Consider the following 114,238-nt stretch of genomic DNA (forward strand, 5'->3'; position numbering starts at 1 on the left):
TCTCGGCCGACGGCGCGCCCGTGCTCCGCCGGCAGAGCCTGGTGGCGAAGGAGGCCCCGCCCGGTCTCGGGAGCGAGGGACCCGGCGCGGCGGCGCAGATCCTCGCCCTCGACGCCCGCGCCCGGCAGCTGCTCGGCGCGGGATCGGGTCCGGTCCCCCACGCGGGCGGCGCCGACATCGCCGGGGAGCTGCGCGTCGAGGACCGCGTCGACACCGGCCCCGCCCTGCCCGCCGGGACCACCGGGCTCCAGCTGCTCGCCGCCCTCGACGCGCCGGAGGGGCTCGAGGTGCAGGTGTCGGCCGCCGTGGAGGACGAGCGCGGGCGGATCGACATCCTGCCGCTCGGCGCGCTGACCTCGCCGACCGAGCCGGTGCCGCTGGCCACCGCGGAGGGAGCGATCGACCCGGCCGCGTCGCTCCGCCTCGTCGCCCTCACCGCGACACTGCGCGACGTCGAGACGGACACCTTCGTCACCGTCGACGTCTGGCTCGAGTCGCTCGCCACGCTGTCCGCGGGCTCGGACACGCCTGTCCCGCTCGCGCTGACCGACGCCGCCGAGTGGGCCGGCTCGCGCCAGGACACCGGCCGCCGACCGCCCGAGGTCGCGGTCACCGCGACCGGGGTGCGCCTCTCGATCCTGACCCAGCTCTCCTCCGCGCCGACCACCTACGGCGCCGTCGGCTGGGACCCGGAGGAGCCGGTCGGCGCTGTCCTGCCCGAGGCGCTCGCCGACGACCTCGACGTCCTGGCGGGGGCCGCGGTCACCGCTTTCGTCGCGGGCACCCCGGTCTCGCTGCGCATGGTCGGCGACACTCCGGAGGTGCCGGGAGCCGCGACCTCCGACGACCTGGCGTCGCTCGCGGCCGGGCTGCCGTCCAGCCCGCGATCCGACTCGACGATCGTGGTCGACGGCCGCGCGCTCGCGCACCGACTGGTGCAGGCCGACGCCTTCGGCAGCCTGGTGGACGAGTACTGGTCGGCACAGGCGCCGGACGCGGCGGGCGCGACCACCGCGGACGAGCCCGAGACCGTCACCGCCGCCGACCTCGCCCGCCTGATGCAGGAGGCGCCGCTGCGCGCCGAGATCCCCGCCGCCTCCGCGGTCGTCGTCTGGGCGAGCCTGCTGCTCGCGCTCGCTGGCTTCTCGGCCCGGGCCGCCGCGGTCGCCCGCGCGCGACGCCTCGAGGCGGCGCAGCTGCGGGCGATCGGGCTCTCCCGGCGCGAGATGCTCGCCGTCCTCTCGGCCGACACCGCCGCGACCGCGCTGGCCGGCGTGCTCGTGGGCCTCGCGGGCGGCTGGGCCGTGCTGGCGCTCACCGGCAGCCGCCTCGCCGCGGGCGCGAGCGGCCGCCCGGTCGAGCTGGTGGTGCCGTGGCAGGCCGTCTCGCTCCTGCCGCTGGCCCTGCTGCTCGCCCTCGCCGCCGTCTCGGCGGCCCTCGCCCTCGCCCAGCGGCGCCTGCCGCTGTCCGAGCTGCTCCGGCAGGGGGCGGACGGATGACCGCGTCCGGGCGCCCGAGCGCCGCCGCCCGCCCGGCGCAGGCCACCGCCGCCCCCTCCCCAGCCCGCCGCACCGACGGCCTCCGCGCCGTCGGCGCCGCCGCCTTCCTGATCGTCCGCCGCGCCCGCCGCGACCTCGTCGCCCTGCTCGGAATCCTCGTGCTCACGGCCCTGACCGCAGCCCTCGCCGTCGCCGTGCCGCACCAGCTGCGCACCACCCTCGACGCCGCCGCGGTCGAGGCGGTCAGCGCAGCCGGGAGCGACGCCGACCTCCGCCTCCTGAGCACCGTCGCCGACGTCTCCGGCTACGACACCACCACCTCCGAGCGCCTGCTCGCCCTCGCCGACGAGCTCCCCGAGCGCCTGCCCGCGCCGCTCCTCGACGTCGTCCGGAGCATCGACACCGCGATCCTCGGTCCGGAGGAGCCCGCGCGGATCCCCGCGGGCGACGCCGTCGTCCGCGTCGGCGTCCTCGATCCGGCGGCCAGCGACGGCGTCCGGCTGGTCGCCGGCGAGCTGCCCGCTGCGGAGGACCCGGGCGACCCCGCCCTGGTCGTCGTCTCCTCGGCGAGCGCCGCCGCCGCCGGGCTCTCGGTGGGCGACGCGATCGAGGGCGCCTCCCGCGGCGGCGGCCCCTCGCTCCGCATCACCGGCGTCGTCGAGCCCGTCGACCCCTCCGCCGCTGCCTGGACCGACCTGCCCGGCCTCTGGCAGCCCGGCACCTCCGGCACGAGCGGGGGCGAGCCGCAGCCCGTCGTCGTCGCGCTCACGAGTCCCGTCGTCTTCGACCGGATCGGCCTGCGCCTGCAGGAGCCGGCCGTCGGCACGATCCGCGTGAGCGTCGATCCCGCGCGCTTCGACCTGGCGCGGACCGAGACCGTGCGCCGCGAGATCGACGCGCTCGAGACCTCGACCTCGACGCTCACCGAGGGCGCTCCGCTGAGCGTCGCCGCGGAATCCGGCTACGAGGAGGCCCTCGCCGCCCTCCCTCCCGCCGCCGCGGCCGCCACCGCGCAGCTGTCCACCCTCGCCGCCGGGCTGCTCGGCGTCGCGGTGCTGGTCACCGGTCTCGCCGGCACCGCGCTCGCCCGGCGGCGGCGGCCCGAGATCGCGCTGCTGCGCTCGCACGGCGCCTCCCTCGGCCTGCTCGGGAGCCACGCGGGCCTCGAGGCGCTGATCGTCACCACTCTCGGCACCGCGCTCGGGCTCGCGACCGCCGCCGCCCTCGGTGCCCCGCCGGAGTCGCCGGGCCTGCTGATCGCCGTCGCCGCCGTCCTCGTCGCCGCGCCCGTCGTCGCGGTGCTGCGTCCGCTGCTCCGCCCGCCGCGCCGGGCTCGCGTCCTGCGCCTCGCCGGGGCCGGCCTCCTCCTGGCACTGGCCGTCGCCGCGGTCGCTGCGCTGCGCGGCGGGGCGCGAGCGAGCGGCACCGGCCTCGACCCGCTCGCCCTCGTCGCCCCCGTGCTCTGCGCGGCGGTGATCGCGCTGGCGCTGGCGCCGCTGCCGACTGCCCTGCTCGCCCCGCTGCGCCGCGCGGCCGCGGGCACACGCGGACCCGGTCCGCTGCTCGCCGGTGCAGGCGCCCAGGAGGGCCGCTCGGTGCTCACCCTCGCGACCCTCGTGCTCGCCGCGAGCGCCGCCCTCACCTCCCTGGTGATGCTGCAGACGGTCGCGGCGGGTCAGGAGGCCCTGTCCTGGCGCACCGTCGGGGCGGACGTCCGGGTCGACGACGCCGCCGACGGCCCCGCGCTGGCCGCGACCCTCGCCGCCGGCGGAGCGGTCACCGCCGCGGTCGGTGTGCTCGACGCGGTCGAGGTCCGCAGCCCCACCGCCGCCCTCAGCGCGACCGTGCTCAGCGTCGACGACGACTACGCCGACCTGCTCGCCGCGCTGCCCGACGACCAGCCGCAGCACGCCTCCGCCGAGGCCGTCCGCGCCCTGGTCGCCACCGGCCCCGCCGAACCGGTGCCCGTCCTGGCCGACGCGCGGCTGACCGCCTCTCTCGGCACCGAGCCGTTCGGCCTGGTGGTGGACGACGTGCTGCTGCGCGCCGTGGTCACCGGCGAGCCGATGACACGCCCGGACTGGATCGACAGGTCCGTCCTCGTGGTCGATCGCGAGGCGCTGACCGCCGCCGTCACCGCCGCGGGCGGCGACTCCCCCGCACCGCCCGGCGCGGTCCTCGCCGTCGGCGACGTCGATCGCACGACCCTTCCGAATGGCACGATCGTCCGCCCCGAGGTGCTGGAACGGCAGCGTGATTCCGCCCTCGTCGCCGGCGTCGCGGACGCGACCGGGCTCTCTCTCCTGGCCACCGCCGCGCTCGCCGTCCTCGCCCTCCTGGTCACGACGGTCCTCGGCGCACGCCGGCGCGGCGGGACCCTCGCCCTGCTCAGCGCGCTCGGCGTCCCCGGTCGCGCGCGGCTCGTCCTGGCGGCCGGCGAGCTGGTCCCGGCGGTGCTGAGCGGAGTGGTCGGCGGAGCGATCGCCGCGGCCGTCGTCCTCGCCGCGGCCTGGCCGGCCTTCGGCGTGGAGACCCTCGTCGGCGGCGACGCGGCCCTCTCGATCCCCTGGCCGCTGCCCCTCGGCCTGCTCGGCGCGGCCGCCGCGGCCCTCGCGCTCGCCCTCGCGGTCGACGCCCCGCTCTCGCGCCGCGTGCGCACAGCCGACATCCTGAGATCCGGAGAGGAATCATGAGCACCAGCAGCGCAGGAAGGACGCCGAGAGCGGACCTCCCCGGTGGCGCACCCGGATCAGCAGCTGCCGGCGCGCCCGGCCCCACCAGCACTCTGCTCCAGACGCGCACCGGCGAGTTCGGCGGCGAGGCGCTGATCGTCTGCGACGCCCTCGTCCGCGTCTTCCGGGCCGGCGGCGTCGAGGTGCAGGCGCTGCAGGGCCTCGACCTCCTCGTCGGCGCGGGCGAGGTGCTGGCGATCGTCGGTGCGTCCGGCTCCGGCAAGTCGACCCTGCTCGGCATCCTCTCCGGACTCGACGCTCCCACCGCCGGCCGCGCCCGCCTCGACGGCCACGACCTCTCCGCCCTCCGCGGCGCCGAGCTGGTCCGCTACCGCCGCTCGAGCGTCGGCTTCGTCCGCCAGCAGTCCGCGAAGAACCTGCTGCCCGCGCTCACCGCCGCCGAGAACGTCGCCCTGCCGCTCGCCCTGGCGGGGCGCGGCCGGCGCGAGCGGGCGGCGAAGGCCCACGAGCTGCTCGGGATGCTCGGCCTGGCCGAAAAGGCCGACCGCCGGCCGGCCGCGCTCTCCGGCGGCGAGCAGCAGCGCGTCTCGATCGCCGTCGCCCTGGCAGGCTCGCCCCGCGTCCTGCTCGCGGACGAGCCGACCGGCCAGCTCGACGCCCGCACCGGCGACGAGGTCTTCGCCGCCCTCCGCGCGGTGAACGAGTCGCTCGGCTGCACGATCCTGATCGTCACCCACGACCCCACCGTCGCCGGCCAGGTGCAGCGCGCGGTCGCCATCCGCGACGGCCGGATCTCCTCCGAGACCCTCCGCCGCGACGAGCTCGACGCGAGCGGCGGCACCACGACCTCGGAGGAGGAGTTCGCCGTCCTCGACCGGGTCGGCCGGCTGCAGCTGCCCGCCGAGTACCGCGACGCGCTGAGGCTCGAGGACCGGGTGCGGCTGACGCTCGAGGGCGACCACGTGGGCGTCTGGCCCGAGCACCGCGGACCGGACGCGGACACCGAGGAGCCCCCGCGATGACCGACGTGCTCGTGGTCGAGTCCCTCACCCGCACCTTCCGCACCCCGGCCGGCGACGTGACGGCCCTCCGCGACGTCTCCTTCCGGATCCCGCGCGGCCAGATCGTCGCGCTCTCCGGCCGCTCCGGCTCCGGCAAGACGACGCTGCTCAACTGCATCAGCGGCCTCGACGTGCCCACCTCCGGCACCGTCCTGCTCGACGGCGAGCCGGTCACCGGCCTCGACGAGGCGGCCCGCACACGCCTGCGCCGCGACTCCCTGGCCTTCGTCTTCCAGACCTTCGGACTCCTGCCGCACCTGACGATCGCCGAGAACGTCGGCCTCCCGCTGCGCCTGCGCCGCGAGGAGCCGGCCCGCCGGGACGAGCGCGTCGCCCACCTCCTCGACCTGGTCGGGCTCGCCGGCCGCGGCCGCTCCCGGCCGGGCGAGCTCTCGGGAGGCCAGCAGCAGCGCGTCGCGATCGCCCGCGCCCTCGCCGCCTCGCCCCGGCTCCTGATCGCGGACGAGCCGACCGGCCAGCTCGACGCGGCGACCGGCGCAGCGATCATGGACCTCATCCGCGCGGTCGTGCACGCCGAGTCGGCGACCGCCCTGATCGCCACCCACGACGCCTCCGTCCAGGCCTCGGCCGACCGCGTCCTGCGCATCAGCGAGGGCGCGCTCGCCACCCGCGGCCGCCACGCCGCGCCCGGCACCAGCCCGGACGACGCGCCGACCCCGCCCGTCTGAGCCTCCGTCCGCCCCACCTCCGGCACGCGGAACCACCCCCGGCACGCCGGAACGCCGCGATCCGACGAGCCCGACTCCGTTCCGCGAGCCGAACCTCCGCCCGCCCCACCTCCGGCACGCGAAACCACCCCCGGCACGCCGGAACCCCGCGATCCCGCGAGCCCGACCCCATCCCACAAGCCGAACCTCCGCCCGCCCCACCTCCGGCACGCGGAACCACCCCCGGCGCGCGGATACTCCGCGATCCGACGAGCCCGACTCCGTTCGACGAGCCGAACCTCCGCCCGCCCCACCTCCGGCACGCGGAACCACCCCCGGCACGCCGGAACGCCGCGATCCCGCGAGCCCGACCCCATCCCGCGAGCCGAACCTCCGTCGCCCCGACCTCCGGCACGCGGAACCACCCCCGGCACGCCGGAACCCCGCGATCCGACGTGCCCGCCCCCGCTCCACGAGCCGGAGCCCCGAGCACCCCCGCGTCCCCCTGAGAGGGGTTCCGCCCCGCGGGAGACGTAAGGTGTGCTCACACGCGCCCGCGGACGGGCGGGCCCCGCATCGCAGCGGCACCCGCGTCCCTGCGACGAAGCGCCGCCCGATCACAGGAAGCCACGGTGCCCGATGCCGGAAGACAAGCCCGCGCCGCGGGCCCCGAGCATCTACGACGTCGCCCGCGCCGCCGGAGTGTCGCACCAGACCGTCTCACGCGTGCTCAACGACCACCCGAGCCTGCGCGCCGAGACCAAGAAGCGCGTGCTCGGCGTGATGGCCGAGCTCGACTACCGCCCCAACCTCGCCGCCCGCGCGCTGGTCACCAGCCGCACCCGCACCATCGGCGTGCTCTCCTCGCAGAGCCTCCAGTTCGGCCCCGCGTCGAGCATCCAGGCCATCGAGGTCGCCGCCCGCGACGCCGGCTACCTCGTCGTCACGGCCAACGTCGACGGCACCGACGGCGATTCCATCCAGGCCGGGATCCGGCACCTGCTCAACCAGGCGGTCGAGGGTCTCGTGGTCATCGCCCCGCAGATCCGCGTCTTCGACATCCTCTCCGGCGTCGCCCTGCGGATCCCGAACGTCACCCTGCAGACCACCGACGCCGAGCGCGGCGACGCGCTCTACGTCGACCAGATGGCCGGCGCGCGGATGGCGACCGCGCACCTGATCGAGCTCGGCCACACCGAGATCGTGCACCTGTCCGGTCCGCAGGACTGGATCGAGGCCGAGGCCAGGATGCGCGGGTACCTCGTCGAGCTCGGCGACCGGAACCTGCCGCTGCGCCCGCCGATCCTCGGCGACTGGAGCGCCGAGCGCGGCCACCACGTCGGGCTCGAGCTCAGCCGCCTCCTCGACGTCACCGCGGTCTTCGCCGCCAACGACCAGATGGCGCTGGGCGTGATGAGCGCGTTCCACGAGCGCGGGATCCGCGTCCCGGAGGACGTCAGCGTCATCGGCTTCGACGACATCCCCGAGGCCGCCTACTACTGGCCGCCGCTGACGAGCGTGCGGCAGGACTTCGCCGAGCTCGGCCGCCGCTGCGTGGCCACGCTGCTGAGCTTGATCGAGGGCGAGCGCCCCGAGGCGTCGCCGCCGATCGACCCGCAGCTGATGGTCCGCGGCTCGACCGCGGTTCCCCGGTCGCTCGCGACCGCCGCGCGCGCGGCGCACCGATGATTCGCGCCGTTATCGAGTCGAGACATCCGTGGTGGCACGATTGCCGCCAGCGGGTCTAGCATCACTCCATGTGATCGCTCACATGAGCGTCCCGCCGCCGCTGGCACCCCGCGGCAGCCCAGCACCCGCTGCATTCAATGACGAAGGAATCACAGTGACCACAATGAAGCGCGCACTCATCGCCGGCCTCGCCGGTGGCGCGATGATCCTCTCCCTCGCCGCCTGCTCGAGCGGCTCCGGCGACTCGGGCTCCGGCTCGGGCGACGGCGGCCTCGTCGGCGTCGCGATGCCGACCAAGTCCTCCGAGCGCTGGATCGCCGACGGCAACAACGTCAAGTCGCAGCTCGAGGAGGCCGGCTACCAGGTCGACCTGCAGTACGCCGAGGACGACATCCCCACCCAGGTCTCGCAGCTCGAGAACATGATCACCAAGGGCGCCAAGGCCCTGATCGTCGCCTCGATCGACGGCACCACCCTCACCAGCGTGCTGGAGGAGGCCAAGGCCAACGACATCCCCGTCATCGCCTACGACCGCCTCATCCGCGACTCGCCGAACGTCGACTACTACGCCACGTTCGACAACTACAAGGTCGGCGTCCAGCAGGCCACCTCGCTCCTCGCGGGCCTCGGCCTGACCGACCTCGAGGGCACCGCCGCGGCGAGCGCCCCGGCCGGCCCCTTCAACATCGAGCTCTTCGCCGGCAGCCCCGACGACAACAACGCCACGTTCTTCTTCAACGGCGCGATGGACACCCTCAAGCCGTTCATCGACGCGGGCACCCTCGTCGTGAAGTCGGGCGAGACCGAGTTCAACACCGTCGCCACGCTGCGCTGGGACCCCGAGGTCGCCCAGAGCCGCATGGAGGACATCATCACCAAGACGTACTCCGACGGCTCGAAGATCCAGGGCGTCCTCTCGCCCTACGACGGCCTCAGCCGCGGCATCATCTCCGCGCTGACGGACGCCGGCTACACCGTGGGCACCGACTTCCCGATCATCACCGGTCAGGACGCCGAGCTCGACTCCGTCAAGGCGATCATCTCGGGTGAGCAGTACGCGACCATCTACAAGGACACCCGCGAGCTCGCCAAGGAGGCCGTGCTGATGGCGCAGGCCGTCCTCGAGGGCACCGAGCCCGAGGTCAACGACACCGAGACCTACGACAACGGCGAGAAGGTCGTCCCGTCCTTCCTGCTCGAGCCGGTCATCGTCACCAAGGACCAGATCCAGTCGGTCCTCGTCGACGGCGGCTACTACACCGACGCCGAGGTCAACGGCTAAGCGCCACCTCCACTGAAGTCAGCACTACCCCGGGAGGGCGCCCATCGGGCGCCCTCCCCCACTACGAAGGAAGGGAGGCACGCGTGACCACGAACATCCTCGAGATGCGCGGCATCACCAAGACGTTCCCGGGCGTGAAGGCGCTCCAGGACGTCACGCTGAACGCCGAGCGCGGCGAAGTCCACGCGATCTGCGGAGAGAACGGCGCCGGCAAGTCGACGCTGATGAAGGTGCTGTCGGGCGTGTACCCGCACGGCACGTACGAGGGCGACATCGTCTTCGAGGACGAGGTGATGCAGTTCGCCAGCATCCGCGACTCGGAGGCGAAGGGCATCGTCATCATCCACCAGGAGCTGGCCCTGAGCCCCTACCTCTCCATCGCGGAGAACATCTTCCTCGGCAACGAGGTCCGCGGCTTCGCCGGTCTGATCGACTGGAACAAGACCAACCAGGAGGCGGCCTCGCTGCTCGCCCGGGTCGGCCTGAAGGAGAACCCCACCACCAAGATCCAGGACATCGGAGTCGGCAAGCAGCAGCTCGTCGAGATCGCCAAGGCGCTCTCCAAGCGGGTCAAGCTGCTCATCCTCGACGAGCCCACCGCGGCGCTCAACGACGAGGACTCCGATCACCTGCTCGACCTGATCCTGCACCTCAAGGAGCAGGGCATCACCTCGCTGATCATCAGCCACAAGCTCAACGAGATCAAGAAGATCGCCGACACCGTCACGGTCATCCGGGACGGCAAGACGATCGAGACGATCGCGCACGACGACGTGACGGAAGACCGGATCATCAAGGACATGGTCGGCCGCGACCTCGACCACCGCTACCCGGACCACACGCCGCACATCGGCGAGGAGATCCTCCGCGTCGTCGACTGGACCGCGCACCACCCGCAGGACCCGACCCGCGTCATGGTCGACAAGGTGAACCTCACCGTGCACCGCGGCGAGATCGTCGGCATCGCGGGCCTGATGGGCGCCGGCCGCACCGAGTTCGCGATGAGCCTCTTCGGCCGCTCCTACGGCAGCCGCATCTCCGGCCAGGTCTTCAAGGCCGGCAAGGAGATCAAGATGCGCAACGTGTCGGAGGCGATCGCCCACGGCCTCGCCTACGCCACCGAGGACCGCAAGCACTACGGCCTGAACCTGATCGACGACATCAAGCGGAACATCTCGCTCGCGTCGCTGCCCAAGGTGTCCAGCGCCGGACTCGTCGACGACAACCGCGAGTTCGAGGTCGCCAACGAGTACCGCGGCAGCATGAACATCAAGTCGCCGACCGTGCTCGCCAAGACCGGGAAGCTCTCCGGCGGCAACCAGCAGAAGGTCGTCCTGTCGAAGTGGATCTACTCCGACCCGGACGTCCTGATCCTCGACGAGCCCACCCGCGGCATCGACGTGGGTGCGAAGTACGAGATCTACACCATCATCAACAAGCTCGCGGCGGAGGGTAAGGGGATCATCGTCATCTCCTCCGAGCTGCCCGAGCTGCTCGGCATCTGCGACCGCGTCTACGCGCTGTCGGAGGGCCGCATCACGGGCGAGCTGCCCATCGCCGAGGCCACGCCCGAGGCCGTCCTCACCCTCATGACCCAGGAGAAGCAACGATGACCGATCTGCAGAACACCCCGCCGACGGCGGCGGGAGCGCAGGTGAACCCCACCGAGAACGCGTTCACCAAGCGCCTCAGCCACGTGCTGGGCGACCTGGGCAAGAACGGCATCTTCATCGCCCTGATCGTGGTGGTGCTGCTGTTCCAGATCATGACCAACGGGATCCTCCTGCGTCCGCAGAACATCTCGAACCTGATCGTCCAGAACGGCTACATCCTCATCCTCGCCATCGGCATGGTGATGGTCATCGTGGCCGGGCACATCGACCTCTCGGTCGGCTCGATCGCCGCGTTCGTCGGCGCCATGTCCGGTGTCTTCGCCGTCAACATGGGCCTGCCGTGGTTCGTCTCGATCGTGCTCTCGCTGCTCATCGGAGCTCTGGTGGGCGCCTGGCAGGGCTTCTGGATCGCGTTCGTGGGGATACCCGCGTTCATCGTGACCCTGGCGGGCATGCTGATCTTCCGCGGCCTGGCGCTCGTCGTCCTCGGCAACGCGAACATCGGCTCCTTCCCGATCGAGTACCGCGCCCTGGGCAACGGCTTCCTCACCGACCTGTTCGGCGAGACCACCGGTCTCGACCCGCTGTCGCTCGGCGTCGGCGCGCTCGCGATCGTCGCGTTCACCGTGCAGTCGGTGCGCACCCGCCGCGGCCGCCAGAAGTACAACCAGGGTGTCGAGCCCGGCGCCTGGTTCGTCACCAAGCTCGTCCTCATCGCTGTCGTCGTCGCCGCGTTCGCCTTCGCGCTCTCGTCGTTCAAGGGCATCCCGGTGACCCTGATCGTCCTGGCCGTCCTCGTCCTCGTCTACGGCGTCGTGATGAACCGCTCGGTCTTCGGCCGCCACGTCTACGCCATCGGCGGCAACCTGCACGCCGCGGAGCTCTCGGGCATCAAGACGCGCAACGTCACCTTCTGGCTGTTCGTCAACATGGGCGTCCTCGCGGCGCTGGCCGGCCTCGTCTTCACCGCCCGCCTCAACCTGGCGGGCCCGAAGGCCGGCGACGGCTTCGAGCTCGAGGCCATCTCGGCCGCGTTCATCGGTGGCGCGGCCGTCCAGGGCGGCGTCGGCACCATCGGCGGCGCGATCCTCGGTGGTCTGATCATCGGCGTCCTGAACAACGGCATGTCGATCATGGGCATCGGCATCGAGTGGCAGCAGGCGGTCAAGGGCCTCGTGCTCCTGCTCGCGGTCGCCTTCGACGTCTACAACAAGCGCCGCTCCGGCGGACGCTAGCCGCTCCGGTCGTGGCCGACTGGTCGCGGTTCCTGCCGCTCAGCTCCGGAGCCTCGGTCGACGAGTCGGGGGTCAGCAACGACTGGCGCCCGCTCGTCGCGGATCGGCTCGACCGGCTCGCCGTCCTGGCCGCCTCCCCCTCCTTCGCGGAGGGCGGGGCGGCCAGTGCCGTCTCCACCCCTCTTCTCGGCGCCCTCGTCGTGCGGCTCTCCAGCAGCACGACGCAGCGGCTCGCCTCCCGCCTCGGCGCTCGCGAGGCCGCCGATCCCCCCGCCCCGGCAGCGCTGCCGGCGGCGCTCACCGCCCTCGCCACCGCCCGCCGCGCCGGCCGCGGTCCCTCCGGCGTCGCCGAGCTGGTCGAGGCGGTCCGGGTCGAGCTCGCCCTCGCCCCCGAGACCGTGCTCCCCGAGCGCGTGTCCGGCGCCGTCGCGCTCGACCGCTCCCTCCGCGCACCGCTGGCCATCCGTGCCGCGGCCCGCGGCAGCTCCCTCGTGCCGACGGACGCCTCCTGGTCGCTCGGGTCCGGCCCCGCCGTCCGCGCCCCGGCCGGCGAGATCCTGCGCTTCCTGCTCGACCTCGGCCCGTTCCCCACCTCGGCCGACTGAGAGGCGCGTCTCGCGCCACAGGGAACGACGGACGCGATCCGGGTGAACAACGGATGTGACAATGTTTCACATCCTCTGTTCACCCTCACGTCAAGGAGCGCCATGACCCCGCGACACAGTTCCCCCAGATCCACCTCCGGCCGCCGTCACACCGCACGAGCCCTCGACATGACGGTCTCGGCAGCGCTGTCCCTCGTCCTCCTCGGCGGCGCCGCGACCGCCGCGCACGCCGACGAGGCGTCGCCCGGGACGGCGACCGTCACCGTGCACACTGCGACCCCGTCGCCCGCGCCCGTCCCGGTCCAGCACCCCGGCGTCAACGCACGCCTCGTCGGCACCCTCGACAAGAAGGACGGCGAACCCGCCAGCACCAGCACCACGATCACCTGGCACATCGAGGCCACCAACACCGGCGACGTCACCCTCAAGGACTTGAACGGCAGCCACACCGACCTCGCTCCCGGCGAGACCACCACCCACCTCTTCTGGCAGACCAAGCTCACCCAGGAAGAGATCAACGCCCACACCGCCACCTTCGCCGCCAACCTCTCCGCCACCACCCCCGACGGCACCCCCTACAACTCCCCCACCCTCCACGGCTCCCTCGCCCTCCCCGTCGAGCACCCCGGCGTCAGCGCACGCCTCGTCGGCACCCTCGACAAGAAGGACGGCGAACCCGCCACCACCAGCACCACGATCACCTGGCACATCGAGGCCACCAACACCGGCGACGTCACCCTCAACAACCTCAACGGCACCGACACCGACCTCGCCCCCGGCCAGACCGCCACCAACGGCTACTGGCAGACCAAGCTCACCCAGGAGGAGATCGACGCCGGCACCGCCACCTTCGCCGCTACCCTCTCCGCCACCACCCCCGACGGCACCCCCTACAACTCCCGAACCATCACTGGATCCCTCACCCTCCCGGTCCAGCACCCCGGCATCGACGGGCACTTCACCGGCGTCCTCGACACGAAGGACGGTGAACCCGTCACCGCCGGCACCTGGATCACCTGGACCGCCGAGCTCGCCAACACGGGCGACATCGAGCTGAGCACCATCGACGGCATCGACGTGGCTCTCGCCCCCGGCGAGACCACCGACCACTTCTCCTGGAGGAGCCAGGTCACCCAGGCCGACCTCGACGCCGGCACCGTCAGCGTCAGCAGGACCTACGACGCCACCACCGTCGCCGGCACCCGCTACACCTCCGGCGCCGTCACCGGCACTCTGACCCTGCCCGCTCCCGCCGAGCGCCCAGGCCTCTCCGGAGAGTTCGAGGGCCACCTCGAACTCAAGAACGGCGAAGCCGTCAAGGTCGGCACCCGGATCACCTGGATCGCCTACCCCGTGAACAGCGGCGACGTCGAACTCCGCAACGTCAACGACACGAGCATGGCCCTCGCCCCCGGCCAGCCCGCGCCCTACTACCAGGTCCGAGCCGAGGTCACCCAGGCCGACCTCGACGCCGGGAGCATCACCTTCAGCCGCACCTTCTCCGGCACCACCCCCCTCGGCACCCGCTACTCCACCCCCTTCACCGGCACCCTCACCCTGCCGACGGGACCGGCAGCGGGCTGACACGAGCCCTGGAGGCGAGGGCCGCTGACGACGAGACCGTTCGGCGGCAGCGGCCCCGCCTCGGCCGGGAGCATGCCTGCGTAGCATCGAGGCATGACGCGCTCACTGCCGAGAAGCACCCCCTCCGCCCACGCCCTCGACGCCGGTGGCGTCCTCGACCTGCTCGACGCGATCGAGGCCGCTCCCGGCGTCGAGCTGCACGGCCTGATGGTCGTGCACGCCGGGGCCGTGGTCGCCGAGGGGTGGTGGGCGCCGTACTCGGCCGAGCGGCTGCACCTGCTCTACTCGCTGAGCAAGAGCTTCACGGCCGCGGCGGTCGGCCTCGCGGTGGGCGAGGGCCTCGTCGACCTCGATGCGACCGTCCTCTCCTTCTTCCCGGAGCTGGACGCCGAGATCACGGATCCGCGGTCACGGGCGATCCGCGTCCGCGACGTCCTCGCGATGGCGAGCGGTCACTCCGCCGAGACCATCGATCGGGCGCGCGAGCTCGATCCCGTGGACATGGTCCGCGGCTTCCTGCTGCTGCCGCCGGAGCAGGAGCCGGGCAGCGTCTTCGCCTACAACCAGCCCTGCACCTTCGCCGCCGCCGCCATCGTGCAGCGCGTGAGCGGCCTGCCGCTGACCGAGTACCTCCGCCCGCGCCTGCTCGACCCCCTGGGGATCGGCGAGGTCGCCTGGATCCGCGACGCCTCGGATCGCGAGATCGGCTACAGCGGGATGCACACGACGACGGAGGCGGCCGCCGCCCTCGGGCAGCTCTACCTCCAGGACGGGCGCTGGGGTGACGCGACGATCCTCTCGCCGGAGTGGGTCGCCGAGGCGTCGACCGCCCACGTCGCCACTCCCCCGGCCGACTCCCCCGACTGGGAGCAGGGCTACGGCTTCCAGTTCTGGCGCTCGCTGCACGGCTACCGGGCCGACGGCGCCTACGGGCAGTTCAGCCTGATCCTGCCCGAGCACGACCTCGTCGTCGCGATCACCGGGCAGAGCACCGATACGGGCGCACTCCTCGCCGCGGTCTGGGAGCACCTGCTGCCGGCGGTCGGCCGCGGCTCGACCGTCGAGGCCGACGCGCGACTGCTCGAGCGCCTCGGCTCGCTCGGGCTCGCGCCGCTCCCCGCGCTGCCCACGGCTCCCGAGCCCGGGCGCTTCTCGCCCGCGGCCGGGTCGGCGATCCGCTCGCTGACCGCGCTGGATATCGCGGTCGACGGCGCCGGCTGGACCCTCGCGCTGATCGAGGGCGAGGAGCGGCTGCTGCTGGCCCCCGGCTCCGGCGAGTGGACCGTCACCGACGCGTTCGCGGCGAGCGCCGGCTCCGGCGAGGGCGGGGCCCTCCTGGTCGACGTGATCTTCCTCGAGACGCCGCACCGCCTGCACCTCGCGATCGACCCCACCGCCGGCACCTTCGCGGCGCACTGGGAGACGGAGCCCCTGCACGACGGCCCGCTCGCGCAGCTGCGCGCCCCGCGCTCCCTGCTGGTCGAGTAGCCCCGCAGGGGCGTATCGGGCGGCGAAGCCGCTTCGCGTCGCAGTGGTGAGGGAAAGGGACGCGGCTGCGCCGCGTCATGCTGGTCGAGTAGCGCCGCAGGGGCGTATCGAGACCCGCCGCGCTCAGCAGCCCCGGCCTGCAGACCCGACTCCTGACGGTGGTGGATCTACTTGGAAGAGACACCCGCAGACATGCTGGTCGAGTAGCCCCGCCAGGGGCGTATCGAGACCCACCACCGTATGCACGTCGGCCTCTTCCCCGCCCAGCGATGGCGCCGGAGGCGCCCCCTCCGCTCGATACGCCCGCTCCGCGGGCTACTCGATCAGCATGTACTTCCACCCTCCGGCGGAGTGACCCTCGGAACGCATCTCATGCTGGTCGAGTAGCCCCGCAGGGGCGTATCGAGACCCACGATCCTCAGCAGGCCGGGCCTGCAGACCCGACTCCGAACGGTGGTGGATCTCGATACGCCCGCTCCGCGGGCTACTCGATCAGCATGAAGTCCCCACCGCTTGGTCGGCGGACCTCGGGACGCACGCCGCATGCTGGCCGAGTAGCCCCGCAGGGGCGTCTCGAGACCCACGTCCACCAGCGGAGCAGCACGGACCCCTCGCCAAGTGTTGACGTCGCCATGTACGGTCGAGAAGCGGTGTTTGCGTGAACATCGGTCCGGCGTGCAAAGGAGCACAGCATGAGTCCTCGACAGCGATCCGTGGCGGCGGGAGTGGCGGCCCTCCTCGCGGCCGTCCTCCTCGGAGCGGGAGCGTCCCCCGCGGCGGCCGCCCCCTCCGGCGTGGTCACCGACCCGAACGACGGAGTCCCGCGGACGAGTCCGCCGCCCGTCTACACCGACTACCCCGCGATCCAGGACCCGGGCCGCGCCGCCGCCGACTACTTCCAGCCCTCCTGGTACGACACCGACGGGCGCCACATCCAGGCGCACGGCGGCCAGATCGTCACCACGCAGGAGAACGGCCAGGAGGTGCAGTACTGGTACGGCGAGGACCGCACCAAGGGCTACTGGAGCAGCCCCGGCGTCGCCGTCTACCGCTCGACCGACGGCCACAACTGGGAGAACAAGGGAGTCGCGCTGCGCAGCGTCGCCACTCCCGACGACCTGAAGTCCCCCTACTTCGACGCCCTCTACGACACCGTCGACGACGCCGGCCAGCCGCGTGCCGACCGCATCGCCGAGCTCGACTACCACCTCGACACCACGCAGGCCTCGCCGAACACCGCGATCTTCGAGCGGCCCAAGGTGCTCTTCAACGAGAAGACCGGCAAGTGGGTCATGTGGTGGCACTCCGACGGCCGGATCACCCCCGGCGGCAGCACCTACGCCCGGTCGATGGCGGGAGTCGCCACCTCCGACAGCCCGACCGGTCCCTTCACGATGCAGGGCGTCTACCGGCTCTACAACCGGTCGAACTATCAGGCCTGCACCACCTCCGCGGTCCCCGGCCAGGCGCGCGACATGACCGTCTTCCAGGACGAGGACGGCACCGCGTACATCTCCTACTCCTCCGAGGAGAACTACTCCCTCTACATCGCGAAGCTCGACGCCGACTACACCAACGTCGAGCGCACGACCACGACGGACACCCTCGACGCCGGCCAGTACTCGGCCGACGGCACCTACCCCTACGTCTTCGCCGACGGGAAGGCCGGAGCGCCGGTCCGCGGCACCGACTTCCAGATCGTGAAGGAGTGCGGCCACCTCGAGGCGCCCGCGATCTTCGCGAACGGCGGGAAGTACTACACGATCGCGTCCGGAGCGACCGGCTGGGCGCCCAACCCGCAGACCTACTACACGGCCGACTCGATCCTCGGCTCGTGGATCCGCGGAGTGGAGAAGGGCGACGTCAACGAGAACGTCGCCTACAACGCGATCCCCGAGGGCGGCGACGGACTCCTCTCCGTCGGCGACACCCGGAAGACCACCTTCGGCTCGCAATCGACCAACGTGCTGACGCTCGCGCCCGGGAAGTACGTCTACATGGGCGACCGCTGGGCCGACGGCGAGTCCAACTCGAACTACGTCTGGCTGCCGATGACCATCGGCGAGAACGGCCGCCTCGAGATGCGCAACCCCGCCGTCGAGGACCCGGCGCGCTGGGCCGCGGGCTGGAACGAGTCCTACTGGGACGACAAGGGCGTCGGAGCCGGCACCTGGTCGGTCGTCGACGACCGCCTCCCCGACGCGGTGCGCCGGAACGCCGACGTCGCCGCCGTCCTGCCCGCCACGGTCTCGGTGAAGACCGGCACCGCCACCCGCGACGTCGCGGTCACCTGGGCGCCCACCGGCCCCGCGCTCCTCGGCACGCTGACGGTGACGGGCACGCTCGCCGCCGACTCCGAGTTCGCGCGCGGCCGCACCTTCACCCGCACGATCGAGGTCGCGGAGCCCGGGATCGCGAATCTCGCGCCCGGCGCCTCGCTGACGGTCTCGAGCCGCGCCGACCTCGCGCCGACGCTGATCGACGGGAACGTGAAGGCGAAGGGCTGGGACGACTGGACCGGCACCGGCTATCCCCGCGACAGCCGGCTCGCCTTCTCCTGGAGCAGCCCGCAGAACCTCGACTCGGTGACCGTGCACGCCTTCAAGGACGGCGCGACGGCGACCTGGCCCTCGCGCATCGAGGTCGAGTACCAGGTGAACGGCGCCTGGACCATGAGCACCGTCGCCGCGACCCTCTCGCAGGCCGCGACCGACGCCGCGCCGACGGTCGCTCTCGACCTGTCCTCGCTGCCGGACACCACCGGCCTCCGCCTGCACCTGACGAGCGCCGCGAACACCTGGCAGTCGATCGCCGAGGTGCAGATCTGGGGCACTGCGCCGCCGGTGAACGTTTGCCGGGTGAAGGGCGCCGCCGTCTCGGCGTCGTTCAGCCAGACCAAGTGGGCGACCCTGCCCGCCGGCAACGCCTGCGACGGGAACGTCGCGACGGCGTGGTCGACCTGGACCGATCAGGCCTTCGCCGGCAGTGCGGACTTCACGCTGACGAACACGGTGGCGCACCGCGTCGCCGGGCTGTCGTTCACGAACACCGAGGGCACGCTGGCCTCGGTGAGCATCGCCTACCGCGGCACCGACGGCGTCTGGCGACCGACGTCCGCGCAGAACGTCGCTCCGGCAGCGAACGGCGCGCTGACGACGGTCCCCTTCGCCGCGGTCGACGCCACGGGGCTGAAGCTCAGCTTCTCGACGCCGAACTCGTACCTGAAGATCACCGAGATCGTCGTGCCCGAGGCGGCCGCTCCCGCTCTGAAGGTCCCGGCCGTCGTGTCCTCGCGCTGCATCGCCGGCAAGGCGGTGCTGTCGGTGACGGCGACCAACGGCGAGACCGCCCCGATCGGCGTCACCGTCTCGTCCGCGTACGGGCAGAAGGCCTTCGCGAGCGTCGCGGCCGGCGCGAACGCCAGCCACAGCTGGACCACCCGCCAGGCGTCGATGCCGTCCGGCGAGGTCACCGTGACCGCGACGTCCGGCCCGTCCACCCTCGAGCAGAAGGTGAGCTACCCGGCCCGCACCTGCTGACGGCCCGGATCTCGATACGCCCGCTCCGCGGGCTACTCGATCAGCATGAACTGCCGCCCTCGCTTGCTGAGCCGCAGCCCACGCGCATGCTGGTCGAGCAGCCGCGCAGCGGCGCCTGTCATGCTGGTCGAGTAGCCCCGCAGGGGCGTATCGAGACCCACCGCCCTCAACAGGGCGGGTCTGCAGACTCGCCTTCTGACGGTGGTGGATCTCGATACGCCCGCTCCGCGGGCTACTCGATCAGCATGGACCGCGCAGCCCTCGCCTGCCGAGCCGCAGCCCCTCCTCTGCATGCTGGTCGAGTAGCCGCGGCACGCGGCGCATCGAGACCCACCCACCGGCTGCACCCGGAAGCGGGGTCTCCCCCGCCGTCCCCGCACTGATAGGAATCTCGAGTCGGCGCACCGCCGCGTCCGGCAGAACGGGAACCTCAGTGATCCGCACCACCCGCGCCGTCTTCGCGACCGCGGTCCCCACCGCCGCCCTCGCGCTGACCGTCCTCCTCGCCTCGGCGGCTCTCGCTCCGGAGGCGGTCACCGCACCGGAGAGCACGTCGACCTCCGCGCCCGTCCCCGTCCCGGCGGCGACCGCCTTCCCGACGGCGCTGCCGTGGCCGTCGTCCGCCACGCGCAGCGGCCGCGACTCCGACACGGACGCGGCGACCGCCTGCTGCACCGTCCCGCCGGCCGAGAGCACCGCCGCCCCCGCCACCCCCGTGGAGGACGACGACCCGGAGGGCTCCTCCGACGGCGCCACCCCCACCGCGATTCCCGCGCCCCAGGACCCCGAGCGCCTCCCCGAGCGGCAGGACGCCGGCGGCGTCGACGTCGGCGTCAGCATCGACCCGCCGACCGCCCCCGGAGCCCTGTCGATGACCGTCGCCGACTCGGTCGCCACCCTCGTCGAGTCCGGCTCCACCCCCCTGCGCCGGCAGTTCCTCGGCGCCCTGCCCACCGTCACGGTCACCGACACCCGCGACCCCGCGCAGAGTCCGGCTGCCTCCGGCTGGTACGTCCTCGGCACCGCGAGCGACTTCACCGGAGCGAGCGGCGCCTCGATCGGCGCGGCGCACCTCGGCTGGACCCCGGAGCTCGCCGGCTCCGGCGGCGCGGTCTCCGCCGGCCCCCGCGTCTCCGGCGTCCTCGACGGCGGCTCGGGCGTGCGCGACGCGGTGCTCGTCGGCGCCGACGACGACTCCCCCGCGGAGGCGGGGTCCTGGTCCGCGACCGCGGACCTGATGCTCGCCACCGAGCCGACCGTCGCCGCGGGCGCCTACCGCTCGACGCTCACCCTCTCGCTCTTCGAGTGAGGCCCGCGCAAGTCCCGCAAGCCGCAGGACGACGCGCGCTCAGTCCTGCGCGACCGCGACCGTGACGACGAGCGCCGAGTGCACCACCGGCTCCGAGACCGCGAGGTAGCCCTCCGCGCCCTCGATCCACGCCTCCGTCGCGCCCTCGCGGGTGCGGAAGAGCACCGCGTCCCCGCTCGAGGATCCGCGGCCGTCGGCCTTGGTCACGGCCCGGGTCCGCAGCTCCTGCAGCACCTGGTCCGCGCTCGCGCTCCCCGACGCGATCCGCTCGCGCACCGCACGGGTCCGGGCGGCGGCGATGCCGATCCCGCGACCGGTGGCCAGCGCGGCGACGACGGCGCCGTCGCAGTGGGCGATGCTGATCCGCATCCGCTCGAGCGCCGGGTGGTCGCCGCCGAGCACCGGGCGCCCGTGCGGCCCGCCGCACTGCTCGCAGCGCGCGTCGACGCGGACGTCGAGCGGATCGATACCGAGCGTCTCGGCGGCGAGCTCGCGGACGAGCACCCGGCCGAGGAGGAAGCCGTCGCGCGCCTCACGGCGGCCGGTGGCCTCGTAGCGCAGGCGCTCGGCGAGGGTGAGCAGCCGGAGCATCCGGTGCCGGGCGGAGTCGAGCACCTCGGGGCGCGCCCAGCGCAGCTGGACGTCGTCGGTGGCGAGAAGAGGGAGACCGGTCATGCGCCGCACGGTACGCCGCGCAGGCGACATCGGCGTGACGGGCCGGTGGCCGGGCGGCGTCCGGGCGGACACAGCCGGGGAGCATCCGCGTCGTCTTGAATGGGGCGGGTGCAGACGTTCCTCCCCGTCCCCGATCTCCGCGCGACCGCCCGCGCCCTCGACAGCAAGCGGCTCGGGAAGCAGCGGATCGAGACGCTGCAGATCATGCGCGCGCTCACCGTGCCCGGCTACGGCTGGCAGCACCACCCCGCCGTGCGGATGTGGCGCGGCTACCGGCCGGCGGTGATGGCGTACAAGCGCGAGACCTGCGACGCCTGGACCGACCGCGGCTACGCCGACATCTGCCTCGAGAAGACCGAGGCGGCCCTGGCGCTCGACCCCGAGGACGCCGCGCGCTACCGGGCCGGCGAGATCGAGCTGCCGCCCTGGTTCGGCCGCGACGACGTGCACCTCTCGCACCGCTCGAAGCTGGTGGAGAAGGACCCGGAGCACTACGCGCCGCTCTTCCCGGACACCCTGCCCGGGCTCGACTACGTCTGGCCGGTCACCGGCTGACGACCCGACGCAGGGGCCCGATCCGGACGTCCGCCGACGCTCGAGCGGGGCACGGAGTGCGCTTCGCCCGCGCACAGGCCCTTTTCAGGCCCCGGACCGGCCCTTCGTCATTCCGGGGTCTCGGGTTAGTCTGTCGGGGTTGACCCGGCGCAGATGGGCGTCCGGGGCGTCGGCGGCGGCCGTCGCGATGATCGGGGGTGACCCGAAGGAGAAGGTTTGGCGTCCGACAGCAGGACAACCGGTGGCGTGATCAAGGCGGTCGTGGGCTTCCTCGGCATGAGTGTCGTGGCAGGAGTCCTCGTGACCGCCACCGTCACTCCTGCCGTGGCGATCGCCGGCGTCGCCGCGAACCAGTCCATCGGAGTGTTCGACGGTCTCCCCGAGTACCTCGAGGTCGACAAGCTCTCCGAGAAGAGCAACATCTACGCGACCCGCGCCGACGGCTCCCCGCAGCTGCTCGCCTCCTTCTACGTCGAGAACCGCATCGAGGTCCCGCTGGACCAGATCTCGCAGTTCGCCAAGGACGCCGCCGTCTCCGGCGAGGACCCCCGCTTCTACGAGCACGGCGGAGTCGACCTCCCCGGCACCCTGCGCGCCGTCGCGCAGACCTACGTCCTCGGCAACGACACTCAGGGCGGCTCCTCCATCACCCAGCAGTACGTGAAGAACGTGCTGGTCGAGAAGGCCGTCCGCAACATCACCGACGAGGCCGAGCGCGCCGCCGCCATCGACGCCGCGACGCGCACCTCCCCCGAGCGCAAGCTCCGCGAGATGAAGCTCGCGATCGGCCTCGAGAAGGAGTACTCGAAGGACCAGATCCTCCAGGGCTACCTGAACATCGCCTTCTTCGGCGGCACCACCTACGGCATCGAGACCGCCGCCAACTACTACTACAACACCACCGCCGCGAACCTCACCGTCGCCCAGGCCGCCAGCCTCATCGCGATCGTGAACAACCCGGCCGTGCTCCGCCTCGACCAGCCGGACAACCCCGACAACGGCGCCGCGAACGGCTACCTGCGCAACAAGGACCGCCGCGACTACATCATCGGCAAGATGCTGGAGGAGGGGAAGATCTCGCAGGAGGATCACGACGCCGCCATCGCGTCGCCGATCGAGCCGCAGATCACCGAGCCGAGCACCGGCTGCTCCACCGCCGGCGACGCGGGCTACTTCTGCGACTACGTCACGAACATCCTCAAGAACGACCCGGTGTTCGGCGACGACGAGGACACCCGCTGGACGAACTTCCGCCGCGGCGGCCTCGACGTCTACACGACGCTCGACGTCGACCTGCAGAACGCGGCCGTCGCCGCCGTCAACGCGCAGGTCCCGCAGACCTGGAACTTCGATGTCGGAGCGGTCTCCGTCAGCGTCGAGGTCGGCTCCGGCCGCGTCCTCGCGATGACGCAGAACAAGAAGTACTCGCAGGACCCGGACGTCCTCGCGGCCGACCCCTCCTACAGCGCCATCAACCTCAGCACCGACCGCGCCTACGGCGGCTCCTCGGGCATCCAGCCCGGCTCCACCTACAAGCTCTTCACCCTGGTGGAGTGGCTGAAGGAGGGGCACAGCATCAACGAGTCCGTGGACGGGACCCGGAAGCCCATCTGGGGGTCCTTCGAAGATTCTTGCGCGCCCGGGGGCACGAACTACGTCGCCTCGACCAGCGCCAAGAACGACGAGGGCGGGAACGGCCAGATCGGCACCGCCGTCGACTTCACCCGGACCTCCCTCAACACCGGCTTCGTCGGCATGGCCCGCGAACTCGACCTCTGTGCGATCCGCAACACGGCGGTCGACATGGGCGTCAAGCAGGGCAGCGGCGAGGAGCTCGAGCACAACCCCGGCTCCGTGCTAGGGACGAACGACGTCTCCCCGCTCTCGATGGCTGGCGCCTTCGCCACCATCGCCTCCGGCGGATCGACGTGCGACTCGATCGCGATCGACAAGATCGTCGATGCGACCGGCGCCGAGCAGCCTGTCCCTGCAGCGAACTGCCGCCAGTCGATCGACCGCAACGTCGCCGCGACGGCGGCGATCGCCCTGCAGTCGACGTTCTCCGGTAACGGCACCGCCTACCAGTCGCGAACCGGCGACGGCATCCCGCTGATCGGCAAGACCGGGACGACCGATGACGCGAAAGCGACCTGGATGACCGGCGCGAGCACCCGTGTTGCAACCGCGGTCGGCGTCTTCAACATCAAGGGCGACGCGAACCTCCGCCTCGGACGCTATTCGTTCGACACCGGCTCCGCCGCGACCGCCCGGCACCGGATCTGGCCCGTCGTGATGCGCGCAGCCGATGCCCGCTACGGCGGCACGGCGTTCCCCGAGGCCGACGGCTCGCTGCAGGTCGTGCCGCGAGTCAACGTCCCCGACGTGACCGGCCTGTCGGTCGGCGACGCCCGGGCGAAGCTCGAGTCGGCCGGCTTCAGCGTGAGCGAGGGGGCCGCCGAGGCGAACTCGGCCGCGTCCGGCACGGTCGTCCGCCAGAGCCCCTCCGGCACCGCGACCCGCGGCACCACGGTGACGATCATCCCGAGTTCGGGCCCGGCACCCGCTCCCGCTCCGACCGCGGAACCCGCCGCTCCGGCCGCCCCCGCGGCCGGTCAGCAGACGGTGCCGAACGTGGTGGGTCAGGACCTCGAGACCGCCAAGGCCGCGTTCGCCTCGGCCGGCTTCTCCAAGATCACCCTGTCCTGCACCGAGAACGGCAACGCCCCCGACGCCGGCCAGGTCACCGGCCAGGACCCCGCCGGCGGCACCGGCGTCTCCCCCGACGCCACCCTCCGCGTCGCCATCACCGCGAAGAAGTGCCCGTAGCCCTCAGCTCCGGCACGTGAATCCGCCTCCGGCTCGCAGGACCCCCCGGTTCCCGCGAGCCGGAGCCGTTTCCGCGTGCCCGAGGCCGAGCCCGAGGCCGAGCCGAACGATCGACCCGCCCCCGCCTGCATGCTGGTCGAGCAGCCCCGCAGGGGCGTATCGAGACCCACCGTCCCCAGCACGCCAGGTCTGCAGACTTCTGCAGCTAGCTCTCGTACCAGCGACGCGGTCCACGTGGGCCGTTCAACCGGTTGGGGTCCAAATGGCCTCGTTTGAAAGTCCTCGCTCGGTCGAGGTGAGCTTGCACGACACCCAAAAGGGGAGGTTTCCTCATACCTTCCTCGACGGTAGATTTTTTCTCACCTTTCGGCGACTAGAAGCAGGTCGAAGCTGAGACTTTGGGGGTCTGAACGATGCGAAACAAATTCCGAGCGAGCGCGAAAGCGACGAACCCAGCTCCGAGAACGTTTGTTACAGCTCGGCGCTCCGCCCTCTTGGCGTCATTGTCGCTCGTCATTTCGGCAATGTTTGCGCCGGGAGCGGCGGCGGACTACTCGAATCCGTCCGGTTGGGGCGGATATCCATATTGCGTCATCGGCACTGGTGACAGCACCTTCATGTGGAACATCTCGAACGGCTGCACGTATGCCAACGGCACGTTGAAGATGCGACTCACGTCGACGAGCGGAGAGTATCGACTTGTCTTCCAGAGCGATGGCAACCTGGTCGTGTACCGCAACGGCTCCAGCCCCGTGTGGCAGTCTGGAACCGCCGGCAAGGGGGCGACGAGAATAGTGTTCCAGAAAGATGGGAATGTCGTCATCTACCGCGGGAGTACCACACTCTGGTCTTCTCAGACCGACAACTGCAATGCCGGCCCGGGCTTATCTCTCGACATGCAGAACGACGGAAATCTGGTGGTGTACAACTACATCTGGTCGACCAGTCCATCCTCAGAAAGATATGCGAAATGGTCAAGCCAGTCAGGTCCTTCGTGCCACTGACCACTTATTCACTCTGATCCGTCACGGTCGACACCAGAGCGATACTCCGCTACAGGATGCAGACGAACTCTCTTCCCTTTTGGCCTATGGAACATCAGCGTTCATGCTCTTGGTGATTTCTCGAGACCGAGGATGGTCACGGGGAGCAAGAGTCCTGTTCCGGACAGACGACTCCCTGCTGCGGCCGACGGGGGGGGTCGTCAGCCGCGGCCGCGCAACGCGCCGACGATGGCGGCGGTCGCGTAGTGCACGATGAGCGCCGCGATCCCGAAGCAGGCCAGCCCGCCGCTCGCCTCCGACCACGGCCGGTGCGCGTCGGTCATGCTGCCGGGCATCACGATGTCGAGCGCGAAGAAGCCGGCGGCGAGACCGAAGCAGACGAAGCTGATGACCAGCAGCGCTCGGATCGCCCTGCCCACCGGGTCGTAATAGCGGGGGTTCGACATCGTGCCTCCGGTTCTCGTCCCTCGTGTCTACCCACCCGCGCGACCCCCCGCAACCACTCGACACCTGCCCCCGCAAAGCCCCCGGACGCACGAAACCCCCGGCCTCCCCCTCCGCGAGATGCCACTTGTGCACGCGACACGCCGTGAAAAGCGTGCACAAGTGGCATCTCGCAGGAGGGACGCCGGGGGCGTCCGCTCACTAGGCGGTCAGGCTGCCAGGGGGAGGGTCGCCTTCGAGGTGACGACCAGGTCGCCGGCGACGGCGTCGACGCGCACGGCGCCGCCGTCGGTCACGTCGCCGGAGACGAACAGATCGGCGATGCGGTCGTCGACCCAGCGCTGCACCAGGCGGCGGAGCGGCCGGGCGCCGTACTGCGGCTCGTAGCCGTGCTCGGCGAGCCAGTCGACCGCGGCCTCGGAGACCTCGAGCGAGACGTCGCGCGAGGCGAGCCGCTCACGGCTGGCCTCGAGCACCAGGCCGACGATCTCGCGCAGCTGCGCACGGCCGAGCCGGCGGAAGAGCACGATCTCGTCGATCCGGTTGAGGAACTCCGGTCGCATCGCCTCGCGGAGCCGGCCCATCACGCGATCGTGCAGGTCCTTCTCCGAGGCGAAGCCCTCGGCCGACTCGTCGCTCTGCGCGACGAAGCCGAGCGCACCGGAGCGCGAGGCGAGGAACTCCGACCCCAGGTTCGAGGTCATGATGATCACCGTGTTCCGGAAGTCCACCGTGCGGCCCTGACCGTCGGTCAGGCGTCCGTCGTCGAGCACCTGCAGGAGCAGGTTGAAGACGTCCGGGTGCGCCTTCTCGATCTCGTCGAAGAGCACGACCGAGTAGGGGTTCCGGCGCACGCGCTCGGTCAGCTGACCGGCCTCGTCGTAGCCGACGTACCCGGGAGGGGAGCCGACCAGTCGCGAGACGGTGTGCCGCTCGCCGAACTCGCTCATGTCGAAGCGGATCACCGACTGCTCGTCGGCGAACAGCGAGCCGGCCAGCGTGCGGGCGAGCTCCGTCTTGCCGACGCCGGTCGGGCCGAGGAAGAGGAACGAGCCGACGGGCCGCGACGAGTCGCCCATCCCGGTCCGGCTGCGGCGGACGGCGCGGGCGACCGCGGCGACCGCGGCGTCCTGGCCGATGACGCGCTGGTGCAGCTCCGTCTCGAGCTGCGCGAGCCGGTCGCGCTCCCCCTCGGTCAGCCGCGACACCGGGATGCCGGTGGCACGGGCGACGACCGCGGCGATCTCGGCCTCGCCGACGACCGCCTCCTGCGAGACGGCTCCGCCGGCGGTCGCCGCGTCGAGCGACGCCTGGACCGCGGTGATCTCGTCGCGCAGACGCGACGCCTCCTCGTAGTGCTCGGCCGAGACGGCCGCGTTCTTGTCGCCCTCGAGGGTGGCGAGCCGCGCGAGCAGGGCGTCGGTGTCGACACCCGCGCCGAGCTTCAGGCGCAGACGTGCGCCGGCCTGGTCGATCAGGTCGATCGCCTTGTCGGGCAGCACCCGGTCGGGCAGGTAGCGGGCGGAGAGCTCGACGGAGGCGCGCAGGGCGTCGTCGGTGAAGGCGACGCGGTGGTGCTCCTCGTAGGCGCCGCGCAGGCCGTGCAGGATCGCCACGGCGTCCTCGATGCTCGGCTCGCCGATGCGCACCGGCTGGAACCGGCGCTCGAGGGCCGGGTCCTTCTCGATGGTGCGGTACTCCTTGAGCGTGGTCGCGCCGATCAGGTGCAACTCGCCGCGGGCCAGCCGCGGCTTGAGGATGTTCCCCGCGTCCATCCCCCCCTCGCCCGCGCCACCGGCGCCGACGACGGTGTGCACCTCGTCGATGAAGACGATCAGCTCGCCCGAGTGGGCCGCGATCTCGTCCATCGTCGTGGTGAGGCGCTCCTCGAAGTCGCCGCGGTAGCGGGTGCCCGCGAGCATGGCGGGCAGGTCGAGCGAGACGACGCGCTTGTCGCGCAGCTGCTCGGGCACCTCGCCGGCCACGATCGCGCGGGCCAGGCCCTCGACGACCGCGGTCTTGCCGACGCCGGCCTCGCCGACGAGCACCGGGTTGTTCTTGGTGCGGCGGCTGAGGATCTCGACGGCCTGCTCGATCTCGTCGGAGCGGCCGATCACCGGGTCGAGCCGGCCCTCGCGGGCGAGCTCGGTGAGGTCGGTGCCGAACTTGTCGAGCATCGGGGTCTCGGACGCGGGCGCGCCCTGCTCCGGGACGGGCTGCTCGCCGGCGACCGTCTCGCGCAGGCCCTGGGTGAGCGCCTCCGCGGTCACGCCGGCGCGAGCGAGGACCTGCCCGGCGGGCGTGTCCTGGCCGAGCACGAGCGCGAAGAAGAGGTGCTCGGGGTCGATGTAGGTCGAGCCGCTGGAGCGGGCGACCTGGTAGGAGTGGAAGAGCGCGCGCTGGGCGCTCGGGGTGATGGTCGCCGCGTTCTGCGAGGCCGGGGCCTCGCTCGCCTGCGGCAGGCGCGCCTCCGTGGCGGTCGCGATGGCGCCGGGGTCGACGCCGATGCGGCGGACCGCCTGCGACACGGCCTCGTCGTCGACGAGGACCCGCAGCACGTGCAGGGCGTCGAGCTCGGTCTGGCCGCGCTCGAGAGCGAAGCGCCCTGCGGACTGCAGGATGCTCTGGGTGCGTGCGCTGAGGAAGCGGCTGAGGTCGATGGACCGCGCCGCGCGGGCGCGCTCACCGTCGAGGTAGCGGGCGAGGAAGTCGTCGAACGAGCTCGCTCCGGCCTCGTTGTAGTTGTCGGGCACCAGTCCTCCTGAAAGAGTTGAGTCACTTGCACTCAAGTTCAACGCAGGGGGCCCTCCCCTATTCCCGCCCGCGAGATGCCACTTGTGCACGCCTTCTGCGGCGTGTCGCGTACGCAAGTGGCATCTCGCGGAGGGGGGGGCAGACGGAGAGGAGGCACGGACCCTATCCGGTCCGTGCCTCCCTGTGCGCCGACGCGCGTTTCTCCGGGGTGGGAGCTCTAGGGGACGATGTGGCCCGCGGCGCGGAACAGCTCATACCACTCCGGCCGCGTGAGCGGCAGGTCGGAGCCGAGGGCTGCATCGCGCACGCGCTGCTCGTTCGTCGTGCCGAGGACGACCTGCATCTTCGCCGGGTGGCGGGTGATCCAGGCGGTCGCGACGGCGAGGGGCGGGACGTCGTACTGGGCGGCGAGGCGGTCGAGGACCGCGTTCAGCTCGCCGTACTCGGGGTTGTCGAGGAAGACGCCGGTGAAGAAGCCGCTCTGGAACGGCGACCAGGCCTGCACGGTGATGTCGTTGAGGCGGCAGTAGTCGAGGATGCCCGCGTCGCGCATCACCGACTGGTCCTCGGCGATCATGTTCGACGCCACGCCCTGCGCGATCATCGGCGAGTGCGTGATCGAGAGCTGCAGCTGGTTCGCGACGATCGGCTGGTTCAGCGACTTCTTCAGCAGCTCGATCTGGTACGGCGTCTGGTTGGAGACGCCGAAGTGCTTGACCTTGCCGGCGGCGTGCAGCTCGTCGAAGGCGCGGGCGACCTCGTCGGGCTCGACCAGCGCGTCGGGGCGGTGCAGCAGGAGCACGTCGATGTAGTCGGTGCGGAGCGCCTTCAGCGAGCCCTCGACCGACTGCATCAGGTGCTCGTACGAGAAGTCGAAGTACGGGCCGTCGCCGACGATGCCGGCCTTGGTCTGCAGGACGACCTGCTCGCGCTCGGACGGGGTGAGCGCCAACGCCTCGGCGAAGCGCTCCTCGCAGCGGTGCAGCTCGCCGCCGTAGACGTCGGCGTGATCGAAGAAGTCGATACCGGAGTCGCGGGCGGTGCGGACGAGGTCGCGGATGGCGTCGTCGGTCATGTCGGGGATGCGCATGAGGCCGAGGACGACGTTCGGGGAGTCGAGGCCGGAGGCGCCGAGGGGGACGTGCTTCAAGGGAGTGCTCCTTCGTTGGATACCTCGTCCACGGTACGGGCGCCGCCCGTGCGCCGTCCAACAGGGGGTGCTGGTGCGATTCATGCGCCGGAGTGGTGAATCGAGCGCCTTGCCGGGGAGAGGCCGCGGTGGGAGGCTGCCGCCATGACGATCGAGGTGCGCCCGGCCACCGTCTTCGACGACCTGGCCACGATGAACGGCCCGAAGCGGCCCGACGCGAGCGTGTGCTGGTGCCTGAGCTACCGGCTGCTCTCCTCCACCGAGAACAACGCCCTCCGCGGCCCGGCGCGCGGCGAGCGGATGCGCGAGCTCGTCGCGCAGGATCCGCCGCCCGGCGTCCTCGCCTACGACGGCGGCGAGGTGGCGGGCTGGGCCGCCGTGCATCGCCGCGCCGACACCAGCTACGCGAAGAACCGGAGGATCCCGCACGTCGACGACCTCGACGTCTGGAGCGTCTGGTGCATCCGCGTCCGCCCCGGCTTCCGCAGGCGCGGGATCTCGCACGCCCTGCTCGCCGGCGCCGTCGACTTCGCCCGCGCGCACGGCGCCCCGGCGATCGAGGGCTACCCCGTCGACAACGCCGGCGCGAAGGTCGAGCAGACGATGGCCTACGTCGGCACCCGCGCCCTCTTCGAGAAGGCCGGCTTCTCGCACGCGGCCGACACCACCTCGGTGCTCAACGGCTTTCCGCGGGTGCTGATGTGGCTGCCGCTGAAGTGATCACGCCGAGAAGCAGTGATGGCCGCGCTTCATGCTGATCGAGTAGCCCGCGGAGCGGGCGTATCGAGATCCACCAGCGTCGGACGACGGTGTGCAGACCCACCTTCTGAGGACGGCGGGTCTCGATACGCCCCTGCGGGGCTACTCGACCAACATGGAGCCGCTCGTCGTGCGGCGCGGAGCGAGTCCTCGATCGGCAGTGATCGGCCCGTCGACGAGAGGCCTCGCGCCACTTCGCCATGACGATGCTCCGTCCCTTACCGTGTCGGACGTGCAAACAGGCTCGCTCGACTCCTCCGAGGTGGTGCACCGCGCCCGCCAGGACATCGGCCTGTCGCAGAACGCACTCGCCCGCGCCGCCGGGCTCCGGCAGTCCGATCTCGCTGCGATCGAGTCGGGAGTTCGGCGAGTGGGCCCGGAGCAGCTCACTCGGATTCTCGATGCGGCGCGCCTTCGTCCCTCGCTGGCTCTCGAACTGCTCGCCGACCAGGTGCGAGCCCTCGCGGCCGAACACGGATTGCACGACGCCCGCGTCTTCGGCTCGACGGTCCGCGGCACCGATCACGAGCGCAGCGACATCGACCTGCTCGTCAGCGCCGATCCCACCGTCGACTTCCTCGGTCTCGCGGCTTTCCGCGGTCGGGCCGCGGAGCTGCTCGGCTTCCCGGTCGACGTCGTCGTCGACGATCGCGACAACGAGGTCGTCCGCGCGATACGCCAGGAGGCAGTACCGCTCTGAGCAGTTCCGCCTCGCTGCGTCGCGGCGGGACGGATGACGCGAAGAACCTCCGCGGGCCGACCCCGGAGTCGAGGAACGGCTCCTCGCCCGGGAGGGGAGGAGCCGTTCGCCGTGAAGGCCGGGACGTGGTGTCGACGCCTAGAAGTCCCAGTCCTCGTCCTCGGTGTTCACGGCCTTGCCGATCACGTAGGAGGAGCCGGAGCCCGAGAAGAAGTCGTGGTTCTCGTCCGCGTTGGGCGAGAGGGCCGACAGGATCGCGGGGTTCACATCGGTGACCTGCTTGGGGAACATCGGCTCGTAGCCGAGATTCATCAGGGCCTTGTTGGCGTTGTAGTGCAGGAACTTCTTGACGTCCTCGGTCAGGCCGAGCTGGTCGTAGAGGTCCTGGGTGTACTGCGCCTCGTTGTCGTAGAGCTCGTAGAGCAGCGAGAAGGTGTAGTCCTTGATCTCGTCGCGCTTGGCCTGGTCGACCAGCTCGAGTCCCTTCTGGAACTTGTAGCCGATGTAGTAGCCGTGCACGGCCTCGTCGCGGATGATCAGGCGCACCAAGTCCGCGGTGTTGGTGAGCTTGGCGCGCGAGGACCAGTACATCGGCAGGTAGAAGCCGGAGTAGAAGAGGAACGACTCCAGCAGCGTGGAGGCGACCTTCCGCTTCAGCGGGTCGTCGCCGCGGTAGTAATCCATGACGATGGACGCCTTCTTCTGCAGGTTCGGGTTCTCGACCGACCAGCGGAACGCCTCGTCGATGTCCTGGGTGTTCGACAGGGTCGAGAACACCGAGGAGTACGACTTCGCGTGCACCGACTCCATGAACGCGATGTTCGTGTAGACGGCCTCCTCGTGTGGGGTGAGCGCATCGGGGATCAGCGAGACGGCGCCGACCGTGCCCTGGATGGTGTCGAGCAGGGTCAGGCCCGTGAACACGCGCATCGTGAGCTGCTGCTCGTCGTGGGTCAGCGTGTTCCACGACTGGATGTCGTTGGACAGCGGGACCTTCTCGGGCAGCCAGAAGTTGCTCGTGAGGCGGTTCCAGACCTCCACGTCCTTGTCGTCCTGGATGCGGTTCCAGTTGATGGCGTCGACGTGGCTGACCAGCTTGAGCTTCTCAGGGGGAGTCATGATCTCTTCTTCGTGCGGGTAGGTCGTTCGAGACTGTCGGGGGATCGACGGGGGACGTTACAGCATGCAGCTGACGCAGCCGTCGACCTCCGTGCCCTCCAGCGCGAGCTGGCGGAGACGGATGTAGTAGATGGTCTTGATGCCCTTGCGCCAGGCGTAGATCTGCGCGCGGTTGATGTCGCGGGTGGTCGCGGTGTCCTTGAAGAACAGGGTGAGCGAGAGGCCCTGGTCGACGTGCTGCGTCGCCGCGGCGTAGGTGTCGATGATCTTCTCGTAGCCGATCTCGTACGCGTCCTGGTAGTACTCCAGGTTGTCGTTCGTCATGAACGGCGCCGGGTAGTAGACGCGGCCGAGCTTGCCCTCCTTGCGGATCTCGATCTTCGACGCGATCGGGTGGATCGAGGACGTCGAGTTGTTGATGTACGAGATCGAGCCGGTCGGCGGGACGGCCTGCAGGTTCTGGTTGTAGATGCCGTGCTCCATGACCGAGGCCTTGAGCGCGCGCCAGTCGTCCTGGGTGGGGACGGCGATGCCGGCCTCGGAGAAGAGGCGGGAGACGCGCTCGGTGGCGGGCGCCCACTCCTTCTCGGTGTAGGTGTCGAAGAACTCGCCCGAGGCGTACTTCGAATCGGCGAAGCCCTCGAAGGTCGTGCCGCGCTCGATCGAGATGCTGTTCGATGCGCGCAGGGCGTGGAAGAGCACCGAGTAGAAGTAGATGTTGGTGAAGTCGATGCCCTCCTCGGACCCGTAGTGGATCCGCTCGCGGGCGAGGTAGCCGTGCAGGTTCATCTGGCCGAGGCCGATGGCGTGCGACTTGTCGTTGCCGTCCTCGATCGAGCGCACCGAGGTGATGTGCGACTGGTCGGACACCGAGGTGAGGCCGCGGATCGCGGTCTCGATGGTGCGGCCGAAGTCGGGCGAGTCCATCGTCAGCGCGATGTTCAGCGAGCCGAGGTTGCAGGAGATGTCCTTGCCGATGCTGTTGTAGGAGAGGTCCTCGTTGTAGGTCGTGGGGGTGTTGACCTGGAGGATCTCGGAGCACAGGTTGGACATGTTGATGCGGCCCTTGATCGGGTTCGCCTTGTTCACCGTGTCCTCGAACACGATGTAGGGGTAGCCCGACTCGAACTGGATCTCCGCGATGGTCTGGAAGAACTCGCGCGCCGAGATCTTGGTCTTCTTGATGCGCGGGTCGTCGACCATCTCGCGGTACTTCTCGGAGATCGAGATGTCGCCGAAGGGCAGGCCGTAGACGCGCTCGACGTCGTACGGGGAGAAGAGGTACATGTCCTCGTTGTTCTTCGCGAGCTCGAACGTGATGTCGGGCACGACGACGCCGAGGGAGAGCGTCTTGATGCGGATCTTCTCGTCGGCGTTCTCGCGCTTGGTGTCGAGGAAGCGCAGGATGTCCGGGTGGTGCGCCGAGAGGTACACCGCTCCCGCACCCTGGCGGGCGCCGAGCTGGTTCGCGTAGCTGAAGCTGTCCTCGAGGAGCTTCATCACGGGGATGATGCCGGAGGACTGGTTCTCGATCTGCTTGATCGGGGCGCCGGCCTCGCGGATGTTGGAGAGCGAGAGGGCGACGCCGCCGCCGCGCTTGGAGAGCTGCAGCGCGGAGTTGATGCCGCGGGCGATCGACTCCATGTTGTCCTCGATGCGGAGGAGGAAGCAGGAGACGAGCTCGCCGCGCTGCGCCTTGCCCGTGTTGAGGAAGGTGGGGGTCGCGGGCTGGAAGCGGCCGGCGACGATCTCCTCGACGAGGGCGATCGCGAGCTTCTCGTCGCCCTGGGCGAGCCCGAGGGCCGACATGACGACGCGGTCCTCGAAGCGCTCGAGGTAGCGCTTCCCGTCGAAGGTCTTCAGCGTGTACGACGTGTAGTACTTGAAGGCGCCGAGGAAGGTCGCGAAGCGGAACTTCTTCGAGTAGGCGAGGTCGTTCAGCTCCTGGATGAAGTCGAACGAGTACTGGTCGAGGACGGCCTTCTCGTAATACTCCTTCTCGACCAGGTAGTCGAGGCGCTCCTTGAGGGAGTGGAAGAAGACGGTGTTCTGGTTGACGTGCTGCAGGAAGTACTCGCGCGCCGCCTCGCGGTCCTTGTCGAACTGGATCTCCCCGTTCGGGCCGTACAGGTTCAGCATCGCGTTGAGCGAGTGGTAGTCCATCTGCGCGGCGTCCCGGGGGGCGTCGATCACTGCTGCGTCCAAAACGAGTCCAATCCTTCGTCGACGGCGCGGACGTCGTCGGGTGTGCCGAATACTTCGAAACGGTAGAGATGCGGCACCTCGCACTTGCGGGCGATGATGTCGCCGGCGAGGCAGTAGGCCTCGCCGAAGTTGGTGTTGCCGGCGCCGATGACACCGCGGAGCAGGGCGCGGTTGCGCGGGACGTTCAGGAAGCGGATGACCTGCTTGGGGACCGCTCCCCCGCCGTTGCCCCCGCCGTAGGTGGGGAGCACGAGCACGTACGGCTCGTCGACGTGGAGCGTGTCGACCGCGGCGCCGTCCCGCCGGGAGTGCAGGGGGATCTGCTGCGCGGGCCGCCCGAGCTTCTGCATGAAGCGGTGGGTGTTGCCCGAGCTGCTCGAGAAGTACACGAGTCCGCTCATCGCGCGCCTCCCCCGTCCTTCCGTCGTCCGCCCTCGCGGGCGCTTGCGGACCCGCTCCCGCGGATCCTCCGCCGGCCCGGGGCAGAACCTGCGCACCCGGACCGGCGAAGCTGTGTGCTCTGCTCCTGCCGCCGCATCTCCGTCAGCACCTGCTCTGAGGCGGCTGGACGGTGAGCTGCAAGGCGGAGGAGGAAGCCGTAGCGGCGCTACGGCGCCCGACGACAACGCCGCAGATCGCCGTTCAGACGGCTCAGAGGGCGGAGATCTTGTCGGGGCGGAAGCCGGACCAGTGATCGTCGTCCGTGATGACGACCGGCGCCTGGAGGTAGCCGAGGGCCTTGACGGCGTCGAGGGCCTTCTCGTCGACGGAGAGGTCGAAGATCTCGTAGTCGATGCCCTTGCTGTCGAGGGCCCGGTAGGTCGCGGTGCACTGCACGCAGGAGGGCTTGGTGTAGACCGTCACAGCCATGGGTGTCGTCCTTTCGGAAGGAGGTGTCCCGAGGGCCGGATCCGGTGCCGCGCCGGGGGTCCGGGCGGGCGGGGAGGCGGTCGTGGGGAGTTCTGATGTGGAGTGGTGCGGGGCGCTCGGAGACCGAGCGGCGGTGCCGATGGGCCTCTCGGCCCGACCTGCTCAGCAATACTACATATAGTGGGCGGCCCGGCGGCAGCCCACTAGGAGTAGTAGTTACATCCGTGTAGTTATCCACCGGTCCTCCCCCGATCCATCCACAGGCCGGGGCCCGCGGACCCGCGGAAGGACGCGGATCTTCTGGAGTTATCCACCGCTGTGGACAGTCGCGATCCGTTCCCTGGGTACAACGCTCCCCGGCGTGTCGGCATGCCCGACATGCGGGTGCCGGGACGCACGCCGACCACTACATCTAGGGGTCGGGGTGCTGCGAGATCCATGGCTCGACGCTACGGCCGACCACCGACACCCGCGGGTGCGGACGGACGCCGTCGGAGTGGCCGCGGCGGGTCTCCACGCAGCCGTCACGCACCGCCCCGAGCACTCGGGCAGCCGCACCGGCAGGGCCGACATCGCCGCCACGCGCCGTCAGGACGCGCGGCGCGCCAGCTCCGCCGCGACGGCCCGCAGGTGCGGCAGCGGGTCGGCGATGGCCGCCGCCGCCGACCCCGCCGCCTCGGTGAGCGAGCCCGCCGCGGCGAACGCGGTGGTCGGCGCCTGGATCGCCCCGGCGACCAGCATCGTGCGGGCGCCCGCCGCCTCCGCCAGTCCGAGCAGGTAGGAGGGGACCTTGCCCGCCATCGACTGCGCGTCGAAGCGCCCTTCACCGGTGAGGACCACGTCCGCACCCGCGACAAGCGCCGGCAGCCCGAGCGCCTCGCCGACCGCAGCCGAGCCGGGAGCCAGCCGCGCGCCCCACGCGAGCAGGCCGAAGCCGGTGCCGCCCGCCGCACCCGTGCCGGCCTCCTCCGGGTCGGCGTCCAGGTGCGCGGCGAGGTGGCGCAGGCCGTCGTCGAGGCGCAGCACGTCGTCGAGGCTCGCGCCCTTCTGCGGTCCGAAGACGTGCGCGGCCCCGGAGTCGCCGAGCAGCGGGTTCGTGACGTCGCTGAGGATCCGTGCGCCGCCGGCGGGGACGGGGCGCAGCGCGCGCCGGTCGACGACCGCGAGCTCGTGCAGCGCGCCGCCGCCGTCGCCGAGGTCGTGCCCGGACACGGTGAGGAAGCGCGCGCCGAGCTCGCGCAGCGCCCCGACGCCGCCGTCGGTGGACGAGCTGCCGCCGATCGCGAGCAGCAGCGCCTGCGCGCCGGCGTCGAGCGCGGCGGCGATCGCCCGGCCGAAGCCGCGGGTGTGCGCGGTGAGCGGGCGCAGCGGGTCGAGCAGCGTGATGCCGCTCGCAGAGGCGAGCTCGACCACCGCGGTGCCGTCCGGCAGCAGCAGCCAGGCCGTCTCGACCGGGCGGTCGTCCGGGCCGACCACGGTGAGCGCGTGGCGCTGCGCCTCCGGCACCGCGACCGCGAACGCGTCGACCGTGCCCTCGCCGCCGTCGGCCATCGGCGCGAGCACCAGCTCGTCGTCCGGCCGCTCGCCGCGCCAGCCCTCGGCGAGCGCCTCCGCCACCTCGACGGCGGTCGCCGACCCCTTGAAGGAGTCGGGCGCGATGATCACTCTCTGGGCTCCGCTGCTCATGCGCTCCAGTCTGGCAGCGGTGCGCTCGCCGGGTCGGCCTGTGGAGAACTCGAGCGGGGAGGGCTCGAGACCGGGCACTCTGCTGCGATGCGTCGACCTGCACCTCTCCCCCGCGAGCTCGAAGGACGGCCGTTCTCGGCCGCTCGCGCCGGCACGGAAGGGGTATCGGGCGCCCGGCTGAGAGCAGCGGACCTCGAGGCTCCCTTCTCGGGGGTCCGCGTGCCGCGAGGATCGGCGACGACCGTCGCGGCGCGCGCGTGGGCGCTCTCGACCGTGCTCGGAGACGGCGTCGTCTTCAGTCACCTCACCGCCGCCAGGCTCTGGCCGCTCGAGCTCCCGCGCGAACAGGACGACGAGCCGCTCCACGTGGCCGTCCGCCACCCAGGGCGAGCGCCGAGGCGCCGCGGTGTGATCGGCCACTCGATCGCCGATCCGGAGGTGCGCGCCGTGGTCCGGCACGGGCTCCGCCTGACCGACGGCGCGAGCCTGTTCTGCCACCTCGCGCCGATCCTCCGGCTCGCGGACCTGGTGGCGGTCGGCGACGCGCTCCTCCGCGAGCCCTTCCGCCAGGCCGCGGGCGACCGTCGACCGTGGGTCGCCCGCGGCGCCCTCGAGGCTCGCGTCGCCGCGTACCGCGGACCGGGAGCTCCCGCTGCCAGGCGGGCGCTCACCCTCGTCCGCTCAGGTGCGGAGTCGCGGAAGGAGACGGAGTTCCGGCTGGCGCTCCTCGAGGCGGGCCTGCCCGAGCCGGAGCTCCAGGTCCCGGTGCACGACGCGGCCGGCTTCATCGGCCGGCTGGACACGCTCTACCCGCGCTGGAAGGTCGGCGGCGAGTACGAGGGCGACCAGCACCGCACGGACCGCGTGCAGTGGGACCGCGACCTGATCCGCTACGAGCGCCTCGCGGCCGCCGGCTTCTCGATCGTCCGCATCGCCGCGGCCTCGTTCCTGCGCGACCCCGCAGGTTGCGCCGCCCGCGTCCGCGCCCGCCTCCTCGACGCGGGCTGGCGCCCGGACCCCTGACCCGTTCGCCACTTTCTGCTGCTTCGGCCCCCGACCTGTGATCCGTTCGCCGCTTTCCGTTGCTTCGCCCCCCGCATTCCAGCAGAAAGTGCCGAATGGCCGAGCGTGCGGAGGCGCGCGGGCCTACAGGGGGGTGGCGAGGCGGAAGCCGCGCTTGATCACCGTGGCGACGAGGCGCGGCTCCGGGAGGGCCTGGCGGAGGCGGCTGATGGCGACGTCGACGGCGTGGTCGTCGAGGGGCTCGGGGGCGGCGGCGGCGAGGACGGCGCGGGCGACGGTGGCGCCCTCGGCGGCGACCAGGGTGCGGAAGAGGGCGAGGGCGACGGGGGTGAGGGCGACGCGGGTGCCCGCGAGCACGGCGTGCCGGCCGCGCAGCTCGAGGGGGCCGAATTCGGTGTCGAGGCGGGGGGCGGACTGCTCGAGGTGCTCGCAGGTGAGGCGGATGAGCGCGCCCATCCGGAACCGGTCGGGGACGATCGGCAGGATCTGCGCCTCGACGAGCGGCGCCGCGGTGACCGGGCCGACGGCGGCCGCGACGACGGTCTCGCGGAAGGCGGCCTGGAGCTCGTCGAGCCGGCCGGCCGCCTCCGCGACGGTGAACAGCGCCTCGACGGCGGGCGCGCTGGTGAAGGTGACGGCGTCGAGGCCGCCGCAGCAGATCGCCTCGATGAGCCGGAGGACGCGGGCCGAGTCCTCGTGGGCGCTCCAGCGGTAGGGGGCGGCGGTGAGCACGGTCGCGCCGGCGTCGGTGAGGCGCTGCAGCTGCGCCGGGTCGGTGAAGCCGTGCAGCTGGACCGCGACGGTGCGGCCGGCGGCGCCCTCGCGCAGGGCCAGGTCGACGAGGGAGGTGGTGGTCTCGCGCTCGCTCATGCCGTGGTCGTCGAGGCCGGCGGCGCGGATCGCCCCGCGCGCCTTCGGGCCGCGGACGAGGATCCGGGCGTCGGAGAGCGCGTCGGTCAGGTCGTCGCCGAGGCCGGCGGCGTCGGCCGCCTCGAGCCAGCGGCGCATGCCGTAGGAGGTGGTCGCGAGCAGCACGTCGGGGCGGGCGGCGACGATCGCGCGGGTCTCCGCCTCGAGGACGCCCTCGGTGTCGACGCCGCGCATACGGATGGTGGGGGCGTGGGTGACGTCGGCGCCGCGGCGCTCGAAGGCGGCGATCAGGTCCTCGGAGCGGCGGTCGGAGGTGACGCCGATGCGGAAGCCGACGAGCTGGTCGGCCCGGAAGCCGGGCGACGCGGCGTCGGGATCGGGCCCGTCGGCGCCGGGAGCGGCGGTCGCGACAGCGCCGCTCGCCTCGCCGCTCGCCTCGGTGCCGGTCATCAGCGGCCCCCTCGGGCGGTCACAGGGTGAGCGCATCGACCGCGCGGGCGATGCTCTCGGGATCCTGAGAATCATCGCACGCCGCCTGGCGCACGACCTCGCCGATGACGATGACCGCGGGCGAGCGCGGCGCCAGCTCGGCGAGCAGGCCGAGCACCCCGCCGACCGAGGAGACCGTGGTGCGCTGGGCGTGCGACCAGCCGCGCTCGACGATCGCCAGCGGCATGTTGGCGGTCATCCCCGCGCGCTGCAGCCCGGCGACGAGGTGTGGGAGCGTGTTCACGCCCATCAGCACGACCAGCGTCCCGCCGAGCCCGGCCAGGTGGCCGAGCTCCTCCTCGCTGAACGGCGCGTGGCCCGAGACCACGGTGAACGCGCGGCTGACCTCGCGGTGGGTGACCGGAATGCCGGCCGCGGCGGGCACCGAGATCGCGCTGGTGACGCCGGGGACGATCGTGTACGGGACGCCGGCGACGCGGCAGGCGCGCACCTCCTCCGACCCGCGGCCGAAGACGAACGGGTCGCCGCCCTTCAGCCGGACGACGTCGAGCCCATCGAGGGCGCGGGAGACCATCAGCCGCTCGATCTCGTGCTGCGGCACGGCGTGGTGGCCGGGGGTCTTGCCGACGTCGATCAGCTCGGCGCCGGGCGCCCAGTCGGCGAGGCCGTCGTGCGGGCCGAGGCGGTCGAAGAGCACGACGTCGGCCTCGCGGAGGGCCCGGTGCGCGGCGAGCGTCATCAGCTCGGGGTCGCCGGGTCCGCCGCCGACGATGCTCACACGGCCGACGGAGCGGCACTCGGCGGGCGCCTCGTCGACGACCCAGACGCCGTGGCGGGCGGCCTCCGCGGCCGCGGCCGAGCGGAGGGACGCGGCCCCCTCGACCCAGGCGAGCAGGGCGGGACGGGCCGCGGGGAGGAGCGACGCGGAGGCGAGGCGCAGGCACAGCGCGTCGTCCGCATCCCAGCGCTCGACCCGCGCGCCGGCCGCGCGGTAGCGAGCGAGGACGCGGCGGGTGCCGGCGACGCTGCCGACGACGAGGACGCGGCGGCCGGTGAGGTCGACGGAGAGCTGCATCACGCCTCCGATCCGGGCACGGAGGAGGCGGAGGACCCAGCGGAGCCGGTGGGAGCGAACGGCGCGAGCGTCGCGGGTGCCGGCACCGACGCCGACGGCCCCACGACCGAGACCGCGCCCGGCCCGATCGGGATCGACGTCCCGGCCACGAGCACCGGCCCGTCCGAGCGCTCGTCGCGCCCCGCCGGCCGGCTCTGCCCGCGCTCGCGCACGGTGCTCACCCGCGGATCCGCGGTGTCGGGCGCGTTGACGAACGAGCGGAAGCGCCGCAGCCGGTCCGGGTCCGCGAGCGTCGCCGCCCACTCGTCCACGTAGGTGTCGACGTGGGTCGCCATCGCCGCCTCCAGCTCGGCCGCGATCCCGAGCGAGTCCTCGCAGACCACCTCCTTGACGTGGTCGAGGCCGCCGGGCAGGTCCTCCTGCCAGCGCGCCGTCCGCTGCAGCCGCTCGGCGGTGCGGACGTAGTACATGACGTAGCGGTCGATGTAGCGCACGAGCGTCTCGTCGTCGAGGTCCTGCGCGAGCAGCTGGGCGTGGGCGGGCTGGTAGCCGCCGTTGCCGCCGACGTAGAGGTTCCAGCCGGTGTCGGTCGCGATCACGCCGATGTCCTTCCCGCGCGCCTCGGCGCACTCCCGGGCGCAGCCGCTGACCCCGAGCTTGAACTTGTGCGGCGAGCGCAGGCCGCGGTAGCGCTCCTCCAGGTGGATCGCCATGCCGACCGCGTCCTGCACGCCGTAGCGGCACCAGGTCGAGCCGACGCAGGACTTCACGGTGCGCAGCGACTTGCCGTAGGCCTGGCCCGACTCCATCCCGGCGTCGACGAGGATGCGCCAGATCTCGGGGAGCTGCTCGAGGCGCGCGCCGAACATGTCGATCCGCTGGCCGCCGGTGATCTTCGTGTAGAGGCCGTACTGCTCGGCGACCTCGGCGATCACCTTGAGCTTCGCCGGCGTGATCTCGCCGCCCGGCACCCGCGGGACGACGGAGTAGGTGCCGTCCTTCTGCATGTTGGCGAGCGCGCGGTCGTTGGTGTCCTGGAGCGGCGCCTGGCCGGCGTCGAGGATGTAGCCGTTGGTCTGGGTCGCGAGCACGGAGGCGATCACCGGCTTGCAGACGTCGCAGCCCAGGCCCGAGCCGAAGCGCTCCATCACCTGCTCGGCCGAGGACAGGCCGAGGATCCGGACCGACTCGAACAGCTCGCTGCGGCTGAGCGAGACGTGCTCGCAGAGCGCGCGCGAGACCTCGACGCCGGCGCGGGTCAGCTCGGTGTCGAGCAGCTTCTTCACCAGCGGCACGCAGGAGCCGCACTGGGTGCCGGCGCGGGTGCAGGCCTTCAGCGGGCCGAGCTCGGTGCAGCCCTCGCCGATCGCGTGGCGGACGTCGCCGACGGAGACGTTGTTGCAGGAGCAGAGCTGAGCGTCGTCGGGCAGGTCGCCCGAGGGCGCCTCGCCGCCGGCCGCCGCGAGGTAGGCGCTGGGCTCCGCCGGCAGTTCGCGGCCGAGCAGCGGGCGGAGCGAGGAGTAGGGGCCCGCGTCGCCGACGAACATGCCGCCCAGCAGGGTGCGCGCGTCGTCCGAGACGACGATCTTCTGGTAGAGCCCGCGGGCGGGGTCGGCGTAGACGACCTCGAGCGCCCCCTCCCCCGCGCCGAGCGCGTCGCCGAAGCTGGCGACCTCGACCCCGGAGAGCTTGAGCTTGGTGGCGTCGTCCACGCCCGGGAAGGTGGCGTCGCCGCCCAGCAGGCGGTCGGCGACGACCTCGGCCATCGCGTTGGCCGAAGCGACGAGGCCGACGGTGCGGCCGTCGATCGCGGCGACCTCGCCGATCGCCCAGACGTGCGGGCGGCTGGTGCGGCAGGCCTCGTCGACGACGACGCCGCCGCGGGGCGCGACCTCGATGCCGACCGCGCGGGCGAGCTCGTCGCGCGCCGTGATGCCGATCGAGAAGACGACCATGTCGGCGCCGATGCTGGTGCCGTCGGTCATCGTCACACCGAGCACCGTGCCCTGCGGCGAGGTGAGGACGGCGGTGGGGCGGTTGCCGAGGTGCAGGGTGACGCCCTGCGCGGCGATGATGCGGCCGAGCGCCTGCCCCGCGCCCTCGTCGAGCTGGGCGCTCATCAGCCAGCGGCCGGAGTGGATCAGCGCGGTGCGCGCGCCGAGCCGGTGCGCGCCGCCCGCGGCCTCGAGGCCGAGCAGTCCGCCGCCGACCACGACGACGCTCGCCGGGCGGCCGCGGCGGGCGCGGAAGGCGGCGAGGTCGGCGACGAGGCCGTCGACGTCCTCGAGGGTGCGGTAGACGCGGCCGTGCTCGGCGCCCTCGATCGGCGGCACGGTGGCGGAGGAGCCGGTGGCCAGCACGATCTCGTCGCCCTCGAACCAGCGGCCGTCGGCGAGCTGCACGCGGCAGTGCTCCGGGTCGAGCGCCACGACGCGGGAGGAGGTGACGAGCGTCGCCGCCTCCCAGAGCGCGCCGTCGCCGAGGGTGAGGTCGGTCATCCCCTCGAGGCGCTTGGAGAGGGCGACGCGGTCGTAGGGGTGGTGCGCCTCCTCGCCGAAGACCGTGATCTCGAGGGCGGTGGCGCCGGCGCGGGCGACGAGCGCGTCGACCAGGCGGTGGGCGGCGGGGCCGGCGCCGACGACGAGCACGCGTCGGGGGCCGGTGGGGATCGCACCTCGGGATGTCATGGGCTCCACCGTAGGCAGGCGCGGTTTCGCCCCCGTTGCCCCTGCGTAACGTCGTGTGACCGACCTCTCACGACAGCGGACCGGCATCGTGAGGGCTTCGTTACGCCCGTGACTCCGGAGGGGTGCTCCCGCGAAACCTGCGCTCTCTACCGTGGGGCTCACCGCCGCCGACCGGCCGCGGGCAGCACTCCTCTCGGAAGGCGGGACGATGACCCTCCTCGATCAGCAGGTCACCGCCGGCCCCGCGACGGCCCGCACCGCTCCGGCCGCCACCTGGGTCCCCGTCTGCAACCGGCTCGAGCTGGAGCCGCTCTGGGGCGAGGCCGCGCTCGTCGGCGGTGTGCAGCTCGCGCTGTTCCTCCTCCCCGACGGCCGCGTCTTCGCCGTCTCGAACCTCGACCCGGCGACCGGTGCGGCCGTGCTCTCCCGGGGCATCGTCGGCTCCCGCGCGGTCGACGGCGTGCAGCGCGCGACGATCGCCTCGCCCCTGCACAAGGACGTCTTCGACCTCGAGACGGGGGTCTGCTACACCTCGCCACGGCTGCACCTCGCCGCCTGGAGCGTGCGGGAGACGGGCGGAGTGATCGAGGTCGCCCAGCGGACCGCGCTGGTCTGCGCCTCGCACGGCACCTCCGACGACGACGGCCGCACCGCGGTCGCCGCGCTGGTCCAGGCGGTCCGCGAGGCGAACCCCGCGGCGGACGTCCTCGACTCCTTCGTCGACGTGCAGCAGCCCGACGTTCCGGCCTCCCTCGGCACCCTCGAGCCCGACCGCCCGGCCGTCGTCGTGCCGCTGCTGCTCTCGGCCGGCTACCACGTGCACGTCGACCTCGCCGAGGCCGCGGCGGAGGCGGACCGCCCCGTCCGCGTGACCGGCGCCCTGGGCCCGGATCCGCGGCTCGCCCGCGTGCTGGCCCGTCGGCTGCGCGAGGCCGGTCTCGCCGACGGCGACCGCGTGGTGCTGGCCGCGGCCGGCTCGAGCGACGCCGGCGCGGTCGCCGACTGCTGGGCCACCGGCCGCCTCCTGGCCGCCGAGCTCGGCCGCGAGGTCGCCGTCTCCTTCATCTCGGCCGCCGAGCCGCGCGTCCCGGAGGCGGTGGCCGCCGAGCGCGCCGCCCACCCCGGCGCCCGCGTGCTCGTCTCCACCTACCTCCTCGCCCCCGGCTACTTCGCCTCGCTCGCCGCCTCGGCGGGAGCCGACCTCGCCACCGCCCCGCTGCTCACCGCCGTCGACCCGCCCGCGCGCGAGCTGGTCGACATCGTCTCCGAGCTCTTCGGCCGCAGCGCCTAGGCGCCCGGCCGCTCGACCCTCTCTCGCCCCACACTCTCGCCCCGCTCTCTCCCCGCACTCTCTTCGGCGCGCCCGCGCCCACTCCCCGGAGGATCCGATGACTGCTGCACCGCCCACCACCGCCCCCACCACCACGAGCGCCGCGACGACCACCCCGTCGGGCCTCACCCGCCGCCCCGGCCGCTGGATCGACGGCTGGAACCCCGAGGACCCCGCGCAGTGGCAGGCGGAGGGGCGACAGGTCGCCGGCCGCAACCTGCGCTGGTCGATCTTCGCCGAGTTCCTCGGCTTCGTCGTCTGGCAGCTCTGGTCGGTCGTGGTCGTCCAGCTGCCCGCGGCGGGCTTCGACTTCAGCACCGGCGAGATCTTCTGGCTGATCTCGATGCCGAGCCTCGTCGGCGCGACGCTGCGGATCCCGTACACCTTCATGGTCCCCCGCTTCGGCGGGCGGAACTGGACGATCGTCTCGGCCGGCCTGCTGCTCATCCCGAGCGTCGGACTCGCGCTCGCAGTGGGGAACCCGGACACGCCCTTCGGCGTGATGCTCCTGGTCGCGGCGCTGGCCGGCCTCGGCGGCGGCAACTTCGCCAGCTCGATGGCCAACATCACCTTCTTCTACCCGCACGCGCAGAAGGGCTACGCGCTCGGCCTGAACGCCGCGGGCGGCAACCTCGGCGCCTCGGTGGCGCAGCTGATCGTGCCGATCGCCGTCACGATCGGCGCCGCGGCCACGGTGAACCTGCCGCTCGCCGGCCTGATCTGGGTGCCGCTGATCGTCGTCGCGATGATCGGGGCCTGGAAGCGGATGGACAACCTCTCGACCGCGAAGGCCGACGTCGCCGCCTCCCTCGCCGCGCTGCGCGAGCCGCACCTCTGGCTGCTGGCGGTGCTCTACATCGGCACCTTCGGCTCGTTCATCGGCTTCGCGGGCGTCTTCCCGAAGCTCATCGCCGACACCTTCCCCGAGTTCTCGCAGTTCTCCGTCGGCTCCGCGACGCTGACGCTCGCCTTCCTCGGCGCCCTGGTCGGCTCGCTCTCGCGGCCCTACGGCGGCCGGCTCGCCGACCGCTTCGGCGGGGCACCCGTGACGATCGCCGCCTTCGTCGCCATGGGCGCCGGCATCCTCTTCGTCATCGCGACGCTGCCGCTCGGCAGCTTCTGGCTCTTCCTCGCCGGCTTCCTCGTGCTGTTCGCCTCGGCGGGCATCGGCAACGGCGCGACCTACCGGATGATCCCGACCGTCTTCGCCCTGCGCGCCCGGCAGAAGGGCGACGACGGGGTCGGCGCTCAGCGCACCGCGGCCGCGGCCCTCGGCCTGATCTCGGCGATCGGCGCCTACGGCGGCTTCGTCATCCCGCAGCTGCTCGGCTACTCGAAGACGACCTTCGGCGACTACACGACGGCGCTCGGCTGGTTCGTCGCGGCCTACGCGGTGATGCTCGCGATCACGGCGGGCGTCTACCTCCGCCTGGCCGCGAAGACCGGGACCCGGATCTGACGATGACCGCCGCTCCCGCCCCGACCGACTCGCACTGCCCGTACTGCGCCCTGCAGTGCGCGATGACGCTGACGAGGGTCGACGACCCGACGCCGGTGAGCATCGCGGGGCGGGAGTTCCCGACCAACCGGGGCGGGCTCTGCGCGAAGGGCTGGACGGCCGCGGAGCTGCTCGCGAGCGGGCAGCGGCTGCGGGCGCCGCTGATGCGCGGATCGGACGGTACCTTCGTCGAGGTCTCCTGGGACGAGGCGCTCGACGCGGTCGCGGCGGCCGTCACGAAGGCTCAGGAGCGGCACGGAGCGGACGCGGTCGCGGTCTTCGGCGGCGGCGGGCTGACCAACGAGAAGGCCTACCAGCTCGGCAAGTTCGCGCGGATCGCGCTCGGCACCTCGCGGATCGACTACAACGGCCGGTTCTGCATGTCCTCGGCCGCCGCCGCCGGCAACCGGGCCTTCGGCGTCGACCGCGGGCTGCCGTTCCCGGTGACCGACCTCGACGAGGCCGACACGATCCTGCTGCTCGGCTCGAACGTCGCGGCGACCATGCCGCCCTTCCTGGCGCACCTGGCCGGGACGCGCTCGCGCGGCGGGCTGGTCGTCGTCGATCCGCGCCGCTCCGCCACCGCCCGGCTCACCGAGGACGGCGCCGGACTGCACCTGCAGCCGGCGCCCGGCACCGACCTCGCGCTGCTGCTCGGCCTCACCCACCTCGTGCTCGCCGAGGAGCTCTCCGACCGCGACTACCTCGCGGCGCGCACGACCGGGTTCGACGCGGTGCGCCGCAGCGTCGCGTCCTGGTGGCCGGAGCGCACCGCCTCCGTCACCGGCGTGCCGGCCGAGCTGCTCCGCCGCACCGCCCGCCGCCTCGCCACCGGTCGCACCTTCGTGCTGACCGGCCGCGGGGTCGAGCAGCACGTGGACGGCACCGACACCGCGACCGCCGCGATCAACCTCGCGCTCGTGCTCGGGCTGGTCGGGCGGCCGGGGTCCGGCTACGGCACCCTCACCGGCCAGGGCAACGGCCAGGGCGGCCGCGAGCACGGGCAGAAGGCCGACCAGCTGCCCGGCTACCGCTCGATCCGCGATCCGGAGGCGCGGCGCCACGTCGCCGGCGTCTGGGGCGTGGATCCGTCGACGATCCCCGGGCCCGGGCTGCCGGCCGTCGCGCTGCTCGCTGAGCTCGGCCGCTCGGTGCACTGCCTGCTCGTGCACGGCTCGAACGTGGTCGTCTCGGCGCCCGACGTCGACGCGGTGCGGGCCGGGCTCTCCGCGCTGGACACGCTGGTCGTCTGCGACTTCTTCCTCTCCGAGACCGCGGCACTGGCCGACGTCGTCCTGCCGGTGCCGCAGTGGGCGGAGGAGGAGGGGACGATGACCTCGCTCGAGGGCCGCGTCCTGCGCCGCCGCCGCGCGCTCGACCCACCCGCCGGCGTCCGCAGCGAGCTGTGGATCCTGAGCGAGCTCGCCCGCCGCCTCGCTGCGCCGTCGACCTGGTCGACCGAACCGGCCGAGGTGTTCGACGAGCTGGCCCGCGCCTCGGCCGGCGGTGTCGCGGACTACTCCGGGCTCTCGCACGCGCTGCTCGACACGGGGGTCGCCGCCTACTGGCCGTACCCCGCCGGCAGCACCGGCACTCCGCGGCTCTTCGGCGAGAACTTCGGCCACCCCGACGGGCGGGCCAGGATGGTCGCCGTCAGCACCGCTCCCCCGGCGCCGGTCGACGTCGGCGCCGAGCTGACGCTGATCACCGGCCGCTACCTGCAGCAGTACCAGTCGGGCACGCAGACCCGGCGGGTCGCCGAGCTCGACGCGGCGCGGCCCGAGGCGCGGCTGGAGATCCACCCGGCCACCGCCTCCCGGCTCGGCGTCCGCGACGGCGGACCGGTCTCGGTCGGCAACGCGCGCGGAGTGGTGCGGGCGCGCGCGAGCGTCACGGCCGACATCCGGCACGACACGGTCTTCCTGCCGTTCCACTACGCGGGCGAGCAGTGCGCCAACCTGCTGACCGAGGCGGTCGTCGATCCGATCTCCTCGATGCCGGAGTTCAAGCGGACGCGGGTCTGGATCCGCGCGGAAGGGGTGCTCGATGCCTGAGCCGATGACGGCCGAGAACGGGATCGCCGCGCCCGAGCGGGTCGTCCTGCTCGGCTACGGGCCGGTGGGCGCGCGCTTCGTCGAGGAGCTGCTGCCGGCCGTCCGCGCCGGATCGGTCGCGCTGACCGTGGTCGGCGCGGAATCCGCCGACGCCTACAACCGCGTGCTGCTCGCCGAGTACGCCGTCGGGCGGGCGACCCGCGAGCGCCTCGACCTCGGCGACCGCGCCACGGCCGAGGCGGCCGGCGTGGTCTTCCGGCTCGGTGCCGCCGCCGTCGGCCTCGACCGCGCGCGCGGGGTCGTCCGCCTGCACGACGACGAGCGGCTCCCCTACGACCGCCTGGTCTTCGCGACCGGCGCCCGGGCGAACGTGCCGACCCTCGCCGGGATGGAGCGCTCGCGGCGCGACCGGCGGGTGCGCTCGGCGCTGCCCGCGACGCTCGATCAGGGCGCGAGCCCGCTGCCCGAGCGCGTCGTCGCGCTGCGCGACCTCGACGACGCGCACGTCGTGCTCGACGCGGTGCGCGCCCGCTCCCGCATCGTGGTGCTCGGCGCCGGAGTGCTCGGGGTCGAGTTCGCGCTCGCCGCCGCCGAGCAGGGCGCCGATGTCGTGGTCGTCTACCACGGCGACATCCCGATGGGGCGGAACCTCGATCACGGCGGCGGGCGGATGCTCGCCGCGGCCGCCCGCGCCGCCGGCGTCGACATGGTGTCGCACGCCCGCTCGGAGAGCATCCTGCTCGCCCACGACGATCTCGGCCGCGCGCACTTCCAGGCGCTGGTCTGCGCGGACGGCAAGCAGATCGAGGGCGATCTGCTCGTGCTCTCCTGCGGTGTCGGGGCGCGCACCGAGCTCGCGGCGAGCGCCGACCTCGCGGTCTCGACCGGGATCCTCGTCGACGAGCACCAGCGCAGCTGGACGGACCCGCGCGTCTTCGCGATCGGCGACTGCGCTCACGTCGCGGCCCGCGGCTCGGCGCTGCCGGACGGGCGTGTGCCGGGCGGGCCGAGCGGCCTGATCGGCCCGGGCTGGCAGCAGGCCGACCGCCTCGCGGCCCGCATCGCGGCGGAGGCGGTGGGCCGCCTCGCCGACGAGCGCGTGCCGGCCGCGCGCCCCGCCGTGGTGATGCTGAAGGCCGATGGCGTCGACCTGGTGGCGGGCGGCGATCCGACGGCCGAGCCCTGGGACGCCTGCGACGGCGCCCCGCACCCCGAGGTCACCGTCTGGGCCGACCCCGCCCGGGGCGGGTACGCCAAGCTCGTGACGGTCGGCGGGGTGCTGCGCGGCTTCGTCTCGGTCGGCCTGCCGCGGGTCGGCGCCGAGCTGACGCTGCTGTTCGAGCGCGGCTCCGAGCTGCCGGCCGACCGCTCGAGCCTGCTGCGCCTCGACGCCCCGGACGCGGGAGCGGCCCCGACCGGTGACCCGTTCGCTCCCGACGCCACCGTCTGCTGGTGCAACGGCGTCTCGGCGGGCGCGATCGCCGAGGCGGCCGCCGCGGGCCACGACACCGTCGCCTGCATCGGCGCGGCCACCCGGGCCGGCACCGGCTGCGGCGGCTGCACGGGCCGGATCGCGGAGCTGCTGGCCCGCACGGCCGTCCCGGCCTGACGCGGAGGGCGCCGACGTCCGGGGCGTCGTGCGCGTCCCTCCGGGACAGGCCCGGCGCGCTCGGGCACCCGGTGGCGTCAGCGGCCGCCCACGACGGCGAACGCTCGCACCGGGAAGGTGCCGAAGCCGCGCACCTTCGGCGGCACCGCGGTGAAGCGGGCGCCGGTCGCGGGCAGGGCGTCCAGGCCCGTGAGGTGCTCCACGACGGGCACCCCCGCGGCGAGGAGGAGGCTGTGCGCGGGCCGCTCGCGCGAGCCCTCGACGTCGTCGATGTTGAGCGAGTCGATGCCGACGAGCACCGCGCCGGCGTCGATCAGCGCCTGCGCCCCCGCAGCGGTGAGGAAGGGCGCGCCGGCTGCGTACTCGGGTGTGGCGAAGTGCGCGTCCCAGCCGGTCGAGAGCAGGACCGCGGCTCCGGAGACGTCGAGGCCGTCGAACGCGTCGCGGTCGATCCCGCGCCCGTCGGCCGCCCGCGCGTCGACGACGACGGCGGGGAGATCGACCAGCGTCTCGAGGTCGAGCCCGGCCAGGTCGGTGCCGCCTGAGTAGCGGTGGAACGGGCTGTCGAGATAGGTGCCGGTATTGCCGATCATCTCGATGACGTCCAGCGCGAATTCGGTGCCCGGGGCGTAGGCGGCGCGCGACTCCTCACGGGTGAGGTGCGGCCGGATCCGCGGCGCGGGCAGCCCGGGGTAGGTCACCAGCCCCTCCGCGACGGTGTGGCTGAGATCGATGAGGTGGCGCACGGAGGAGGTCATGCTTCCGATCGTGCCAGTGGCAGGATCACCGTGTCCCTCGAAGAACTGCCACTCATCGCCTGAAGATGGCCAGCCAGCGGCCACCTCCGGCACGCGGAACCACCTCCGGCACGCGGAAACGACCGGATCCGGCGAGCCGAACCGCGAACCACGAGCCGGAGGTGCGAGCAGACGCCGAGGCGTCGCCGAACGGAGGCCGACCCGGCCCCGCCGCTACTTCTTCGGCAGCGCTGCCGCGAGGTCCGCGATCAGATCGCTCGCGTCCTCGATGCCGACCGAGAGCCGCACCAGCGACTCCGACACCTCGAGCGGCGTGCCCTTGACCGACGCGTGGGTCATCTCGCTCGGGTAGCCGATCAGCGACTCCACGCCGCCCAGCGACTCCGCCAGCTGGAACAGCTCGGTCGACTCCGCGAACTTGCGCGCCGCGCGCGGTGTCGCCAGCTCGACCGAGAGCATGCCGCCGAAGCCCGACATCTGGCGCTTCGCCAGCTCATGTCCCGGGTGCGAGGGCAGGCCCGGGTAGTGCACGGCGGTCACGGCGGAGTGCCCGGCCAGGAACTCGGCGACCGCCTGAGCGTTCCTGGAGTGCCGCTCCATCCGGATCGCGAGCGTCTTGATGCCGCGCACGGTCAGCCAGGCGTCCATCGGGCTCGAGATCGCGCCGACCGCGAACTGCAGGAAGGCGACCTTCTCGGCCAGCGGGCCGGAGCGCAGCGCGAGCGCCCCGCCGACCACGTCCGAGTGCCCGCCGAGGTACTTCGTCGTCGAGTGCACGACCACGTCGGCGCCGAGCGCGAGCGGCTGCTGCAGCGCCGAGGAGGCGAAGGTGTTGTCGACGACCACGATCAGGTCGTGCGCGTGCGCCAGGTCGGCCAGCTCCGCGATGTCGCTGATGGTCATCAGCGGATTCGACGGCGTCTCGACCCAGAGCATCTTCGTCTCGCCGGGGCGGATCGCGTGCTGCACCTCGCGCAGGTTCGACATGTCGACCGCGGTGTTGCTGATGCCCCAGGCCGCGTGCACCCGGTCGATCAGCCGGTGGCTTCCGCCGTAGGCGTCGTTGCCGAGCACGATGTGGTCGCCGGGAGCGAGCGCCGCGCGGATCAGGGTGTCCTCGGCGGCGAGGCCGGAGGAGAACGAGTAGGCGACGTCGGCGCCCTCGAGCGAGGCGATCAGCTCCTGCAGGGAGTCGCGGGTCGGGTTCGCCGAGCGGGCGTACTCGTAGCCGCCGCGGAAGCCGCCGATCCCGTCCTGGACGAAGGTCGACGTCATGTAGACGGGCGGGACGACGGCGCCGGTGGTCGGGTCGAACTCCTGACCGGCGTGGATGGCGCGGGTGTCGAAGTGCTGCTTCTTGGGCATGATCGCGGGGCTTTCCTGGTCGAGGGGGTGGAGAAGAAGGGAGGGGGCGGCGCTCAGGCCGTCGCGAAGGACAGGAGGTCCTGCCGGGTGATCACGGCGACGGGCTTGCCCTCGTCGGTGACGAGCAGGGCGTTCGCCTCGCTCAGCGCGGCGCGGGCCGCCGTGATGCTCTCACCGAGACCGATCAGCCGGAGCGCGTCGCCGGCGGAGGCGCCGATCGGATCGGTCATCGAGGTCGCGCCGCTGAAGACGCGGTCGAGCAGCTCGCGCTCGTCGACCGCTCCGACGACCTCGCCCATCACCACGGGCGGCTCGGCGGTGAGGACGGGCAGCTGCGAGACGCCGTAGGTCGTCATGATCTCGATCGCGTCCCGGACGGTGTCGCTGGGGTGCACGTGCACGAGGGCCGGCAGGTCGCCCGTGCTGGGGTTCGCGGCCCGCGCCGAGAGGACGTCGCGGACGGTGCCCTCCTCGCGGTGCTCGAGGAAGCCGTAGGAGCGCATCCAGCGGTCGTTGAAGATCTTGCCGAGGTAGCCGCGACCGCCGTCGGGCAGCAGCACGACGACCACGTCGTCGGGACCGAGCTCGGCGGCGGCCTTGAGCGCGACCGAGACGGCGAGGCCGCTCGAGCCGCCGACCAGCAGGCCCTCCTCGCGGGCGAGCCGGCGGGTCATCGCGAACGACTCCGCGTCGCTCGAGGCGATGATCCGGTCGACCACGCTCGGGTCGTAGGCGCTCGGCCAGAAGTCCTCGCCGACGCCCTCGGTGAGGTATGGCCGTCCGCCACCGCCGGAGTAGACCGAGCCCTCGGGGTCGGCGCCGACGATCTGCACGCGGCCCTCCGACACCTCCTTGAGGTAGCGGCCGACGCCGCTGATGGTGCCGCCGGTGCCGACGCCCGCCACGAAGTGCGTCAGCTTCCCGGCGGTGTCGCGCCAGATCTCGGGACCGGTGGTCTCGTAGTGGCTGAGCGGTCCGTTGAGGTTCGCGTACTGGTTGGGCTTGAAGGCACCGGGGATCTCGCGCGCCAGCCGGTCGGAGACGGAGTAGTAGGAGTCCGGGTCCTCGGGAGCGACGGCCGTCGGGGTGACGACGATCTCGGCGCCGTAGGCGGTGAGCACGTTCCGCTTGTCCTCGCCGACCTTGTCGGGCAGGACGAACACGCAGCGGTAGCCGCGCTGCTGCGCGACGAGGGCCAGGCCGATGCCGGTGTTGCCGCTGGTCGGCTCGACGATGGTGCCGCCGGGCTTCAGGAGTCCGTCGCGCTCGGCCGCGTCGATGATGCGGGTCGCGATGCGGTCCTTGGACGAGCCGCCGGGGTTGAGGTACTCCACCTTGACCAGGACAGTGGCCTGCACGCCGGAGGCGACCGGGCCGAGCTTCACGAGCGGGGTGTCGCCGATCAGGTCGAGCACCGAATCGGCGTACGCCATCCCGGTGTCCGGGCGTGCGGGAAGGGCTCGATCGAGGGTCATGCGGCCAGCGTATCAACCGCGGATCGCCGGATGACGGGGGTCGCCGAGACCCCAGGACGCGGCCCCGGCACGGTCCGCGGGAGAGTGGTTCAGCGCAGAGGAGTGCCCTATCGTGGGGGTCCTCGCGTCACCGCCGACCGGAACGGACAACACCTGCAATGACCCCTCCGATCACCGCCACGACGCGGGGTCCGGCCGATGCACGCCTGCTCAGACTGCTCGGCCCCGCCATGGTCGCCGGAGTCGCCTACCTCGATCCGGGCAATGTCGCCAGCAACATGACGGCGGGTGCCCGCTTCGGCTATCTGCTCGTCTGGGTCGTCGTCCTCGGCAACCTGATGGCCTGGCTGATCCAGTACCTCTCGGCCAAGCTCGGCCTGATGACGGGCAAGTCGCTGCCGGAGCTGCTCGGCGAGCGCCTCCGCGGCCGCTGGGGCCGGCGGGCGTACTGGCTGCAGGCCGAGACCGTCGCGATCGCCACCGACCTCGCCGAGGTCATCGGCGGCGCGATCGCGCTGAACCTGCTGTTCGGGTTGCCGCTGCTCGCCGGCGGACTCGTGACCGGGGCCGTCTCCCTGGTGCTCCTGGTGATCCAGACCCGCGGTGGCGCGCAGCCGTTCGAGCGCGTGATCACGGCGCTGATGGTCGTCATCGCCGTCGGCTTCACCGTGGGCGTGGTCGTCGATCCGCCGGACGCGGGCGCCGCAGCGGCCGGGCTCCTCCCCCGCTTCGACGGCTCGGAGTCGGTGCTCCTCGCCGCGTCGATCCTCGGCGCCACCGTGATGCCGCACGCGATCTACGCGCACTCCGCCCTCGCGCGCGACCGCTTCGGCCGCGTCGACGGGGTGACCGCCCGCCGGAGGATCCTCACGGCCACCCGGATCGACGTCACCGTCGCCCTCGCGATCGCCGGCACCGTGAACCTCGCGATCCTCCTGCTCGCCGCGCACTCGCTGTCCGGCGTCGCCGGCACCGACAGCCTCGAGGGCGCGCACGCCGCGATCGGCGCGGCCCTCGGCCCGGTCGTCGCGACGCTCTTCGCGGTCGGGCTGCTCGCCTCCGGCCTCGCCTCGACCTCGGTCGGCGCCTACGCCGGCGCGGAGATCATGCACGGGCTGCTGAACCTGCGGGTGCCGCTCGTCGCCCGCCGCCTCGTGACGCTGATCCCGGCGCTGATCGTGCTCGGGATCGGCTTCGACCCCACCCGCGCGCTCGTGCTCAGCCAGGTCGTGCTCTCCTTCGGCATCCCGTTCGCGCTCGTGCCGCTCGTCGCCCTCACCCGCAACCGCGCCCTGATGGGCGACCAGGCGAACCGCTGGTTCACCACCCTCGGCGCGATCCTCGCCGCCCTCTTCCTCATCGTGCTGAACGGCCTGCTCCTCTGGCTGACCTTCACCGGCTGACCCCGGCGGATCTCGATACGCCCTCTGCGAGGGCTACTCGATCAGCATGAAGGCGGAACATGCTGGTCGAGCAGCCCTCAGGGCGTATCGAGACCCGCCCACCCCGAGCACTCCCACCCCGCGTTGATCCGATCCGGAGCCTCGCTCGTTATCCTCTGAGAGCGCCTCTCAGGCGCCTGCGCCTCCCCCCGGCGCGCCACCCCGCGATCAGAACGAGAGACGCCGCCGTGCCCAAAGACACGATGTCCGCCAAGAACCGCGCCCGCCAGGACAAGGTCGAGGCCTACAAGCGCGAGCAGGCCAAGCGAAAGCGGAGCGGCCGGATCTGGATCTGGTCGCTCTCGGCCCTCGCCGTCGTCGCGATCGGCGGCATCGTCGCGGTCACCGTCTTCGGCAACCAGCAGATCGTCGAGGCCCGGCAGATCGACGGCCTGCAGACCTTCGAGAACGACGCGACCCATGTCGCCGGCGCCGTCGACTACGCGCAGACCCCTCCCGCGGGCGGCCCGCACAACGCCGTCTGGATGAACTGCGGCGTCTACAACGAGCCCGTCCCGAACGAGAACGCGGTGCACGACCTCGAGCACGGCGCCGTCTGGGCGACCTACGACCCGTCCCTCCCGCAGAGCGAGGTCGACGCCTTGATCGCCGCGATGCCCGACACCTACGCGGTCGTCTCGCCCTACGAGGGTCTCGACTCCCCGATCGTGCTCAGCGCCTGGGACGCCCAGGTCGCGATCGACTCCCCCGAGGACCCGCGCATCGACGCGTTCATCGAGCGCTTCTGGCAGTCCTCGACCGCGCCCGAGCCCGGTGCCCCGTGCACCGGAGGCATCGATGCGCCCGGCAAGCAGTAGGGGCCGCCTCCTCGTCGCGGCCGTCGCCGTCGTCGCCCTGCTCCTGGGCGCGGCGGGCGGCTACCTCTTCGGCGCCCTCGCCCCGTTCTCGTCCTCGGCCACCCCGTCGACGACGAGCGCGGAGGCCGGTTTCGCCCGCGACATGCAGGTGCACCACCTCCAGGGCGCCGAGCTGGCGATGATCGCCCGCGACCGCAGCGCCGACGACGAGGTCCTCACCGTCTCGAAGGACATCCTGCTCACCCAGCAGCAGCAGGCCGGTCAGCTCTTCGGCTGGCTGAACTCGTGGGGCCTCCCGCAGGCGGCGCCCGAGCCGTCGATGACCTGGATGGGCCGCCCGACCCTCGCGGGCGCCGCCGACGAGCACTCCTCGATGGGCATGTCCACCGAGGAGGACGTCGTCCCCGAGAGCATGCCCGGCCTTGCGACGCCCGAGCAGATCGCCGAGCTCGGCACGCTGACCGGCCGCGACTTCGACCGCAGGTTCCTCGAGCTGATGATCGCCCACCACCGCGGCGCGATCGACATGGCCGAGGCCCTGCTCGCCCGCAGCCGCGCGACGGTCGCCACCGACTTCGCCTCCTCCGTCGTGAAGGCCCAGGAGGCCGAGATCTCGCTGATGGAGCAGATGCTCGCGGACCGCCCGGCGGCCTGACCGGGAACCTCCGACTCGCACTGTCTCGCCATTGAGACAGAGCGGAGTAGTGTCTCAAGCATGAGACTCCCCGAGTTGGAGACGGCGCAGAAGGAGCTCGGCTACTCCGTTGATCTCCTCGCCTCCCGTGCGGGTCTCTCGCGCGCCACCGGCTACCGGATCCTCTCGGGGCAGACCGACCCGCGCCTCGACGACCTGCGGGAGCTCCTGCTCGCGGCCGGCCTCGATCTCGATCTGTCGGTCCGGCCCCTCTCCGATCCGCACGCGGCGTCGGCCGCGCGCGCGATGCTCGGAGACCTCTCGGTGGCCCCTGGCGACGAGGAGATCGCGGCCTGGACCGCTCGGCTCACCCGGTACTCGCGCGGGGAGACGGCGCTCCTCCTCGGCGAGGCCGGTCGAGCGTCCGCACCGCAGCACCGGCCGGGTGCCGTCGCCCTCGCCGGCCCGCGATGGAGCATCGACCGCCTCGCCTCCGCGGGGCACGCCTCGGAGGAGCCGTGGGCGCTCTCCGGAGCGGCCGCCTTCGATGCGATGGGCTACGACCTGCGCGGGGTCTCGGTGCTCTGGACCACGGACCCGCGCCGCGTCTCACAGCTGCTCGCCGACACTCTGACGCCGACGACCACCGAGCACGCCGACGTCCTCGTGGTCCCCGCGCCCGCGCCCCTGTTCCAGGGCGCGGTCGACGTCGAGGGAGTCGTCCTGGTGTCCCCGCTGCAGGCGGTGCTCGACGGCATCGGCCTCGGCGGCGACCTGGCGGCGATCGCCTCGGAGCTGGGACGGGAGTGGTCGTGACCGACGAGCAGCGACCCGGACCCGCCTACCGGCGTCGCCCGACCGGCGGACGGACCGAAGGACCGGCGGACCGCGCACTCCCCGCCGCGGACAGCACCCTCCTGCGCGAGCGGACCGGCATCACCTGGACCGCGTCGACGATCGAGTGGAACCGCCTCGTGGCGACCACCTCCGAGCGCGCCCGGTTCCGCTTCCGCGCCTCGCTGCCCGACCTGATCTGGAATGCCGCGGCGCTCGAGGGCAACACCTTCACCCTCCCCGAGGTGCGGACCCTCCTCGACGGCGTGACCGTCGGCGGCAAGCCGCTGGCCGACGAGGAGCAGATCCTCGCGCTGAGCCAGGCCTACAGCGACCTGGATCTGCTGGTCGGCCGGAGCGACTTCGCCCTCCGCAAGGACGTGTCGGACGCCCTCCACGCAACGGTCGCGGCGAAGGAGGCGATCGAGTCCGGCCACTTCCGCGGGGAGGGAGCCGTCTCCGGCGGCGGCAGCGTCCGCCTCGCCAACGGCGGCTTCGTCGCCGGCGTCGAGCACGGGACCGACGGCGAGGCACTGATCGAGCGCTTCGACTCGCTCGTCCGCTTCCTCGAGACGCTGCCCGACCCGAGGGAGCGGGCCGTGGCCTACTTCGCGGCCGCGACACGCAGCCAGTTCTACTTCGACGGCAACAAGCGCACCGCCCGCCTGATGATGACGGGAGTGCTGATGAGCGCCGGCATCGACGCCGTCAACATCCCCTACAGCCGCCGCCTCGAATTCAACCGCGCCCTCGACGAGCTGTTCGAGACGGACGACGCGACCACGCTCATGCGCTTCATCGTCGACTGCACCTGACGCGGACACCGCGTGCCGCCGCCGACGCGCGTCAGGAGCTGAGGGCCGTCTCGACCTGCTGGGCGTAGAGGGAGGCGTAGAGGCCGCGGCGCTCGAGCAGCTCGAGGTGGGTGCCCGACTCGACGATGCGGCCGCCGTCGACGACGTGGATGACGTCGGCCGAGACGACCGTCGAGAGGCGGTGCGCGATCGCGATGGTGGTGCGGCCGCGGGCGGCGTCGTCGAGGGCGGTCTGCACGATCCGCTCCGAGACGGTGTCCAGCGCGCTGGTCGCCTCGTCGAGGATGAGCACGGCCGGGTCCTTCAGCAGCACGCGCGCGATCGCGAGGCGCTGCTTCTCGCCGCCGGAGAGCCGGTAGCCGCGCTCGCCGACGAGGGTGTCGTAGCCGTCGGGGAAGGACGCGATCGTGTCGTGGATGTTCGCGGACCGCGCGGCCGCCTCCAGCTCCTCCTGCGTCGCGCCGGGACGCGCGTAGCGGAGGTTGTCGGCGATCGTGGCGTGGAAGAGGTAGGTCTCCTGGCTGACGATGCCGATGTGCGAGACGAGCGACTCCTGCCGCAGCTCCCGGACGTCCGTGCCGGCGAAGCGGACGGAGCCCTCGGTGACGTCGTAGAGCCGGGGCACGAGGTAGGAGATCGTCGTCTTGCCGGCGCCGGAGGGACCGACGAAGGCGACGAACTCACCCGGCGCGATCGAGACCGAGACGTGGTCGAGGGTCGGCCGGACGTCGTCGGTCTGGTCGGGGTAGCGGAAGACGACCTCGTCCAGCTCGACTCGGCCGAGCTCGCCGTCGACGTCGCGGGCGCTCGCGCGGTCGGCGATGGCGGGCCGCAGGTCGAGGTACTCGAAGATGCGGGCGAAGAGCGCGCCGGCGGTCTGCAGGTCGAGCGCGACGCGCATCAGCCCGAGCAGCGGCCACATCAGCCGGGCCTGCACGGTGGTGAAGGCGACGACGGTGCCCGCGGTGACGGTCGTCCCGCCGAGGATCAGCCAGGCGGCGACGAGGTAGACGACCACGGGGATCACCGAGAGGAAGATCTGCACGGTCGCGAAGAACCACTGCCCGGACATCTGCTGGCGGACCTGGAGGTCGATCTGCCGGCCGTTCTCGTCGGCGTAGCGGGTCACCTCCGACTCCTGGCGGCCGAAGCTCTTGGCGAGCAGGATCCCGGAGACGCTCAGCGTCTCCTGCGTGATCGCCGTCATCTCGGACAGCGACTCCTGCGTCTTCGTGGCGATCCGGGCGCGGACCTGGCCGACCCGGCGCTGCGCGATCACGAGCACCGGGGTGAGCACCACCGCGACGATCGTCATCTGCCAGGAGAGCAGGAGCATCGCGACGACGGCCGCGATCACGGTGACGGTGTTGCCGAGCACGCTCGAGACGGTGTTGGTGAGGACGCTGGCCACGCCGCCGACGTCGTTCGCGAGGCGCGACTGGATGACTCCGGTGCGGGTGCGGGTGAAGAAGCCGAGCTCCATCGCCTGGAGGTGACGGAACAGCCGGATGCGCAGCTCGCCCATCACGCTGTTGCCGACCGTCGCGGTGAGGAAGGTCTGCCAGACGCCGAGCACGGCGGAGACCACCCAGATCAGCACCATCACGCCGACGAGCTCGAGCAGGACGGGGAGGTTCGGACGGCCCGACTCCGGGAACAGGCCGCGGTCGAAGGCGAGCTGGGTGAGCAGCGGCGGCACGACGGTGAGGGCGGCGCCGACGAGCACGAGGGCGACGGTGAGCGTGAGCTTGGTGCGGTGGGCGCGGAAGAGCGAGGCGATCCGGGAGAAGAGGTGGTCGATCCTCGGAGCGTCGGAGTTCTTCCGCCGCTGGGCGTCGGGGTCGCTGCTGGAGATCTTCCCGCGCACCGCCCCCGCGCGCATCCCGCCGCCGCTCGCGACGTCACCCATCCTGCTCATCGCTCGACCATAACCCCGGCCGCCGACACCGCCCGCGGCTTCCGCCCACGGCGAAGATGTGCTCAGCGGCGGGCCCGCGGCGGCGACCCTGCCGACCCTGACGGGCCGCGTTCCGCGGACTCCGCTCCCCGGGTCTCGATACGCCGCGTCCCGCGGCTACTCGACCTGCATGGACCACCGACCGTCCGCGGCATGCCTGTCCGGCCCGCCTCGCCATCGCGCTCATCCTGAGCGGCGCAGCGCGCTCACCCATGCTGGTCGAGTAGCCCCGCAGGGGCGTATCGAGACCCGACGTCACCAGCACGGCGGGTCTGCGGACTCAGGTACTGACGGTGGTGGATCTCGATACGCCCGCTTCGCGGGCTACTCGACCAGCATGAGCGGCCCGCTTCGCGGGCTACTCGATCAGCAGGAGCGGCCCGCTTCGCGGGCTGCTCGATCAGCATGGGGGCACCCCCGCACCGACGAGCCGGGAACGACAGGAGGCCCGGGCCCTGCGTGAGCAGGACCCGGGCCTCCGGACGGAACGGAGATCAGCCCTTCGTGGCGCCGGCGAGGAGGCCGCGGACGAAGAAGCGCTGGAGGGCGAAGAACACGATCAGCGGGACGATGATCGAGATGAACGCGCCGGCCGTGAGGAGCTCCCACGACTGGCCGTACGAGCCCGAGAGGTCCTGCAACGCCTTCGTGATCGGCAAGCCCTGTCCGGAGGTGAAGACCGTCGCGACCAGCAGGTCGTTCCAGACCCAGAGGAACTGGAAGATGCCGAACGAGGCGATCGCCGGGACCGACAGCGGCAGCACGATGCGGAAGAAGATCTGGCCGTGGCCGGCTCCGTCCACGCGGGCGGCCTCGATGACCTCGCCGGGGATCTCCGAGATGAAGTTGTGCAGCATGAAGATCGCGAGCGGGAGCGCGAAGATCGTGTGCGCGATCCACACCTTCGCGTACGAGCCGTCCAACCCGTTCACCCCGAGCCCGGGGAGGATGTAGAGGTTGCCGATGCGCAGGCCGTCCGAGAACAGCTGCAGCAGCGGGACGAGGGCCATCTGGATCGGCACGATCTGGAGCGAGAACACGAGCACGAAGAGCGTGTTGCGGCCCTTGAAGTCGATCCACGCGAACGCGTAGGCCGCGAGGCTGGCGATCGTGATCGGGATCAGCGCCGCCGGGAGCGTGATGACCAGTGAGTTCACGAACGCCTTGCCCAGGGTCAGGCTGTCGCCGGAGTTGAGCGCGTTCGCGTAGTTGTCGAGGGTGAAGCCGGGGTTGGCGAAGATCGTCCACCAGCCGGTGGTCTTGATGTCGTTCGCGGGGCGGAACGACGAGATGAACAGTCCGAGGGTCGGGATGGTCCAGATCGCCGCGATGATCGCGGCCGCGAGGGTCGCTCCGCGCGAGGTGGTGGCCTTGCGGACCTTGCCGCTGGCCGCCTCGATCTTGGACTCGCCGCGGGCGAGCGCGCGCTCGGTGCTGCGGTCGACCGGAACCTGGATCGGAGTGGGCGTGACGCTCATCGGATCTCCCTCTGCTTGGCGAGCTGGCGGGCGTTGTAGACGACGATCGGGAGCACGAGCAGGAACAGGATGACCGCGAGGGCCGCGCTGTAGCCGCTGCGGGCGCCGAGCTGGAACTGGCGCACCATCTCGAAGGCGAGGACGGTGGTGTCGGAGCGGCCGCCGGTCATCGCCGAGACGATGTCGAAGACCTTCAGCGACGCGATCGAGATCGTGGTCAGCACGACCACGATCGACGAGCGGATGCCCGGGACGACGACGTTCCAGAACGACTGCCAGGCGTTGGTGCCGTCCAGCGACGCCGCCTCGAGCTGCTCCGACGGGACGCCCTTGATGGCGGCCGAGAGGACCGTCATCGCGAAGCCGGCCTGGGTCCAGATCAGCACGACGACCAGGAACAGGGTGTTCCACGGCTCGAGGCCCAGCCAGTCGACGGGAGCGCCGCCGAACGCGGTGAGGATGCCGTTGAGGACACCGATCTGCTCGCCCTGGCGGGTGTCGTAGAAGAACTTGAAGATGATCGACGCGCCGACGAACGAGATCGCCATCGGCATGAAGACCAGCAGCTTGAAGAACTTCTCGCCGCGGCTCTTGTCGATGAACACCGCGTAGGCCAGGCCGATCGCGGTGGCGGTGATCGGGGCGAGGAGCACCCAGACCACGGTGTTGAGGAAGGCGGTCACACCGTCCGGGCTGGTGAAGACCCAGATGAAGTTGTCCAGGCCGGCGAAGCCGGAGCCGTCGTTCTTCATGAAGGCGTTCAGCGCCGTCGTGATCGTCGGGTAGATCAGGCCGATCAGGATGAAGAAGGCGGCCGGAGCCATGAACGCGATCAGCTGCAGTCCGTAGCCCGCGCCTTTGCGGGACCGGAAGTCGAGCAGGAAGAGGATGCCGCCGATGACCGCCGCCACGACCGCGACCCACATCACCGAGTTGTAGAGGCCGAACGCGAGGAGGAGGACCACCGGGAGCAGGACGGTGACGGCGAGGCGGAGGATCGTGTAGCCGGTGCCGCGCCGCGGGGCGATCTCGACGAAGAAGAGGATGATCGCGACGACCGCCGCGAACGCCAGAAGGATGATGGGGATCTGCGCGAGCGGGGGGATGCTCGCCAGCCACTGGAAGAAGCCGGACATGGACGCCCTTTCGAGTGCGACTCTGAACTCTGGTGAGGCCCGGTCCGGCCGGACCGCGGGTGCGATCCGGCCGGACGGGCATCGGTCGAGGGCCGCCGCTCCGGGGAGCGACGGCCCTCTCCGCGACTGCTAGGAGGTGTAGCCGGCCTGGATCTCCTCGAGGACCTGATCGGTGCTCGAGCCGTCGATCCAGTCGACCATGCCCTTCCAGAAGCTGTCGGCGCCGACGGACTTCGGCATGAGGTCCGAGCCGTCGAAGCGGAAGGTGGTCTCCGGGTCCTGGAGGATTCCGATGGAGTCCTTCAGGATGTCGCTGCCGGCGTTGGCGGCGTCGAGGCCGGTGTTCGCCGAGATGACGCCACCGAGCTTGACGCGGCTGTTCGCCCAGTCGGCGCTGGCCAGGTACTCCTGGACCTTCGCGGTGTCCTCGTCGTTCGAGAACGCGGCGACCATCTCGCCACCACCGGTGACGGCCTGGGCGTCGCCCGCCTCGGCCGGCGGGGTGAGGAAGGCCCAGACGTCGCCGTCCTCGGCCACGTTGGCGCCGGCCGAGATCAGGAAGCCCTCGAAGAAGGAGGCCTGGTGGGTCAGCGCGCAGGTGCCGTTGGCGACGTTCTGCGCGACGTCGCCGAAGGCGGTCGAGTTGATCGAGGAGACGTCGCCGTAGCCGGCGTTGACCAGCGTCGGGTCGAGGAGGATCGAGCCGACCTTGTCGAAGGCCGCCTTGATCTCGGGGTCGGTGAACGGGGTGTCGCCCGCGACCCAGGAGTCGTACACGTCGGGGCCGGCCTCGCGGAGGACGGCGTCCTCGATCCAGTCGGTGCCCGGCCAGCCGGACGCCTCACCGGAGTTGAAGCCCGCGCACCAGGACGGTCCGCCGGTCTTCTCGGCGATGGTCTTGCCCAGCGCCTCCATCTCGTCCCACGTGGTGGGCACGGAGACGCCCCACTCGGCGAACTTCTTCGGCGAGTACCAGATGTAGCCCTTGACGGAGGCCATCAGCGGCGCGCCGTACTGAGTGCCGTCGACCTGGCCGTACTTCTGCCAGTCCTCGGACCAGTTGTTCTGGACGTTGGTCAGGGCGCCCTCGGGCAGCTCCTGGACCTTGCCGGAGGCGACGGTGTCGGCGAGCAGACCCGGCTGCGGGAAGATCGCGAGGTCGGGGGTGTCGCCACCCTGGACCTTGATGCCGATCTGCTTCTCGAACTCCTTGTCGCCGGTGTACTTGATGTCGATGCCCGACTCCTTCTCCCAGTCCGCCCAGGACTGCTCGAGAAGGGTGGCCTCGTCGCCGTTGATGGTGCCGTAGATGTTGACGACGCCGTCGGCGGTGCCCACGGTGCCGGCGGAGCTGCCGCCGCCCGCGTTCGGGTCGTTCGGGTCGCTGCTGCTCGAGCAGCCGGCGAGGGCGATCCCGGCCGCTGCGAGAACGGCGACGGGAAGGGTGATACGGCGGTGCAGGGATGACCGCATGGTTCCTCCTCATTGAGTGGTGGTTCAGCCGAGGGCCGGTGCCGTCCGGCGGGCCGGCGGGCTGAGGCGACTCGAAGCAGGTGCTGCGACGACTCGGATGCTGTTGGTGGTTCCGTGCGGAGACTCTCCGAGCGGAACACCGGGTTCGTGTGGCTCGGGCCTCCACGGAGGGAAACCTTTCCACAAGATCGATGAAAGCACAACGGCGGTGATAGAGCGCTCTCTGAGATAACGATCCGGCGACGAACCGCGAGAATCCGGGCCGGTGGTCGGCTGGAGATCGATCTCGATGCTCCGGCCGCCCCGCGCGCGGGGTATAACTTTCTGGAACCGTTTCCAGCACCGACGCCGGACGGTCCGGGAGGAACGCCGTGCCAGGCATCGAAGAGGTCGCCGAGCTCGCGGGAGTGTCGAAGGCGACCGTCTCGCGCGCCCTCAGCGGTCGCGGCTACGTCTCCGCCGGGACGAAGCAGCGGGTCGAGCACGCCGCATCGAGCCTCGGCTACGTCGTCTCGGCCAACGCCTCGAGCCTCGTCACCGGGCGCAGCAACAACGTCGCGGTGATCATCCCCGTCATCAACCAGTGGTTCTTCGGCGGGATCATCGAGGGCATCGAGCGGGCCCTGCTCGCCGCCGGCTACGACCTGCTCCTCTACAACATCGACAAGCACCACGACGCGCGCCGCAGCGTCTTCGAGTACTACCTCGTCCGCAAGCGCGTCGACGCGATCGTCGCCGTGACCCTCGAGATCTCGCCCGACGAGACGGAGGCACTGCTCGCCCTGGGCAAGCCGATCGTCGGGATCGGCGGCTCGCTGCCGGGCATCCCGACCTTCAGCATCGACGACGTCGCCGCGGCCCGGCTCGCCACGGAGCACCTGCTCTCCCTCGGCCACGAGCGCATCGTCCACATCGGCGGACTGGCGGAGGAGGAGATGGACTTCCACGTGCACACCAAGCGCCACGAGGGCTTCTCGCAGGCCCTCGCTGCGGCGGGACTCGAGCGCGAGGCCGGCCACTTCGTGCCGACCCGGTTCGACATCCCCGGCGGGCACCGGGCCGGACGTCAGGTGCTGGGCGATCCGCGGACCCGGCCGACCGCGATCTTCGCCGCCTCCGACGAGATCGGGATCGGGATCATCCTCGCCGCGCGCGAGCTCGGGCTCTCGGTGCCGGAGGACGTCTCGATCATCGGGATCGACGACCACCCGCTGGCCGAGCTGTTCGGCCTGAGCTCGATCCGGCAGGACCCGCGGCAGCAGGGCGAGCTCGCCGTCGCCCTCGTGCTCGAGGCGCTGGCCGCGATCGCCCGGGGCGAGGCGCCGCCGCCCGCCCGGCACACGACCATCCCCGCCTCGCTCGTCATCCGCACCAGCACGTCGGCGCCGCGGGGCGCGAGAATCGGAGCATGAGCGACTCCGAGTCCCCCTCCCCCGTCGTCCGCGATGCGCCCGAGCGCTCCCGCTTCGAGATCTCCGTCGGCGGCGAGACGGCCGGCTTCGCGGCCTACGTCCGCCACGGCGACGAGGTCGTGCTGACCCACACCGTCGTCGACGACGCCTGGGAGGGCCACGGCCTCGGCAGCGTCCTCGCCCGCGCCGCGGTCCTCGCGGTGACGGAGGCGGGCGGCACGGTCGTCCCCCGCTGCCCCTTCGTCGCGGCCTGGCTCCGCAAGCACCCGGACTCGGGCGCCCGCGTCCGCTGGCCCGAGGACTGACCCGGGGCGGACGCGTCCGGCGGTGCGCGCACCCCCCTGCCGACGCGCCTCACGGCGCGCGCCCTCATGCCGACGCGCCTTGCAGCGCGCGCTTCTTTGCTGATCGAGTAGCCCGCGCAGCGGGCGTATCGAGCGGAGGGGGCGCCTCCGGCGCCATCGCAGGGCGGGGAAGAGACCGACGTGCATGCGGTGGTGGGTCTCGATACGCCCCTGCGGGGCTACTCGACCAGCATGTGTGCGGGTGTCTCTTCCAAGTAGATCCACCACCGGCAACACTCACTGCTGACGACCGCGGGTCTCGATACCCCCCTCCGGGGCTACTCGACCAGCATGGAAGCGAGCGCCGCCGCTCAGGCGGGCGGAGTGCGGGAGCCGATCTCCTGCAGGGACCAGGTGTTGCCGTCCGGGTCGGCGAAGTGGGCGTACTTCACGCCACCCATGTCCTGCACGTCGGACAGCTCGAGGCCGCGCTCGACCAGCTCGGCGCGCACGGCGGCGATGTCGTCGACGACGAGGTGCAGCCCGCGGACGACGCCGTCCTCCGGCCCGGGCCCCATGCCGGTGCCGATCACGATCGAGCACGCGGAGCCGGGCGGCGTCAGCTGGACGACCCGCATCGACGGCGAGGGCCGGACGTCGTGGTCGACGTGGAAGCCGACGACGTCCGCGTAGAACGCCAGCGCCCGATCGACGTCGGAGACGGGCACGGGGACGAGTTCGAGTCGCATCTGCACGCGCTCATCCTGCCCGAGTCGCTGACGACGGTGGGTCTCGATACGCCCCTCCGGGGCTACTCGACCAGCATGGGAGCACCGGAACGCGGTCGCCCCCTGCTGATCGAGTGGCCCGCGCAGCGGGCGTCTCCCTGCTGATCGAGTAGGCCGCACAGCGGGCGTCTCCTTGTTGATCGAGTAGGCCGCGCAGCGGGCGTATCGAGATCCACCACCGCCCGCAGTCACGGCAGACGACGGGCAGGCTCGAGACGCCCCGCTCAGGGCCACTCGACCAGCCGGCGTCACTTCCGGTAGGGCGGCAGGACGTCCAGCACGGTCACGGCGAAGTCGAGCATCTGGGTCGCGGAGGCGATGGCGTCGCTCACCTCGTCGACATCGATCTCGGGGGCCCCGATCTGCGGGTACTCGGCGGCGTTCCGGGTGCGCCGCATCCACTCGAAGCGCGTGACGACGCGCCCCATCGGCGGGTCGAACTGCGCCCGGGCCGCTTCGGACACCGCGACGTGACCGCCCTGCGAGGTGGGTCGCAGCCCCTGGATCGCGAAGACCGCCGTGAGCGCCTTCCGGGCGGCGTCGTACGCGGCGCTGAAAGCCAGTTCGAGATCGTCCTCGCGGACTCTCTCCGCGGAGAGGACATGTCTCCGTGCCTGCTCGATCAGCCTCTCCGCGTGCTCGCGATTCGCAGGCACCTGCTCCATCCGCCGGGCAGTCAGCAGCGCATCGACGGTGTCCCGCCCCTTCTCCCACCGCAGGACTCCACTCATTCGGCCACTCCGTTCCCCACATCCAGCCGGACCAGCGGACGTGTCTTCAGCGTCTGGAGGAAGGGATCAGACGCCTCGTCCCATCGACGACGACTCACCGATCTGATGTCGACCTCGCGCCCGAGCTCGGACTGCGCCGCCGTCGCCGCGTCGAGCAGATCCGCCCGATCCGGCCCGCCGATGACGAGCACATCCACGTCGGCGGGATCGGCCCCCTCCTCACCCGCCATGCGGGCGGCCCACGACCCGTGGATGTAGGCCTCCTCGATGAGGGGGATCCCGCTCAGGACCCGGGAGAGGACGACTCGGGGTCCGTAGGCGTACTCCACGATGATCCGCACCGGCGCCGCCAGCGGATGCGCCTCGTTCGCGCGCACATAGCGGTTGCGGCCCGAACGACGCTCCAGCACGAAGCCGGAGGCGACGAGCCGCTCGATCTCCCTCTGCACCGAGGAGGGCGACGCCTCGATGCGCTCCGCGAGCGCACTCAGCGAGCTCTCGCCCGGCCGCAGCATCAGCGCCGCGAGCAGATTGCCCTGCAGATCGGAGCGCAGCAGGGGCGCGATGGTCGGAACGGTCGATTTCACATTCCGGACGATATCACCTGTAATGCGCACTCGTCGAGGTTCTGTCGTCTTGCATCGGACGCCTCTTCCGGAGGCAGGCTCCCCATCACGTTGATCGAGCAGCCCGCGCAGTGGGCGTATCGAGATCGCCCACCGTCAGCACTCACTGCTGACGATCGTGGGTCTCGATACGCCCCGTCGGGGCTACTCGACCAGCAAGAGTGCGGGCATCCCCGCCCCATGCTGATCGAGTAGGCCGCGCAGCGGGCGTATCGAGATCCACCACCGTCGGCGGTCACGGCTGACGACCGCGGGTCTCGATACGCCCCTGCGGGGCTACTCGACCAGCATGTGCGCGCGCGAGGGCGCGCCGGGGTCAGTCGCGGGGGGCGACGACGAGGCGCTCGTGCATGATCTCGACGGCTCGCTCGAGGACGCGGCGGTCCTCGGGGCGGAGGTCGGCGAAGATCGGCGTGAGGGCGTCGCCCAGCTGGGTGCGCCACGCGGTGAGCGCGGCGGCGCCGTCGGGGGCGAGGCGGATCTGCCAGGCCCGCGCGTCCACCGGGTCGGCGATGCGGTCGAGCCAGCCGGCCTCGACGAGGTTCTTCACGATCTTGGTCATCGTCGGCTGCGAGACGCGGCTCTGGGTCGCCAGCTCGCCCAGGCGCATCGGCCCCATCGACAGCAGCACCGAGAGGGTGCGCCAGACCGCCTGCGACTCCTGGTTGTCGGTGGCCTGCGCCGCGAGGCGGGTGATCCGGTGCGTCACCGAGACGAAGTCGCTCAGCAGCTCGCTCAGCGAGACCTCGCTGGGCGGCACGTCGCGGGCCGGCAGGCCTGCGAGCGGATCGATAGCAGTCACCCGCCGATTCTAGAGGCTGCGTCGCGCGGCACCGGGGAGGCCGGTCACCCCCGGTCGGGGACGCCGGGGCGGAGACGACAGCGCGGCGAGGACAGGGCGACGACGAGCGGGAACGACGAAGGGCGCCGCCTCCGAGGAGACGACGCCCTGCGCCGGTGGGCCCGCCCGAGGGAGGACCCGTGCACCCTGACGGGTGCGAGGGGATTACTTGACGGTGACGGTCGCGCCGGCGGCCTCGAGCTGGGCCTTGGCCTTCTCGGCGGTCTCCTTGTTGACGGCCTCGAGGACAGCCTTGGGGGCGCCGTCGACGACAGCCTTCGCCTCGCCGAGGCCGAGGCTCGTGAGCGCGCGGACCTCCTTGATGACCTGGATCTTCTTCTCGCCGGCGGCCTCGAGCACGACGTCGAACTCGGTCTGCTCCTCGACCTCTTCGGCCGGGGCGGCCGGGCCGGCGACACCAGCAGCGGCGACGGGCGCGGCGGCGGTGACCTCGAAGACCTCTTCGAACTTCTTCACGAACTCAGAGAGCTCGATGAGCGTGAGCTCCTTGAAGGCCTCGATGAGCTCGTCCTGCGTGAGCTTTGCCATGATTTTTCTCCTTGTTGTTTCTTGTCTACGAACCGCGTGCGCACTGCCTCCCGGAGGGAAGCGTCAGCTCGCGGACTCCTGCTTCTCGCGCAGTGCCTCGACCGTGCGAACGGCCTTGGACAGCGGCGCCTGGAACAGGTAAGCGGCACCGAAGAGCGAGGCCTTGAAGGCGCCGGCGAGCTTGCCGAGCAGCACTTCACGGGACTCGAGGTCGGCGAGCTTTCCCACCTCTTCCGCGGTCAGCGGGTTACCGTCGAAGTAACCGCCCTTGACCACGAGGAGAGGGTTTGCCTTGGCGAAGGCACGCAGCGACTTCGCAACGGCGACGGGGTCGCCGTGCACGAACGCGATGGCCGAAGGGCCAGCGAGCTCGGCGTCGAAAGACGAGATCCCGGCGTTGTTCGCCGCGATCTTGGTCAGCGTGTTCTTCACCACGGCGTAGGTCGCGTGCTCACTGATGTCCTTGCGCAGCGTCTTGAGCTGAGCAACAGTGAGACCGCGGTACTCGGTCAGCAGAACGGCGGTCGAACTCTGGAACTTCTCCGTGAGTTCGGCGACCGAGGCTTCCTTGTTCGCCATGGCTACTCCTGTGAATTCTCGTGCCGGTAGCCCGAAGGCACGCAAAGAAAAAGGCTCCGGCGCAGGAGCGCGGGAGCCTGGGGAACGCGATGAACGCGGAACACATCTCTTGCACACCTGCGCGGGCCATTCGCTTCGCGAATCCTTCGTCCGGCGGCGATCCGCGGGGCCTGGGCCCTGCTCGTGCGCACACCGGAAACCGGCGGTCTTTGGCTTCGGGAAGCGTACGACGTGGACGGGGCCGTGCGCAAGTCGGATCGACACGGGATGCTGGAGGGATGACCGGCCCGTCCTTTCCTCCCGACCCCGAGCCCGGCGGGCACGCCGAAGGCGACCGCGCGACCGAGGGCGCGACCGAAAGCGCGACGGACACCGCGATCGCCGCCGTCGAGGGCGAGCTGAGCACCCTCTTCAACCGAGTGCGCGACGCGATGCGCTCCGCCGCCGAGCGCCTGCACCCCGACCTCAGCACCGTCGGGTACCGGACGCTCGCCACCCTGGAGCGGCGCGGCCCGATGCACTCGGGCGCCCTAGCCGAGCTGCTCGAGACGGACAAGTCCTCGATCAGCCGGCAGATCTCCGCGCTCGACCGCCTCGGTCTGCTGCAGCGCTCCCCCGATCCCGACGACGGGCGCGCGACGATCCTCTCGGTGCCGCCGGAGACCGCCGAGCGGATGCGGGCGATCCGCAGCTCCCGCCAGGCGCTGATGCACGAGGAGCTGCGCCGCTGGGACGCGGGCGACGTCGAGCTCTTCGCCGTCCTCCTGCGCCGCATCACCGCCCTGGACATGCGCGGCGCTACCACCGACCCAGCCGACGGACAATCGGGCGCGGGCCCTACGCCGACCGCGTAGCGTCCACGGGGATGGAACCGCTCGCTCCTCCCTCCCTTCCCGGCGACGTCGACGGCGCTCTGGCCCTCGCCCGCACCCTCTCCGCCGACCCGCCGCGGCCCGGCACCGGCCGCACCGCCGAGCTGCACGGCCTGCTCGAGCGCCTGGCCCGGCACGATCTCGGCGTCGCCCGCGCGATCGAGCCGCACCTCGACGCGCTCGCGATCCTCGGCGAGGCGGGCCTGTCCGCCGCGGACCTCGGCGTCCAGGACGACGCGGTCTGGGGCGTCTTCGCGGCCGAGGGCGGCGACGAGCCGCTCGTCGCGACTCCCGAGGGCGACGCCTGGCGACTGGACGGCGTGAAGCCCTGGTGCTCGCTGGCCGGCCGCCTGGACGCGGCGCTGATCACGGCGCACGTCGGCGACGGCTCCGGCGAGCGCCGCCTCTTCGCCGTGCGCCTCGGCGACGGCACCGCGACCCCGGAGGAGAACGCCTGGCACCCCCGCGGGTTGACCGAGATCCCGAGCGGGCCGGTGCGCTTCGCCGGTGCGCGCGCCCAGGAGGTCGGCGCTCCCGGCTGGTACCTCTCGCGACCGGGCTTCGGCTGGGGCGGCATCGGCGTGGCCGCCTGCTGGCTCGGCGGGGCCCGGGGGGTCGCCGCCACGCTGGCCCGGGCGGCCGCCCGCCGCGAGGACCCGCACCTGCTCGCGCACCTCGGCGCGGTGGACACCGCCCTGTCCGCCGGGCGCCGCACGCTCGACGAGGCCTCGGCGCTGATCGACGCGGGCGAGGCCGAGGGCGCGCGCGGCGCACTGCTGGCCAAGCGGGTCCGCGGCACGGTCGCGAGCGCCGTGGAGGAGATCCTGCTGCGCGCCGGCCGCGCGCTCGGACCGGCTCCGCTGGCCCTCGACGCGGAGCACGCGAAGCGGGTCGCCGACCTCGCCCTCTACGTCCGCCAGCACCACGCCGAGCGCGACGACGCGGCCCTGGGCCGCGCGGTCCTCGCCAGCGGCGAGACGGAGGAGTGGTGAGCCGCGTCATCGAGTTCGACGGTCACCTCGAGGGAACCCCGGTCGAGCGCTGGCGCGAGGACGGGCGGCTCGACCGGCTGCCGGTCCTTCCGGAGCACGCACTCCTCTCCGTCGACCGCGTGCTCGTCGTGGTCGCGCACGCCGATGACGAGACGCTCGGCTGCGGCGGCACGATCGCCCTGGCCCGCCACCTCGGCGTCCCCGTGGACGTCGTGATCGTGACGGACGGCGGCGCGGCGCACGGCGCCTCCTCCCCCGGGGCCGCGGCCGCCCTCGTCGCCGAGCGCCGCGCCGAGGCACGGGCCGCGCTCGATGAGCTCGGCCCCGGGATCGGACTCGCCTTCCTCGACGTCCCCGACTCCGGCACCCCCGAGCACCGCGACCGGATCCTCGCGGAGGTGCTCGCCCGCGCCGCCGCCGAACACGGCCGGGTCCTCCTGCTCTCCACCTGGACCGGCGACGGCCACCGCGATCACCGCGTCGTCGGCGAGGTCTGCGCCGAGGCGGCCGCCACCCTCGGCCACCCGCTGCTCGCGGCGCCGATCTGGCTCTGGCACTGGGCCGCACCCGACGACGCCGAGGTGCCGTGGCCGGCGCTCGTCCGCGTCCAGGCCGACGAGGACCTGCGGGAGCGGAAGGCCCGCGCCCGCGAGCGCTATCCGAGCCAGACCGCGCCGGGACCCGGCGGGATCGCCCCGGTCCTCCACCCGCGCTTCGTCCGGGCCTTCGCCGGCGACGACCGCCTGATCCGGGTCCGCTGATGGCCCGCACGGAGCTAGCGCACGGCGATCCGACCGACAAGTGGCGGAGAGAAGCCCCGATCCTGCCTAGGCTCGGGGGGACGGACGGGCGCGGCCCCGGCGACGAGGACACGGGGATGAGCTACTTCGACGAGCTGTACGAGCGGCACGAGGACCCCTGGGGGTACACGAGCCGCTGGTACGAGGAGCGCAAGCGCGCCCTCACCCTCGCGAGCCTGCCCGAGCGCCGCTACGACTCCGTCCTCGAGATCGGCTCCTCGATCGGCGTGCTGGCCGAAGCGCTCGCCGCGCGGGCCGAGCACCTGCTGGCGATCGACGTCTCCGCGGCCGCCGTGGAGCGGGCCGCTCGCCGGCTCGCGGCGCTCGCGCACGTGCGGGTCGAGCACCACGACATCACGCGCGGGGTGCCGGAGGGTCCGTTCGACCTGATCGTGCTCTCCGAGGTCGGCTACTACCTGGGGCGCGAGACGCTCGAGCGCACGCTGCGCGGGGTGCGCGACCGGCTCTCCGCCTCCGGCGAGCTCGTCACCGTGCACTGGCGGCACCCGATCGACGGCCTCGAGCTCGACGGCGACGCCGTCCAGAGCGCCGTCGCCGGTCTCGGCCTGCACCGGATCGCCCGACACGAGGAGGAGGACCTCCTGCTCGAGGTCCACTCGCGCGACGGCCGCTCGGTCGCCCGGCGGACGGGGCTGCTGTGACCCGGATCGAGGAGCTGCTGGTGGTCGTGCCGGCCCACGACGAGGAGGAGCGGATCGGCGCCACCGTCGCGTCGATCCTCCGGAGCGCCGCGCACCTCGCCACGACCGCCCCCGACATCGCGGTCCGGCTGATCGTCGTGGCCGACGGCTGCACGGACGCGACGGTGGAGCGCGCGCGGGCCGCGGGCTCCGAGGTCCTCGAGCTCGAGCGCTGCGGAGTCGGCGCGGCGCGGGCGGCCGGGATCGCGCACGCCCTCGGCTCCGTCCCCGGCTCCGTTCCGGACGACCGGGTCTGGCTCGCGAACACCGACGCCGACACCGTCGTGCCGGAGGAGTGGCTGCTCGAGCACGTCGAGCACGCCCGCCACCACGACGCGCTGGTCGGCACGGTCCGGCCCGACCCGTCCGACCTCTCGCCGGAGATGTACGGCCGCTGGCAGCGCACCCGGGAGCGGGAGGAGTCGATCGGCAGCATCCACGGCGCGAATCTCGGCGTGCGGGCGAGCGCCTACCTGGCGGCCGGCGGCTTCGGCGGCGAGCCGCTGCACGAGGACGTCCTCCTGGTCGAGCGGCTGCACGCCGCCGGCGCCCGGGTGGGAGCGACCGACCGCGGCGAGGTGACCACCTCGGGACGCCGCCGCAACCGCGTGGACGGCGGCTACGGCCCCTACCTGCACGACCGGTTCGCGGACGCTCCGGTCTGCTGACCCCCTCGCGCGGGGACGACCTCTGCTATTACGCGCGGGCGCAAGCAGATCCGCGAGGCCGTTGTCAACGGTCCGGGCCTGAATTGTCACGGCATCCGCAGGAGAGTGGAATGGGGGCCGAGCACGACCCTGTGCTCTCTCCGATGGAAGGGTCACCGCATGAATCCCCGCCTCGTCCTGCTGGCGCTCGTCGCCCTCGCCGCGTACGTCTTCGGCGCCCGCGCCGGCCGCGGACGCTACGAAGAGCTCCGCCATCTCGCACTCGGTGTGTGGAACGACCCGGCCACGAAGAAGACGCGCAAGAAGCTCAAGAAGACCTCGAAGCGCGAGGCGAAGCACTTCACCGCGGTCGCCGACAAGGCACGCGCGAAGGTGCAGCGCTCACTCCGCTGATCGACATCATCTGCAAGGACGCCTTCACGACAGGCGTTGACGCTCGCACCGGAACGGCCGGTCGAGCACACTACGAAGGAGACACATCATGGGCATCATCGGTTGGATCGTTCTCGGCCTCATCGCCGGCGCACTCGCAAAGCTCATCCTGCCCGGCAAGCAGGGCGGCGGATGGATCATCACCATCATCCTCGGCATCGTCGGCGCCCTCCTCGGAGGATTCATCGGCGGCGCGCTCTTCGGGCGCGACGACCCGATGGGCTTCAACCTCGTCAGCATCATCCTCGCTGTCGTCGGCGCCATCATCGTGCTGCTGATCTACGGCGCGATCACCGGCCGCAAGTCCCGCGCGTAGTCACGCGACCCCCGAAGGCCCCCGGCATCCGTGCCGGGGGCCTTCGTCGTTCCCCGAGCGTCCGATGGCGCCGGACGACCGCCGATGTTCGCCGGCGGCGCAAGGCCTTGCACCTGGGAGGCCCCGGGGCGTGGACTGTACTCCGGCCGCAAGCTCTCCGATGCGGCCGATCCCCGGACGAAAGGACGCTCGAGTATGAGCACGGACGCGAACACTGTCCCCACGATCACCCTCAACAACGGAGTCGAGATCCCGCAGCTGGGCTTCGGTGTCTTCCAGATCGACCCCGCCGAGACCAAGGACGCGACGCTCGCCGCCCTCGAGGTCGGCTACCGCCACATCGACACCGCCGAGATGTACGGCAACGAGGCCGGCGTCGGCGAGGCCGTGCGCGCCTCCGGCCTCGACCGCTCCGAGGTCTTCGTCACCTCGAAGCTCAACAACGGCTTCCACGCCCGCGAGGACGCTCTGCAGGCGATCGACGACACCCTCGCCGAGCTGAAGTTCGACTACGTCGACCTCTTCCTCATCCACTGGCCGCTGCCGAAGGTGGGCGACTACCTGGAGACCTGGAAGGCGATGGAGGAGATCTACCGCAGCGGCAAGGCGAAGGCGATCGGCGTCTCCAACTTCCAGACCAACCACCTCAACCGGCTCCGGGCCGAGGCGACGATCGTCCCGGCCGTGAACCAGATCGAGGTGCACCCCTTCCTCACGCAGGAGGAGCTTCGCGCCTACGGCGTCGAGCACGGCATCGCGACCGAGGCCTGGTCGCCGATCGCGCAGGGCAAGGTCCTGGACGACGAGGCGATCGTGCGCATCGCGCACAGCGTCGACCGCTCCCCCGCGCAGGTCGTCCTGCGCTGGCACATCCAGCGCGGCGACATCGTCTTCCCGAAGTCGGTCACCCGCACGCGCGTGGAGGAGAACTTCGCGCTCTTCGACTTCGAGCTGGACGACGAGTCGATGACGGCGATCTCCGCGCTCAACCGCGACGAGCGCACCGGCCCGAACCCGGACGAGTTCAACTACATCCCCAGCTGACCCTCGGCTGCTGAGCCGGCACCCCCGGCTCGCCCTCACGCCTCCGGCTCGCGGGATCCTCGGATCCCCGCGAGCCGGAGGCGTCTCCACGTGCCGGAGCTCCCGTGGGAGACCTCCGGCACGCAGAAACCGCGGACTCCAGCGAGCCGGACACCATTCCACGAGCCGAGGGTCCCCCCGCCTCAGCTCCGGCACGCGGAAGCACCCTCGGCACGCGGAAACCGCGGGTTCCAGCGAGCCGGACACCGATCCACGAGCCGAAGCTCCCCACACCACACCTCCGGCACGCGGGATCACCTCCGGCACGCAGAAACCGCGGACTCCAGCGAGCCGGACACCATTCCGCGAGCCCGAGGTAGGCCGGGCGCAGCTTCGGCTCGCGGAAACGACTCCGGCTCGCGGGATCCGTGGATTCCTGCGAGCCGGAGGGTGTTTCGCGAGCCGGAGCGGCGCGGAGGCGGGTGGTGGCTACTGCGAGTCGCGCCAGGAGTGCTCGGGGGCGTAGCCGAGGACCTCGCGGGCGTGGTCGATCGAGAGCAGCGTGTCGTTCACGCCGAGCTCGCCGCGCAGCTCGACGCCGGGGAAGACCTCGGCGACCAGCTCGTCGTTCGGGCGGGTCATCACGGTGTCGGCCGCCGCGATGATGAAGCGGTCGAAGCCGGGCTCGCGGTGCGCGAGGGCCTTCTCGACCGCCTGGGCGCCGTCGCGGCCGTCGATGTAGCCCCAGAGGTTCCACTTGCGCAGCGTCGCGTCGGCGTCGAAGGACGGGAACTCGGCGTAGTCCTCCTCGTTCATCACGTTGGAGAAGCGCAGTCCGATGATGGTCAGGTCCTCGTGCCAGCGGCAGAGCTCGATCGCGAGCTGCTCCTCGAGGTGCTTGGTCAGCGAGTAGACCGACTCCGGGCGGGCCGGGTACTTCTCGTCGACCGGGATGTAGGGCGGCGGCACGTCGAACGGCAGGCCGAGCACCGTCTCGCTGGACGCGTAGACGATGCTGCGGATGCCCGCGCGGATCGCCGCGTGGAAGACGTTGAAGGTCGACGACATGTTGTTCTGGAAGGTCGCGATGTCCGGGACGATGCCCGGCGCCGGGACGGCCGCGAGGTGCACGACCGCGTCGATGCCCTCGTAGCGGTCGCCCACGGCCTGCAGGGCGTCGACGACCTGCCCGTAGTCGGTGATGTCGATGCTGATGACGCCCTCGCCGCGCGTTCCCGCACGGTCGAGGACGAAGACGTCGTGGCCGGACTCGCGGAGACGGGTGACGACGCTGCGGCCGAGTTTCCCGGATCCACCGGTGACTGCGATTCTCATGCCTCGAACGCTAACGGGCCGCGGGCCTGCGGACGAGGGGCTGGCGGATCAGTCCGCGACGTGGAGGGAGATGCCGTCGCCGACCTCGGGCGTCGTCTCGTCGGCGACGAGCTCGGTCCAGCGGCGCAGCACGGCGGCGCCGGCCTCGTCGTTGATCGCGCCGTCGACCACGAGGATCGGGTACGGCTTGTCCGGGACGCCCTCCGCGGGGCGGACGTCCACGTGGGCGACGTCGTAGGCGTGCTCGGAGAGCCAGTCGGCCATCGCGTAGTCGCTGCGGGAGTCGCCGACCGTGCGCCAGCGCTGCGGGATCGGGCCGGTGGCGCCGAGCAGCTCGACGGCGCGCTGGGCGCCGAGGTCCTTGCCGAGGCGGTTGGACTCGATGTCGGTGGAGATCACGGTCGGGTCGATGCGGTACTCGACGGCGCCGGTGTCGTTCGGGTAGCGGATGCCGCGGCGCTCGACGCCGAGGCCGGCCGCGGTCATGATCTGCAGGGCGTCGGCGTCGAAGACGAGCTGTCGCTCGAGGTAGTCCTCGCTGGAGAGGTCGACGAGCTGCTCGGCCGAGACCATCGCGCGCTTGGTCTCGTCGAAGAAGACCAGGTCGTCGTAGTCCTCGCGGATCATCCGCTCGAGGTCGCGGGCGACCGCCTCCGGGATCGCGAGCGACTCGTCGACGATCGGCTCGGAGGTGCCGCGGTAGTCGACGGTGAACCAGACGGCGCCCTTCTCGCAGACGCAGACGATCCGCGCGTCGGCCGAGACGCCGCGCTCGAGGAGCGGCGGCAGCACGCGCTCGCGCAGGAACGCGTCGGAGCGGCCGGTGTTGAAGACGAGCGGGATGCCGGCGTTCGCGAGCGCGACGAGGTCGTCGGCGATCGAGTCGATGGCGATCGTGCGGCTGATCGGGCTGGCGATCGGGCCGTCGACGTCGAGGAGCAGGCCGAGCGGAGGCGGGGTGGAGGTCATCGTCTCCATTCTGCCGTGCGGGCGCGTCCGGCCGTCCCCGCGAGATGCCACTTGTGCACGCTTTCCTCGGCGTGTCGCGTGCACAAGTGGCATCTCGCGGCGGGGAGGAGGTCAGTCCGTGGGGAGGACGAGGGTGCGTTGCGTGAGGGTTCCGTCGGGGGACTCGACGGCGAGGGTGATCAGGGTCTCGGCGTCGCGGCAGGGGACGGAGAGGGCGGAGTAGCCGGTCGCGCTGAGGTCGACGGGGGTGCCGGACTGCGCGTCGGTGGTGCCGACGGCGAGGCGGGCGGAGACACCGCCCTCGGTCTGCCAGGAGAGCGCGACGGGGACGGAGGCGGTGCGGTCGCCGGCGCAGTCGATCGTCGCGGGCGAGGCGGTGAAGGAGAGGACGGCGGCCGCGGCGGTGGTGGAGCCGGGGGCGGCCGAGGCGACGACGCCCTCGGTCGGCGAGGTCTCGGTCGTGGAGGTCTCCGTCGGGGCATCGGTGGCCGTCGGTTCCGTCGCGGTCTGCGTGGACTCGGCCTCGGTGGGCGCGGTCGACGGGGCGGCGGCGGCCGAGGCGGAGGGGGCGACCGGGGTGGAGGTCGGAGCTCCGGCGCCGTCGGCGGGGCGGACGAGGAGGACGATCGCGACGATCACGGCGACGAGACCGAGGACGGCCAGGACGATACCGAGGGTGCGGGCGGTACGGGGCGGCATCGGGACTCCTCGGTGGTGCGGGTGCGGTGGTGCTGTCGTGCGGTGGTGCTCTGGTGAGGTGGTGCTCTCCTGCAGTGGTGCAGGGGAGGAGCGGCGGGAGGGCCGGCGGATCGTGCTCGCCGGCCCTCCCGCGACGGAGGCTACGCCTCCTCGGCCTCGCGGCGGCTGCGGGCGATCAGCAGGGCGCCGAGACCGAGCACGAGCGCACCTCCCGAGAGCAGCAGCCAGGGGCCGGTCTCGACTCCGGTCGAGGCGAGACCGCCGGTGCCCGGCTTCGCGACGGGAGCCGCGGTCGCCGTGGCGGTCGGCTCCGGAGCCGTGGTGGGCGCGGCCGTCGGCGTGGCGGTCGCGGTCGGCTCCGGAGTCGCGGAGGGCTCCGGGGTCACGGTCGGCTCCGGAGTCGCGGTCGGCTCAGGAGTCGCGGAGGGCTCCGGGGTCACGGTCGGCTCCGGAGTCGCGGTCGGCTCGGGAGTCGCCGTCGGTTCAGGCGTGGCCGTCGGCTCCGGAGTCGCGGTCGGCGTGGCCGTCGGCTCCGGGGTCCCCGGCAGCTCGACGGCCGCGCCCTCGGGCGCCACGGCGAGCAGCGCCCGGGCGACGTCGCTGAACGCGCCGACCGGGTGGTTGCGGAAGACCGGCGAGGTGCCGAAGAGGAAGCCCTCGGTGCCCGACTCCGTCGCGAACGAGACGGCCGAGGCCTGCCCGGCCGCGTCGCTCCGGGACTGCCCCTCGGACGCGACCCAGTGCCCGGCGACGAAGGTGTCCTCGGCGGCGTAGCTCTGCTCCACCGTCACGGACGCGTCGAAGCCCTCGAACCAGAGCGCCGGCGAGACGAAAGCGGTGTCCTGCGGGTGGTCGCCGAGGATCCCGTCGGCCGGGGTGTCGACCGAGACGATGCCGTTGGAGCCGCTCGTACCGGTCTGCGCGGTCAGCGTCGCGAGGCCGAAGTCGGTCGCGAAGGCCGCTCCCGCTCCGCCGCGGCCGACCACGTCGCCGCCCGCCGCGAGGAACTCCTCGACGGCGGTGCGGCCCGCGGCCTGCTCCGGGGTGAAGGACAGCGCGCGGCCCAGCAGCAGCACGTCCGCGTCGGTCAGGACGGTCTCGCCCGAGGCGAGCGTGTCCGCCGTGACGGCGACCGCGTCGGCGAAGCCGAGCTTGGCCAGCGCGTCGCGGTCCTCGTGCGAGCCGGAGTAGGCGACGCGGACGGCGGACAGCGCGGTGCCGTCCTCGTCCTCGATCCGCTCGGCCGTGGTCGCCGTGAAGTCGACGCCGAACTCGGCGGCGGCGGCCTTCGCGGCGGCGAGGCCGTCGGCGTCGGCGCGGAGGGCGATCGTGCCGTCGGCGAACTGCTCGAGTGCGACTCCGGCGCCCAGGAGCGCGTTCACCGCCTGGTACTCGAGGACGCCACGCGGCTCGAAGGCGAGGTAGCCGGCGTCGGCGGGGACGCTGCCGCTCGGCGCGACGGCGGTGACCGGCTCGAGCTCGACGGCGGGCATCGGGTCGAGCGTCGAGCCGACCGGGATCACGTCGGCGCCCCAGAGCAGCGAGAGGCTCCAGGCCGAGACGTCGTACATCTCGGGCACGCGGTCGGAGATGTCGGTGCCGTCGGCGAGCAGCACGTTCGCGAGGCCGCGGACGGGCTGGTGCATGTCGACGACGTAGGAGCCGGCGGCGTAGGTCGTGCCGCCCGCGGTCATCGCCGTGGTCGTGCGATCGACCTCGACGCCGTGCGCGAGCAGCTGCGCGACGAGGGTCTCGGCGTCGGACGAGGAGCGCTGCGCGTCACCGGCGGGGATGACGTAGGCGCGGGGGTACTCGGTCGTGTAAACGTCGGTCTCGTCCCAGATCTCGGTCCACTCGGTCGGCGTGCCGGCGGGCAGGTCCGACGGGGCGACGTCGGCGGGGATCTCGACGGCGGGGGCGCCGGTGACGCCGCGCTCGAAGATCTGCACCTGGTTGCTCAGCAGCGCGTCGCGATTGGCCTCGATGTAGTCGACCGAGGCGTCCATGACGATCCCGGCGACCTCGATGTCGATGTCCGCGTTGGCCTGGCCCTCGGCGATCTCCTCGGGCGTCTCGTTCGCCGTGCGGCCCAGCGGCAGCTCCACCGTGTTGGTGATCGCGCCCTGGAAGGCGACGTACTGCGGCGCGAAGATCGGAGGCCAGTCGTCCCAGCCCGCGCGGATGTCGCGGTAGGGGATCAGGATCTGGCCGGTGTTCTCGGTCGTGACGCTGCCGTCGGCGGCCTTGTAGGTGTTGCCGGGCACGTCCGCCTCGACGACGCGGCGCTCGATCTCGAGCGCGGTCGCGTAGGCGTGCGGCAGGAACAGGTCGTACTCGTAGTTCTCGCCGTGCGGCGGGCCGCAGGGCTCGACCTGGAGGATGCCGGTGTAGCCGTGGATGTCGATGAAGTAGGTCGGCTGCAGGACGCTGGAGAGGTCGCGGATGACGGCCGCCTCGTTGGTCGCGCCGGTGATCATGTCGCGGTTGGGGTCGTAGCCGGCCGCGACGGCGCGCTGGCCGAGGGCCCGGCCGTCGGGGTTGTTGGTGACGGTGAAGTAGAGGCGGTTGCCCTCGAGGAGCGCCTCGGTCTCGGCGTCCTCGGCGGTGGCCACCTTCTCGATGTAGTTCAGGATCGCGTCGGATCCCTCCCACTCGTTGCCGTGGATGTTGCCGTTGAACCAGGTCGGCACCTTGTACTCGGCCATCAGCTCGGCGTCGGCGGCGGCCGCCTCCGGCTCGTTCTTCAGGCGGTCGCGCCACTCGGCCTGCTGCGCGGTCTCGGCGGCGGTCTCGGGAGCGGTGACGGTGACCAGGTAGATGTCGCGGCCGAGGCCGGACTTCCCGACCACCTGGGTCGAGACGCGGTCGGAGCGCTCGGCGAGGTCGTTGAGCGCCGGCGCAATCTGGTCGTACGGCGTGACGCCGCGGGTCAGCGAGGCGTCGGTCGGGTCGACCGCGACCTCGGTGAGGGCCTCCCGGTAGGGGTAGCTCGCGGGCTCGGTGATCGGCGCGGAGGCGGGGCGGACGAGGTCCACCCGCTCGAAGGCGGAGGGTGCGGCGGCGGTCGGTGTCGCGGTGGTGGTCGCTGTCGCGGCGGGCGCGATCAGCAGACCGCCGGCGGCGAGCGCGAGGGCCGCGCAGCCGGAGGTCAGGGCGGTGCGTGTTCTCAAGCGGAGATCTTTCGTGTCGGAGGTCGGCGCGGACGAGGCTCCGCGCTCGCTCCTGCGTCATCGACCTCGGAGCAACGTGTGAACCCTCTCAGGAACCTAGGCCACCCGTGTTTCCGGCACGTGTCACGCCCGGCCCCCGCCGCGAGATGCCACTTGTGCACGCGACACGCCGTGAAAGGCGTGCACAAGTGGCATCTCGCGGCGGGGATCAGCCAAGGCGGGGGTCAGAGGAAGAGCGAGAGGAGGAGGACCATGCCGAGGGCCAGGACCGAGGCGAGGGAGACGCCGACCGTCACCGACTTGAGGGCGCCGCGGACCGACTGGCCGAGGAAGCTCTGCAGCAGCCAGAAGGTGTTCGAGGTGACGTGGATGCAGAACAGCGCGCCGGAGCCGGCGGCGAGCGCGATCAGCAGCGGATCGAGTCCGAGGGTCGCGGCGACCGGGGCCACGACGCCCGCGGCGGTGATCGCCGAGAGGGTGACCGAGCCGACGGCGATGTGCAGCACGGCCGCCATCAGCCAGACCAGCAGCAGCGGCGCGGCGGCGTTCGCCGAGAAGTAGCCCTTGAGCAGCTCGCCGAGGTCGCCCTCCGCGATCACCGCCGCGAGCGCGCCGCCGACGCCGGTGAGCAGGAAGATCTGCCCGCCGTCCTGGAAGCCCTTGGCGACCGCCTTCTCCATCCGCGGAGTCCCGACGACGGAGCGGCCGACGAGGCCGGTCGCGATCACGGCGAGCAGCAGCGCGATCACCGGGTTGCCGAGGAACTGCAGCACCGGCACCTCCGCGCCCGCGACCGAGAGCACGGCCTGCGCGGCGATGAGCAGCAGCGCGAGGAGCATCGGGGCGAACAGCAGGAGCAGCGGGCGCTCGCGCGGGGCGTCGGCGTCGCGTGCGTCGGTGTCGCCGTCAGCAATGGAGCGACCGGCCGCGGAGCCACCGCCCGAGGACCGCCCGGACCCCTCCGACCCGGACCCGCCGACAGCCTCGCTCCCGGCCCGCTCCCCCGCCGGCACCGTCGCGAGCCCGGCGGTCTCGTCGCGCACGACGAGCTGCTCGTCGCGCGCCGGGTCCCAGAAGCCCAGGCGGAAGGCGAGCGACATCAGCAGGATCGTGACCACGACGGTCGGTGCGACCACCACGAAGCCGCCCAGCAGCATCACGCCGAGCGGCACCCCGAGCAGCCCGGCGAGCGCCACGGCCGCGAAGCCGGGCACCATCATCACGATGCCCATCTCGAGGCCGACGGCGAAGGTCACGGCGACGATGCCCGTGCCGGCGGGGCCGAGCCGCGGCGCGATCCGCCGGGCGAGCGGCGCCGCGATGACGATCAGGGCGTCGACGAAGATCGTCTGCAGATAGGTGGCGAAGGACAGCCCGAGCGCGTACGGGATGCCGCGCCTGCCGAAGACCCGCAGCAGCCCCTCGACGAGGCGGACGACGGCGCCCATCTCGTTGAGCATCGCGCCGATCAGCACGCCCCAGCCGATCAGGAGGCCCGCCTCCATCATCACCTCGCCGAAGCCGCGGGTCATGGTCGAGACGGTGTCGACGGGGCCGAGCCCGGTGAGCAGCCCGATCGCCGCGGCGCCCACGGCGAGCGCGAGCACCGGGTTGAAGCGGAAGCGGACGATCGCGACGACGACCACGACGATGACCAGGGCGACGACGCCGAGGGTGTACCACTCCGGCATGACGCCTCCTCCGCCCGCGGCGGCGCGGGCTCTCACACCCTAGGGGTGCGGAGGATCCGGCGCAGAACACCCGCGTCGCCACGCGGGTCTGCCGCGTGACGGGGTCCGCCCCATGGACTCCTGGCCACCGCGGTCCTACGGTGTGCGCATCGGCGATTCCCGTCGCCGCGGTCGGAGCCGCGGATCGTTCGACCCGCAGCACTGCTCTGCCCGCACCCCGAGTGCAAAGGAGCACCTCGTGAACAAACGCCTCCTCCTCACCGCGGCCGCCGCCGTCGCGGTCACGACTCTCGTCTCGGCCCCCGTCGCCCAGGCCTCCCCCTCCCCGCTGTCCTTCGTCTCCGTCACCGATCGAGCGACCGGACTCGTCTCGCCGCTCAGCTTCGCCGTCGACGCGGGCGGCACCGCCTACGTCGCGCAGAACTTCGCCGGAATGCTGACGAAGGTCGCTCCCTCCGGCGTGACCTCGACCCTGGTCAGCGCGCCCGGAACCGAGATCGGAGCCGTCTCGGTCCGCGGCTCCACCGTCTACTACAGCGAGGGCGTCCAGGAGGAGGGCGAGGCGCTGCTGCGGTCCGTGCCGACCGGCGGCGGAGCGCCGACGACCCTCGCCGACCTCGGCGCGTACGAGGCGAGCGCGAACCCCGACGCGGGCAACAGCTACGGCTTCCTCGGCCTGCCCGCCGAGTGCGCCGCCCAGGTGGACCCGGCGGTCGCCGGCCCCGCCTCCTACACCGGCCGGATCGACGTGCACCCCTACGCGTCGGCAGCGACCAGCGCCGGTGTCTACGTCGCCGACGCGGCGGGCAACGCGATCCTGAAGGTGACGCCGAACGGCGTCGTCTCGACCCTGGCGGTGCTGCCGACCACGGCGCCGATCACGATCACGGCGGAGCAGGCGGCGGCCTTCGGCTTCCCGGCCTGCACCGCTGGCTACCGCTACTCGTTCGAGCCCGTGCCGACCGATGTCGAGGTCGGCCCCGGCGGCTGGCTCTACGTGTCGACGCTGCCCGGCGGGCCGGAGGACGCCAGCCTCGGCGCCCGCGGCTCCGTGGTGAGGGTGAACCCGGCGACCGGGGAGATCCGCACGGTGGCCACCGGCCTGCTGAGCGCGACCGGCCTCGCGGTCGACCGCGTCACCGGCACGGTCGTGGTGACCGAGCTGTTCGGCGGCCCGGAGGGCACGGGACGCGTGGCGCTGATCCTGCCGCGCACCTCGACGCCGATCACCGGGCTCGCGGTCGTCTCGCCCGCAGCGATCGAGCTGCGCAACGGCGCTCTCTACGTCGCCCGGAACGCGTTCGTCCTCTCGCCGGAGGGCGCCCCGCAGCCGATCGGCACCTTGACGGTCGCCCGGCTGCGCGGCTTCGGAGCGGCGATGACCGCGGTCGACTGAGATCTGCTGCACTCCGCTGAAGTCCGCTGAGTCGCCGGGGAAGGCTCGTTCTCCCTGCCGGGAACGAGCCTTCTCGGGCGACTCGGGAGCTCCGGGCCTGCGCGACGGGGGCTCGGCGTCGTGCAGGAGGAGGGAATAGCGTGGCGGGATGGCACTGACGCTTCCCGAGCCCCGGCTCCCCTCGCTCCTCGACTCCCCGGTGCTGCGCTGGGGAGTCCTCGCCCCCGGCTCGATCGCCGGCACCTTCGTCGCGGCGCTGCAGAAGCACACCCGGCAGCGCGTGGTCGCGGTCGGCTCGCGCTCGCAGGAGCGCGCCGACGAGTTCGCCCGGCGCTTCGGCGTCGAGCGGGCCTCGGTCGGCTCCGACGCGGTCGTGAACGACCCCGAGGTCGACGTCGTCTACATCGCCTCGCCGAACTCGGAGCACGCGCGCCAGGCCCTGCGCGCGATCGCCGCGGGCAAGCACGTCCTCATCGAGAAGCCGTTCGCCACCACGGCGGGCGAGGCCGAGATGATCGTGCACGCGGCCCGCGACGCCGGCGTCTTCGCGATGGAGGCGATGTGGATGCGCTACCTGCCGCAGATGGACGTGGTGCGACAGCTCCTCGCGGACGGCGCGGTCGGCGCTCCCGCGCTGGTCTCCGCCGACTTCGGCGCGGCCTTCGCGTTCGACCCGGCCAGCCGCATCTTCGACCCGGCGCTCGCGGGCGGCGGACTCCTCGACGTGGGCGTCTACGCCTCGTCCTTCGTCTCGATGGTGGCCGGGGCGCCGCAGAGCACCGTCGTCGCCGGCGCGCTGACCTCGACCGGAGTGGACGCGATGGCGACGATCGTCGGCCGGCACGCGCACGGGATCCAGTCGGTCGCGACCTCGACCGTGCTGGCCGACACCCTGCACGCGGCGAGCGTCGCGGGCAGCGAGGGGCGGATCGACGTGCACCCGTCGTTCTGGACGCCGAGCGGCGTCACCCTGACCCGCGGCTCCGAGAGCGGCTCGTGGCGGGATGAGACCGGGCTGCAGGGCGGCGAGGGCCTCGCGTGGGAGGCCGTGCACCTCGCGCAGTACGTGGCGGAGGGGCGCACCGAGTCGCCGGTGCACCCGCTGGACGAGACGGTGCAGGTGGTGCGCACGCTCGACGAGGCGCGCCGCCGCCTGGGCGTCGAGGTCTGACGACGGCGGTTCGATCTGCAGGCGATCCGGCCACCGCGCGGCACTCCCCCGCGGAGGAGAGCGTGTTCCGGACGGCATCGCCTGCAGATCGAACCCGCCGCGTCAGCCCGCCGGCAGCTCCACCCGGAAGCTCGTACGCCCCGGCTCCGACTCGACCAGCACCCGCCCGCCGTGCGCGTCGACGACGGCCGCCACGATCGCCAGGCCCAGCCCGGTCGACCCGGTGGTCCGCGCCCGCGAGGAGTCGCCGCGGGCGAAGCGCTCGAACAGCACCGGCACCAGCGCCTCGTCGATCCCCGGACCGGAGTCGGTGACCGTCACCACCGCGATCGGCCGGCCGCGCTCGTCGCGGTCCTCGGCGAGCGCCGCGACGACGCGCGTGCCCGGCGGCGTGTGCACGGTGGCGTTCCGCAGCAGGTTCGCGACCACCTGATGCAGCCGGAAGCCGTCGCCGCGGATCTCGATCGGCTCCTCCGGCAGGTCGAGGTCCCACTCGTGGTCCGGTCCGGCGACGTGGGCGTCGGAGACGGCCTCGATCAGGACCATCGTCAGGTCGACCGGCTCCTTCTCGAGATCGCGGCCCTCGTCGAGGCGCGCGAGCAGGAGGAGGTCCTCGACCAGCGAGGTCATCCGGGTGGCGGCCGACTCGATCCGGTCGAGCGAGTAGCTCGCCGACTCCGACAGCTCGACGTCGCCGCGGCGGGGCAGCTCGGCGTAGCCGCGGATCGCCGCGAGCGGCGTGCGCAGCTCGTGCGAGGCGTCGGCGACGAACTGCCGGACCTTGTTCTCGCTGGCCTGGCGCGACTCCAGAGCACCGCCGACGTGGTCGAGCATGCGGTTGAAGGCGGCGCCCACCCGGCCGACCTCGGTGCGGACGTCGGCGTCCTCCTCCGGCACCCGCTCGATCAGCTCGACTTCGCCGCGCTCGAGCGGCAGCTCGGCGACGCGGGTCGCGGTGGCCTCCACCCGCTCGAGCGGCCGCAGCGCCACCCGGATGATCGCGGTCGCGATCAGGGCGACCAGCAGCATCGCGAGCAGGACGACGACGACCACCACGGTGGTCAGGGTCCGGAGCGTGTCCTCGGCCTCGCCGAGGGGCACTCCGACGATCACGACCGAGCCGTCGATCACGCGCGCCTCTGCGCGGTACTGGCCGAGGGCGTCGCCGAGATCGAGGGTGGTCGCGTCACCGGCGTCAGCGACCGCGGCGGCCAGCACGGAGTCGGCCGGGTCGGCGAACTCCTGGCAGGCCCCGGAGCTGTCGATGTACGCGCCGGTGTAGGCGCCGGACGCCCCGAGCACCGCGGTGATCGTCTGGGTGTCCTGATTCGGCCGCCCGGCGAAGTCGCCGCTCGGGCAGGTGGTCGCGCGCTCGATCGCGCTGGAGCCGGCGAACTGGCCCGGCCCGTCGAAGCCGGCCAGCCGGTCCAGCGACTCCGACAGCTGCGTCTCCGCGTTGTCGTAGAGGATGCCGCGCAGCGACAGCACGCTGACCGTCCCGACGATCCCCGCGATCACCGCGACCAGCGCGACGACGGCGACGACCATCCGGCGCCGCAGCGTCCAGGGCGCGCGTCGGGACGCGTTCGAGCGGCGCAGTGCCGACCGGGTCGCGAAATCGCCGAGTGTCGGCCGCAGCCGCCCGCCCCCGGTCGTCACTGCTCGGCGGGCTTCAGCAGGTAGCCGGCGCCGCGGACCGTGTGGATCATGGGCGAGCGCCCCGCGTCGATCTTCTTGCGGAGGTAGGAGATGTAGATCTCGACGACACTCGACTTGCCGCCGAAGTCGTAGGACCAGACGCGGTCGAGGATCTGCGCCTTGCTCAGCACGCGGCGGGGGTTCCGCATCAGGAAGCGCAGCAGCTCGAACTCGGTCGCGGTCAGCTCGATGTCGGTGCCGGCCCGGCGCACCTCGTGGCTGTCCTCGTTCAGGACGAGGTCGCCCACCACGACCTCGGGGTCGTCGGCGTCGTTGGCGAGCAGGGTGGAGCGGCGGATGAGCCCGCGCATCCGGGCGACGAGCTCCTCGAGCGAGAACGGCTTGGTGACATAGTCGTCGCCGCCGGCGGTGAGCCCGGCGATCCGGTCGTCGAGCGCGTCCTTGGCGGTGAGGAAGAGGACCGGGGTCTCGCTGCCGTCCGCGCGGATCCGCTGGAGCACCTGCAGCCCGTCGATGTCCGGCAGCATCACGTCGAGCACGATGACGTCGGGGCGGAACTCGCGGGTGATCGTGATCGCGGAGCGGCCCTCGGCGGCGGTGCGCACCTCCCAGCCCTCGTAGCGCAGCGCCATCTGCAGCAGATCGGTGAGGGTGCTCTCGTCGTCGACGACGAGGACGCGGATCGGCGTGCCGTCCGCTCGCTTGAGGCGGGTGCGCTGCGCGGAGGCGAGGTGCTTCGAGGGGGCCGGGGTGCTCATGTCTCCCTAGTATCAGGAGTTTCCTATGAGCGCGCTATGCCCGGACGATGGCCCGGCTGTGCGCGGCCGGAGAGGCGCGGAGACGACCATCGGCAGCACCAGCCACCTTCGTCCTGGAACAGGTAGTGAGGGAGAGGACCGCCGCCCCTCCTCCTGCTGGTCGAGTAGCCCCGCCAGGGCGTATCGAGACCCACCATCGTCACGAGGGCAGGTCTGCAGACTCGTCCTTCTGGTGCTGGCGGATCTCGATACACCCGCTCCGCGGGCTACTCGATCAGCATGGGGAACGGACGCGCGGCGCCCCTCTTCATGCTGGTCGAGTAGCCCCGCAGGGGCGTATCGAGACCCACCGTCATCCAACAGAACGGTCTGCAGACTCGTCTCCTGACGCGAGTGGATCTCGAGAGGCCCGCTCCGCGAGCTACTCGATCAGCATGGCTTCCCCGGATGTGCCGGGTGATCGTCGAGCGCAGACCCGTGCGCAGCCGGGCACAGCTCCCGTCAGCGACCCGCGTCCGGCGGCCGGTGACCCCTGGCGCGGCGTCTCGGCAGCGGCGCGGGTGGTCCACCCTCGACGAGCACGCGTGCGGCCGCGACTGCGGACGGCGCGGAGGGGAAAGACAGGCGCCGCGACGAGCCGGATCGACCCGGCGACTCCGAGTGATCGACCGGCCGGGTGATGCTCTCGAACATGGCCAGCATCGGCGCCAGATCGGACTGCTCCATCGCGGCGCGGCACGCGTCGTCGTTGACGGCACCTGTCGTCCTGCTCCAGTCGAGCTCCCATCCGGCGTCTCGGGCGATACGCGTCCAGAAGACGCGCTGCGCACGTCCGTTGCCCTCGTGGAACGGATGCGCGTAGTTCAACGCGTCGTAGAGCTCGGAGAGCTTCTCGATGAAGGGACCGCGTTCGAGGCCGCGGAGCATGTCCGCGTCGCGGAGCTGCAGAGCGACCCACCCGACGCCGGTCGGGACAGCGGACGCCGCCTGGAAGTGGGCGGCGCCGGCGATGTTCTTCGCCATGTCGACCGTGCGCAGCCGACCGGCCCACGGGTAGACGTCCTGGAACAGCTGTCGATGGATCGCCATCAGCTCATCGAGATCTCCCGTCGGCTGCGGAGGTCTCGCGAGCAGCTCGGCGAGGCGGGAAGACGAAAGGTCGGCCTCGGCGGAATCGAGGTCGACCTTTGTTCGACACCCGACGAGGTTGCGCAGCAGACCCGTGTCGGGATCGATGTACGGATCCACGTCGGACGAGTCGTACCGAGGTCAGACGAGGCCGTACCGAGCGCGCGTGCGCTCGACGAGCTCGGATTCGTCGATCTCGCCCGCGACGTAGTCGGCCGCGTCCTCGCGCCACTCCTCCGTGACCGCGAGACCCTCCATCGCCGCCGAGTGGACAGCGGTCTCGATCCGTTCGCGACGCACTCCGGAGGGTGCCGCTGCGACGCGCTCTGCGGTCTTCGTCACCATCGAGGGCCCCCTTCGTTCCCCGTGATTCTACCCGTCGACCGAGAAAGGTCGAGGGCAGGAGCCGGCGACTGCCGGACGCCGGCCCGGGCGAGCCCTAGCGCTTCGATCCCGGCGCCGGCTCGTCGGCCGGGTCCGCGTCGAACTCCTCCGGGTCGACGACCGCCGAGCGGGCGTAGCCGCGCACGCGCCGGTCGATGAAGGTCGCGAACCAGAGCAGCACGCCGATCACGAGCAGCACGCCCGCGATCTCGTACTGCGCGATGTCGCGGCCGGAGGTGATCGGCAGCACCAGGTAGAGGCAGGCGATCGCGCCGAGCACCGGCAGCACCGTCGGCGTCCGGAAGTGCTCGTGGTCGACCGGCTGGCGCCGCAGCACGAGCACCGCGACGTTCACCACCGCGAAGACCGCGAGCAGCAGCAGCGACGTGGTGCCGCCGAGCAGGACCGCGATCGGGTCGGACGGGTCGCGCGACACGTACGCGGTGAGCAGCAGCGCGAGGACGGTGGTGAACAGGATCGCCGCCCACGGCGTCCGTCGGCCGGCCAGCACGTTCTTCAGGAACGGCGGCAGCACGCCCTGCTTGCTCATCCCGTAGAGCAGGCGGCTGGCCATCATCATGTTGATCAGCGCGCTGTTCGCGACGGCGAAGAGCGAGATGAAGGGCAGCAGCGTCGAGATCGGGAAGTCCGGCGCGGCCGTCTCGACGACCGTCACGAGCGGGGTGTCGTTGCCGGCCAGCTCGCCGATCGGCACGATCGCGACGGCGAGCGTCGAGACCAGCACGTAGACGACGGCGGTGATGCCGAGACCGGTCAGCATCACCTTCGGGAAGATGCGGCTCGGATCCTTGGTCTCCTCGGCCATGTTGACCGAGTCCTCGAAGCCGACCATCGCGAAGAAGGCCAGCGAGGTGGCGGTGCTGATCGCGAGCAGGAGCGACTTGTCCTCCGGGGTCTCGAACGCGACGACCCGGGAGAAGTCGGCCTGGCCGCCGAAGACCGCGAAGAAGCAGACGAAGATCACCAGCAGCAGGCCCGACAGCTCGATCAGGGTGAGCACGACGTTGAGGCCGACGCTCTCCGCGACTCCGCGCAGATTCACCAGCGCGATGCAGACCATGAAGATCAGCGCGATGCTCAGCCGCGTGCCTGCGCCGTCGCCGAGGCCGAAGCCGATCGCGAAGTTGCTGGCGAACGCGCCGGAGGCGGCCGAGGCCGAGGTGATCCCGCTCGCCATCACGGTGAAGCAGACCAGGAAGGTGACGAAGTGGATCCCGAACGCCTTGTGCGCGTAGAGCGCGGCGCCGGCGGCCTGCGGGAACTTGGTCACCAGCTCGAGGTAGGAGCAGGCGGTGAGCGTCGCGACGACGAAGGCGATCACGAACGGCAGCCAGGCGGCACCGCCCACCTCCGAGGCGACCTGCCCGGTCAGCGCGTAGATGCCGGTGCCGAGGATGTCCCCCACCACGAAGAGGAGGAGGAGCTTGGGGCCGAGGACCCGCTTGAGCTCGGGAGGTGCCGTCTTCTCGCTGGTCGCCGTCATGATCGCGCCTCCATCGGTTCGTACCGGGTGGCGCGAGCCTAGGGCCGCGCGGGAGGCAGGGGGAAGCCCCGAGGACGGGAACGACGGCGGGAGAGCGTCCGGGAACGCAGAAGCGCCAGGATCCCGAACCGGTCCTGGCGCTCCTGTGGTGGTGCGATCACTGGGAACGACCGAGGTCGCCCCGCTCAGGTGATCGAGACCTAGATCGGGAGGCAGACCCCGACGAAGCCGGTCAGCGGGAAGGCGGAGAGACCGGTGAGGTTGGTGGCCGCGGCGTTGTTCCCCGTGTTGGTCTCCGTGTAGCCGGCGGGGACGCTGGCGAGGGAGAGCCGGAACTCGGCCACCGCGAAGACGCCGAGGACGCCGGTGATGTCGATGATCGCCGACGGGGTCGCCGTCGCGATGGTGAAGGTGATGGTGTTGTTGACGAGCACGCCGACGGTCGCACCCGTGGCCGAGACGCCCACATCGGCCAGGCGGGGGCTGGTCAGTGTGAAGGTCGTGCCGGCGGGGATGTTGCCGGTCGCCGCGGACACGGTGAAGCGCGGCACGACGCCGCCGATGGTGAGCGTCCGGCAGGCGCGCGAGACGACGATGTCGACGGTCGCGTTCGACGCGGCGGCGGCGGGCGTGGCCATCGCCACGGCGACGACCGGGACGCTCCACGCAGCGGTCTTGGCGAGAGTGCGGCGGGAGAGGGAGTTCTCGGGCACGGTTCCCCTTTCGAGGGCTGGGGTCGGAAGCCGTGCGTCGGAGGAGCCCCCCGCGTCCGGACAAGGGGAAACCTAGGGAGATGTCCTCCTCCGGACTACACGGATGCAGGAGAGCGAGAATGACTCGAACTGGACATGGCCAGGGAGCTGCTGGAGCGTCCGCTGGGAGCCCGAGCAGGGGATTCCGCGCCGTTCCGGGCGTCGGCGCCCCGACGTCCGGGTTCGCCCGTCGGCCGGGGCGCTGCGGGCGCGCGCGCCGGACCCCCGCGGCCTCTCGTCAGGTGGCGCGGAAGAGCGCACCGCTGTCGGCGAGGGACGGTTCCGTCGCCGGACCTGCCGCCGGCTCAGGCGTCGTCGAGGTCCTCCGCCGCGCGCCGCAGCCGCAGCAGCACCTGCAGCTCGAGCGCCCGAAGCAGCGGGACGCCGCGCGCGGCCTCCTCGGCGAGCACCGGTCCCAGCTCGCGCGCCGTCTGGTCGCGCAGCTCCTGCCGGCCGGTGCGGCTGAGCAGGACCGCGAAGACGCCGAGGTCGGCGGGGACGACGAGCACCAGCTGACCGCGGTGCACCGCGGAGGCGCCCCGCTCACCGAGGCGGAGCCCCGCGGCTCATCGGAGACCGATAGCCCGCCGCAACGGCACGGATAGCGCGCGTTCCTACTGTCGGGACGTCGAGCGGACCCCACCGCTCGGCCTCCCCGACCGAAGGACGCCATGTTCGCCACCTATCTCCGGCGAGAGCTGACCAACCGCCGCCGGCAGACGATGATCATCGCCGCCGGCATGGCGCTCGCCATCGCCCTCGTGATCCTCGTCACCTCGTTCTCCGCCGGAGTCCGCAGCGCCCAGGCCTCGGTCCTCGAGTCCGTCTACGGCGTCGGCACCGACATCACCGTCACCCAGGCCGCCGCCGCGCCGACGGAGGGCGAGGCCCCCGGCCAGCGCTTCGACTTCGGCTCCACCGACGGGACGACCGACGACGGCACCACCTCCGTCAGCCAGTCGCGCCTCGAGCCCGACCGAGGCACGACCACGTTCGACGCCTCGGCCGTCGCCACCGCGCAGGGCGTGACCGACGTCTCCGCCGCGATCGGCGTCCTCGCGCTGAACAACACGACCTTCAGCGGGCAGCTCCCCGACTCCGCCCAGCAGGGCGGCACCGACGGCGCGACGGGCCAGGGCACCGCAGGCACCGCTCCGGCGGCCGGTGAGGCGCCCGCGGGCGGCCCCGACGGCGCGGGCGGCTCCTCCTTCGGCGTCGACTCCTTCTCAGTGCTCGGCCTCGACCCGGCCGGCTCCGCGATCGGCCCCCTGGCCGACGTGAGCCTCACCGACGGCCGCACGTTCACCGCGGACGACGCGGGCCAGGACGTCGTCGTCGTGGACTCCTCCTACGCGACCACGGCCTCGCTGTCCGTCGGCTCGACCGTCGACATCGGCGGCACCGCCTTCAGCGTGATCGGCATCGTCACGACCGACTCGACCGACGCGAGCACCGCCTCCGACACCTACATCCCGCTCGACGTCGCCCAGACCCTCTCCGGCCAGGCCGGACTGATCTCCTCGGTCTACGTCCAGGCGGCCTCCTCCGAGGACATCTCCTCGATCCAGACCGCCCTGCAGACCGCGCTGCCCGACGCGACCGTCTCGACGCAGGCCGACCTCGCCTCGAGCGTCTCCGGCTCGCTCTCCACCGCGGGCAGCCTCGTGGCGAACCTCGGCACCTGGCTCTCACTGCTGGTCCTCGCCGCCGCGTTCCTGATCGCGATCCTGTTCACCGTCTCCGGCGTCACCCGGCGCACCCGCGAGTTCGGCACGCTCAAGGCGATCGGCTGGAGCAACGGCGCGATCGTCCGCCAGGTGGCCGGCGAGTCCGTCGTCCAGGGGCTGATCGGCGGCGCCGCGGGCATCGTCCTCGGGCTCGTCGGCGTCACGATCGTCAATCTGATCGCGCCCACGCTCTCGGGCACCTCCACCACCACCTCGGCGATGGGCGCCGGCGGTCCCGGCGGCGGCTTCGGCGGAGGCGGCCCCGGCGCCGCGCAGACCGCCGCGGCCACCGAGGTGGCGCTCTCGCTCCCCGTCACCGTGCCGGTGATCCTGCTCGCGGTCGGCCTCGCCGTCCTCGGCGGACTGCTCGCCGGTGCCCTCGGCGGCTGGCGCGCCTCGCGCCTGCGCCCCGCCGCCGCGCTCCGCTCGGTCGGCTGACCCCTTCGACTCCTCGACTCCTCGTCCCCGGAAGGACACCCGCATGTACACCCTCACGAACGTCACCAAGAGCTACGACGGAGCGAAGACGACGGTCACCGCGCTGAAGGACGTCACCCTCACGATCCCCGACGGGCAGATGGTCGCGATCCAGGGCCCGACCGGCGGCGGCAAGTCGACGCTGCTGCAGATGCTCGGCGCCCTCGACCGCCCCACCTCGGGCACCGTCGTCCTCGGCGAGCACGAGATCTCCTCGGCGGGCGACGCGCGCCTCGCCGCGATCCGGGCGCGGGAGGTGGGGATCGTCTTCCAGAGCTTCAATCTGATCCCGACGCTCACCGCGCTCGAGAACGTCGAGACGGCCCTCGCTCCCCAGCGCGTCTCCCGGGCGGAGCGGGCCGAGCGGGCGAAGGCGGCCCTCGCCTCCGTCGGCCTCGCCGACCGGCTCGACCACCTGCCCGCCGAGCTCTCCGGCGGTCAGCAGCAGCGCGTCGCCATCGCCCGCGCACTGGTCAAGAACCCGACGGTGCTCCTCGCCGACGAGCCGACCGGCGCCCTCGACGAGGACACCCGCGACGACATCATGACCCTGCTCGAGACCCTCTGGAAGGACCTCGGCCTCACCCTCGTCATCGTCACCCACGACTCCGCCGTCGCCCGCCGCGCCCAGCGCCGCCTGCACCTCAAGAACGGCCACGTCCGCGACGTCGCGTGAGCCCATGCTGATCGAGGAGCTGCATGCACCATGCAGCGCAGTCCTGCTGATCGAGTAGCCCGCGCAGCGGGCGTATCGAGATCCACCACCGTTCGAACAGCGGGTCTCGATACGCGCTGCGCGCTACTCGACCAGCAGAAAGCGCCTGCTCCTCGGTCGGCCGCGCCTCCCGCTGAGGCCCCGCCTCAGCCCGCGTGCTCCCGCAGGAACGCCAGCGCACGCGGCCACGCGTCCGTCGCCGCATCCGCCCGGTACATGCCCTCGTTCGCGTCGTTGAAGAACGCGTGCCCGGCTCCCGGATACACGACGATCTCCACGTCCTTGCCCGCGGTCGCCTCGCGGATCCCGGGGACCTGCGCCATCAGCGGTTCGTCCTGATCGCCATAGAAGGCGAGGACCGGCACGCGCAGCGAGCCGAGCTCCTCCGCCGAGGCCGTGTTGTGCCCGTAGAACGGCACGGCCGCGGCCAGGCGCGGCTCCGCGAGCGCGAGGGCCCAGCTGAAGGTCCCGCCGTAGCAGAAGCCGGTGACCGAGACGCTCGTCGTCCCCTCCTCGCGCAGGAGCCGCTCGACCAGCGCCCGGAGGATCGCGATCGTCCGCACCGCGTGCTGCGGCGTGAACACCGGGGCGAAGAACGTCCGCAGCTCCACCTGGCGCGGCAGCCGGCGGACCGGGTGGTCGTAGTCCGCGCGCTGCTCGCTCTCGAGCTGCTCGAGCAGCCCGCTGTCGGCGAGCAGCTCGGGCGCGACGACCCGGAAGCCCTCGGCCGCGTACCGGTCGGCGACCGAGCGGATGTGGCCGTCGACACCCCACACCTCGTGGATCAGGATCAGGACGCGCCCGCCCTCTCCGCTGCAGTACACCGGTACATCGTGGTCGGCCAGGGTCCAGGTCTCATCGCTCGTGGGCATCTGCGCACCCTAGCCCCGCGAGCCGGGAGCGCACCCCCTGGCGGACCTCCGGCACGCGGAACCTCGTCCGGCTCGCCGGAACGGCCGATTCCCGCGAGCCGGAGCCGATTCCGCGAGCCGGAGGTGCTCCGGAGGTGCTCCGGAGTCGCGGTCAGCCCGCCGCAAGCGCGAGCGGCGGCGCGACGAGGATCTCGTCCCACTCCCCCTCGGGACGCTCCCAGCGGAAGCCGTGCCGCTCGTAGAGCCGCCGGGCGGCGCTCCCCCGCAGCACGTCGAGGCGGAACGACCGGTCGGCGCGCCCGTCCTCGAGCATCACCCGCCGGAGGACCGCCCCGCCGATCCCCTGCCCCTGCGCGGCGGTCGCGAGGTAGAAGTGCTCGATCCAGACCGCGTCGTCCTCGAGGCGCGACGCGATGCAGCCGACGAGCCCGCCGTCCACCTCGATCACGCGGGTGTGCTCAGGCCGGTACCCGTCCAGGAACCGGTGCCGCACCCGGTGCTCGTCGTAGCGGTCGAGCCGCTCGAGATCGGGCCGCATCACCACGGCGCGCAGCTCGGCGATCACCGGGGCGTCGTCGAGCCGCCCCGCCCGGAGGCTCCAGCGCGGAACCCGGTCGGGCTCAGCGCCCACGGGGCTTCCGGGTCCGCCGCACCGCCGGCCGCGCGGTGCCGCCGGGGCGAGCCGGCTTCTTCTTCCCGCCGCCCGCCTTCTCGGCCTTCTCCCGCGCCTCGCGGGCCTTCGCCTTCGCCGCCTTCGCCCGCGACTCGACCTTCGGCGTCGCCGCTGTGCCGCGCGTGGTGTTCGCGCTGCGGCCGCGGACCACGCCGATGAAGTCCTCGACGTCGTCGGTCTTGTCCTCGGTCGCCCAGGCGAGCCGGACGCTCGTGGGCGCGACTCCGGTGACGGGGACGACCCGCACGTCCTTCCGGCTGTGCACGCGGGCGACGGACTGCGGCACGATCAGCACGCCGACCCCGGCCGCGACCTGCTCGACGGCGTCGTCGAGGCCGGCCATCCGCGGCAGCGCCCGGCGGGTGCCGTCCGCGATCTCCGCGGCGAGCGCCGCCCACTCCGGCACCGCCTCCGGCTCCTGCAGCAGGTGCTCGTCGGCGAGGTCGGCGACGTCCATCTCCTCGGCGTCGGCGAACGGGTGGTCCCGGGGCAGGATCGCGACGGGCTGCTCCTCGTAGAGCAGGATCGAGCTGACGGAGTCGCTACGCACGTCCCCGCGGACGAAGACGATCTGCGCGCGGCCGTCGCGCAGCACCTCCTCCTGCTCGCTCTCGGCGATCGGGAGCACACGGAGCCGCAGGTCGGGGCGGCGCTCGGACCAGACCCGGGTCCACTTGGTCGGCGTGACGCCGGGCACCAGCGCGATCAGAAGCGCGGGACCTTCGGGCTCGACGTCGTCGGGCTCGATGTCGTCCGGCTCGATGTCGTCCGGCTCGACGTCGACCATCTCCGGCGTCTCGAGGTCCGTCTCAGCGACATCGGCCCCGTCGTCCAGGCCGACCGCGTCCTCGCGGGGTGCCGGCTGCTCGCGGGGGTCCGGCTCGTCGCTCATCCGTCCAGGGTAGGTGCTGCGCGCCCACCGGTAGGGTTGCCGCATGGCCAAGGCGACACAGACGATGAAGGCTGCGACCGCGGCGAAGAAGCTCCAGATCTTCCTCCCCGCGACTCCGGAGGAGTTCCAGGAGTCGGCGATCACCCGCGAGCAGTACGACGACCTCGTCGCGAACCCGCCCGAGTGGCTGACGAAGCTCCGCGAGACCGGCCCGCACCCGCGCCCCGTCATCGCCTCGCGCCTCAACGTCTCGATCTCGGGTCTCGCCCGCGGCGGCATCGACGAGGCTCTGACCACCGAGCAGATCCAGGCCCTCCTCGACGAGGTCCCCGAGTGGCTCCGCGTCGAGCAGAACTCCTACGCCGAGGTCCGCCGCGAGCAGGCCCGCCTCAAGTCCGAGCGAGCCGCGAAGGACGCCGAGTCCGCGTAGGCCGGACTGCCGCGAGATGCCACCTGTGCACGCGACACGCCGTGAAAGGCGTGCACAAGTGGCATCTCGCGGAGACGGCTAGGCCGGGACGTCCACCCAGGCGCCGGCCGCCGACGCGTCGAGCACGGCGTCCGTGATGCGGGCGGCGCGCAGGCCGTCGGCGAAGGTCGGCAGACCCGCGACCTCGGCACCCGCGACGGCGGCGTAGGTGTCCCGGGCGAACGCGGTGAACGCGTCCTGATAGCCCATCGGATGCCCGCTCGGCACGATCGAGAGCCGCGCGGCGTCCGGGCGGAGGATCGACCCGTCGCGCGGGACCAGCAGCGCGCTGTCGCGCCGCCCGACCCACAGCGTCTCCGGCAGCTCCTGCTCGAACCGCAGCGACTCCTCGAGCCCCGAGACCTCGAGCACCAGCTCGTTCCGGTGCCCGGCGGTCACCTGCGAGACGAGCAGCGTGCCGACGGCGCCTCCCGCGAGGCGGACGACCACCCCGGCCGCGTCCTCCGTCTCGACCCGACGCCCGCCGCGCTCGGCGTGCACGGTGCTCGTGAGCGAGGCGAGCGCCGCGATCCGCTCGCCGGTCACGAACTCGAGCAGATCGACCAGGTGCGAGCCGATGTCGGCGAAGGCGCGGGAGCGCCCGCCCGCCGCCGGGTCGACCCGCCAGTTGTCGTCGGACGCGCCGAGCAGCCAGTCCTGCAGATAGCTCCCGCGCACCGTCACGAGCCGCCCGGTCTCGCCGGCCGCGACCCGCGCCCGCGCCTCGCGCACCATCGGGTGGAACCGGTAGGCGAACGGCACCGTGGCGACCACTCCGGCGGCCGACGCGGCGTCGACGAGCGCGGTCGCCTCCGCGGTCGTCGCCGCGAGCGGCTTCTCGCAGACCACGTGCTTGCCCGCCGCGATCGCCGCGAGGGCGAGCTCGGCGTGCGTCCCGTTCGGCGTGCAGACGTGCACCACGTCGATCGAGTCGTCCTCGATCAGCGCGAGAGCGTCGTCGTAGGCGACCTCGAAGCCGAGCTCGCCGGCCGCCCGCTCGCCCTTCGCCGGGCTGGAGGAGGCGATGCCCGCGAGCACCGCGCCCGCACTGCGGGCCGCGCGGCTGTGCACGGCGGCCATGAAGCCGCCGCCGAGCACGCCGACCCGCAGGGGTCCGCCCATCAGACGAGCGTCGCTTCGCTCGGGTCCCAGTCCTCGGGCAGAGCGGGGCGGGGCGCGACGGTGCTCTCGACGAGCACCTTCTCGCCGGTCTCGGCGGCCTCGAGCAGCGACAGCATCACGTCGGTCACGTGGTAGGCCAGGTCGCCCGAGGCCGCCTCGGGACGGTCGGCGCGGATCGCCCGCGCGAGCTCGAGCACACCCGTGCCGCGCGAGGCGGTCGAGCCGGTCGCCTGGACGACCTCGGGCTCGGACTCGCCGCGCCGGTACAGCGTCAGCTCGCCGTCGTGCATGTTCGGGTCGGGGAGCACGAGGGTGCCCTCGGAGCCGTTGATCTCGACGAAGCCCATCCGCGGCAGGCTCGACTCGAAGCTCCAGACGCCCTGCGCCGAGGCGCCGGACTCGAAGCGCAGGAGCCCGCCGATGTGCGTGGGGATCGTCACGGGGAACTCGGTGCCCTCGCGCGGGCCGGAGCCGACCGTCCGGGTGGCCCGGGCCTGCGAGGAGACCGCGGTGACGCTCTCGACCGGGCCGAGGTTCTGCACGAGGGTCGTGATGTAGTACGGCCCCATGTCCAGCAGCGGTCCGCCGCCGGTGGTGAAGAAGAACTCGGGGTTCGGGTGCCAGCCCTCGGGGCCGGGGCCCTGGAAGAGCGTGATCGCCGAGAGCGGCGTGCCGATGGCTCCGCCCTCGATGAGGCGCTGCGCGGTCTGCAGGCCGGCACCGAGGAAGGTGTCGGGCGCCGTGGCGACCCGCAGCCCCTTCTCCTTCGCGAGCGCGAGCAGCTCCACGCCGCTGTCGCGGTCGAGCGAGAACGGCTTCTCGGTCCAGACGTGCTTGCCCGCCTCGACGGCCTTGCGCGCGACCTCGACGTGCGCGGCCGGGATCGTGAGGTTCACCACGATCTCGATGCCGGGGTGCGCGAGCAGCTCGTCCACCGTGCCGGAGGCCGGCACGCCGAACGCCTCCGCCTGCGCCTGCGCACGGTCGAGGTCGATGTCGGCGACGAAGAGCACCTCGAGGTCGGGGAAGACGGTGAGGTTGGTCAGGTACTGCGTGCTGATGTTGCCGGCGCCGATGACGCCGACGCCGACGCGCCCGGTGCCGCTCATGCGCCGAGCTCCGAGACGTAGCGGAGACCGGAGGCGAGGCCCTCGAAGACGTCGCCCGCGTAGGCGTCGAACTCGAGGACGGCCAGGGCCTGCGGGGCGGCGGCGAGGATCGCCGGGACGTCCATCGCCCCCTCGCCCGCGGGCAGCTGCTCGGACGTCTCCTTCGAGATCGGCCCGTCCTTCACGTGCAGGAACTGCACCCGGTCGCCGAGTCGGCCGAGCACCTCCACCGGGTCGTCACCGCCGACCGCGGCCCAGTAAGTGTCCAGCTCGAGGACGATGCGCGGGTCGAGGAGGCCCGCGAGGTGCTCGAAGGCGCTGCGGCCGTCGACGCGGTTCTCGAACTCGAAGGCGTGGTTGTGGTAGCCGAGCACCATCCCGCGCGAGGCGGCGGAGTCGACGAGCGCATTGAGCTCGTCGGCGATCGCCTTCACGCCGTCGGCGCTGGTCCAGCGCTCCGGGTCGACCATCGGGTCGATCACGGTCTGCACCCCGAGCGAGGCGGCGATGTCGAGGATCTCCTCGACCGGCGCCCCGGTCTCGAGCAGCCGGGCGTGCGCGCTCGGCGCGGTGAGGCCGGCGGCCGGGAGAGCGGAGCGGTACGCGTCGGCGCGGTTCACCAGGTCGAACAGCTCGACCTTCGCGAAGCCGAGTCCGGCGAGCCGGTCCAGCGCGGCCGGCAGGTCCTCCGCGAGCGCGTCGCGGACCGAGTAGAGCTGGACGGAGAGGTCTGAGGGTGTGGCCACCGGGGGGTGCTCCTGATCGACGTCGAACATTGGTCCCCCGACCCTACGCGGACTTTTGCTTCCCGCCAAGCAAAACCCCTGGGTGCGGCGCGGGAAAGCGTGCTCCCGACGCGCAGAAGCCGACCCCCCTGTGGTTGACTCCAGCCATGTCCCCGCGCCGCCGCTCCTCGATCAGCGCGGTGGGCGAGCTGCTGCTCCTGCTCGCCGACGGAGCGCCGCGCACCCGGGCCGACGTCGTCGCCGAGACCGGCCTGCCCCGCGCCGCCGTCTCCGCGCAGCTCGACGCGCTGATCGCGACGGGTCTCGTCGCCCGCCGCGACGACGCCCCCTCCTCCGGCGGGCGCCCGGCCGGCCGCGTCGCCTTCGACGCCCGCGCGCGCAGCCTCCTCGTCATCGACTTCGGTGCCGCGCACGCCACCGTCGCCCTGACGGACCTCGACGGCCGCGTCCTGGCCGAGCGGCGCGAGGCGATCGCGATCGCGGACGGCCCGCAGGTCGTCCTCGGCCACGCCCTCGACGTCGCCGACGCGCTGCTCGCGCAGACCCCCGGCGCCGGTCCGCTCGCGGGCGTCGGCGTCGGCGTCCCCGGGCCGGTCGAGCACGCGACCGGCCGCCCGGTGAAGCCGCCGATCATGCCCGGCTGGGACCGCTTCGACATCCCCGCCGCGGTCGGTGGCCGCCTCGCCGTCCCCGTCCTCGTCGACAACGACGTGAACCTGCTCGCGCTCGGCGAGCACGCCGCCCACTACGCCGACGTCGACGACCTCCTCTACGTGAAGGTCTCCACCGGCATCGGCGCCGGCATCGTCAGCGGCGGCGCCCTCCAGCGCGGCGCCCTCGGCGCGGCGGGCGATCTCGGCCACGTGCAGGTGCCCGGCGACCGCGGCGAGGCCGACCTCGAGGCGATCGCGAGCGGCTCGGCCATCGCCCGCCGCCTCACCGCCGCAGGCCTGCACACCGCCGCCGGCCTCCCGGTCGCCCGGACCTCCGACGTCGTCGCCCTGCTCACCGCCGGCGAGCCGACCACCGTCGAGCTGACCCGCGCCGCCGGCCGCGACCTCGGCGAGGTGCTCGCGACCTGCGTCAACCTGCTCAACCCCTCCGTCATCGTCATCGGCGGCAGCATCGCGGAGGCGAGCCACGAGGTCCTCGCCGGCGTCCGCGAGGTGGTCTACCGCCGCTCCCTCCCCCTGGCGACCCGCGCCCTCGACATCGTGCAGGCCTCCGGCGACACCGGCGGCGGCGTCCGCGGCGCCGCCCTGATGGTCCGCCGCCACCTGCTCTCCCCCGCCGAGGTCGACGCCTTCCTCAGCGCCTGACCGCTCCGCGTGCTCCGTCGTCGAGTGGACGGTCGACGGGCTCCGCGAGATCCGCCGACCCCTGTTCGCGTCCTCTCGCTCGTGGCGCCGACCCCGACCGGACGCCTCTCGGGGTGTGCGCGCGCCTCGCGCCCCGCTCCGCGTCCGCTCGCGCCGCCGTCGGCAGGGACGGAGGGCCGCTCAGCGGAGCGGGCCCGCCGCGAAGACGGAGGTGTAGACCGCGACCCGCAGCTGCTCGACCGACCGCGCCGCCCCCTCGGCGAGACCGCCGGCGTCGATCGCCCCGCGGAGGATCTCGACGCGCCGCTCCTCCGAGACCGCCCGGACGAAGGGCAGGATGCGCGCGGCGTCCAGGATCGCGAAGGCGAGGACGCCGCGCTCCCCCGCCGGCTCGCCCTCGACGAGGGCGGTCAGCTCGGCGAGGAGCGCACTGCGCCGCGCGTCGTCGAGCACCGTGATCCGCACGGTCGGCAGCATCCCGAGGAACCGCGAGCGCTGCACGGTCAGATCGCCGCGCGCCTCGAGCTCCTCGAGCCCGGCCCGGAGCGCGTCCTCGCCCAGCTCACCGACGACGGCGCCCGGATCCGTGGTGCGCTCGAGCACGGCGGCCAGCGCCGCAGGCACCCGGGACGCCTCGACCGTGACGAGCCGCCCCTCCTCGAGGCGCAGCGCTCCGGAGAGCACCGCATCGGCCACGGCAGCCGCTCCGGCCGCCTCCGAGGGGCCGGTGCCGCCGCCCGCCCAGGCGCCGTCGCGGGTGAGGCAGAGCAGGATCACGTCCGAGGTGAAGGAAGCCATCCGGCATGGTAGCGATGCTCCAGGACAGTGCGCGGCGCCCTGACGTGCAATCGCACCTCCCCCCGCCGCGGCGTGCCGGTTGGGCAGGACGGCCCGACAGGCAGAGAATGAATCGGTGCCCGATCTGCAGCTCTCGTTCCCCTGGGAGACGCAACCCGTCTTCGTGGACGCGAAGCCGCCGCACCTCCGCCGAGTGGTCGCCGACTCCTCCGACCGCGTCGCCTGGCTGCGCGCCCGCTCGCGGGGCATCACCGCGACCGACGTCGCCCGCCTGTCCTCCCCCGCGGCCATCGATCGCGCCGCGCTCGACAAGCTCTACGGATCGAGCTTCAGCGGCAACGCCTTCACCGACCACGGCCGCGCCCGCGAGCCGGAGATCGCCGCCTGGGTGCTCCGCGAGCACGCCATCGAGCCGAGCAGCACCCTCTTCCACGCGAGCCAGGAGCGCCGCCACCTGGCCACCCCCGACGGCATCGGCCTCCGCGAGGACGGCCGCCTCGAGCTCTGCGAGATCAAGACGACCTCGAAGCAGTGGCGCAGCATCCCGCGCCACTACCTGCGCCAGGTCTTCTGGCAGCAGTACGTCCTCGGCGCCGAGCGCACCCTCGTCGTCTGGGAGCAGCACCGCGACTTCGTGCCGATCGACGCCGTCCCCGAGTTCCGCTGGGTCGACCGCGACGAGGACGAGATCCACGTGCTGGTCCGCCTCGCCGGCATGCTGATGGCCGAGCTGCACGAGAGAACGCGCGCGGGCCGGCGGTGACCGCCCTGCTCCTGCACGGCCTGGGCGGCGACCGCTCCCAGCCGCTCGGCCTCCTGCGCGCGGCGCTGCCGGCCGGCACCGAGGTCATCGCCCCGGACGTCCGCGCGCACGGCACCTCCGAGCTGATCGGCGGGGCGGCCGACTTCTCGCTCGACGCCCTGGCGGACGAGGTGACCGAGCACGTGATCCGGGCCGGAGCCGCGCACAAGCCGCTCACCGTCCTCGGCATCTCGATGGGCGCCGCGATCGCCCTGCGGCTCGCCAGCCGGAAGGTCCTGCCGATCGACCGCGCCGTGTTCGTCCGCCCCGCCTTCACCGCGGAGCCGCTGCCGGAAAACCTCACGGTCTTCCCCGTCATCGCGCAGCTGCTGCACGACCATGGCGCCAAGCGCGGCGAGCGGCTCTTCCGCGCCTCCGGCCTCTTCGAGCGCGCGGCCCAGGTGTCACCCGCGTCGGCGGAGGCGCTCTGCCTGCAGTTCCGGTCGCCGCAGGCGCAGGAGCGGGCCGTCCGCCTGGCCGAGATCCCGCGGAACGCCGCCTACCGCGACTCCGGCGAGCTCGGCGAGGTCATCGCGCGCACGCTCGTGATCGCGGCCGACCGCGACCCGGTGCATCCCGTGGCGGTCGCCGAGCAGTGGGCTAGGGCTCTTCCGGACGCAGACCTCGAGCGGGTCCCGTCGCGGGACGCCGGTCTGGCGCAGCAGCAGGAGCGGATCCGCGGCCACGTCCGGGAGTGGCTCGGCCGCTGAGCTCCTCGCCGGCGAATCCCCGCTCGCTCGCGCGTGCTCCCCTGAACTCCTCGCCCGCCAGCACCAGCCCGAAGACGGCCAGCCACAGCACGGCGATGGCCGTCGCGACGAACTCGAGCGTGCCGCCCACGCCCAGCCAGAGCCGCAGCAGCGAGAAGATCGCGCCGGTCCCGGCGACCAGGGCCACCGCGACGCCCGCGACCAGCGAGAGCCGCGCTACACCCGGCCGCTCCCGCGCGGTGGCGAGCTGCAGCATCGCCAGGCAGGCCGCGGAGAAGCCGAGCACCGCGGCCGAGGTGTGGATCAGGTCCTGCCAGCTGAACCGCGGTCCGACCGGGAGCGGGCACCCCGCCGAGCACGTCACCTGCGAGGCGAGCGCGAAGCACAGCGCGGCGAGGAGGATCGCCAGCGCGGGCCGGAAGCCGGGCAGCAGCCGCGTCCGCACCGCTCGCGCCCCGATCGCGATCGCGACGCCGCCCGCCGCGACCAGCAGCAGGGCGATGCGGAACGTCCCGGCGGTCGGCAGGTCCGGCGCGCCCATCTCGCTGACGTAGACCCAGCGGCTGGTGCCGATGCTGAAGCGGGCTGCCAGCAGCAGGGAGAGTCCCGCGAGGACCAGGAGCGCCCCCACCACGAGAAGGGGGCCGTTCGCTCGTCGTCGCACCCCTTCATGGTGCCAGACAGCACAGGGAGTGCCATCCGAGGACCGGGTCGCTGCCCTCCCCTCCCGTACGGGGGACAGGAAGGCTTTCTTCTCCGAGGGGTGACACCGCCGAAACAGCCCGGACTCATTACCGGGCTTGACTGAACGCGGCGCGCGGAAGCGGGGTCGGTCGGGGCGGACAGCCGCCTCCCGCCTGCTCGAAGGACCACCGGCGCCGGATCAGGAAAGGGCGATGATGCACAACAGCGCGCTCGGCCACGGCCTCGCGATCGGCGACATCCCGGAGGAGGTGGTGCTCCCCGAGACGATGACGGCGGCGGTCATCGACGCCCCGGGCGACTGCTCGGTCCTCCACCTGGCGACGGTGCCCACGCCGACCGCGATCAACGCCGAGTTCGCCGTCAAGGTGATCGCGGCGGGAGTGAACCCGCTCGATGTGAAGACGCGCGCGGGCAAGGGGGTCGCCGCGCAGATTCCCTCCTACCCGGCGGTGCTCGGCCACGACTTCTCCGGCATCGTCGTCTCGAGCCCCTATCCGGCGCACCCGCTGCGCCCCGGCGACGAGGTCTACGGCTTCGTGATGGTGCCGCGCTACTCCGGCTCCTACGCCGAGTACGTCAGCGTCCCGAGCGTCTCGCTGGCCCGCAAGCCGTCGACGCTCTCGCACGTCGAGGCGGCGGGGGTGCCGCTCGCCGCGCTGACCGCCTGGGGCATGGTCGTCGAGCTGGCGAAGGCGCACGAGGGCCAGCGGATCCTGATCCACGCCGGCTCCGGCGGCGTCGGCCACTTCGCCGTACAGTTCGCCGCCTACTTCGGCGCGTCGGTGATCGCGACCGGCTCGACCCGCAACCTGCAGTGGCTGCGCGAGCTCGGCGCCGATCAGGTCATCGACCACACCACGGAGCGCTTCGACGAGCTGCTGCACGGCGTCGACGTGGTGATCGACCTCGTCGGCAACGTGCACGACAGCACGGGCTCCCGCTCACTGTCGGTGCTGCGCCCCGGTGGGCTGATCGTCAACGCGCCGACCGGCAGCTGGCCGGAGTTCTTCGAGGAGGCGGCGGCCGCAGGAGTCCGCGCCTCCACCTTCCGCGTCGCCCCCGACGGCGCCACGCTCGGCGTCGTCTCCCGTCTGCTGGAGTCGGGCGACGTCCGCGTCTTCATCGACGGCGTCTACCCGCTCTCCGCCGCCGGCGCCGCGCACGCGCAGCTCGAGACCGGCCACACCCGCGGCAAGCTCGTCCTCACCGTCGCCGAGGGCTGACCCGCCCCCCCCCTCCCGCGAGATGCCACTTGTGCACGCGACACGCCGTGTCGGGCGTGCACAAGTGGCATCTCGCGAAGGGGAGCAGGACGTCAGGGCAGGGGGCGCTCGAGGACGAAGTCCTCCTCGAGGCGGCCGCCGACGCGGAAGTGCCGGACGCCGACGACCTCGAAGCCGTGCTTCGCGTAGAAGCGGCGCGCCCGCTCGTTCTCCTGGTTCACGCCGAGCCAGATACTCAGGGCGCCGATCGCGCGCGCCTCGTCGAGGGTCGCGGCCATCAGCCGCGCCGCGATGCCCGAGCCGTGCCGGTCGGGCAGCGCGTAGCACTTGCTCAGCTCGATCGTCGGCCGGACCGTGACCGCGACCGCCGCCTCGGGGTCGGACGGCTCGCCCCGCACGAGCATCGTGTAGCCGAGCGCCCCGGAGTCGTCCTCCGCCAGGAACAGCACGCGGCCCGGATCGGCGAGGTAGCCGCGGAAGCGCTCGACCGACAGCACGGTCCGGATGAAGTCCGCCTTCGCCTGCTCGGTGACGTGCGGCGGGCAGGCCAGCGGAAAGGTCGCGGCGGCGACCGCGGCGAGCTCCTCGGCGTCAGCAGCCGAGGCGCGGCGGACGGTCACGGGGTCTGCGCTCGGCGGGAGGGAGTCGGACACGCCGTTCAGTATGCCCGGCGCGCGCGGTGCCCCTGGAACGACGAAGGAGGGGACCCGCCGAAGCGGATCCCCTCCCGTCACTGCTTCCGCAGCTCAGTGCTGTGCCGAGGCTCAGGCCAGGACGTTGACGTCCAGCGGGATGCCGGGGCCGAAGGTCGTCGAGACGGCGGCCTTCTGGATGTAGCGGCCCTTCGAGGAGGACGGCTTCAGGCGGACGATCTCGTCGAGAGCCGTCTTGAAGTTCTCCTGGAGCTGCTCCTCCGTGAAGGCGGCCTTGCCGACGACGAGGTGCACGTTGGCGTGCTTGTCGACGCGGAACTCGATCTTTCCGCCCTTGATCTCGGTCACGGCGCGAGCCACGTCCGGGGTCACGGTGCCGGTCTTCGGGTTGGGCATGAGGCCGCGGGGGCCGAGCACCTTTCCGAGACGGCCGACCTGGCCCATGAGCTCCGGCGTCGAGACGGCGGAGTCGAACGAGGTGTAGCCGCCGGCGACCTTCTCGATGAGCTCGGCGCCGCCGACCTCGTCGGCGCCCGCGGCGATCGCGGCCTCAGCGGCCGGACCGGTCGCGAACACGATGACGCGGGCGGTCTTGCCCGTGCCGTGCGGCAGGATGACCGTGCCGCGGACCATCTGGTCGGCCTTGCGCGGGTCGACCCCGAGCTTGAGCGCGACCTCGACGGTGCTGTTGAACTTCGCGGAGCCGGTCTCGCGCGCGAGCGCGACGGCCTCGTCGGCGGTGTAGAACTTGCCCTCTTCGAGCTTGGCGGCGGCGGCCCGGTAGGCCTTCGACTTCTGTGCCATGTTGTTTCTCCTTGAAACGAGAATGTGGTTCTAGAGCCTGGCGGGCTCTCCCACGGGATGTTGGAGTTCTGTAGTGCGGCGTCGGAACCGACTCTGCACGAGTGTCATGCGACCCCATTGAGGGGTCGCCGTCACGTCACACGCTCTTCCGCGTTCGGCGATCCACTGGATCGCCGGGCTGCCGCCTTTGATGGGCATCACGGTCGAGCAGTGCGCCGCACTACTCGACCGTGATGCCCATCGACCGAGCGGTGCCCGCGATGATCTTCGAGGCGGCCTCGATGTCGTTCGCGTTGAGGTCGGTCTGCTTCGCCTCGGCGATCTCGCGGACCTGCGCCATGGTGAGCTTCGCGACCTTCACGGTGTGCGGGGTCGACGAGCCCTTGGCGACGCCGGCGGCCTTCTTGATGAGCTCCGCCGCGGGCGGGGTCTTCAGGATGAAGGTGAACGAGCGGTCCTCGTAGACGGTGATCTCGACGGGGATGACGTTGCCGCGCTGCGACTCGGTCTGCGCGTTGTACGCCTTGCAGAACTCCATGATGTTGACGCCGTGCTGACCGAGCGCCGGACCGATCGGGGGGGCCGGGTTCGCGGCGCCCGCCTTGATCTGGAGCTTGATCAGGCCGGTGACCTTCTTCTTGGGGGCCATTCAGGATTCCTTTTCTCAGGGTTCGAGTGGTCGGGGGCTCCCGGCCGCTCTCCCGCGCACCCGGCGGGGCCGGATCGCGGTGGAGGAGGGTCGGTCGGCGCGCACGCGGACGGGCGCCGACACGAAAACCCGTACGAGCTTACACGGCGGAGGCCCTCCCCGACAGTGCGGGAAGGGCCTCGGCCGGACGGGGGTCCGTCGTCAGAGCTTGGTGACCTGATCGAACGACAGCTCGACCGGGGTCTCGCGCTCGAAGAGCGAGACGAGGACCGTGAGCTTGCCGCTCTCGGGCTTGATCTCGCTGATCGAGCCGGGAAGACCCGCGAACGAGCCCTCCTTGATCGTGATGGTCTCGCCGATCTCGAAGTCGACCTCGGCGGGCAGCACGCGCTGCGCCTGCTTCTGTCCCTTGACGCCGGCCGTCTTGGACGGCGCGACCTCCTTGATCTCGACCAGGCTCTTCAGCATCGTGAAGGCCTCCTCGAAGCGCAGCGGCGTCGGGTTGTGGGCGTTGCCCACGAATCCGGTGACGCCCGGGGTGTGCCGGACGACCGACCACGAGTCCTCGTTGAGATCCATGCGCACCAGCACGTAGCCGGGGATGCGCACGCGGGTGACCATCTTGCGCTGGCCGTTCTTGATCTCGACCACGTCCTCCATCGGGACCTGGACCTCGAAGATGTAGTCCTCGGCCTCGAGCGAGACCTTGCGGTTCTCGATGTTCGACTTCACGCGCTTCTCGAAGCCCGCGTACGAGTGGATGACGTACCACTTGCCCATCTTGCCGCGCAGCTCGGCGCGGAACGCCTCGTACGGGTCGATGTCGGCGAGGTCCTCGCCCTCGGCCTCCGCGTCCTCCGCGGCGACCTCGGCCTCGTCCTCGACGGCCTCGAGGGCCGCTTCGGCCTCCTCGACGGTGTCGATGTGCGCTGCCTCGTCGACGGCCGAGTCGGCCTCGGGGTCGTCCACGGAGCCGATCGCGTCGAGCGCGGCCTCGAGGTCCGACGCGAGGTCGTCCTCGGACTCGTTCTCGTCGATGACGCTCAGGGCGCCCTCCTCGGCGGGCTCGACGGCGTCCTCAGCCTGGATCTGAGTGTCGCCCTCCTGAACCTCGTCGACCTCGGACGACTGCTCGGCGGCGGTGGCCCAGTCGACGTCGTCGCGGTTTCTGTCAGACACTCGTAACTCTCTCTCGATCGATCGGCCGCGTCCCGTCGGGAATCGCGTGCCGCTGCCGTCGGCGTCCCCCGCTCGTGCGGACGGGACGCTCCCGGGTCGGGTGGCGGGGGTCAGGACGCCGGTGTGCCGAACACGTAGGTCACGGCGAGCGCGAACACCCAGTCCAGCAGCGACACCAGCGCCATCATGATCACGACGAAGATCAGGACCACGACGACGTAGTTGCCGAGCTCCTTGCGCGTCGGCGTGACGACCTTCTTCAGCTCGGCGATGACCTGCCGGATGAAGAGGGCGATGCGCGCGAACGGACTGCGCCGCGCCTCGCGCTGCTGATTGGCGATCGCGACGACGTCCTCGCTCGGCTCGTCGACTGCTTTCCCGGCCACCTGCACGCACCTTTCCCGCACCGGAACCTCCGGTGTGGCCGACCGCCCGTGGGCGGTCCTGGACCGATGACCGCTGCATCGCGGGGACCGCGAGCGACGGGCATCGATGTGCAGGGCGGACAGGGCTCGAACCTGCAACCTGCGGTTTTGGAGACCGCTGCTCTACCAATTGAGCCACCGCCCTATGGATGCCGTTGCGAGCATCCGAGGAGGAGTCGAACGTCTTCGGGAGCCTCAGCAACCGCCTCGGGCGCTGTGAATCCTGGCAGCGTTCGACTACCGCAGACGAGTGTACGTGGACCCGTTGGACGTGTCCAGCCGGGCGCGACCCGTCGCCTGGAGGCCCCCGCGCCCGCGCGATACGCTGGCCGTCGTGTCCTCCACCACGCGCATCTCCGCCCGCATCGCCGCCATCGCCGAGTCCGCGACCCTCAAGGTCGACGCGAAGGCGAAGGCCCTCCAGGCCCAGGGTCGGCCGGTGATCTCCTACGCCGCGGGCGAGCCCGACTTCACCACGCCGCAGCACATCGTCGAGGCCGCGTCGGCCGCGGTGCTCGACCCGAGGAACTACCGGTACACGCCGGCGGCCGGCCTGCCCGACCTCCGCGAGGCCATCGCCGAGAAGACCGCGCGCGACTCCGGCTGGGCCGTCGAGGCGTCGCAGGTCGTCGTCACCAACGGCGGCAAGCAGGCCGTCTACCAGGCGTTCCAGACCCTCCTCGACGAGGGCGACGAGGTGCTCGTCCCGACGCCGTACTGGACCACCTACCCCGAGGCGATCAAGCTCGCCGGCGGTGTGCAGGTCGACGTCTTCGCCGGCGCGGACCAGGGCTACCTCGTCACCGTCGAGCAGCTCGAGGCGGCGCGCACCGAGCGAACCAAGGTCCTCCTCTTCGTCTCCCCCTCCAACCCCACCGGCGCGGTCTACTCCGCCGAGCAGACCCGCGAGATCGGCGAGTGGGCCGAGGAGCACGGCCTCTGGGTGATCGCCGACGAGATCTACCAGAACCTGGTCTACGCGGCCGAGGGCCAGGACGACGCGAGCCCGCTCACCCGCGCCACCTCGATCGTCGAGGCCGTCCCCGCCCTGCGCGACCGCACGATCCTCGTCAACGGAGTCGCCAAGACCTACGCGATGACGGGCTGGCGCGTGGGCTGGATGGTCGGCCCCGCCGACGCGATCAAGGGCGCCTCGAACCTGCAGTCCCACCTCTCGAGCAACGTCTCGAACATCTCGCAGCGCGCCGCGATCGCCGCCCTCACCGGCCCGCAGGAGCCCGCGGAGGAGATGCGCCTCGCGTTCGAGCGCCGCCGCGGCACCATCGTCGACGCGCTCAACGCCATCGACGGCGTCGACTGCCCGACCCCCGGTGGCGCGTTCTACGTGTACCCGGACGTCCGTGGACTGCTGAACCGCGAGTGGGACGGCGTCACGCCCACCACCTCGCTGGAGCTCGCCGACCTGATCCTCGAGAAGGCCGAGGTCGCCACCGTCCCCGGCGAGGCCTTCGGACCCAGCGGCTACCTCCGCCTCTCCTACGCGCTCGGCGACGACGCGCTGCTTGAAGGCGCGAAGCGCCTTCAAGCGCTGTTTGCCTAGCCTCTCTCCTCCTTCGTCGTCGATCGGCCGCGGTCGGCTCATTGAGGCGGGTGCGTTCCGTAGAGCGTCCTGCGTACCGCGTACGACGATCCGCTGGCACGCGGATCGCCGGTGACGCTCGGCCCTGCTGCCGCGACTTCCGGGCGGTGTCCGGGCCGGGCGGCGTCCGGGCCGGCGGATGCGGGTTTCGCGAGATGCCAGTTGTGGGCGTGACACGCCGAACGGTTTGGGCGCAAGTGGCGTCTCGTGACGCGGATGACTGTGCTCGGGGGGTGGGACAGGGCACGCTGGGGGGATGACGCCTGACGACGCCGTTCGTGTCCGTGATCTGCGGAAGGACTACGGGGGTGCGCCCGCCCTCACCGGGGTGTCGTTCGAGATCGCGCGCGGCGAGACGTTCGCACTGCTCGGGCCCAACGGGGCGGGCAAGTCGACGACGATCGAGATCCTCGAGGGCTACCGCGACCGCTCGGGCGGCGAGGCATCGGTGCTCGGCGTCGATCCGCGGCACGGCGACCTCGCCTGGAAGTCGCGACTCGGGATCGTGCTGCAGTCCAGCGGCGAATCGGGCAACGCCACGGTCCGCGAGCAGATCGCCCACTTCGCGAGCCTCTACCCGAGCCCGCGCGACGTCGACGAGACGATCGAGGCGGTCGGCCTCACGGCGAAGGCGCGCTCGCGCATCGGCAAGCTCTCCGGCGGGCAGCGCCGCCGCGTCGACGTGGCGCTGGGCATCGTGGGCCGTCCGGAGCTGGTGTTCCTCGACGAGCCGACGACGGGCTTCGACCCGGAGGCGCGGCACGCGTTCTGGGATCTGGTCGCGCTGCTCAAGAGCGAGGGCACGACCATCCTGCTCACCACGCACTACCTCGACGAGGCGGCGCACCTCGCAGACCGGGCCGCGGTCATCGCGGGCGGCCGGCTCCTCGCGATCGGACGGATGGACGAGATCGGCGGCGACGAGGCCCGCGTGCCGATCGTCCAGTGGCAGGAGGACGGCGCGCGGCGTCGCCTCCGCACCACGGAGCCGGCCCGCGTCGTCGCCGAGCTGAGCGCCCGCCTCGGCGAGCCGACGGCCCTCGAGGTCCTCCGGCCCAGCCTCGAGGACATCTATCTGGACCTGATCCGCGACGACCGCGCCGGAGACACCGCCCTCGACGTGATCGGAGAGCCGGCATGAGCGCCGTCGCCGCCCCCCGCCCCGCCCTGCGCACCGGTGTCGGCCGCACCCTCCGGCTCGGCGCCGCCCGCGCCCGCTACGAGGTGCGCTCGTACTTCCGCGCGCCGGACCAGGTGTTCTTCACCTTCCTCTTCCCGGTGCTGCTGCTCGCGATCTTCTCGGTCGCGTTCGGGGACGGCGCGGTGATGCAGGCGAACCCGCAGGACCCGGGCATCAGCATGGCCGAGTACTACGTGCCGGGACTCGCGGCGGCGGGCATCCTGCTCTCCGGGGTGCAGAACCTCGGCGTGGACATCGCCATCGAGCGCGGCGACGGCACGCTCAAGCGCCTCGCCGGAGCACCACTGCCCGTCCTGAGCTACTTCCTGGGCAAGTTCGGCCAGGTGCTCGTGACGAGCGTCGCCCAGACGGGGCTGCTGCTCGCGGTCGCCGCGACCGCGTTCTCGGTGCCGCTGCCGACCGACGGCGGTCGCTGGGCGACCTTCGCCTGGATCTACCTGGCCGGAGTGGCGACCTCGGCGATCCTGGGCATCGCGGTCTCCGCCCTCCCCCGCACCGGGAAGAGCGCGACGGCCGTCATCGTCCCGCCGCTGCTCGTGCTGCAGTTCGTCTCCGGGTCGTACCTCTCCTTCACGACCCTGCCGGACTGGCTGCAGACGATCGCGAGCGTCTTCCCGCTCAAGTGGATCGCGCAGGGCATGCGGGCGGTCTTCCTGCCGGCCGACTTCGAGCAGGCCGAGGTCAACGGCGACTGGGACCTGACCGGGGTCGCGATCGCCCTCGGCGTCTGGCTGGTCCTGGGCCTGATCGCGAGCCGCCTCACCTTCCGCTGGATCCGCCGCGACGCCTGACGCCCACCACGCTGGTCGAGTAGCCCCGCAGGGGCGTATCGAGACCCGGCGGCGCCAGCAGGACGGGTCTGCAGACCATCGTCCTGACGCCGGTGGATCTCGATACGCCCGCTCCGCGGGCTACTCGATCAGCATGAGAGGGCCGCTCGACGAGGGCGATCATCATGGTGGTCGAGTAGCCCCGCAGGGGCGTATCGAGACCCGCCGTTCACCGCAGGGCGGGGGCGTGCGACGCAGGGTCCGTGGCGCGCGGTGTCAGACGGTGGTGCCGACCACCACGGGCTCGGGGTGCAGCAGGATGCCGAACTCGGCGAGCACGCGGCCCTGCACGTAGCGGGCGAGCTCGGCGATCTGCTCGGCGGTCGCTCCGCCGCGGTTCGTGAGTGCGAGGGTGTGCTTGCTCGACACCGCGGCGCGCGAGCCCGGGAGCGAGAAGCCGCGGGCGATCCCGGCGTGCTCGATGAGCCAGGCGGCGCTGAGCTTGACCAGCGCGTCGGGCGAGGTCGGGGCGGGCAGCCGGATCGGCGCCCCCGCCTCGACGTCGGCGAGGGCGG

101 protein-coding genes and 1 tRNA gene (2 of these 102 cut by a window edge) are annotated in these 114,238 nt (G+C 72.2%); 50 read left to right on the forward strand and 52 right to left on the reverse strand.

Annotation, left to right across the window (positions count from 1 at the left end; all coding sequences use genetic code 11):
* The 13 genes from EDF36_RS15205 to EDF36_RS15265 form a co-directional block, all read left to right on the forward strand.
* Positions 1-1,499: the final stretch of an ABC transporter permease gene (locus tag EDF36_RS15205; protein ID WP_123733646.1), read on the forward strand. It extends 1,531 nt beyond the left edge of the window; only the last 1,499 of its 3,030 coding nucleotides appear in the window; the start codon falls outside the window, past its left edge; its stop codon occupies positions 1,497-1,499.
* Positions 1,496-4,192, forward strand: coding sequence for a hypothetical protein (locus EDF36_RS15210; protein WP_123733647.1), 2,697 nt, complete (start codon positions 1,496-1,498; stop codon positions 4,190-4,192). Before EDF36_RS15205 ends, EDF36_RS15210 begins: the two co-directional genes overlap by 4 nt.
* Positions 4,189-5,214, forward strand: a complete 1,026-nt coding sequence (locus EDF36_RS15215; RefSeq protein WP_123733648.1) for an ABC transporter ATP-binding protein — start codon at positions 4,189-4,191, stop codon at positions 5,212-5,214. Before EDF36_RS15210 ends, EDF36_RS15215 begins: the two co-directional genes overlap by 4 nt.
* On the forward strand, positions 5,211-5,942 hold the full coding sequence (locus tag EDF36_RS15220; RefSeq protein WP_123733649.1) for an ABC transporter ATP-binding protein: 732 nt from the start codon (positions 5,211-5,213) through the stop codon (positions 5,940-5,942). Before EDF36_RS15215 ends, EDF36_RS15220 begins: the two co-directional genes overlap by 4 nt.
* Before the next feature lie 618 nt (positions 5,943-6,560).
* Positions 6,561-7,610: a LacI family DNA-binding transcriptional regulator gene (locus tag EDF36_RS15225; protein ID WP_123733650.1), complete on the forward strand. Its 1,050-nt coding sequence runs from the start codon at positions 6,561-6,563 to the stop codon at positions 7,608-7,610.
* A gap of 163 nt (positions 7,611-7,773) precedes the next feature.
* On the forward strand, positions 7,774-8,892 hold the full coding sequence (gene chvE / locus EDF36_RS15230; RefSeq protein WP_123733651.1) for a multiple monosaccharide ABC transporter substrate-binding protein: 1,119 nt from the start codon (positions 7,774-7,776) through the stop codon (positions 8,890-8,892).
* A gap of 83 nt (positions 8,893-8,975) precedes the next feature.
* Positions 8,976-10,505 carry a multiple monosaccharide ABC transporter ATP-binding protein gene (gene mmsA, locus EDF36_RS15235; RefSeq protein WP_123705243.1) on the forward strand — a complete coding sequence of 510 codons (1,530 nt, stop codon included), beginning with the start codon at positions 8,976-8,978 and terminating at the stop codon, positions 10,503-10,505.
* A complete protein-coding gene (mmsB, locus tag EDF36_RS15240; RefSeq protein WP_123447756.1) occupies positions 10,502-11,740 on the forward strand; it encodes a multiple monosaccharide ABC transporter permease in 1,239 nt (412 codons plus the stop codon). Before mmsA ends, mmsB begins: the two co-directional genes overlap by 4 nt.
* A gap of 11 nt (positions 11,741-11,751) precedes the next feature.
* Positions 11,752-12,345 (forward strand): hypothetical protein, encoded by a 594-nt coding sequence (locus EDF36_RS15245; protein WP_123733652.1) that lies wholly within the window; start codon positions 11,752-11,754, stop codon positions 12,343-12,345.
* Between the two features lie 168 nt (positions 12,346-12,513).
* On the forward strand, positions 12,514-13,929 hold the full coding sequence (locus EDF36_RS15250; RefSeq protein WP_123733653.1) for a hypothetical protein: 1,416 nt from the start codon (positions 12,514-12,516) through the stop codon (positions 13,927-13,929).
* 93 nt (positions 13,930-14,022) lie between these two features.
* A complete protein-coding gene (locus EDF36_RS15255; protein ID WP_123733654.1) occupies positions 14,023-15,417 on the forward strand; it encodes a serine hydrolase in 1,395 nt (464 codons plus the stop codon).
* A 692-nt stretch (positions 15,418-16,109) separates the two neighbouring features.
* The gene (locus EDF36_RS15260; protein ID WP_123733655.1) at positions 16,110-18,956 is read left to right on the forward strand and encodes a glycoside hydrolase family 43 protein; all 2,847 of its coding nucleotides are present in this window, start codon (positions 16,110-16,112) and stop codon (positions 18,954-18,956) included.
* 433 nt (positions 18,957-19,389) lie between these two features.
* Entirely contained in the window at positions 19,390-20,265 is an 876-nt protein-coding gene (locus EDF36_RS15265) for a hypothetical protein (protein WP_123733656.1), read from the forward strand.
* Positions 20,266-20,304: 39 nt separating this feature from the next.
* Here the strand turns inward: EDF36_RS15265 and EDF36_RS15270 are convergent, their stop codons facing one another.
* Positions 20,305-20,940 (reverse strand): 4'-phosphopantetheinyl transferase superfamily protein, encoded by a 636-nt coding sequence (locus EDF36_RS15270; RefSeq protein WP_123733657.1) that lies wholly within the window; start codon positions 20,938-20,940, stop codon positions 20,305-20,307.
* A gap of 99 nt (positions 20,941-21,039) precedes the next feature.
* Here EDF36_RS15270 and EDF36_RS15275 point away from each other — a divergent pair, with 99 nt between their 5' ends.
* The 3 genes from EDF36_RS15275 (at position 21,040) to EDF36_RS15285 (ending at position 25,325) form a co-directional block, all read left to right on the forward strand.
* Positions 21,040-21,495: an MSMEG_6728 family protein gene (locus EDF36_RS15275; protein ID WP_221181671.1), complete on the forward strand. Its 456-nt coding sequence runs from the start codon at positions 21,040-21,042 to the stop codon at positions 21,493-21,495.
* A 216-nt stretch (positions 21,496-21,711) separates the two neighbouring features.
* The gene (locus EDF36_RS15280) at positions 21,712-24,321 is read left to right on the forward strand and encodes a transglycosylase domain-containing protein (RefSeq protein ID WP_148060056.1); all 2,610 of its coding nucleotides are present in this window, start codon (positions 21,712-21,714) and stop codon (positions 24,319-24,321) included.
* Positions 24,322-24,845: 524 nt separating this feature from the next.
* Positions 24,846-25,325, forward strand: a complete 480-nt coding sequence (locus EDF36_RS15285; RefSeq protein WP_185020501.1) for a hypothetical protein — start codon at positions 24,846-24,848, stop codon at positions 25,323-25,325.
* A gap of 200 nt (positions 25,326-25,525) precedes the next feature.
* On the opposite strand, the gene EDF36_RS15290 is transcribed toward EDF36_RS15285, so the two are convergent.
* From EDF36_RS15290 to EDF36_RS15300, 3 genes are all read right to left on the reverse strand, one after another.
* Entirely contained in the window at positions 25,526-25,771 is a 246-nt protein-coding gene (locus EDF36_RS15290; RefSeq protein ID WP_123733661.1) for a hypothetical protein, read from the reverse strand.
* Between the two features lie 207 nt (positions 25,772-25,978).
* Positions 25,979-28,522, reverse strand: coding sequence for an ATP-dependent Clp protease ATP-binding subunit (locus EDF36_RS15295; protein ID WP_123733662.1), 2,544 nt, complete (start codon positions 28,520-28,522; stop codon positions 25,979-25,981).
* 218 nt (positions 28,523-28,740) lie between these two features.
* A complete protein-coding gene (locus tag EDF36_RS15300; protein ID WP_260300739.1) occupies positions 28,741-29,673 on the reverse strand; it encodes an aldo/keto reductase family oxidoreductase in 933 nt (310 codons plus the stop codon).
* 144 nt (positions 29,674-29,817) lie between these two features.
* On the opposite strand from EDF36_RS15300, the gene EDF36_RS15305 reads away from it, so the two are divergent.
* Positions 29,818-30,393, forward strand: coding sequence for a GNAT family N-acetyltransferase (locus EDF36_RS15305; protein ID WP_123733664.1), 576 nt, complete (start codon positions 29,818-29,820; stop codon positions 30,391-30,393).
* A gap of 154 nt (positions 30,394-30,547) precedes the next feature.
* Positions 30,548-31,132, forward strand: coding sequence for a nucleotidyltransferase domain-containing protein (locus tag EDF36_RS15310; RefSeq protein WP_148060057.1), 585 nt, complete (start codon positions 30,548-30,550; stop codon positions 31,130-31,132).
* 138 nt (positions 31,133-31,270) lie between these two features.
* On the opposite strand, the gene nrdF is transcribed toward EDF36_RS15310, so the two are convergent.
* From nrdF to EDF36_RS15335, 5 genes are all read right to left on the reverse strand, one after another.
* On the reverse strand, positions 31,271-32,251 hold the full coding sequence (gene nrdF / locus EDF36_RS15315) for a class 1b ribonucleoside-diphosphate reductase subunit beta (RefSeq protein WP_123447769.1): 981 nt from the start codon (positions 32,249-32,251) through the stop codon (positions 31,271-31,273).
* Positions 32,252-32,308: 57 nt separating this feature from the next.
* Positions 32,309-34,414 (reverse strand): class 1b ribonucleoside-diphosphate reductase subunit alpha, encoded by a 2,106-nt coding sequence (gene nrdE, locus EDF36_RS15320; protein ID WP_123447869.1) that lies wholly within the window; start codon positions 34,412-34,414, stop codon positions 32,309-32,311.
* A gap of 26 nt (positions 34,415-34,440) precedes the next feature.
* Positions 34,441-34,857: a class Ib ribonucleoside-diphosphate reductase assembly flavoprotein NrdI gene (gene nrdI, locus EDF36_RS15325; protein ID WP_123447770.1), complete on the reverse strand. Its 417-nt coding sequence runs from the start codon at positions 34,855-34,857 to the stop codon at positions 34,441-34,443.
* A gap of 250 nt (positions 34,858-35,107) precedes the next feature.
* Positions 35,108-35,326 carry a glutaredoxin-like protein NrdH gene (nrdH, locus tag EDF36_RS15330; protein WP_123447771.1) on the reverse strand — a complete coding sequence of 73 codons (219 nt, stop codon included), beginning with the start codon at positions 35,324-35,326 and terminating at the stop codon, positions 35,108-35,110.
* A gap of 588 nt (positions 35,327-35,914) precedes the next feature.
* Complete coding sequence (locus EDF36_RS15335; RefSeq protein WP_123733666.1) at positions 35,915-37,012, reverse strand: glycerate kinase; 1,098 nt, start codon at positions 37,010-37,012, stop codon at positions 35,915-35,917.
* A gap of 219 nt (positions 37,013-37,231) precedes the next feature.
* Between EDF36_RS15335 and EDF36_RS15340 the strand changes: the two genes are divergently transcribed.
* Positions 37,232-38,035, forward strand: coding sequence for a hypothetical protein (locus EDF36_RS15340; protein ID WP_221181672.1), 804 nt, complete (start codon positions 37,232-37,234; stop codon positions 38,033-38,035).
* A 123-nt stretch (positions 38,036-38,158) separates the two neighbouring features.
* On the opposite strand, the gene EDF36_RS15345 is transcribed toward EDF36_RS15340, so the two are convergent.
* From EDF36_RS15345 to nirB, 3 genes are read right to left on the reverse strand one after another with little or no spacing between them, the layout of a single operon-like run.
* Entirely contained in the window at positions 38,159-39,355 is a 1,197-nt protein-coding gene (locus EDF36_RS15345; RefSeq protein ID WP_123733667.1) for a uroporphyrinogen-III synthase, read from the reverse strand.
* Positions 39,356-39,374: 19 nt separating this feature from the next.
* Complete coding sequence (cobA, locus tag EDF36_RS15350) at positions 39,375-40,430, reverse strand: uroporphyrinogen-III C-methyltransferase (protein WP_123733668.1); 1,056 nt, start codon at positions 40,428-40,430, stop codon at positions 39,375-39,377.
* Positions 40,430-43,117: a nitrite reductase large subunit NirB gene (gene nirB, locus EDF36_RS15355; protein ID WP_123733669.1), complete on the reverse strand. Its 2,688-nt coding sequence runs from the start codon at positions 43,115-43,117 to the stop codon at positions 40,430-40,432. Before nirB ends, cobA begins: the two co-directional genes overlap by 1 nt.
* 208 nt (positions 43,118-43,325) lie before the next feature.
* Between nirB and nirD the strand changes: the two genes are divergently transcribed.
* The 4 genes from nirD to EDF36_RS15375 all read left to right on the forward strand — a co-directional run bounded on the left by nirD (position 43,326) and on the right by EDF36_RS15375 (position 49,608).
* On the forward strand, positions 43,326-44,408 hold the full coding sequence (gene nirD / locus EDF36_RS15360) for a nitrite reductase small subunit NirD (protein WP_123733670.1): 1,083 nt from the start codon (positions 43,326-43,328) through the stop codon (positions 44,406-44,408).
* A 97-nt stretch (positions 44,409-44,505) separates the two neighbouring features.
* Complete coding sequence (locus tag EDF36_RS15365; RefSeq protein WP_123733671.1) at positions 44,506-45,906, forward strand: MFS transporter; 1,401 nt, start codon at positions 44,506-44,508, stop codon at positions 45,904-45,906.
* Positions 45,907-45,908: 2 nt separating this feature from the next.
* A complete protein-coding gene (locus tag EDF36_RS15370; RefSeq protein WP_123733672.1) occupies positions 45,909-47,999 on the forward strand; it encodes a molybdopterin oxidoreductase family protein in 2,091 nt (696 codons plus the stop codon).
* Complete coding sequence (locus EDF36_RS15375) at positions 47,992-49,608, forward strand: NAD(P)/FAD-dependent oxidoreductase (RefSeq protein WP_260300740.1); 1,617 nt, start codon at positions 47,992-47,994, stop codon at positions 49,606-49,608. The genes EDF36_RS15370 and EDF36_RS15375 overlap by 8 nt, the downstream gene beginning before the upstream one ends.
* Positions 49,609-49,685: 77 nt before the next feature.
* On the opposite strand, the gene EDF36_RS15380 is transcribed toward EDF36_RS15375, so the two are convergent.
* The 3 genes from EDF36_RS15380 to EDF36_RS15390 all read right to left on the reverse strand — a co-directional run bounded on the left by EDF36_RS15380 (position 49,686) and on the right by EDF36_RS15390 (position 53,164).
* Entirely contained in the window at positions 49,686-50,366 is a 681-nt protein-coding gene (locus EDF36_RS15380; protein WP_123733674.1) for a cyclase family protein, read from the reverse strand.
* A 213-nt stretch (positions 50,367-50,579) separates the two neighbouring features.
* On the reverse strand, positions 50,580-51,731 hold the full coding sequence (locus tag EDF36_RS15385; RefSeq protein WP_123733675.1) for a cystathionine gamma-synthase: 1,152 nt from the start codon (positions 51,729-51,731) through the stop codon (positions 50,580-50,582).
* A 53-nt stretch (positions 51,732-51,784) separates the two neighbouring features.
* Positions 51,785-53,164, reverse strand: coding sequence for a cystathionine beta-synthase (locus tag EDF36_RS15390; RefSeq protein ID WP_123447782.1), 1,380 nt, complete (start codon positions 53,162-53,164; stop codon positions 51,785-51,787).
* Positions 53,165-53,364: 200 nt separating this feature from the next.
* Here EDF36_RS15390 and EDF36_RS15395 point away from each other — a divergent pair, with 200 nt between their 5' ends.
* The 5 genes from EDF36_RS15395 (at position 53,365) to EDF36_RS15415 (ending at position 57,749) form a co-directional block, all read left to right on the forward strand.
* A complete protein-coding gene (locus EDF36_RS15395) occupies positions 53,365-54,609 on the forward strand; it encodes an Nramp family divalent metal transporter (protein WP_123705264.1) in 1,245 nt (414 codons plus the stop codon).
* A 227-nt stretch (positions 54,610-54,836) separates the two neighbouring features.
* Positions 54,837-55,466 carry a DUF3105 domain-containing protein gene (locus EDF36_RS15400; RefSeq protein ID WP_260300741.1) on the forward strand — a complete coding sequence of 210 codons (630 nt, stop codon included), beginning with the start codon at positions 54,837-54,839 and terminating at the stop codon, positions 55,464-55,466.
* Complete coding sequence (locus EDF36_RS15405; protein WP_123733677.1) at positions 55,447-56,121, forward strand: DUF305 domain-containing protein; 675 nt, start codon at positions 55,447-55,449, stop codon at positions 56,119-56,121. The genes EDF36_RS15400 and EDF36_RS15405 overlap by 20 nt, the downstream gene beginning before the upstream one ends.
* A 60-nt stretch (positions 56,122-56,181) precedes the next feature.
* Positions 56,182-56,916 (forward strand): hypothetical protein, encoded by a 735-nt coding sequence (locus EDF36_RS15410; protein WP_148060058.1) that lies wholly within the window; start codon positions 56,182-56,184, stop codon positions 56,914-56,916.
* Positions 56,913-57,749, forward strand: coding sequence for a Fic family protein (locus EDF36_RS15415; RefSeq protein ID WP_221181673.1), 837 nt, complete (start codon positions 56,913-56,915; stop codon positions 57,747-57,749). Before EDF36_RS15410 ends, EDF36_RS15415 begins: the two co-directional genes overlap by 4 nt.
* A gap of 31 nt (positions 57,750-57,780) precedes the next feature.
* On the opposite strand, the gene EDF36_RS15420 is transcribed toward EDF36_RS15415, so the two are convergent.
* The 4 genes from EDF36_RS15420 to EDF36_RS15435 form a co-directional block, all read right to left on the reverse strand.
* Positions 57,781-59,658, reverse strand: coding sequence for an ABC transporter ATP-binding protein (locus EDF36_RS15420; protein WP_123705267.1), 1,878 nt, complete (start codon positions 59,656-59,658; stop codon positions 57,781-57,783).
* Positions 59,659-60,200: 542 nt separating this feature from the next.
* Complete coding sequence (locus EDF36_RS15425) at positions 60,201-61,184, reverse strand: carbohydrate ABC transporter permease (protein ID WP_123447787.1); 984 nt, start codon at positions 61,182-61,184, stop codon at positions 60,201-60,203.
* Positions 61,181-62,320, reverse strand: coding sequence for a carbohydrate ABC transporter permease (locus EDF36_RS15430; RefSeq protein WP_123447788.1), 1,140 nt, complete (start codon positions 62,318-62,320; stop codon positions 61,181-61,183). The genes EDF36_RS15425 and EDF36_RS15430 overlap by 4 nt, the downstream gene beginning before the upstream one ends.
* A 129-nt stretch (positions 62,321-62,449) precedes the next feature.
* Positions 62,450-63,793, reverse strand: coding sequence for an ABC transporter substrate-binding protein (locus EDF36_RS15435; protein WP_123447789.1), 1,344 nt, complete (start codon positions 63,791-63,793; stop codon positions 62,450-62,452).
* A gap of 371 nt (positions 63,794-64,164) precedes the next feature.
* Between EDF36_RS15435 and EDF36_RS15440 the strand changes: the two genes are divergently transcribed.
* The gene (locus tag EDF36_RS15440) at positions 64,165-65,205 is read left to right on the forward strand and encodes a LacI family DNA-binding transcriptional regulator (protein WP_123705269.1); all 1,041 of its coding nucleotides are present in this window, start codon (positions 64,165-64,167) and stop codon (positions 65,203-65,205) included.
* The gene (locus EDF36_RS15445; protein ID WP_123705270.1) at positions 65,202-65,510 is read left to right on the forward strand and encodes a GNAT family N-acetyltransferase; all 309 of its coding nucleotides are present in this window, start codon (positions 65,202-65,204) and stop codon (positions 65,508-65,510) included. Before EDF36_RS15440 ends, EDF36_RS15445 begins: the two co-directional genes overlap by 4 nt.
* A gap of 350 nt (positions 65,511-65,860) precedes the next feature.
* On the opposite strand, the gene EDF36_RS15450 is transcribed toward EDF36_RS15445, so the two are convergent.
* From EDF36_RS15450 to rplJ, 6 genes are all read right to left on the reverse strand, one after another.
* Positions 65,861-66,244 carry a VOC family protein gene (locus tag EDF36_RS15450; RefSeq protein WP_185020502.1) on the reverse strand — a complete coding sequence of 128 codons (384 nt, stop codon included), beginning with the start codon at positions 66,242-66,244 and terminating at the stop codon, positions 65,861-65,863.
* A gap of 281 nt (positions 66,245-66,525) precedes the next feature.
* The gene (locus EDF36_RS15455) at positions 66,526-67,008 is read right to left on the reverse strand and encodes a HEPN domain-containing protein (protein ID WP_123733679.1); all 483 of its coding nucleotides are present in this window, start codon (positions 67,006-67,008) and stop codon (positions 66,526-66,528) included.
* Positions 67,005-67,595, reverse strand: coding sequence for a winged helix-turn-helix domain-containing protein (locus EDF36_RS15460; RefSeq protein ID WP_123733680.1), 591 nt, complete (start codon positions 67,593-67,595; stop codon positions 67,005-67,007). Before EDF36_RS15460 ends, EDF36_RS15455 begins: the two co-directional genes overlap by 4 nt.
* 355 nt (positions 67,596-67,950) lie before the next feature.
* Positions 67,951-68,436: a MarR family winged helix-turn-helix transcriptional regulator gene (locus EDF36_RS15465; RefSeq protein WP_260300742.1), complete on the reverse strand. Its 486-nt coding sequence runs from the start codon at positions 68,434-68,436 to the stop codon at positions 67,951-67,953.
* A 204-nt stretch (positions 68,437-68,640) separates the two neighbouring features.
* The gene (rplL, locus tag EDF36_RS15470; RefSeq protein WP_055791021.1) at positions 68,641-69,024 is read right to left on the reverse strand and encodes a 50S ribosomal protein L7/L12; all 384 of its coding nucleotides are present in this window, start codon (positions 69,022-69,024) and stop codon (positions 68,641-68,643) included.
* A gap of 63 nt (positions 69,025-69,087) precedes the next feature.
* Positions 69,088-69,603, reverse strand: coding sequence for a 50S ribosomal protein L10 (rplJ, locus tag EDF36_RS15475; protein ID WP_123447792.1), 516 nt, complete (start codon positions 69,601-69,603; stop codon positions 69,088-69,090).
* A gap of 278 nt (positions 69,604-69,881) precedes the next feature.
* On the opposite strand from rplJ, the gene EDF36_RS15480 reads away from it, so the two are divergent.
* The 8 genes from EDF36_RS15480 to EDF36_RS15515 all read left to right on the forward strand — a co-directional run bounded on the left by EDF36_RS15480 (position 69,882) and on the right by EDF36_RS15515 (position 75,428).
* A complete protein-coding gene (locus EDF36_RS15480) occupies positions 69,882-70,457 on the forward strand; it encodes a MarR family winged helix-turn-helix transcriptional regulator (RefSeq protein WP_185020503.1) in 576 nt (191 codons plus the stop codon).
* A gap of 11 nt (positions 70,458-70,468) precedes the next feature.
* On the forward strand, positions 70,469-71,467 hold the full coding sequence (locus EDF36_RS15485; protein WP_123733682.1) for an acyl-CoA dehydrogenase family protein: 999 nt from the start codon (positions 70,469-70,471) through the stop codon (positions 71,465-71,467).
* Entirely contained in the window at positions 71,464-72,228 is a 765-nt protein-coding gene (locus EDF36_RS15490; RefSeq protein WP_185020504.1) for a PIG-L deacetylase family protein, read from the forward strand. Before EDF36_RS15485 ends, EDF36_RS15490 begins: the two co-directional genes overlap by 4 nt.
* Before the next feature lie 116 nt (positions 72,229-72,344).
* Positions 72,345-72,929, forward strand: coding sequence for an SAM-dependent methyltransferase (locus tag EDF36_RS15495; protein WP_123705274.1), 585 nt, complete (start codon positions 72,345-72,347; stop codon positions 72,927-72,929).
* Positions 72,926-73,636 carry a glycosyltransferase family 2 protein gene (locus EDF36_RS15500; protein ID WP_123733683.1) on the forward strand — a complete coding sequence of 237 codons (711 nt, stop codon included), beginning with the start codon at positions 72,926-72,928 and terminating at the stop codon, positions 73,634-73,636. Before EDF36_RS15495 ends, EDF36_RS15500 begins: the two co-directional genes overlap by 4 nt.
* 159 nt (positions 73,637-73,795) lie before the next feature.
* The gene (locus EDF36_RS15505; protein WP_123447798.1) at positions 73,796-74,029 is read left to right on the forward strand and encodes a YtxH domain-containing protein; all 234 of its coding nucleotides are present in this window, start codon (positions 73,796-73,798) and stop codon (positions 74,027-74,029) included.
* An 88-nt stretch (positions 74,030-74,117) separates the two neighbouring features.
* Positions 74,118-74,384 (forward strand): GlsB/YeaQ/YmgE family stress response membrane protein, encoded by a 267-nt coding sequence (locus EDF36_RS15510; protein WP_056041656.1) that lies wholly within the window; start codon positions 74,118-74,120, stop codon positions 74,382-74,384.
* Between the two features lie 195 nt (positions 74,385-74,579).
* Positions 74,580-75,428 carry an aldo/keto reductase gene (locus EDF36_RS15515; protein WP_123733684.1) on the forward strand — a complete coding sequence of 283 codons (849 nt, stop codon included), beginning with the start codon at positions 74,580-74,582 and terminating at the stop codon, positions 75,426-75,428.
* 468 nt (positions 75,429-75,896) lie between these two features.
* On the opposite strand, the gene EDF36_RS15520 is transcribed toward EDF36_RS15515, so the two are convergent.
* The 5 genes from EDF36_RS15520 to EDF36_RS15540 all read right to left on the reverse strand — a co-directional run bounded on the left by EDF36_RS15520 (position 75,897) and on the right by EDF36_RS15540 (position 83,271).
* Entirely contained in the window at positions 75,897-76,742 is an 846-nt protein-coding gene (locus tag EDF36_RS15520) for an NAD(P)-dependent oxidoreductase (RefSeq protein ID WP_123447800.1), read from the reverse strand.
* A 48-nt stretch (positions 76,743-76,790) separates the two neighbouring features.
* Complete coding sequence (locus EDF36_RS15525) at positions 76,791-77,711, reverse strand: hypothetical protein (protein WP_185020007.1); 921 nt, start codon at positions 77,709-77,711, stop codon at positions 76,791-76,793.
* A gap of 111 nt (positions 77,712-77,822) precedes the next feature.
* Positions 77,823-78,410, reverse strand: a complete 588-nt coding sequence (locus EDF36_RS15530) for a hypothetical protein (RefSeq protein WP_123733685.1) — start codon at positions 78,408-78,410, stop codon at positions 77,823-77,825.
* Positions 78,411-78,550: 140 nt separating this feature from the next.
* Positions 78,551-81,580: a M14 family zinc carboxypeptidase gene (locus tag EDF36_RS21970; protein WP_123733686.1), complete on the reverse strand. Its 3,030-nt coding sequence runs from the start codon at positions 81,578-81,580 to the stop codon at positions 78,551-78,553.
* A 224-nt stretch (positions 81,581-81,804) separates the two neighbouring features.
* Positions 81,805-83,271, reverse strand: coding sequence for a GntP family permease (locus tag EDF36_RS15540; protein ID WP_123733687.1), 1,467 nt, complete (start codon positions 83,269-83,271; stop codon positions 81,805-81,807).
* A gap of 238 nt (positions 83,272-83,509) precedes the next feature.
* Between EDF36_RS15540 and EDF36_RS15545 the strand changes: the two genes are divergently transcribed.
* Positions 83,510-84,667, forward strand: coding sequence for a ScyD/ScyE family protein (locus EDF36_RS15545; protein ID WP_185020505.1), 1,158 nt, complete (start codon positions 83,510-83,512; stop codon positions 84,665-84,667).
* A gap of 148 nt (positions 84,668-84,815) precedes the next feature.
* Positions 84,816-85,838: a Gfo/Idh/MocA family protein gene (locus tag EDF36_RS15550; RefSeq protein ID WP_123733689.1), complete on the forward strand. Its 1,023-nt coding sequence runs from the start codon at positions 84,816-84,818 to the stop codon at positions 85,836-85,838.
* A 102-nt stretch (positions 85,839-85,940) separates the two neighbouring features.
* Here the strand turns inward: EDF36_RS15550 and EDF36_RS15555 are convergent, their stop codons facing one another.
* The 7 genes from EDF36_RS15555 to EDF36_RS15585 all read right to left on the reverse strand — a co-directional run bounded on the left by EDF36_RS15555 (position 85,941) and on the right by EDF36_RS15585 (position 92,550).
* Positions 85,941-87,497 (reverse strand): cell wall metabolism sensor histidine kinase WalK, encoded by a 1,557-nt coding sequence (locus EDF36_RS15555; protein WP_221181674.1) that lies wholly within the window; start codon positions 87,495-87,497, stop codon positions 85,941-85,943.
* Positions 87,494-88,255, reverse strand: a complete 762-nt coding sequence (locus EDF36_RS15560; RefSeq protein WP_123447806.1) for a response regulator transcription factor — start codon at positions 88,253-88,255, stop codon at positions 87,494-87,496. The genes EDF36_RS15555 and EDF36_RS15560 overlap by 4 nt, the downstream gene beginning before the upstream one ends.
* A 501-nt stretch (positions 88,256-88,756) precedes the next feature.
* Complete coding sequence (locus tag EDF36_RS15565) at positions 88,757-89,503, reverse strand: Fic family protein (protein WP_123733690.1); 747 nt, start codon at positions 89,501-89,503, stop codon at positions 88,757-88,759.
* A gap of 21 nt (positions 89,504-89,524) precedes the next feature.
* Positions 89,525-89,728 (reverse strand): antitoxin VbhA family protein, encoded by a 204-nt coding sequence (locus tag EDF36_RS15570; protein ID WP_123733691.1) that lies wholly within the window; start codon positions 89,726-89,728, stop codon positions 89,525-89,527.
* Positions 89,729-89,822: 94 nt separating this feature from the next.
* Positions 89,823-91,271 (reverse strand): APC family permease, encoded by a 1,449-nt coding sequence (locus EDF36_RS15575; protein ID WP_123705284.1) that lies wholly within the window; start codon positions 91,269-91,271, stop codon positions 89,823-89,825.
* A gap of 200 nt (positions 91,272-91,471) precedes the next feature.
* Positions 91,472-91,984 (reverse strand): hypothetical protein, encoded by a 513-nt coding sequence (locus EDF36_RS15580; protein ID WP_123705285.1) that lies wholly within the window; start codon positions 91,982-91,984, stop codon positions 91,472-91,474.
* 344 nt (positions 91,985-92,328) lie between these two features.
* The gene (locus EDF36_RS15585) at positions 92,329-92,550 is read right to left on the reverse strand and encodes a hypothetical protein (protein ID WP_123705286.1); all 222 of its coding nucleotides are present in this window, start codon (positions 92,548-92,550) and stop codon (positions 92,329-92,331) included.
* A 144-nt stretch (positions 92,551-92,694) separates the two neighbouring features.
* On the opposite strand from EDF36_RS15585, the gene EDF36_RS15590 reads away from it, so the two are divergent.
* A complete protein-coding gene (locus EDF36_RS15590) occupies positions 92,695-94,188 on the forward strand; it encodes an ABC transporter permease (protein ID WP_123733692.1) in 1,494 nt (497 codons plus the stop codon).
* Positions 94,189-94,231: 43 nt separating this feature from the next.
* Entirely contained in the window at positions 94,232-94,903 is a 672-nt protein-coding gene (locus EDF36_RS15595; RefSeq protein WP_123733693.1) for an ABC transporter ATP-binding protein, read from the forward strand.
* Positions 94,904-95,088: 185 nt separating this feature from the next.
* Here EDF36_RS15595 and EDF36_RS15600 read toward each other — a convergent pair whose 3' ends face one another.
* The 3 genes from EDF36_RS15600 to EDF36_RS15610 form a co-directional block, all read right to left on the reverse strand.
* Positions 95,089-95,814: a dienelactone hydrolase family protein gene (locus EDF36_RS15600; protein ID WP_123733694.1), complete on the reverse strand. Its 726-nt coding sequence runs from the start codon at positions 95,812-95,814 to the stop codon at positions 95,089-95,091.
* A gap of 151 nt (positions 95,815-95,965) precedes the next feature.
* The gene (locus tag EDF36_RS15605; RefSeq protein WP_260300743.1) at positions 95,966-96,445 is read right to left on the reverse strand and encodes a GNAT family N-acetyltransferase; all 480 of its coding nucleotides are present in this window, start codon (positions 96,443-96,445) and stop codon (positions 95,966-95,968) included.
* Complete coding sequence (locus EDF36_RS15610; protein WP_185020506.1) at positions 96,435-97,379, reverse strand: LysR family substrate-binding domain-containing protein; 945 nt, start codon at positions 97,377-97,379, stop codon at positions 96,435-96,437. The genes EDF36_RS15605 and EDF36_RS15610 overlap by 11 nt, the downstream gene beginning before the upstream one ends.
* Before the next feature lie 43 nt (positions 97,380-97,422).
* Between EDF36_RS15610 and EDF36_RS15615 the strand changes: the two genes are divergently transcribed.
* Positions 97,423-97,809, forward strand: a complete 387-nt coding sequence (locus EDF36_RS15615; protein WP_123447814.1) for a DUF5997 family protein — start codon at positions 97,423-97,425, stop codon at positions 97,807-97,809.
* Positions 97,810-97,887: 78 nt separating this feature from the next.
* Here EDF36_RS15615 and EDF36_RS15620 read toward each other — a convergent pair whose 3' ends face one another.
* The 3 genes from EDF36_RS15620 to EDF36_RS15630 are packed head-to-tail and all read right to left on the reverse strand — an operon-like array spanning position 97,888 to position 100,825.
* The gene (locus EDF36_RS15620; RefSeq protein WP_123733696.1) at positions 97,888-98,970 is read right to left on the reverse strand and encodes a Gfo/Idh/MocA family protein; all 1,083 of its coding nucleotides are present in this window, start codon (positions 98,968-98,970) and stop codon (positions 97,888-97,890) included.
* On the reverse strand, positions 98,970-100,079 hold the full coding sequence (locus EDF36_RS15625) for a Gfo/Idh/MocA family protein (protein WP_123733697.1): 1,110 nt from the start codon (positions 100,077-100,079) through the stop codon (positions 98,970-98,972). Before EDF36_RS15625 ends, EDF36_RS15620 begins: the two co-directional genes overlap by 1 nt.
* Positions 100,076-100,825, reverse strand: a complete 750-nt coding sequence (locus tag EDF36_RS15630) for a sugar phosphate isomerase/epimerase (RefSeq protein ID WP_260300744.1) — start codon at positions 100,823-100,825, stop codon at positions 100,076-100,078. Before EDF36_RS15630 ends, EDF36_RS15625 begins: the two co-directional genes overlap by 4 nt.
* Before the next feature lie 146 nt (positions 100,826-100,971).
* Between EDF36_RS15630 and EDF36_RS15635 the strand changes: the two genes are divergently transcribed.
* Positions 100,972-102,144 carry an ROK family protein gene (locus EDF36_RS15635; RefSeq protein WP_123733699.1) on the forward strand — a complete coding sequence of 391 codons (1,173 nt, stop codon included), beginning with the start codon at positions 100,972-100,974 and terminating at the stop codon, positions 102,142-102,144.
* 180 nt (positions 102,145-102,324) lie between these two features.
* On the opposite strand, the gene EDF36_RS15640 is transcribed toward EDF36_RS15635, so the two are convergent.
* Positions 102,325-102,942, reverse strand: coding sequence for a GPP34 family phosphoprotein (locus EDF36_RS15640; protein WP_185020507.1), 618 nt, complete (start codon positions 102,940-102,942; stop codon positions 102,325-102,327).
* Positions 102,943-103,057: 115 nt separating this feature from the next.
* On the opposite strand from EDF36_RS15640, the gene EDF36_RS21340 reads away from it, so the two are divergent.
* Complete coding sequence (locus tag EDF36_RS21340; RefSeq protein ID WP_159422160.1) at positions 103,058-103,705, forward strand: YqaJ viral recombinase family protein; 648 nt, start codon at positions 103,058-103,060, stop codon at positions 103,703-103,705.
* Complete coding sequence (locus EDF36_RS21345) at positions 103,702-104,454, forward strand: alpha/beta fold hydrolase (RefSeq protein ID WP_185020508.1); 753 nt, start codon at positions 103,702-103,704, stop codon at positions 104,452-104,454. The genes EDF36_RS21340 and EDF36_RS21345 overlap by 4 nt, the downstream gene beginning before the upstream one ends.
* On the opposite strand, the gene EDF36_RS15650 is transcribed toward EDF36_RS21345, so the two are convergent.
* Positions 104,345-105,118, reverse strand: a complete 774-nt coding sequence (locus EDF36_RS15650) for a DUF998 domain-containing protein (protein WP_123733702.1) — start codon at positions 105,116-105,118, stop codon at positions 104,345-104,347. The two genes, EDF36_RS21345 and EDF36_RS15650, sit on opposite strands and share 110 nt — an antisense overlap.
* A 235-nt stretch (positions 105,119-105,353) precedes the next feature.
* On the opposite strand from EDF36_RS15650, the gene EDF36_RS15655 reads away from it, so the two are divergent.
* Positions 105,354-106,382 carry an NADP-dependent oxidoreductase gene (locus EDF36_RS15655; RefSeq protein WP_397459907.1) on the forward strand — a complete coding sequence of 343 codons (1,029 nt, stop codon included), beginning with the start codon at positions 105,354-105,356 and terminating at the stop codon, positions 106,380-106,382.
* A 92-nt stretch (positions 106,383-106,474) separates the two neighbouring features.
* Here EDF36_RS15655 and EDF36_RS15660 read toward each other — a convergent pair whose 3' ends face one another.
* The 6 genes from EDF36_RS15660 to EDF36_RS15680 form a co-directional block, all read right to left on the reverse strand.
* Positions 106,475-107,035 carry a GNAT family N-acetyltransferase gene (locus tag EDF36_RS15660; protein WP_185020509.1) on the reverse strand — a complete coding sequence of 187 codons (561 nt, stop codon included), beginning with the start codon at positions 107,033-107,035 and terminating at the stop codon, positions 106,475-106,477.
* Positions 107,036-107,146: 111 nt separating this feature from the next.
* Positions 107,147-107,839 (reverse strand): 50S ribosomal protein L1, encoded by a 693-nt coding sequence (rplA, locus tag EDF36_RS15665; protein ID WP_123447821.1) that lies wholly within the window; start codon positions 107,837-107,839, stop codon positions 107,147-107,149.
* A gap of 220 nt (positions 107,840-108,059) precedes the next feature.
* Positions 108,060-108,488: a 50S ribosomal protein L11 gene (gene rplK, locus EDF36_RS15670; protein WP_123705299.1), complete on the reverse strand. Its 429-nt coding sequence runs from the start codon at positions 108,486-108,488 to the stop codon at positions 108,060-108,062.
* 201 nt (positions 108,489-108,689) lie between these two features.
* Positions 108,690-109,667, reverse strand: a complete 978-nt coding sequence (nusG, locus tag EDF36_RS15675) for a transcription termination/antitermination protein NusG (RefSeq protein WP_123447823.1) — start codon at positions 109,665-109,667, stop codon at positions 108,690-108,692.
* A 110-nt stretch (positions 109,668-109,777) separates the two neighbouring features.
* Positions 109,778-110,053, reverse strand: coding sequence for a preprotein translocase subunit SecE (gene secE, locus EDF36_RS21350; RefSeq protein WP_123447877.1), 276 nt, complete (start codon positions 110,051-110,053; stop codon positions 109,778-109,780).
* Between the two features lie 111 nt (positions 110,054-110,164).
* Positions 110,165-110,237 (reverse strand) — tRNA-Trp (locus tag EDF36_RS15680).
* A gap of 180 nt (positions 110,238-110,417) precedes the next feature.
* On the opposite strand from EDF36_RS15680, the gene EDF36_RS15685 reads away from it, so the two are divergent.
* The 3 genes from EDF36_RS15685 (at position 110,418) to EDF36_RS15695 (ending at position 113,684) form a co-directional block, all read left to right on the forward strand.
* The gene (locus EDF36_RS15685) at positions 110,418-111,653 is read left to right on the forward strand and encodes a pyridoxal phosphate-dependent aminotransferase (RefSeq protein WP_397459908.1); all 1,236 of its coding nucleotides are present in this window, start codon (positions 110,418-110,420) and stop codon (positions 111,651-111,653) included.
* 295 nt (positions 111,654-111,948) lie between these two features.
* Positions 111,949-112,833, forward strand: a complete 885-nt coding sequence (locus EDF36_RS15690; protein WP_123733705.1) for an ABC transporter ATP-binding protein — start codon at positions 111,949-111,951, stop codon at positions 112,831-112,833.
* A complete protein-coding gene (locus tag EDF36_RS15695) occupies positions 112,830-113,684 on the forward strand; it encodes an ABC transporter permease (RefSeq protein ID WP_123733706.1) in 855 nt (284 codons plus the stop codon). Before EDF36_RS15690 ends, EDF36_RS15695 begins: the two co-directional genes overlap by 4 nt.
* A 255-nt stretch (positions 113,685-113,939) precedes the next feature.
* Here EDF36_RS15695 and EDF36_RS15700 read toward each other — a convergent pair whose 3' ends face one another.
* Positions 113,940-114,238, reverse strand: the 3' portion of a protein-coding gene (locus EDF36_RS15700; protein WP_123733707.1) for a UDP-N-acetylmuramate dehydrogenase. Its footprint extends 829 nt past the window's final position; only the last 299 of its 1,128 coding nucleotides appear in the window; the start codon falls outside the window, past its right edge; its stop codon occupies positions 113,940-113,942.

This window comes from Rathayibacter sp. PhB152, from assembly GCF_003751395.1.
GTDB lineage: Bacteria > Actinomycetota > Actinomycetes > Actinomycetales > Microbacteriaceae > Rathayibacter > Rathayibacter festucae.

What these genes read in the sequence shown, in the direction of transcription:
- EDF36_RS15540 (WP_123733687.1), bottom strand. Translation starts at nt 83,271, where the DNA reads ATGCCGGAGTGGTACACCCTCGGCGTCGTCGCCCTGGTCATCGTCGTG.
- EDF36_RS15380 (WP_123733674.1), bottom strand. Translation starts at nt 50,366, where the DNA reads ATGACCTCCTCCGTGCGCCACCTCATCGATCTCAGCCACACCGTCGCG.
- EDF36_RS15520 (WP_123447800.1), bottom strand. Translation starts at nt 76,742, where the DNA reads ATGAGAATCGCAGTCACCGGTGGATCCGGGAAACTCGGCCGCAGCGTC.
- rplA (WP_123447821.1), bottom strand. Translation starts at nt 107,839, where the DNA reads ATGGCACAGAAGTCGAAGGCCTACCGGGCCGCCGCCGCCAAGCTCGAA.
- EDF36_RS15560 (WP_123447806.1), bottom strand. Translation starts at nt 88,255, where the DNA reads ATGAGCACCCCGGCCCCCTCGAAGCACCTCGCCTCCGCGCAGCGCACC.
- EDF36_RS15515 (WP_123733684.1), top strand. Translation starts at nt 74,580, where the DNA reads ATGAGCACGGACGCGAACACTGTCCCCACGATCACCCTCAACAACGGA.
- chvE (WP_123733651.1), top strand. Translation starts at nt 7,774, where the DNA reads ATGAAGCGCGCACTCATCGCCGGCCTCGCCGGTGGCGCGATGATCCTC.
- EDF36_RS15255 (WP_123733654.1), top strand. Translation starts at nt 14,023, where the DNA reads ATGACGCGCTCACTGCCGAGAAGCACCCCCTCCGCCCACGCCCTCGAC.
- EDF36_RS15455 (WP_123733679.1), bottom strand. Translation starts at nt 67,008, where the DNA reads ATGAGTGGAGTCCTGCGGTGGGAGAAGGGGCGGGACACCGTCGATGCG.
- nirD (WP_123733670.1), top strand. Translation starts at nt 43,326, where the DNA reads ATGACCCTCCTCGATCAGCAGGTCACCGCCGGCCCCGCGACGGCCCGC.
- EDF36_RS15275 (WP_221181671.1), top strand. Translation starts at nt 21,040, where the DNA reads ATGGGGCGGGTGCAGACGTTCCTCCCCGTCCCCGATCTCCGCGCGACC.
- EDF36_RS15270 (WP_123733657.1), bottom strand. Translation starts at nt 20,940, where the DNA reads ATGACCGGTCTCCCTCTTCTCGCCACCGACGACGTCCAGCTGCGCTGG.
- EDF36_RS15445 (WP_123705270.1), top strand. Translation starts at nt 65,202, where the DNA reads ATGAGCGACTCCGAGTCCCCCTCCCCCGTCGTCCGCGATGCGCCCGAG.
- EDF36_RS15600 (WP_123733694.1), bottom strand. Translation starts at nt 95,814, where the DNA reads ATGCCCACGAGCGATGAGACCTGGACCCTGGCCGACCACGATGTACCG.
- rplK (WP_123705299.1), bottom strand. Translation starts at nt 108,488, where the DNA reads ATGGCCCCCAAGAAGAAGGTCACCGGCCTGATCAAGCTCCAGATCAAG.
- EDF36_RS15590 (WP_123733692.1), top strand. Translation starts at nt 92,695, where the DNA reads ATGTTCGCCACCTATCTCCGGCGAGAGCTGACCAACCGCCGCCGGCAG.
- EDF36_RS15595 (WP_123733693.1), top strand. Translation starts at nt 94,232, where the DNA reads ATGTACACCCTCACGAACGTCACCAAGAGCTACGACGGAGCGAAGACG.
- EDF36_RS15335 (WP_123733666.1), bottom strand. Translation starts at nt 37,012, where the DNA reads ATGAGCAGCGGAGCCCAGAGAGTGATCATCGCGCCCGACTCCTTCAAG.
- EDF36_RS15615 (WP_123447814.1), top strand. Translation starts at nt 97,423, where the DNA reads ATGGCCAAGGCGACACAGACGATGAAGGCTGCGACCGCGGCGAAGAAG.
- rplJ (WP_123447792.1), bottom strand. Translation starts at nt 69,603, where the DNA reads ATGGCGAACAAGGAAGCCTCGGTCGCCGAACTCACGGAGAAGTTCCAG.
- EDF36_RS15610 (WP_185020506.1), bottom strand. Translation starts at nt 97,379, where the DNA reads ATGAGCGACGAGCCGGACCCCCGCGAGCAGCCGGCACCCCGCGAGGAC.
- EDF36_RS15430 (WP_123447788.1), bottom strand. Translation starts at nt 62,320, where the DNA reads ATGTCCGGCTTCTTCCAGTGGCTGGCGAGCATCCCCCCGCTCGCGCAG.
- EDF36_RS15420 (WP_123705267.1), bottom strand. Translation starts at nt 59,658, where the DNA reads ATGGGTGACGTCGCGAGCGGCGGCGGGATGCGCGCGGGGGCGGTGCGC.
- EDF36_RS15635 (WP_123733699.1), top strand. Translation starts at nt 100,972, where the DNA reads ATGTCCCCGCGCCGCCGCTCCTCGATCAGCGCGGTGGGCGAGCTGCTG.
- EDF36_RS15510 (WP_056041656.1), top strand. Translation starts at nt 74,118, where the DNA reads ATGGGCATCATCGGTTGGATCGTTCTCGGCCTCATCGCCGGCGCACTC.
- EDF36_RS15495 (WP_123705274.1), top strand. Translation starts at nt 72,345, where the DNA reads ATGAGCTACTTCGACGAGCTGTACGAGCGGCACGAGGACCCCTGGGGG.
- nrdF (WP_123447769.1), bottom strand. Translation starts at nt 32,251, where the DNA reads ATGACTCCCCCTGAGAAGCTCAAGCTGGTCAGCCACGTCGACGCCATC.
- EDF36_RS15570 (WP_123733691.1), bottom strand. Translation starts at nt 89,728, where the DNA reads ATGGTGACGAAGACCGCAGAGCGCGTCGCAGCGGCACCCTCCGGAGTG.
- EDF36_RS15225 (WP_123733650.1), top strand. Translation starts at nt 6,561, where the DNA reads ATGCCGGAAGACAAGCCCGCGCCGCGGGCCCCGAGCATCTACGACGTC.
- EDF36_RS15345 (WP_123733667.1), bottom strand. Translation starts at nt 39,355, where the DNA reads ATGACCGGCACCGAGGCGAGCGGCGAGGCGAGCGGCGCTGTCGCGACC.
- nrdH (WP_123447771.1), bottom strand. Translation starts at nt 35,326, where the DNA reads ATGGCTGTGACGGTCTACACCAAGCCCTCCTGCGTGCAGTGCACCGCG.
- EDF36_RS15530 (WP_123733685.1), bottom strand. Translation starts at nt 78,410, where the DNA reads ATGCCGCCCCGTACCGCCCGCACCCTCGGTATCGTCCTGGCCGTCCTC.
- EDF36_RS15210 (WP_123733647.1), top strand. Translation starts at nt 1,496, where the DNA reads ATGACCGCGTCCGGGCGCCCGAGCGCCGCCGCCCGCCCGGCGCAGGCC.
- EDF36_RS15695 (WP_123733706.1), top strand. Translation starts at nt 112,830, where the DNA reads ATGAGCGCCGTCGCCGCCCCCCGCCCCGCCCTGCGCACCGGTGTCGGC.
- EDF36_RS15425 (WP_123447787.1), bottom strand. Translation starts at nt 61,184, where the DNA reads ATGAGCGTCACGCCCACTCCGATCCAGGTTCCGGTCGACCGCAGCACC.
- EDF36_RS15390 (WP_123447782.1), bottom strand. Translation starts at nt 53,164, where the DNA reads ATGGCGTACGCCGATTCGGTGCTCGACCTGATCGGCGACACCCCGCTC.
- EDF36_RS15575 (WP_123705284.1), bottom strand. Translation starts at nt 91,271, where the DNA reads ATGACGGCGACCAGCGAGAAGACGGCACCTCCCGAGCTCAAGCGGGTC.
- mmsB (WP_123447756.1), top strand. Translation starts at nt 10,502, where the DNA reads ATGACCGATCTGCAGAACACCCCGCCGACGGCGGCGGGAGCGCAGGTG.
- EDF36_RS15405 (WP_123733677.1), top strand. Translation starts at nt 55,447, where the DNA reads ATGCGCCCGGCAAGCAGTAGGGGCCGCCTCCTCGTCGCGGCCGTCGCC.
- nrdE (WP_123447869.1), bottom strand. Translation starts at nt 34,414, where the DNA reads ATGGACTACCACTCGCTCAACGCGATGCTGAACCTGTACGGCCCGAAC.
- cobA (WP_123733668.1), bottom strand. Translation starts at nt 40,430, where the DNA reads ATGCAGCTCTCCGTCGACCTCACCGGCCGCCGCGTCCTCGTCGTCGGC.
- EDF36_RS15285 (WP_185020501.1), top strand. Translation starts at nt 24,846, where the DNA reads ATGTTTGCGCCGGGAGCGGCGGCGGACTACTCGAATCCGTCCGGTTGG.
- EDF36_RS15290 (WP_123733661.1), bottom strand. Translation starts at nt 25,771, where the DNA reads ATGTCGAACCCCCGCTATTACGACCCGGTGGGCAGGGCGATCCGAGCG.
- EDF36_RS15550 (WP_123733689.1), top strand. Translation starts at nt 84,816, where the DNA reads ATGGCACTGACGCTTCCCGAGCCCCGGCTCCCCTCGCTCCTCGACTCC.
- EDF36_RS15310 (WP_148060057.1), top strand. Translation starts at nt 30,548, where the DNA reads ATGGAGCCGCTCGTCGTGCGGCGCGGAGCGAGTCCTCGATCGGCAGTG.
- EDF36_RS15250 (WP_123733653.1), top strand. Translation starts at nt 12,514, where the DNA reads ATGACGGTCTCGGCAGCGCTGTCCCTCGTCCTCCTCGGCGGCGCCGCG.
- EDF36_RS15480 (WP_185020503.1), top strand. Translation starts at nt 69,882, where the DNA reads ATGACCGGCCCGTCCTTTCCTCCCGACCCCGAGCCCGGCGGGCACGCC.
- EDF36_RS15485 (WP_123733682.1), top strand. Translation starts at nt 70,469, where the DNA reads ATGGAACCGCTCGCTCCTCCCTCCCTTCCCGGCGACGTCGACGGCGCT.
- EDF36_RS15260 (WP_123733655.1), top strand. Translation starts at nt 16,110, where the DNA reads ATGAGTCCTCGACAGCGATCCGTGGCGGCGGGAGTGGCGGCCCTCCTC.
- EDF36_RS15435 (WP_123447789.1), bottom strand. Translation starts at nt 63,793, where the DNA reads ATGCGGTCATCCCTGCACCGCCGTATCACCCTTCCCGTCGCCGTTCTC.
- EDF36_RS15690 (WP_123733705.1), top strand. Translation starts at nt 111,949, where the DNA reads ATGACGCCTGACGACGCCGTTCGTGTCCGTGATCTGCGGAAGGACTAC.
- EDF36_RS15385 (WP_123733675.1), bottom strand. Translation starts at nt 51,731, where the DNA reads ATGCCCAAGAAGCAGCACTTCGACACCCGCGCCATCCACGCCGGTCAG.
- EDF36_RS15365 (WP_123733671.1), top strand. Translation starts at nt 44,506, where the DNA reads ATGACTGCTGCACCGCCCACCACCGCCCCCACCACCACGAGCGCCGCG.
- nirB (WP_123733669.1), bottom strand. Translation starts at nt 43,117, where the DNA reads ATGACATCCCGAGGTGCGATCCCCACCGGCCCCCGACGCGTGCTCGTC.
- EDF36_RS15370 (WP_123733672.1), top strand. Translation starts at nt 45,909, where the DNA reads ATGACCGCCGCTCCCGCCCCGACCGACTCGCACTGCCCGTACTGCGCC.
- EDF36_RS15505 (WP_123447798.1), top strand. Translation starts at nt 73,796, where the DNA reads ATGAATCCCCGCCTCGTCCTGCTGGCGCTCGTCGCCCTCGCCGCGTAC.
- EDF36_RS15620 (WP_123733696.1), bottom strand. Translation starts at nt 98,970, where the DNA reads ATGGGCGGACCCCTGCGGGTCGGCGTGCTCGGCGGCGGCTTCATGGCC.
- EDF36_RS15305 (WP_123733664.1), top strand. Translation starts at nt 29,818, where the DNA reads ATGACGATCGAGGTGCGCCCGGCCACCGTCTTCGACGACCTGGCCACG.
- EDF36_RS15215 (WP_123733648.1), top strand. Translation starts at nt 4,189, where the DNA reads ATGAGCACCAGCAGCGCAGGAAGGACGCCGAGAGCGGACCTCCCCGGT.
- EDF36_RS15640 (WP_185020507.1), bottom strand. Translation starts at nt 102,942, where the DNA reads ATGGCTTCCTTCACCTCGGACGTGATCCTGCTCTGCCTCACCCGCGAC.
- EDF36_RS15410 (WP_148060058.1), top strand. Translation starts at nt 56,182, where the DNA reads ATGAGACTCCCCGAGTTGGAGACGGCGCAGAAGGAGCTCGGCTACTCC.
- EDF36_RS15220 (WP_123733649.1), top strand. Translation starts at nt 5,211, where the DNA reads ATGACCGACGTGCTCGTGGTCGAGTCCCTCACCCGCACCTTCCGCACC.
- EDF36_RS15525 (WP_185020007.1), bottom strand. Translation starts at nt 77,711, where the DNA reads ATGACCTCCACCCCGCCTCCGCTCGGCCTGCTCCTCGACGTCGACGGC.
- EDF36_RS15375 (WP_260300740.1), top strand. Translation starts at nt 47,992, where the DNA reads ATGCCTGAGCCGATGACGGCCGAGAACGGGATCGCCGCGCCCGAGCGG.
- nrdI (WP_123447770.1), bottom strand. Translation starts at nt 34,857, where the DNA reads ATGAGCGGACTCGTGTACTTCTCGAGCAGCTCGGGCAACACCCACCGC.
- EDF36_RS15395 (WP_123705264.1), top strand. Translation starts at nt 53,365, where the DNA reads ATGACCCCTCCGATCACCGCCACGACGCGGGGTCCGGCCGATGCACGC.
- EDF36_RS15655 (WP_397459907.1), top strand. Translation starts at nt 105,354, where the DNA reads ATGCACAACAGCGCGCTCGGCCACGGCCTCGCGATCGGCGACATCCCG.
- rplL (WP_055791021.1), bottom strand. Translation starts at nt 69,024, where the DNA reads ATGGCAAAGCTCACGCAGGACGAGCTCATCGAGGCCTTCAAGGAGCTC.
- EDF36_RS15625 (WP_123733697.1), bottom strand. Translation starts at nt 100,079, where the DNA reads ATGAGCGGCACCGGGCGCGTCGGCGTCGGCGTCATCGGCGCCGGCAAC.